We start from the raw sequence: 115,343 nt of genomic DNA, 5'->3' as shown, positions 1-115,343 counted from the left end.
TCTCATCAAGTTGTCTATACTTCCTAATATTTTTCCATTTTAAATTGCTTATCTGCCAATAAAAATGTTTCTTTGCATATGCAAAAAATGGACAGTAATGAATATTAATCGTAGAGATTTTATCAAATCAGGAGGAATGCTTGTGCTAGGATCATTAGTTGCCCCCTCGTTTTTGGCAAGTTGTACATCGCCAGAAGCAACAAAGGCTGCAGGAATAGCCTTTGGAATGAATCATTTTAAAGTATCAGAGAGTGATTTAAAGAAAGTTTTGGCTGCCGCTTTGGAAAAAGGTGGCGATTATGCTGATTTGTTTTTCGAACACACATTAAATAACGGAATTCAGTTGCAAGACGGAGCCGTGAATAATGCACAATCGAATATTGATTTTGGTATGGGTGTCCGCGTTTTGTCAGGCGACCAAACCGGATATGCCTATGTAGAAAACATTACCCTCGACGAAATGTTGAAAGCGGCGCGCACAGCAGCCCGCATTGCCGATAGTAATAATACGAACAAGAACGTTGCTGCATTGACAGAAGTTAAGCCCAAAGGTTCGTACTACGATGTGCAGGCTCCGTGGGAATCTTTTACCGTGAAAGACAAAATGCCGTATTTGCAAAAGTTGAACGACAAGATTTTTGCACTCGACAAACGTGTCCATAAAGTAAGAGCTTTCCTGAGTGATTCAACATCCCATATATTCTTCTGTAACACGGAAGGACAAATGTATTATGACTATCGTCCGATGTGTTCTTTGTCCGCAGTTTGTATAATGGAAGACAACGGACGGATTGAGAATTCGTATGCATCTCGTTCTTATCGGATGGGAACAGAATTCCTGACAGATGAACTGCTGGATACATTGGCTAAAGAAGCTGTAGAAAAGACTTCTATCCTATTCCAGGCAATCAAGCCTAAAGGTGGTGAAATGCCGGTGGTAATGGGTGCCGGAGGTTCAGGTATTCTGTTACATGAAGCCATCGGTCATGCTTTTGAAGCCGATTTTAACCGGAAAAAGACGTCTATCTTCTCTGACTTGTTGAATAAGAAAGTATGTGACGAGCATATTAATGTAGTAGATGACGGAACAATTCCTTTCAACCGTGGTTCTGTAAACATTGATGATGAAGGAATAGAAGGTCAAAAGACGTATATCGTACATGAAGGTATTCTGACCAGTTATCTGCACGACCGGATCAGTGCTAAGCATTATGGAATCCAGTCAACAGGTAACGGACGTCGTGAGAACTTCCGTCAGATTCCGATTCCTCGTATGCGTGCTACCTATATGGAAGCGGGTAATGTTACGGAAGAAGAAATCATTGCATCGGTTAAGAACGGTATCTACGCCAGCAGCTTTACGAATGGTCAGGTACAAATCGGTGCCGGCGACTTTACATTCTTCGTTAAAGACGGTTATCTGATTGAGAACGGAAAACTGACACAGCCGATCAAAGACATCAACATCATTGGTAACGGTCCGAAAGCTTTGGCCGATATTACGATGGTTGGAAACAACTATAAGATGGACGATGGAACTTGGACGTGCGGTAAAGATGGCCAGTCTTGTCCGGTAACCTGTGGTATGCCTTCTGCATTGGTAAGTAAGCTGACAGTGGGTGGTGAAAACTAAAGTAGAACAACTCAAAAGAAGAACATCATGATTACAAATGAAAATAAGAAACTGGCACAATGGGCCATGGAGTATGCCTTGAAGAATGGTTGCCAGGCATCAAAAGTAAGCTTGTACAGCGGTTCAAGTACTTCGTTCGAAATCAGAGATATGAAAATAGACCGCTTGCATCAGGCTTCAGAAAACTCTTTGGTTGTACAGTTGTATGTGGATGGCCGTTTCGGTTCGTTCTCAACCAATCGTCTTGATAAGCAGGAACTGGAAAAGTTTATTAAAGACAATATTGATGCTACACGTTTTTTGGCAGAAGATAAGGCTCGGACATTACCCGATGAAAGCCGCTATTATAAAGGAGGAAAACCGGATCTGCAGTTGATCGACCCGAATTTTGACAATATTCAGCCAGACGACAAGAAGAATCTGGCGTTGAAGACTTGTGAAGAAATGATGGGAAAAGATGAACGCGTCATTTCTGCTTCAGCTTCCTATGGTGATGAAAAGGACTTTAAGTATATGATCACCAGCAACGGTTTTGAAGGTGAAACTTCTGCTTCATCCTTTAGTCTGGTTGGAAGTGTAAGTATCAAAGGAGAAGGTGAAGCCCGTCCGGAATCTTACTGGTATGATTCGGCTCTTTACTATGACCAGATGATTAAAGAAGGAATCGGAACGAAGGCTTTGGAAAGAGTATTACGTAAACTGGGACAGAAGAAGACAAAATCAGGTCGTTATGATATGATTGTCGATAACATGAATTCAGCTCGTTTGCTCTCTCCTATTATGGATGCGATTGATGGTGCTTCTATCCAACAGAAGAATTCATTCCTGATTGATAAGTTGAATCAGAAAGTATTAGGCGATAAAGTGACGTTGAAAGACGAACCGCATCTGATTAAAACTCCGGGTGCCCGTTATTTCGATAACGAAGGTGTGGCTACTCAACCAATGTCTATCTTTGAAGGCGGTGTATTAAAGACTTATTTCATCGACACCTATCGTGCCAATAAGATGGGCATAGATCCGACGATTTCTTCGGCTTCTATCTTGACAATTGATATGGGCGATAAAGATTTGGAGGCATTGATTGCCGGAGTTAACAAAGGTATTCTGGTGACAGGCTTTAATGGTGGAAACTGCAATAGTACTACAGGAGACTTCTCTTATGGTATTGAAGGATTCCTCATTGAAGGAGGCAAAATGGTGCAGCCTATTTCAGAAATGAATGTAACGGGTAATATGCTGAAGTTATGGAATCAACTGGTTGAAGTAGGAAATGATCCACGCCAGTCTTCCAGCTGGAGAATACCAAGCTTACATTTCGAAGGAATTGATTTTAGTGGTCTCTAATGAATAAATGATTCGAAGTTAATTACCCTCTTCTTCGACGATTATCGCGTCAGGAAGAGGGTAAATTATATCCCTAGACCTTGACTTTGCCAGCTTTTAAAGAGTATTATTCAGAATAACATTCTTAGAGAAAAAATAGGTTCATTTACATATTTCCGGATAGTATTTAACAATAGAAAGTCCGACTTTTGTCGAGTAATAATTATCAAATCAACTTATATTATGATTCAAGCTTCATTAAATGATACCAAACGGATTGAGGGCATCAGTCCCCTGTTTGCCAAAGCATTCGAATATATAAAGAACACGGATTTCTCAAAGATGGAAGACGGACGTCACGATATTGAAGGTGATGATTTGTACGTCAACATCCAAACATTTAATGGTAAAAACGCCCAAGATGCTTCTATTGAGATCCATAAAAAATACATTGACATTCAAATCCCGTTATTAGGAGTAGAACAGATTGGCTGGAAAGCAACTTGCGACTTGCTGGAAGAAGCTTCGCCTTATAATGAAGAACAAGACATTGCTTTCTTCATTGATAAACCAACCACTGTAACCCGTATATATCCGGGACAATTTGTTATCTTCTTCCCGGAAGATGGTCATGCACCCGGTATTGGTGAAGGCATGATTCGTAAAATAGTAGTGAAGGTAAAGATATGAACGCTTTCCGGTTTAGAAGAGCGACAGAAGACGATGCTGCCCAGCTCCTGACAATTTATGCGCCCTATGTGGTGGACAGTGCTATTTCCTTTGAATATGAAGTTCCGAGTGAAGAAGACTTCAAACAACGGATTCGAAGTATAGCTGCCGAGTATCCTTATTTTGTCTGTGAAATGAATGGTCAGATCATCGGTTACGCTTATGCACACCGTCACATGGAACGGGCAGCTTACCAGTGGAATGCTGAAATATCCATTTACATCCGGCAAGGATTCACCGGAAAAGGTTTAGGAAAGAAAATGTGCCAGACATTGATTGAATTGCTTCGTTTGCAAGGTATCCGGAATGTATTCAGTTGCGTGACGATCCCGAATGAGCGGAGTGTTCATTTGCATCAAAGTATGGAATTCTCGACGGAAGGAATCTTTCAGCAGGCCGGTTACAAATGCGGAAAATGGCAAACTATCGCCTGGTTTCGGAAGAATATAGCACCTTATACGAATGAGCCTGCACCTTTCCTGCCTATTAGTCGGATCGCTCCACAACTGATTGATGAAATACTGGAGAAAAGTTGTTTATAACACTTTTCCAACCATATCCTATTAACGAAGTCCAATCCTGCTTGTTCAGGGTTGGACTTCTTATCTATGTTAACCTTTCATATCTCGATATAGTGTCTCTGATAAGATGCCTATTTGCGTACCTCAAACAAGATACTTCGGCGGTTCCCGTCTTCGTCCAGCAAAGTCAGTATATGATTTCCGGGTTCGATAAGGCAAGCCATCTGATGTATCTGACGTGTTTCACCCAGATATACATCATCTAAGTGCCAATACAAAGTGGCGTCGGACCGGGCATGGGTTGCTCTCATGACAACTTTCTCCCGCTCTCCCGAAAATCCTTTTGGCAGGTAGAGTACTGCCTGGTGTTCAGGATAAAGGATAGCAATTTGCCGGGATTGATCTTCTTCACATCCCGGTTTCAATGGTGGTAACGCTTGATATTCGACGTGGTAATTCTTATAATAATAAGCCTGTGCCGGTGGCAACACAAACCACGAACGTTCTTGCATCCGGCTTACTGATTCGCAGGAGCTGTTCACACGGTATTGGCCGTCTTGAGAAAGATGAACGATACGATGATAAGGACACACCGCTGTGGCTATGCCTGTACGTGGAATATAAACCGTATCCACTTCGTCACAAATAGCAGATGCTTTATGTCCGCTTTGCCGACAAACAGCTATCTCTTCCAATTCATCATACGGCTGGTCAAACCAAGGAACATCTGGCAATAAGGAATAAATATCAAATAAAATAGGTGCGGCATATCCTACTCCCGTTAAACCACTGCGCCCTTCACCAGTTGCATTGCCAACCCAAACACCTACGACATAACGAGGAGTCACGCCGATGGCCCAGGCATCACGCCCACCATAGCTTGTTCCTGTCTTCCAAGCCACCTGTTTCATCGATGAGAATTGTTGCCAGTCGGCCTCTTCTTCCGGACGATTCAGCCCCGACATCGCTTCGAACATAAACCACAAAGAGGCGTATGATAAAAGAGATTCGTCAGCCAGTCGAGTATCCGTTACAGAACGAATCGGTTTCTTTTCCTCCACAGGATATGCTGTCAACGGATGAATATCTGAACGATCATATCGTCCGTTGTATGAACGATAATGACTCAACATACGGGCTAACGAAGCGTACATACCTGATAAATCCCATAAAGAACCTTCTGCTCCACCCAAGATGAGCGATGCCCCGTAATGATCTTCCGAAAAACGCAAGGTTGTCATACCCAATCGTTTCAGCAGCGACATGAACCTTCCGGTATTATATTGTGAAAGCATCCGGACCAGCGGTACATTTAGCGAACGCTCAATCGCTACATGAGCTGGCACTGCCCCATAAAATGTCTTATTAAAGTTCTGAGGCGTGAAACCATTAATATTCAAAGGTGTGTCGGCAATCAAGGTGCCCGGTAAGATAAGTCCATCGTTCAGCATGGCCGCATAAAGGAAAGGCTTCAATACACTACCCGTACTGCGTGGAGAAGTAATAACATCCACTTGGTAACCATGACCGATTGTCATATTCTGGTCTGTCACATTTCCTACATAGGCTAAGATCTTGCCAGACTCGACATCGGCGACTAAAGCGGCAGCATTATAAATATGATTAGAACGATAGTCGGCTACATATCGATTTACCAGCCGTTGCACTTGCTGTTGTAATGTAGGATCAACCGTCGTATGAATTCGGTTCTCTTGCTTTTCTATAGCAAGCCTTTCCAATAAATGCGGAGCCTCGTTTGGTAAAGGTAATGGCTTTTCAGGCAAAGTTTCCATACAAGCCAATTCGTACTCTGTTTTATCCAGAATATGCTTCTCATAAAGACGCAAGAGCAACTTGTCACGTTTCTGTTTCAGTTCCGCCCGATTCCGTCCGGGATGAATCAGTGCAGGAGAATTCGGAAGTACTGCCAATGTTGCCTGTTCGGCCCATGACAAATCTTTCGCCTCACGGCCGAAATAGCGCCAGGCAGCTGCTTCGATTCCCACAACATTTCCTCCGAATGGCGCATTTGATGCGTACATCCGTAAGATCTCCGCCTTACTGTAGGAACACTCCAGATAAAGAGCCCACAGCATTTCTATGACTTTTTGTCCAACTGTACGCGATTGATTGCCTCGGGCAATCCTGGCCAACTGCATTGTAAGCGTACTACCACCACTCACTACTCGGCTTTGTGTCAGATTTAACTGCACAGCCCGCATCAAAGCAAAAGGATCAACTCCCGGATGATGCCAGAACCGTTTGTCTTCATATTGTGTCAGGCAAACGGCAAACTTTTCTGGGACTTCCGAACCTGAAGGAAAACGCCATTGCCCATCAGAAGCAATTCGTGCGCCCAATAATACTTCTCTTCCTGAAGTCTCTGTCGTATATAAAAGCGTGGAATAAGGTTTAGAGATAAGTGGTTTTGGTATCCACAAGTGCATCAAACAAATCCAAAGAATGAGTGCACAAAAAACAAGTTGCAAGGAATACTTATTCTTTGTATACCACTTCAGACAACGAACTTTATAAAGCATGGAAATTATCTTCAACTACCCGAGATTGTACAATCTTTGATCCAGGAGGAACACTGTGTGTTAACCAAATATTACCTCCAATAATAGATCCTTTACCAATAGTAATCCTTCCTAAAACGGAGGCATTCGAATAGATTGTCACATCATCCTCAATAATCGGATGTCGTGGTACGTCCATTGGCAGACCTTCATCATCCAAAGTAAAGCTCTTGGCTCCTAAGGTCACACCTTGATATAGACGAACATGATTCCCGATAATGGCAGTCTGACCGATCACAATACCTGTTCCATGGTCCATACTGAAATACTCTCCAATACAAGCTCCCGGATGAATATCAATGCCAGTCTTGGAGTGAGCCATTTCAGTTATAATACGAGGCAATACGGGAATTCCTTGTACATACAATTCGTGCGCTACCCGTTGGTGCAACATGGCTAAAATAGCCGGATAACAAAAGATAATCTCACTAACACTTTTAGCAGCCGGATCACCGTCTAAGATTGCCTTCACATCTGTCGATAACAGATACTTCACATGAGGAATCCGATTGATAAAAGCCATAGCCATATCAGATGCTTTTTGCTTCATCGAACAAGCACAATCATCTTTCTCAAAGCATAAGCCATAATAGATCTGTTCATGAAGCAGATCATATATCTGTTCTAAGTAGACCCCTAAATAATAAGGTAAAGATTCCTTACGGATCTCTTGAACATCATCAAAGAAACCAGGGAAAATGACAGAACGAAGTAAATTCATCAAGGATTGTATTCGTACGACCGAAGGCGAAGGTTTCTGATGTAAAGGGATGTATTTATACTCTGGAGCATCTACCCTAGATAATAACGCAACATTGTTTTGTATTTCCTTTAATACTTCTGTTCTATCCATAATAATCAATTATCCCATTGCGGATCATATTTAATGAATGTTTTAGAACCTGTTGTTATACCTATATAAATATAGGAGTTCATAGAGAACATAAACAGACTGTTCAGATTATCCGTAGAAAATGTTGAAACAAACGATGTATTCTTCTTTGTCCACGCATCATTTGTTGGATCATAGACCCACATACTTAAATTTGTATCCAAAGCATATAATTTGCCTCCAACATTTGTTCCACAAATAATACCTTGAGCTTCCGTCGGACAAGAAGCTTTTTCTTTCCATGACAACATATCAGATGATGCAGAAGACCATAAGCGTTTACTATAAGATACTCCAGAAAGTCCGGTTCCTGTCATTCCTAAACCAACATACACTGTTTCATTGATTTCTTCAACGACGCTTCCCAATTGTTTTTCGGGGAATGTACCTACTTCGGTCCAAGATTCTGTCCAACCACTAAACTTCAAAATCTTAGAATTAATCGTATCATTGGCACTTCCTCCAAAATAGTAGGCATCATTATCTATGGAAATTCCGGCAGCATCATAAAGATAAATTGGAGAGTCATTCTGTCCTAATATTTTCCATTCATTACGTTGAACCGAATAATAATAAAAAGCATTAGACACCGCATCCTGATCATCCTTTCCTCCCAAACTTAAAATAGAAAAACTATTTAGAGGGAAAAAGGCTGAGCCTTTCACACCAACCTTTGCAGAGGCTTTATTTTGCCATGTATCCGTTTCCCAATTATATGCATATAATTCCTTCGAACGGGTTCCACCCAAATCTCCACCAAAAACATAACCAACTCCGTTACTAACACAAGAAGATGCTTCTGTTACATTTTCTCCAGCGTATTTTGCTAATGTTTCAATGATATTGGGTGTTTTGACCTCTCTTGTTTCTCCATAGGAAGTGACGGCTGCATTCGTAGCATAAGCACGAACATAATAGGTATTTCCGCCCTTCAGTCCCGTTATTACTCCAGAGATCAAACTGTCTCCTTGATAAACTGATAGTTTATTATCTGCAATTGTAGGTTCTGTTTTAGTAGACCAACAGAATCCTGCATCAATAATATCACTTTCTCCTTTATCCTGGATAATACCGCTCACAGAAACCGAACCTGCAGATAAATCAGTCTCTTTAATATCAGTAGTAGTTACTGTTGGCGCTTGACTTTTCACAATTAATACAATAGGATCGCCTGCACTATAAGAAATTCCAAAAGAATTTTCTGCAAATGCACGAACATAATACCGTGTCTGCTGTTTTAAACCTTCCAGCTTTCCTGTGATTACTGAATCTTTCTGTAACTCACAAGCTACTTTATTATCATCTAATGATGGAATCTCATTCACATCGCTGTAACAGAACCCACAAGCTTTAACATCTGAATCTCCTTGCGATTTCAGGATAGCTGTAAAGTCTGCTGAAGTATAATCCTTAGACAACATTCTAAAGGATGAAAATACTGGCTTCCCATCAGTTGTCTTTACTGTTTGCCAATCTCCTACAAAACGACCGAATGTGTTTTTAACGTATGCCCGGATATAATATGTTGTAAGAGGTTTCAGATCTGTAATTTCCAAATAGAAAGAATCCGTTTCCATCGTACAAGGATATTCATGAGCATTCTCATCCTCTTTTTGGGTAGTTAAGAGAACTCCTCTTTCTTCAATATCACCTTCTCCTGCATCTACAATCTTTCCACCACAGATGATGCTGGTAGCCTTTATGTCTTTCTCGATTGGGAGTAATGTTCGGACCACTCCAAGTCCATTTGTTGTAGAGACTAATAACTCATCTCCATAACTAGTACCCTTTATATTCGTAGCATACGGACGAATGTAATATTCTTGATCACTCTCTAAAGAAATGGCAGTGGCTGAAAACTTCCCGAGGCCTCTACCAGAAATTACTGTATCGCCAGCTTCTATTGTCGGATTGGATTCTGTTCCCCAACAAACGCCATAACTCTCAACAGGAGCACCGTTTGCACTTAAAACTTCTCCTTCTATAGTTATTGTTGTCGCAGTTTTTTGTATGTCATATCCTTCTTCAACTCCCGTTAGCAAAATAACTTCAGGAGCAGAAGCATTTCGGATGTCTGTTGACATTTCTGGATCTTCAACACAGCTTGTAACGATAAGACTGCTCGTGCCTATGAGTAATAAAATATAGCGTAAATATTTATTCATATCTCATCCTTTCTTATCTTAAAAGAAAACTCCCGCGCCAGCATTTAAGTCAACATATTTAAAGTTGATTGTACTACAGCCTGCACTAATAAAAATTCTACCAAACTTTAGCATCATATCCCAATCGGCAGCAACACCAGCTTTCGATGCGTCTAAATGTTTTGCCCATGCAGCATCTTCTTCTTTTGCTGTCTGATAATCTACTACTCGGTATTCATATAATAAAGATCGAGATCCATAGCCTAGACCCACAGACGTATAGAGCCAGTCTGTGCATTTAATTACTATACCGGCAGTTATCGCATAACTGTTCTTTTTCTTATTCCCGGTAAAATAATAACTCTGATCAGACGAAAAATCTATAATTTCTCCTCCATTTCTATCGGAACATTTTGTGGTATATTTGTCAAATCCCATATTGGTCTTAAACCGGGCATACCAACCCACATGTTTTTTCATTCCTCCTATTGTTAAACCATAAGGTGCTTCTATTGAATAATGATAACCAACGAACAGGCTCATAGGCTGTTTGTCTTTTTCTAGCTGTTCTGCAGTATAAGGAATATATTCAACAGGTCTTCTAGCTTCAGCCAGTTTCTCCGTCCAATAACGTGCTAATTCTTCATTAGCCGGAGCTCCAATACCTTTTTCATAATATAGAATTAACTGATGCATTGCGGTTGTATCTTGTTCTGTTCCCCGTACATTTAAACAGTTCAGACACTTATTCATCAAACTACGCATTGATGGTCTCATTCGCTCATTGATTAACCATATTTCCGTTAGTTTGTCAATACTATAAGCATCACAATAGGATACACCTTCTTCAAACCACATTTTTGCATCCCGATAATCTTTTCTTTTCAAGGCTTCGTCTCCCTTTCGATTATATTCTGTCTGCTGTTGAGCCAAAGCAGACAAGGGAAACAAAATAAATACTATCAAGACTCTTATTAATTTCATATAATTAAAATCCTATTATCAATAATAAGTTGCACCTTTAGTAATTATTGAACCATCAGAAGCATATATGTCATACAAATTGTCTTCACGTTCAAAAGCTCTACCTTTATCAGCTTTTCCTACGCTCAGGTATTTACAGGGAATACGTTCTTGCCCATCATTGTCAATTGCACCATATCGATTGTTTGATTTTTTTCTTACAATCGTATAACGTCCAAATGGCATTTTCTCTTCATACTGAGCTTTTCTTTCTGTAATATGCTGTTCTTCTATCTTTTCATCACAAGCAATAAGTAAACGCATAACTTCTTCTGTGATCATCTGATCTTTTGCAAGAGTAAAGTCATTCTTCGCACCAGTATAGTCTTTTGCATTCATCTTTTCTTTTCCGGATGCAAGCAACCGATTGTAAAAAGACTGAACCTGCTCTTTAGAAGGTGGAGATATCGTAATATTTTGATCTTCCGTTGTCTTCTTATCGATAGCTGGTTTGTCATTTTCTGTTTTAGGAGAAGAGGATACTTGTTCGGTACCAGTTGACTTCTTAGGTGTACTTACAGGCTTTTGAACAGGTTCTTGCTTCTCTACTTTTACTGTGGTTGTCTCAACATTCTTTTTAGGAACTGATGTTTGAGATGTTTCATTTTGTTTCTTTATAGAATCAACTAAAGATACATTTGCCACGACTTCTTCTTCATTTCCCTTAATGAGCGACTGATCCACGATTTGTTTGGGCGGATTCTTTTTCTCTTCATAATAATATAATCCAGCAGCACTTCCTGCAACCAGCAAGAGAACACTTGTCGTCACAGCAACCATGCTATGAGATGATTTTTTTTCTTTTACTTTCTGAACTAGCTCTTCATCTGTTGCGTTCAGTAAAGTTTCTTCCTGGTCATCCTTCGGAGAAGAAGAATATAGCAAAGTTGTTTCTTCATCCCCTTCGCTGGCCAAGAGATCCTGTGGAGTTGATACATCTAGTTTTTTATAATCAGATCCACCTAATGCATTCATCATTTCTTCAACAGACTGATATCTGTTAGCCGGAATAATTTCCATAGCTTTCAAAATGACTTGCTCGGTTTGCTCTGATATAGCCGGATTCAATTCCCGAGGTCTAGCTAACGGACGCGTGGCCCTTAAAATTGATTCAGTCGGAATTTTACCTGTCAGTAAATTATACATGGTAGCACCAAGAGAATAAATATCCGGGCAAGGAGAAAAAGACTGGATTCCCTCATTATCATATTGCTCTATTGAAGCAAATCCCTTCGATAGTGTCAACATGGTTGTACTGGTTTCCTGTTCTCCTACATCGTATCGTTTACTTACCCCAAAATCAATCAAACGGGCATTATTATCCTTGTCTATTAAAATATTGCTCGGCTTAATATCTAGGTGAAGTATATTCTTTTGATGCACAAATTGCAAGGCTTCTCCAATTTGATGAATGTATCGAAGTACTTCAGCCTCAGGCAACATTCCTTCCTTAGCCAATTTATCTTTCAGAGAATTACCGGCAATATACTCCATCGCAATGTAAGCCGTATTATTTTCCTCAAAGACTTCCAGAACATTTACAATATATGGATGGTGTACTTCCGAGAGAATCTTCGCTTCCTTGATCAGCTTCTCCTTGAATTTATCAAATAAAAGCTTTCCTGTATCTGAATGGACTTTTACTCGAAAAGAATAAGCATCACGGACACAATAATCCTTAAAGAAATATTCCTTGATACATACAGGTACCTCTGTTCTCATTGCACCTAAAGAACCTTTTACCTCTGTATGCCATATTCCTTTATATGTTATCCCAAAGCCGCCTTGACCTATAACTTGCTTGAGCTTATATTTCCCTTTTTGAAGTAAATATCCGTTTGGCAAATTCATAAAACAACATTCAAAACATTTGTTTTAATTGCCAAAATTAAAACATTTACATAAAAGAATAAAGGAAAGAGAGAAAATTTTGCTTTAAACTTTCTGTTTTCACTACAGATTCGACGGGTAATAGATAGAAGGAAAAATTGTCTCGACTTTTCTGCAAACATTTTTCCACTAATATTTCTTTGTAATTCTCTAAAGGACAACGAGTCGAGAAAAGAGATTCTAATTCTTCATCTGTAAAACTTTCCACAACGCCATCCGAACAAAGTAAGAATATGTCTCCGGCTTGTACGTCTGTTATTATGGAGACTTCAGCTTCTGTTGGACGTTTTTTCCCTTGAATAGCCCGTAGAATTACATTTTTCTTAGGATGATTGATCGCTTCTTCTTGCGTTATTAGACCTAATTTAAGCCAGGAATTGACCAAAGAATGATCTTCTGTCCGATATAGTATTTTACCTTTGCGCAAATGATAGATTCTGCTATCTCCGATATGTGCTATTAATACTGCAGAAGGCATTATATAAGCCAAAGCCAATGTCGTTGCCATGCCAATGGCTTCCGGATAATCGCTTGTATAAGTATCAAAGCAGGTTTCAACATACTGTACAGCTTTATTTACAAAATCAACATCAGGATCACCTTTCAGGAAAGTACAGAAAAAAGAATTTATAACGTCGCAAGCCATTGAACTAGCCACCTCTCCCCGACTAGCTCCTCCCACTCCGTCACATACCATATACAAACGATCAGCAGAAGAAACAATTTCAGATAACGGAAAAATTGAATCTTCATTATTACCACGTCTCCCTTTATCACTTACAGCCAAAGGTTTTCCCAATGTTATATTCATAGCCTTCCAGAATTAATAGTTAAAACGCAGTATCGTATGGCCTATTATGATTTCATCATCGTCATTCAACACTACTTTTTCGCCAGTCTCTAGATAATTGCTATTATATAACGTATGATTCTTGCTATTATTATCTGAAAGGTAATGTTTATAGCCTCCATGTTCATCTTTTTTTACTTCTATCCGGATATGCTCGCGACTCATGGATCTATCGGCTGTTTCTATCTTGATATTTGCCCCGGATGCAGAAGATTTACGGCCTATAATATATTCTCCTTCCACTAAAGGAAAATGTTGTTCCGGCGTGTTTGCATCGGGTAATACCGTTAATCGTCCGACATGCTGAATGACCGGGTGAACAAGTATCGTTTCGGCATCTTCAGCATTACTTTGTCCGGACGTAACTAAGGATACGGGTATAGCTTTCTTGCAATTAGGACATTTGAAAGAAGTAATACCGAGGGGAAGTTTCCCCTCGTCTACTTTCAAACCTACCTGACAATGTGGGCATTTAATCGAAATCATAAGATAAATGATATATCAGAACCATCTACATCAATCGATATAAAATCAGACACATCGTCTGAATCAGGCATTACCACAGAATCATCTGATAATGTGATAAAGTCTGTACCATCTACCGGTACATCATCAAGCATCACTGCATCCAGGATGCCATCGTTTCCATCTACATCCACTACCACGGCATCAGAGAGCAACGGAGCATCCTCTTCATTGTCAATGGTAACGAATGTATAATCATTCTCATGCATAATACTATCCCTTCCTCATTAAATTTATTATTTTATCCCAACGCAAAAATAATAAAAGGGATAATTATTCTGATTAATAATTATCCCATATAATCTAACGTTCAGGTTTTATGTACGAAAGGCATAGTTTCCTTATCCAACTACTCTTCTACCCATTTTGCCTGGCAGGAAGAAACCAGACAATGTTTCTTATTCCGAAGGGATTCCCATGGAATATCACCCAAAAAGGTTCCGCATTTCGGACAAACATAATCAATCTTAAACTGGTTGGTCAGATCTTGTAATTGCTGGGGTATTTTAGCGGACTGACGTGCGCCCAAATAAATTCCTCCAACAGGAGCCAAGACCGTTAGCAATAAACTCCCGATTACCCAGCCCTGGTTACTATCGCCCGTCACACTTATTATTAAACCAATGATTCCCGGCAATGCAAATGGCAACGACTGAAACAATCGAGTCTTGAACTGATTGGATGATTGTATTCTGACTTTCTCACGTGTATAATCGTCATATACTTTTTTCAGGGCTTTAAATTCAGTACTATAATCATTCTTACTCTTCAGTACTGCCAGAAAATCCAGTTGATATTCTTTACCAAGCCGGATATCATCCGTTGGAGTCACTCGTTTTCTGGCAATTTGTGCCCCGTTAACGAATGTTCCGTTCGACGATTCCAGATCTTCCAAGAACCAGCAATCCTGTTCGCCTGAAACCAGTCGTGCATGATGCCGACTCACCTGAGGATGATCAATGATGTAATCATTATCTTGTGCTTTCCCGATTGTAATCACCGTCATGACAATACATCTCCTTTAGTTTCTTCCAATCCTTTCTCCACTTCTTTTTCCAGCGCCTCTTTAAGCTGCTTCAGCGGATCTTTAGAAATAACTAATTCTCTTGGTTTTCCTTCTTGTGTCAATAATAACAACTTCTGCTTCGGTAGATTAATCTGTAAAATATGTGTTTTATTTATAATATGACTTTTACCTACTCTCACCAGCATATCATTACTACCTGAAACCTGTTTTTCCAAGAGTTCTTCTATCTTTCCGATATTGATAGCAAATGTAAATTGGATACCATTTGATAACAATAATTTCGTATAGTTTCTATCCGCTTCAAAATACAAGATTTGGCCAATTTTAATACGAAGCAGCTCATCTCTCGTCTTTATCATTAAATATCGATCCATTGCTTCTTACTCTTTTTCGGTTTATGTAAAACAAATGTACGAATTATTTTTAAATTAACGTCTTTTCTTGATAAATCTATTTTGGTCCTGACTTTTCTTTCAATAAAAACATCTGTACCGGAACAACCAGATACAGATGTTTCTTTTTTATAGGATATTTCAAAATCCAAACATACGAGAATCGATTTCAAAATATACGAGAATCAAAAACAAAACTCCCGAGTTTTAGATCGGTTTTATGCATGCATTACCAACAGAGGTGTATCTGTATGGAATAACATACGTTTCGCTATACTTGGATTCAAAATACGGGACAATATATTCCGTTTATATGTTGTCAATGCGATTAAATCGATCTGTTTGTCGCGTACAAACTTTTCAATAGCCAAGAGTAAATCTCCGTCATCAAGAACGGTATGCGTAATATTGGCATCTTTGTATTGACGTTTGAAATACTCATGAACTCCCGTCAAGCGAATTTCGTTCCATTCATCCCGACTGGTTGAGATATTAAACAGATGTATATGCACATCGTATCCTTTTATTACTTCCATAAAGCGATCGAAGGCAACCAAATCCCGTTGACTGAAAGATGTGGCAAAGGCGATGTTTTTTACATTACTCAAATCCGTGAAAGGAACATTTTCCGGGATAGCCAATACCGGAGCCTTATTCATTTCGATCACTTCTCCCGTAACACTACCAATCAGATCAATATCTTTCTGATCCTTTCCGCGAGTTCCCATTACGATCAGATCCGGACGATATTCTTTTCCATAAGCGATGATTTCCTCTTCTGGCAGACCTTCACGTAACGTATAATCATATTTAACGGATGGCAGCTTGCCTTCCTTCATCATTTCGTCGATGGTTGTACAAATTGTTCCCATATCCTGTTGTACCCTCTCCAACATCTGCCGGGTACTTTCTTCGTTAGCCTGATAAGCCATCGTGTCGCCCAAAGGAATAGCTGACGGGAAATAAGGGCTGAAATAAGCATGCATAATCATAACTTCAGCATCAGCTTTCGCTGCATAGTGAATGGCTATTTCGCACGCCTTCAGCGAATAGTCCGAGAAATCAACCGGAACCAAGATTCTTTTTCCCGTATTCGTTATTTCCTTTTCTGCTTCAGCCGGTGATTCAAGCCATTTACTGTCTTCAATGATACGCAAAGCATGAGGTAAATCACTTTCTTTAATTCTCACTCGCACACCTGCCGATATAACGGGTTGTATTTGATTCACATTATGAATATACACCTCTATACCTTCCGACTCAAGAATCATCTTGAGCATTTGGGCCTTTTCAAAAGTATGAATAGCCAATGTTACTAATTTATCTTCCATACTCATAGTTATTAAAAGTGATTACTAATAAATAATTGAACGCTTCCATCTCTGCTTTTCCGCTTATTTTCCCAATAAATAGCAACTTGATCTCAGATACGGGTTCATTCAATCGGTCTGTTTGAAAACTACGAATCCCAAGGTAAGTTTCTTATAACAGTTTATTACCTTGGGATTTGTGCCAATAAGAAGAAAGCGTTTAGTTACGCTTCTGGTGCCGCAGCCTCATGGCTTTCTGCCAAAATCTGCATGGCACGATCAAAAATTGTTGTATCATCAAGTACTACCAAACCACCGTCTGGTCCTGGTTCAATATGAACACCACAGCTTTTTCCATCTTGGAAATTCTGTCCACCAAAGTAATTACGTACTGTTTCTACAGAAAGACCCAGTTCGTCTGCAATACGATGTGTTGAACCATCAGGTAAGCTATCTTTAATCTTACGAAGTTCGTTAAATGTGATTGTCTTAGGCATGATTATTAGTTTTAAAAGTTACACTTTGGTTAATTATTATACCGCTAACTTATACATTTTGCTTGTAAAAGCCAAATTATTTGGCGAAAACTTGGTAATAAAAATGTATGTTTAACGACATAAAAATGTAATATCTTTCTTATGGTATTACATATCAAACAAATAGAATGTAGCCATTAAACAATACCTATTATCATTTAGCGGATAAAGGAAATTAATACACCCGAAAAACACAATAAGAATACAAACATCAACCATACTGCGATTGTGATGGCCTGTACTCTTTTCCCTTGATACATATATGACGGATCAGAAAGGAACGGACAAACGGATGCACTCAGGAAATGATAACGCGCCCACATATATATATGGTAAGCTACAAATCCGAAAAGAAGTCCCGACAACATCCCCGGAATAATATCCGAAATAAAGTGTACTCCTAAATAAATTCGGGTATAGGCATTGATTGTTGCCCAGATAAACAGTGTTATGCCCAGTAGTTTGTTCCGAAGAAGTAATGTCATGAACATGGCAAAACCGAAAGCATTGGCTGCATGACTGGAAATAAAGCCATATCTTCCTCCCCGATAATCAAAGACAGTCTTTACAGCATCCATAAAATCCGGATGGTGAGTCGGGCGAAAACGATGGAACAACGGTTTGCAAATACCGGATGCAAATTGGTCACACAAAGTGATTGTCAAGGCAATTCCCAAGAGAATAAAAAGTACCTCTTTCCAGTTTTTCTTGTAAGCCAAGACAAGTATAATAAAAACGGCTAACGGCAGCCAAACTGCCTTACCCGAATAAAGCCACATGACTTCGTCCCAATAAGGCGTATGACAGCCGTTAAGCGTCAGGAACAGATCTCGTTCCCATACTAAGATTTGTTCTAACATGTTTTAAATCTTTTCGATGTCTTTGCTTGGCATCCAGCCAACATTTCCATCTTCCAGTTCGACTTCACTCCATTCTCCTAAAGTACTCTTGACGGCAACTTTAGTTCCTTCATGCAAGACTACTAAATCCGTACCACTCACATCTGGTGAGCTTTTCACTGTTGTACTGGCCGCAAAGACAATTGCTTCCTGGCGATTTTCCAATTCATTTTTCTGGCTGAATCCAAAAATATTGGAAAAGACAACGATCAGTAACAGGACTAAGGCTGCATAAAAGCCTAATTGTTTGAAACGTCTGATCTTTGAGAAGAAAAAGACAACCAAACAGATGATGAACAGCAGAAAACAGATAATACCTACCGTTCCCCATGTATCGGCACTTGCGAGATCTCGAATGGCATTAAACCAATCTGTCAAGAAGAAGTGTCCAATAGGCTCTATCTTATCAACAGCTCTGCCTTTGGCCATTTGCAAGTTAAAACGAATGTCCTTGTCTCCCGGCTGCAGAAGCAAAGCGCGTTCATAATTCAGAATTGCCGGCGCTATTTGTCCATTCTTATAATAGGCATTTCCTAAATTATAGTAGATGGCAGCCGACTCACCGTTATTCTTCAACAGACCTTCGTACAGCTGAATTGCCGTTGCATAATCTTCTTTGGTATATGCTACTTCGGCTTCTTTGATGGAAGCATCTTGTGCAAATACCGGCCAAACCAAACACTGGATCAGAATAACCAGCCATAATGTTTTAATATATGATCTTGTTCTCATCTTCATTACTTTTTAATGGTATTTTCCATCTTACCAATTGCATCAACTGTCTGGGCATATAATTTGTCCATTGCCTCAGATCCTTGTGACGGAGCGTAACGGGCAAATTCGCAAGTATTCAGAATGTCCATGAATTCTTTCGTCAATGTTTCGTCAACACCGTATTTCGACAATTCCACCTCGACATTATCTTTCGTCAGTTCTGCTTGCGGTATATTCAGCTTGTCACTCAGATATCCCCATAATGCACGTAATACTTCTTCGTAGAATTCTTCTTTCTTGTTTTCCTGAAGTAATTTTCCGGCATTCTTCAAACGTTTCACGGCAATCTTGTTTGCTTTCTTGGTTCGTACACGTGCCAGATCTGAGTTTTCCTTGATTTGTTTTCTGTAAACAATAAAGAAGACAATAAACAGAATCAACGGAACGACATAGGCCATGAAGTACAAGAAAGAACCCAAGAACAAATCATCCCGATTATTGATGAAATGTATTCCTTTTGTTTTCAGGAAGCGAATGTCTTGTCCTAAATATTTGACAGACTCTTTGTTTGCGAAGTTGGAAACAGCCGGAGCTGTTGAAGAACCTTCTTCTCCTTTTTCTACATGAAGCTTGAAAGCATTTGAAGCAAGTGTTTTGTAGGTATTCGACTTCGTATCAAAATACGAGAACTGAATGGCCGGAATCTCAAAATCTCCACTATACCGCGGAATAGCCATATATTCAATCGTCTTACTTCCAGAAACACCGGCCGTTGTTGTTTTCGTATCCGATTCGACTTTCGAATCATAGATATCAAAGTCATTCGGGAATGCTACTTCCGGATTCTTGACCAATTTCAAGTTTCCGTTTCCTGAAATCTTGACTTTTATAGTCACAGCTTCGTTGGCTTTCACATGATCTGTATTGATATCTGCAGTCATAGTAAAATCACCTACTGCTCCCGAGAATGATGCAGGCTTGCCAGAAGGTAATGGCTTGACATTGATCGTAGCGGGCTGAGAAACCAATTCTTTATTGACATCCCGATAGGTATCAAAGAAATCATCAAAGATACTACGAGCCTTCTGAGGCGTAGAAATACGAATCACAGCATCGTATGTACCTTTCCCAATCGTTAACTGTCCCGAACGCTGGGGATATAATACGACCTGACGCAAATCAACCGTAAAGTAATTCCGGTCTTTATATCGATCTTGTACCCACTGTTTATTTGGCAAATCTATTTCTTGTGCCAGAAATCCTTCAAATTCCGGGAATTTTGCACCATTCAGTGTACATGGACGAGCTGCATATAACTTGAAGGTTACCAAGAATCCTTCCTGTTCATATACATCCCGATCCGAAACAATCATGCGGACAAAGAAATCATCATTACTGATTGTCGTTGAAGATGCATTGGCTGCCGCGTTCGACTTTCCTGATTTGTCGGGAGGAAGAACCTTAATGGTCAAACCATTGGAAGTATAGGTAGCATTCTTCACCTTAATTGTAGCCGGAGCGATCGTGAAAGTACCTTCCTTTTTCGGCATCAATATATAGGTATAACTAACAGTTGTCTGACTGGAGCTTTTTCCATTTATCCAACTATTGCTATAAGATGTCGATTGCGAAGGTCCCATCAATACTTCGAAGTCCGGCATTTCCTGTACTCTCAAATCTTTTCCTTCCGCATTTACCACAAACGTCAGACGAAACTGCTCTCCCATCACTACCGACTGAGGAGCAGAAGCCTTGAATGATACCTGATCATCCGCCTTGATCGTCCAACCAAGTGTCGTCAGCAGAAAGAACAAGAAAAAACACTTTCTCATTATTCCTGTAGTTTTATTATTTAGCTTCATTACCATTGTTTTTCCGTTTTACGACGTTGCTGTTGCTGCTGCTGGGCTTTCTTTACTTTCTCCTGCGTATCTTTTTCATCCTGCAAGAAAGCATCCAACATCTGTTGTGCATTGTCCTGACTCATCTGTTCGTTCTGTTGTTGTTCTTCCTGAGTCTTGTTCTGCTTCTGATCATCAGGCTTCTGCTGTTGTTGCTGTTGCTGCTGATCCTTGTTTTCTTTATCTTCTTGTTTTTCCTCGTTTTTCTGGTCTTGACTTTGATCCTCATTCTGCTGGTCGCTTAGTAGCTTTTGGGCCAAAGCCAAATTATAACGGGTTTCATCATCTTTCGGATTCAAACGCAACGACTGCTTATAGGCTTCCACACTCTGGGCATAATCTTTTCCTTTCATGCTGATGTTACCCATGTTGTGATAAATCTCAGCCAGACGGGCCTTCCCTTCCGGAGTTTCCTTCATCTTGGCTTCCTGTCCGGCCAATAACTGATATTGTTCGGCTGCCTCTTTCAGTTTATCCTGCTTGTATAGTGAATTACCCAAGTTGTAAGTTCCTTCGATAGAACGAGGATTCACATCCAAGCTTTTTCGATAAGCGACTTCCGCCTCCGTGTACTTTTCTGTCTTATACAACTCATTGCCTTCGCGTACATGTTTCCGCTCTGCTTTCTGGGCAAATGCTGAAGACAACATATTTCCCGAAAGCAGCACCGCAACACATACTATGGATTTCCGTATCAATTTCATTTCACTAAAGATTTAAGAGAACAACTTTATTTTCTTGAAGATCCGGTTCTTTCTGTCGAGTGTCAATACGTCACCGATCAGAAGAATCAAAGCGATCCATGCCAGAATCTGAAATTGCTCGTCGTATTCGGAATAGACTTTGCTGTCCATTTCCGTTTTATTCATCTTCTCTATCTCTTTCTCTAAGGCACGTAATGCCGAATTGGTATTATCAGCCCGCACATACATTCCATTACCGGCAGCAGCAATCTCCTGACACATCTGTTCATTCAACTTCGTGATGACTACATTTCCTGCATTGTCTTTCATGTAATTGTTTGCACTTCCCATAGGAATCGGAGCACCTTTCGGATCACCAATACCAACGATATTTACATGAATACCTTTGTCGGAAGCCATCTTGGCCGCACCAACGGCATCATCTTCGTGGTTCTCACCATCGGTAATCACGATGATCGCCTTATCGGATGTTTCATTCGGTGTAAATGAACGGGCAGCCAGATTAATGGCGGCACCAATCGCCGTTCCTTGTGTTGAAATCATTTCCGGACTGATAGACGACAAGAACATTTTAGCCGATATGTAGTCGGATGTAATAGGCAACTGTGTAAAGGCGTCACCTGCAAAGACAATCATACCTACTTTGTCATTAGAAAGTCCGTCAGTCAACTTAGCCAACATTTGTTTAGCCTTTGCCAATCGGCTGGGAGCTACATCTTCTGATAACATGGAGTTCGAAACGTCCAGACAGACCATGATTTCGACTCCCTGACGTTTGACGGTTTCCAGCTTGGAACCAAACTGCGGACCCGCAATAACAAATATCATCAAGGCAATAGCTGCAAACGAAAGCCAAAACTTCAAATGTTGGCGTTTGGGCGATACATCCGGCATAAGTTCTACCAATAACGCCGGATTACCATATCGCTTTACTGCTCTCCGCTTTTGAATAACGGCATAGATATAGAATACTATCAACGCCGGTAATATCAGCAGCAGATATAAAAATTCCGGATTTGCAAAACGAAACATATCTTTCTGTTTTTATGGAATATTTCTTAACACTGTATTTCTCAACAAAACTTCAATCAGCAACAAGGCAAATACCAGCAAAGCCCAGTTCTTGTATTCTTCCTGTTTCTTGCTGAATTCCTGAACACTGATTTTCGTCTTTTCCAACTGATCGATCTCCGAATAGATTTCCTTCAGGCTTGAATTGTCCGTTGCACGGAAATATTGTCCGCCTGTCGTAGATGCGATTTGTTTTAATACTTGCTCATCGATCTCAACCGGTACATTCTGATATTGTACACCAAAGGCTGTCGGAATCGGATAAGGAGCTTCTCCTTGCGTACCTACACCAATGGTATAAACACGGATACCGAATGTTTTGGCAATCTCTGCCGCCGTTACCGGAGCAATCTCACCGGTATTGTTTACACCATCCGTCAGCAGGATGATCACTTTTGACTTTGCCTGACTGTCTTTGATACGACTTACGGCATTCGCCAAGCCTAATCCGATGGCTGTACCATCCTGGATAATGCCCGGTTGTATATCTTTAAACAGATTCAACAAAACTCCGTGATCAATGGTTAACGGGCATTGTGTAAAACTTTCCGCAGCAAAAACAACCAGACCAATATTATCATTCTGGCGTCCGTTGATGAACGATGCCGCTACATCCTTAGCCGCTTCCAGACGATTCGGCTTCAAATCTTCTGCCAACATACTGGTTGAAATATCCATTGCCATCACAATATCAATACCTTCCGTAGAAGAATTCTGCCAGCTGTTGGTTGATTGCGGACGAGCCAGTACGACTATCAACAAGGCTATGGCCAACATACGCAAAACAAATGGCAGATGTCGCATATAAACTTTCCAGGATGACGTTCCCGGCAATTGGAAAGCTTCAGACGAAGAGACCTGCAAACTAGCCTGACTCTTATGTAACTTGTAGATGTACCAGCCAATCAACGGGACTAATAGCAACAACAAATATAAATATGTAGGATTTGCAAATACCATCTTATTCCTTTATTTTAGAATCATTTGTTTCACTCTGTTTTTCTTCTTCCCCTCCTGTCGCTTCAGAAGTTTCTTTCTCCGGAATTACTTCTTCGGGTTTCGTTTCGGTCACAAACAGATAAGCGTTTGTCATACTCCGGTCATTTTCGTCGGGCAGCGGATGAAGTTTGGCGAACTTAACGAAGTCTGCCAAGCCAAGAATCTGCTGTAACTTATCATAAACCGGCGCTGCTTCCTTCACACCCCGAAGGATATCCAATATTTCCCCGGATGTCATCTCCATTGCATTGACACCGAAACGATCTACAATATACCGACGAAGGGTTTCGGTTAATGCGGTATAATACTCCTTGTTCAAACCTTGTTGCCACAGTTTCTTTTCCTTCAACGCATCCAGTTCTTTCATGGCTTGCTCGAAAGGAGGCAATTTCGGTTCGGCAGGTTCTGAGAACGGCAAAATAGACTTCCGGTTCTTCAGTCGCTTGATTACATATATAATAATACAGAGCAACAGTAATCCCAGCAGCACACCGTAAATAATCGGATAATAATCTGCCCACACGAAAGGAGGTTTCCACACATCCTTAATGTCATAAAACTCTTCCGGCTTATCTACATTTACGGGAACTGTCGATACCTTCAAAGCTACCTGATTGGAATAAACCGTATCTGCCCCGTCGATGACTTTCAACGGAGGAAGCAAATACAAGGCCGAGTCGAAGGAAGTAATCAACAGATCCTGCTTGATCAGTAACCTGTTGTTTTCTATAACCGACGAATCAGGTTTGGAAATTTCCAGTACTTCTACTCCACGCATCAAGGTATCTGCAGGAATAACAATCTGTACCGGGCGATCCTTATCGGCAGTAACCGACAAATGCAGCTTGGTCTGCTCGCCGATCAGGATAGCAGCCGAATCAATCTTGACATCAATCAGCGACTGTTGTGCCTGGATCTTTCCGCCCACCAAACCGGCAGCCATCGAAAATACCAATATAGTTTTATTCAATACATTCATGATTCTCTTTAATTTCGTTTTTCGAAAAGAGCCATTAACGACTTCACATAATCATCTTCCGTACGAATGGAGACTGAATCAACACGGCATTTCTTGAATGTTGTATCCATTGCTTCCTGGCGTTTCTCCCACCATTCCTTGTACGCCTGGCGGACACGCGACGATGAAGTATCAATCCATTGTTCTTTTCCTGTTTCGGCATCCTTGATCTTCATCAGACCGACCGACGGCAATTCTGTCTCGCGCTGATCATATACCTGAATGGCAACCATGTCATGCTTGCGGTTAGCCACCGTCAAAGCATCCTTGAAGCTGTCCTTATTGATAAAATCAGAGATCAGAAAAGCTGTACAACGCTTTTTGATAGCATTCGTCAGGTATTTCAATACCTGGCTTATATCGGTTTGCCGGTCTTCCGGCTGAAAATCGATCAACTCGCGGATCACATACAGAATATGCTTTCTTCCTTTCTGCGGCGGAATGAATTTTTCGACCTTATCCGAGAAGAAAATCACCCCGATCTTATCATTATTCTGTATAGCCGAAAAGGCCAATGTGGCAGCTATCTCCGTCATGATTTCTTTCTTCATCACATTCACGGAACCGAAATCGCGGCTGCCGGATACGTCAATCAGCAACATCACGGTCAATTCTCGCTCTTCTTCAAAGACTTTTACATACGGACGGATATAGCGCGCAGTCACATTCCAGTCTATGTCTCGAATATCGTCCCCGTACTGGTATTCACGTACTTCACTGAAAGCCATACCACGTCCCTTGAATGCTGAATGGTATTGCCCGGCAAAGATATTACGTGAAAGGCCACGGGTCTTGATTTCGATCCGACGGACTTTCTTTAACAGTTCACTTGTTTCCATTGTATCAACTTAATCATTGAAAATTGACTTGGGAGAATGAGGCGTTTCCTGTCCGGATCACCCATTCTCCGTTGCTAGGGTTTATTATCAAGGTACTTCTACCTTATTCAGAATTTCACTGATTACTTCTTCTGTTGTCAGATTATTCGCTTCAGCTTCGTAGCTCAAACCAATACGATGACGCAATACATCGTGACAAACGGCACGGATGTCTTCCGGAATTACATAGCCTCTACGCTTGATGAAGGCATAAGCACGAGCGGCTGATGCCAGACTGATAGAAGCACGCGGAGAAGCTCCGAACGAAATCATATTTGCCAAATTAGCCAATCCGTGTTCTTGCGGGAAACGAGTGGCAAAGACAATATCGACAATGTAACGCTCAATCTTCTCATCCAGATAGACTTCACGAACCACCTTGCGGGCTTCCATGATTTCTTCTTTCTTCAAGATCGGCTTGATTTCCGGTTTGATACCTGAGATATTCTGACGGATAATCAGTTTTTCTTCTTCTTTCTTCGGATAGCTGATAATAACCTTCAGCATGAAACGGTCCACCTGAGCTTCCGGTAGCGGATAAGTACCTTCCTGTTCAATTGGGTTTTGTGTAGCCATTACCAGGAAAGGTTCCGGCAGCTTGTATGTCCGTTCACCAATAGTTACCTGACGTTCCTGCATCGCTTCGAGCAAAGCACTCTGTACCTTGGCCGGAGCACGGTTAATTTCATCGGCTAATACAAAATTAGCGAAGACGGGACCTTGTTTAACTTGGAATTCTTCGCTTTTCTGACTATAAATCATGGTACCGATAACGTCGGCCGGCAGCAAGTCCGGGGTGAACTGTATTCGGCTGTATTGCGCGTCAATCAAAGATGACAATGTTTTGATGGCTAAAGTCTTTGCCAAACCAGGAACACCTTCCAACAAGATATGTCCATCAGAAAGCAAACCGATCAACAATGATTCAACCAAATGTTTCTGACCTACGATAACCTGGTCCATACCCATCGTAATCATATTTACGAAGGAACTCTTACTCTCAATTCGCTCATTTAACTCGCGAATATCCACAGTCTGACTCATAAATAAAAATTTATAGTGTTATATTATTCTCTTTTTTAAGCTGCACAAAATTAGAAATGTTAAATCCGTATGCTGAACTTTTGCAGTTAAATAATACTAAACCACACGCTGGCAGCGCTTTTTTTACAGTGTTTAAAGTTATGAATAGTTCTTTTTGATAGCTATCAGGCCGAAAAATGTATCGATTTTCATCCATTGCGGGTACAGGCTATTCTTTGCAAACTGCCGGATCCTTATTTTATTTCCGCCTGGATATTAAGTCAAATACAATAGGACACTAATCTTCCTCCGATCGGAGGAAAGGTTTCCTTCGGTCGGAGGACATGCATCCTTCGATCGGGGGAAACACATCCTTCGGCCGGAGGAAACCTAATGTTTCGTTACTTTTGGATTAATTCTTCGGCAGAATCGGATTAATACGATGGATGCTGTAGGTTAGAAACCAATCAGATAAGACTTCAAGGTAAAGAAAAAGGCGGGCCTTTGGTCTGACACCAAAGACTCGCCCTAGCCTATTGTTTTTTATTTCTGTTAGCTATTCTCTTTCGGAAGTACCATGCGAAGCAGCAAGTAGCCGGTCAGACCAGAAAGGAAAGAACCGACAAAAACACCCAACTTCGCCTGATTCAGCAGATCTATCCCCTGTTCGGTAGTCGAATCAAACGACAGATTCGCGATAAACAATGCTACTGTAAAACCGATACCTCCGAGCATCGACACGGCAAACAAGGTCCGTTTGCTAAGTCCCTGCGGCTTCGGAATAATACCACTACGGATAAACAGATAAGAGAAGCTGAAAATACCCAGCGACTTACCGGCTATCAATCCCAATACAATGGCCAACGGTACATGTATCAATGATTCCGGACGGATATCACCAAACGTTACACCGGTATTCACAAAGGCAAACAGCGGCAATATCAGATTATTTACCCACGGATGCAGGCGGTGAGCAATGGATTGCAGCGGACTGATGGAATGATCTGTACACATGTGAATATTGTTCAGTACCTGGATTTGATGGGAAGTCAAAACCGAAGCGCGGTCGCAACTCTTCACATCATTCGAATCGAGCATCGAAAGATATTCAGTCATATCACCGGTAAAGCGTTCCAAATCAATTTTAGGTTTGGCGGGAACTGTAAAGGCAACCAAAACACCCGCGATAGTTGGGTGAATACCGGATTCCATAAACAACATCCAAACACAAAAGCCTAAAGCATAATAGAACAGACGGTTGTAGATCTTCATCTTTCCACCCAAATACAAAACCAAGAGCAAGAAAGCCGAAATCAACAACGGCTGTAACGAAACATGTCCACTATAAAACAAGGCGATGATGATGATTCCACCAATATCATCTACCACGGCCAAGGCAGTCAGGAAGATACGCATCGTCAGTGGTACACGTTTCCCCAGTAATCCCAATACAGCCAGCGCAAAGGCAATATCGGTAGCCATTGGAATAGCAGCACCATTCGCTTCCGGACCTTCATGACAAACCAGGAAATAAAACAGCACCGGCACAACCATTCCGCCAATAGCCGCCACAATCGGCAACAAAGCTTTCCGGAAAGACTGTAACTCTCCTACCAGAACTTCCTGTTTGATCTCCAGACCAATCGTAAAGAAGAAAACAGCCATCAAAGCATCGTTGACAAAAGCCAACATCGAAAGCGGTTCTCCGTGATGAGAAAAGATACTGAAGTCGCCGAATACCAGCTTTACAGGGAATTGCAGAAAATGATGATACCGGTCTTGCAACGGACTGTTTGCCAAGATCATGGCCAAGATAGTAGCCAGAAACAGCAAAACGCTGGCGTTGGGCTTCTGAATGGCAAAACGCTGCAACGGTTTCAAGATAACTTTAAATGTTCTTTCCATATCAGCATTCTTTATATAAGGTAATGGTATAATCCGCTTCGAAAGTCTCGCCTCCGTTCAGCTGTTGTATCCAGTCTTTGTCCTTGTATTCGCCGGCATAATGGACACGATCACAACGTCCGTACCACGGTTCAATGCAGACAAACGGCGCATTCTTGGCAGGAGGCGACCAAAGTCCGACAACCGGAGCTGTAAATTCCAAGGAAAGGTGCGGCTGTTTTTGCTTGTCGAGCAACGTCACCTGGCTTATCTGTCGGTCCTCAAGTACCAACGCATCCCGATCAAATGTATGAATGTCCAGCGGAAGTAAGCCGTCTTGCAATGAAACAGGATGTTTATCCAAGGCTACACAACCTTTTTCTGCAATCAGGATACAAGACAAACCGTCTTTTTTATCAAACGAGAAGAAACCACGTTCAGCTGTATCCGGACAGAAATCCGGATAATAAAATGCCGGATGCGCTCCTATCTGGAAAAACATTTCCTGCGAAGCCGGATTTATCACTCGCCACATCACCCGAACAGATTGTTGCTCCAGGCGATAACCTATTTCCAGAACAAACGGAAAAGGATACTTTTTCAAGGTCTCTTCGTTACTTTCCAGACGAAACCAGACTTCGGTTTCCGTTTGTGAGATTAGGGAAAACGTCATATCCCGTGCAAAACCATGCTGCGACAACGAATAAGTTTGTCCGTTTTGCCGGTATGTATTTTCCCAAACGCTACCAACGATAGGAAACAAAACCGGTGAATGCCGTTTCCAATACGCCGGATCAGCCTGCCATAAATACTCCGTTTGGGATCGGTTCCCTCGGATACTACAAAGTTCCGCTCCTTCGGGCGAAACCTGAACTGTCAATTGTTGATTCGATAATGTAACCATATTCCTATAAACTTGCTATGTGTTTTACGATCTGTTTCTTTTATTCCACTAAGCCCGTAAGCAATAGTTCCGGCACCAAGCCAACTTTCTTCAACGCTCCAATAAGAGCCGTATAAAGAGCGGGCTCTTGCTGATAATCCGGATAGATTTCTATCTGACGGATGTAAGAAGCCGGAACTTGTATGGCTTTCATTGGCTTTAAAGTCGTTCCATTCCATCGGTAATCAGCTTCTTCTGGCGTATTAAGAGACGTGATCCGCCATTCTTTACAAGGTTGTTCAACAGCCGGTCTCCATTCAAACAAGGTTTTATATAATAAGGAAACGAAACGAGAGCCCGGCAGAAATCCGGTGTTTTCTTCATCAAAAAGGATCTTCTCGTATTCCTGTTTTAATAAAGGTTCGAAAGTTTCCTGCATTTCGTTCTCGTCATACTTGCAACAAACCAGCGACAAGTTCTCGCCCAGACACAAGTCAATCAGATCTTCTGAATCAAGACTTATCCATAAATCATTTTGGGCAGGTGTAAAGGAAGTTGATTCTTCATATAAAGAACAGGAAAAAGGAACCAGTTCCGGACCAATCAGCCGTAATTGATGCTCGCGGAAGAAAGGCATTTCTTTTTTACTGGATGACTTTCCGAGGGATAAACTTTGCTCGTACACTTCAATGACTTTCCGAATACCTTGCAAACCAAAAGGCTCTGGCTGCAAAACGCCATGTTCGTACAGTAAATCACTCAATACGAGTTCAAAGCAAGGCTTATGTTCTATCTCCTGACAAGTAGAAAGGAAATCCGGAATCGATATGGGATACTTTAAAATCATAAATTTTCTTATTTTGTTTCAAAGATAGTAGAATATTTCCAAAATCATATAAATTTGTGCGTAGGAATATAAACCAATATACAAAAATACATCTCTTATGAAACGTCGTGATTTTATTAAGACCAGTGTGATGGCAGGAGCCGCACTGACGCTGAACTTTGACAAATTAGGAGCTGCCTTATCTTCCAATTCAATGGCTGTAGAACAAGTTCCTGATATGGTAGCCATTATGGGTGGAGAACCGGAAGTCATGCTGGACAAAGCGCTGAACGAACTGGGTGGAATCGGTAATTATATTAAAAAGGGGCAAAAAGTCGTTATCAAACCCAATATCGGTTGGGACCGAAGTCCGGAGATGGCTGGCAATACTAACCCGAAGTTAGTAAAAGCTCTTGTCAAGAAATGCCTGGATGCCGGAGCAGAAAAAGTAACCGTTTTCGATCATACTTGTGATAATTGGCAAAAGTGTTATGAAACAAGTGGTATTGAAAAGGCGGTAAAAGAAGCAGGAGGTATCATCATGCCAGGGAACGATGAGAAATATTATAAAGAGGTACAAATACCGAATGGCGTAAAACTGAAATCAGCCAAGATACATGAAGCCTTGATTGAAGCGGATGTTTGGATCAATGTTCCTGTATTAAAGAATCATGGTGGAGCTAAAATGACTTGCGCCATGAAGAATTATATGGGTATTGTATGGGACAGACGTTATTTTCACCAGAATGATTTGCAACAATGTATTGCTGACATCTGTACCTGGGAAAAGAAACCTGTCTTGAATATCGTTGATGCTTATCGCATCATGCACCAGAACGGCCCGCAAGGTAAAACACTGGCCGACGTAGCTACGCTGAAGACGCTGATTGTTTCTCCCAACATCGTAGCCATTGATATGGCAGCTCTTAACCTGTTTAATCAAGTCAAGAAACTCGATCTTGAAGCAGTTGCCCATATTGGCCGTGGAGAAGCTAATCATTTAGGTACGACCAATTTGAAATCACTAAATATCAAACGTATCAAACTTTGATCACTGATGAAGAAGAAAAATTACCTTAAGGGAGTGCGAGTACTGCTCGCTCTCCTTTTCTTTATACCTATTCTTTTATTTTTTGTAGACTTTGCTGATTTGTTACCTGATCAGACCCATGTCTGGTTGCAAGTACAAATCATGCCGGCTTTGCTGGGTTCGATGTGGATTGCTTTAATCGTTCAATTACTGCTGTCGGTAGTCATAGGCCGTTTATATTGTTCAACCGTTTGTCCGGCCGGTGTGTTGCAAGACCTGATTAATTGGATTTATGGGAAATGCCGGACAAAAAAGAATGGCATCCGCCGTTTTTCTTATCACAAGCCCATGAACGTGTTGCGCTATGTCTTGCTGTTTTTCACACTGGTAAGTGCTTTTTCGGGTATAGCGAGTGTTGCTCTTTGGTTGGACCCGTACAGTAACTTCGGACGAATTGCTTCAAATCTTTTCCGCCCGTTGGTGATCTGGACCAACAACGGATTAGCAGAAGCGCTCATGGCCATGGATAATTACAGTCTTTATCAGGTGACGGTTTCGACCGTTACTACCGCCGGTTTTATCAGTGGTATTATAGCCCTGCTCCTATTCATCGGATTAACTGTGTGGAGAGGTCGTTTGTTCTGCAATACAATCTGCCCAGTCGGTTCCCTGTTGAGTCTGTTTTCTCGGAAAGCAGTTTTTCATATTGCCATCGATCCGGAAAGTTGCGTAGGCTGTGGCCTTTGTGAACATACTTGTAAAGCAGAAGCAATCAACAGTAAGGACAAGACGGTTGATATGTCGCGTTGTGTAGACTGTTTCAACTGCATATCTGTTTGCGCCAAAGGAAGTATTTCATTTACAGCCAAACAAACCAAGAAAGTTGAAGCATCTGTTCAGCCCGTTCGTCAGGAAATGAGCACAACCACCAATAGCCGCCGTACCTTTTTGGCTACAGGAGCGACAGTTGTTTCTACTCTTCCGGCTGTTTCTGCCCTGGCACAAGCCTTACATCAGGAAGAATGCCAGTGTGGTGACGATTGCGATCATGCCAACTGTTCGCACAAACACGGAGCAGGAAACAGACAAGGCCACAAGAATCGGAAGAAATGGCTTCCGATTACACCTCCGGGTTCCTTGAGTATCGAACGCTTTAAAGACTTGTGTACAGGTTGTCACCTTTGTGTAACACAATGCCCCAGCCAGGTTTTACGTCCGGCAGGAATGGAATATGGTTTTGATTATCTGTTGAAACCCCACATGTCTTACCTGAACAGTTATTGCAATTACGAATGTACGGTATGTTCGGAAGTATGTCCTACTCATGCCATTCGTCCGATCACAAAGGAAGAGAAAGCAACTACACAAGTAGGTGTGGCACATTTCTTTATTAATCGTTGCATCGTTCATACGGAAAACACCGATTGCGGAGCCTGCTCTGAGCACTGTCCGACACAGGCTGTACAAATGATGCCTTACAAAGGTACACTCACCATTCCACAAGTAAACCCCGATCTTTGTATCGGTTGCGGTGGTTGTGAATCCATTTGTCCGGTTCGTCCGATGCGAGCCATTATCATCAAGGCAAACGATGTCCACAAACAGGTAGAAAAGCCAAAACAGGAAGAAGTGAAAGAGATCGAAGTAACCGATTTTGGTTTCTAAGTCTGTTGTCAATTCCGTATTATTTCATACCTTTGCGGTCATGAAATTCGAATTACAATATAACGATACAAAAACAAATGCAAGGGCGGGCTTGATTACTACCGACCACGGAGTAATCGAGACGCCTATATTTATGCCCGTAGGTACGCAAGGAGCCGTAAAGGCTGTTCACATGCCTGAGTTGAAAGATGATATTAAAGCCCAAATCATTCTGGGTAATACTTATCATTTATATCTTCGTCCGGGACTGGATATTTTAGAGAAAGCAGGCGGACTGCATAAGTTTAACGGCTGGGATCGCCCTATCTTGACCGACAGTGGAGGCTTTCAGGTTTTCTCATTATCAGAAAATCGGAAATTGCGCGAAGAAGGAGCTGAATTCCGTTCTCACATCGATGGCTCCAAACATCTGTTTACTCCGGAAAAAGTAATGGACATCGAGCGAACCATTGGTGCTGATATCATCATGGCATTCGACGAATGTTGCCCGGGCGACGCGGAGTTTGATTATGCCAAACAGTCGTTAGGTCTAACCGAACGTTGGCTGGATCGCTGTTTCAAGCGTTTCAATGAAACGGAACCTAAATATGGATATCAGCAAAGCCTCTTTCCTATTGTACAAGGATGTGTATATCCTGAACTGCGAATCCGTGCAGCCGAAAATGTAGCGGCCAAGGAAGCTGATGGAAACGCTATCGGAGGTCTGGCCGTTGGTGAGCCAACAGAAAAGATGTATGAAATGATTGAGTTGGTCAATGGTATTTTACCCAAAGACAAACCTCGTTATTTAATGGGTGTCGGAACACCGATCAATATTCTGGAAGCGATAGAACGAGGCGTTGATATGTTTGATTGTATCATGCCAACCCGTAATGGACGAAACGGACAGATCTTTACTCCTTTTGGAACGATGAATATGCGTAACAAGAAATGGGAATACGATTTCTCTCCGATTGATCCGGAAGGTCCTTCCTTTGTTGATCGGATTTATACGAAAGCCTATTTGCATCACCTGATCAAAGTCAATGAAATATTAGGTTTGCAAATAGCTTCCATACACAATCTGGCCTTTTATCTCTGGCTGGTAAAAGAAGCGCGTAAACATATCATAGCAGGTGATTTCTCAACTTGGAAATCCCAAATGGTTCGTCAGATGGACAACCGATTATAATAGCAATATGAACTTGAAGCTAAAAAGAATAGATTGGTATATCATCAAACAGTTCCTTGGCACCTATGTCTTTGCCATCTTACTGATTATTTCGATTTCAGTGGTTTTCGATATCAATGAAAAGATTGATAAATTCCTTCGTCCGGAAGTGCCACTGAAAGCGATTGTCTTTGATTATTACTTGAATTTCATTCCGTATTTTGCCAATCTGTTCAGTCCGCTATTTACATTCATTGCCGTTATCTTCTTTACTTCCCGACTGGCAGACAACTCTGAAATCATTGCGATGCTGGCAAGTGGTATGAGCTTCAGGCGATTGATGTTGCCATATGGTATATCTGCAGCGATCATTGCTACGGTAACATTTATATTAAATGCCTTCATCATTCCGCCATCCAACAAGACTCGTATTGATTTCCAGAATAAATACATCAAGAACAAAGCGACAACGTATGCCCGAAATGTACAATTGGAAGTAGAACCCGGTATTATTGCCTACTTCGACCGTTATGAAGCTCGTTCGAATATGGGTTATCGCTTTTCTCTGGAACACTTTGAAGGGAAACGACTGGTATCACGTCTGACGGCCAATTCCATTAAATATGATACCTTATATCATTGGCAAGTCATAGACTATACGATACGGGATTTCGACGGCATGCGCGAATACATTACACAAGGTTCTCGCTTGGATACGACACTGACTATTGTTCCGTCGGACTTTCTCATCTCGGTCAATGACTGTGAAACCATGACTTCTCCGGAATTGCATACGTATATCAGCCGTCAGCAGAAACGAGGAATTGGAAACATCCAGACATTCGAGATCGAATATCACAAGCGATATGCCACAATCATGGCGGCTTTTATCCTAACAGCTATTGGAGCTTCTCTTTCTTCCAGAAAGGTTAAAGGAGGAATGGGTTTGAATATCGGTATCGGTTTGGCTCTTAGCTTCTCATACATCTTGTTTATGACGATCACATCCACCTTTGCCATTAGCGGATATGTAAGTCCGATGGTGGCTGCCTGGATACCTAATATTTTATATACTTTCATCGCCATTTATCTATATCGGAAAGCTCCGAGGTAAAAATAAACTATTCTCTTTTTAAGATCAGAGAAATTAGTCTTTCAAATAAACGAGAATCAAATTCAAAATAAGTTGGTTTTGAATTTGATTCTCGTTTATTTTGGAAGCATATGAATAATCGAATGAATAAATGGCGGAATTATCTTGATAAATTATTACCTTTGCGCGTCGAATAAACGACATTGATAAGCATTTTGATTAAACAAACTTACATTCTATAAGAAACATGGCAAAAGTTACAAAAGAGGATGCCCTGCGTTACCATGCCGAGGGCAAACCAGGAAAAATTGAGGTTATTCCTACAAAGCCTTACAGCACACAGGCTGATTTGTCATTGGCTTATTCACCGGGTGTTGCTGAACCTTGTCTGGAAATACAGAAGAATCCGCTGGATGCATATAAATATACAGCCAAAGGAAATTTGGTAGCCGTTATATCTAACGGTACAGCCGTATTGGGTCTTGGTAATATCGGAGCAATGGCCGGTAAGCCTGTAATGGAAGGAAAAGGTCTGTTATTTAAGATCTTTGCCGGAATAGATGTGTTCGATATTGAAGTGGATGAAAAAGATCCGCAGAAATTCATCGAGACAGTCAAAGCAATTGCACCGACCTTCGGTGGTATCAACCTGGAAGATATCAAGGCTCCGGAATGTTTTGAGATTGAGACTCGGTTGAAAAATGAATTGGATATTCCGGTTATGCACGACGATCAGCACGGAACAGCGATTATCTCGGGAGCCGGACTCATCAATGCTCTTGAAGTAGCTGGCAAGAAGATTGAAGACGTTAAGATCGTTGTCAACGGAGCTGGAGCAGCATCCATTTCATGTACTAAATTATATGTGATGCTGGGTGCCCGCAAAGAGAACATCATCATGTGCGACAGTAAAGGAGTTATCTCGACACAGCGTACGGATCTAAACGAACAGAAGCGAGAGTTTGCAACAGATTGTCCGGTAAAAACACTGGAAGAAGCGGTTGCTGGTGCAGACGTATTCTTGGGCTTGTCAGTAGCTGACGTATTGACTAAAGAAATGGTTCGCTCAATGAATGCGAATCCGATTGTCTTTGCCTTAGCCAATCCAAATCCGGAGATCTCGTATGCCGATGCAATGGAATCGAGAGAAGATATCATCTTTGCTACCGGACGTTCGGATTATCCGAACCAGATTAATAACGTATTAGGATTCCCGTACATCTTCCGTGGCGCACTTGACACCAGTGCACGTGCCATCAATGAAGAGATGAAACTGGCTGCTGTGAAAGCGATTGCACAACTGGCTAAAGAACCGGTACCCGACGTTGTCAATGCGGCTTATAAGTTGAAACGTACTACTTTTGGTCGGGATTATATCCTGCCGAAAGCTCTTGATCCCAGATTGCTGACTCGTGTATCTTGTGCAGTAGCAAAAGCAGCGATGGATTCGGGAGTTGCCCGTCGGGAAATTACAGATTGGGATGAATATGCCAACCATTTGCGTGAAATGATGGGCTATGACAACAAGTTGCTTCGCTCGTTTACAGATATGGCCAAAGCCAATCCGAAGCGTGTTGTCTTTGCTGAAGCAAACCATATCAATATGCTGAAAGCAGCAGCTGAAGCTAAAGCAGAAGGAATCTGCCAACCTATCTTATTAGGCAACTGGGATTATCTGCATAAACTGGCAGGAGAAGAAAACATTAGCCTGGAAGGTATAGAAATCATTAATATGCGTTCAGACAGTGAAACTGACCGCCGTCATCGATATGCCTCCATCCTTGCCAAGAAGCGCGAACGGGAAGGTGTAACCTATTCAGAAGCTTGTGAAATCATGTTTAACCGGAATGCGTTTGGTATGATGATGGTTGAAACAGGTGATGCAGATGCTTTCATGACAGGTGTTTACAGCCGTTATTCAGAAGTTACGAAACTGGCGGAACAGATTATCGGTATTCGTCCGACTTACAAACACTTTGGTGCCATGCATATCATTTCTGGCAAGAAAGGAACTTACTTCATGGCTGATACCTTGATCAACCGTCATCCTTCTACAGAAGTATTGATCGACATTGCCCGTCTGACGCATGATGCAGTCAAATTCTTTGCCCATGAGCCGGTGATGGCTATGCTTTCTTACTCAAACTTCGGCGCTGACAAACAAGGAAGTCCGCTGAAAGTACACGATGCCATCGATTATCTGCATACCAATTATCCGGAAATCACAATCGACGGAGAAATGCAAGTCAACTTTGCTCTCAACAAACGGTTACGGGATGAAATGTATCCGTTCAACAAACTGAAGGATAAAGAAGTCAATACTTTGGTATTCCCGAACTTGAGTTCAGCAAACAGCGCTTATAAATTGATGCTCGAGATGGGAAATGTTGAATCTATCGGTCCGATCCAAATGGGATTGAACAAACCGATCCACTTCACGGATGTGGAAAGTTCAACACGCGATATTCTGAACCTGACAACAGTTGCCGTAGTTGATGCGATCGTTCAGGAGCAGATCGACAAAGGGAATAAATAATTCTGTATATACTAGGGACCAAAAATTCATTTCTAGAGGAGTCATGTGGACCAATAGTCACTGCATGGCTCCTTCTTTATCTTATTACATTCACGTTATGCAACTGATCATTTCTCCCGCAAAAACGATGACGGATAAAAGTCCGGTTCAGATGGAAGCTGCGACTAAGCCTCTTTTCCAACATGAAGCCGAAGAAATTGCTTGGCATATGACGCATTTATCTACAGAAGAGTTGAAACGTAGCCTCAAGTTAAGTCCGAAGCTGGCACTCGAAAGCTATAAGCGCTTTCAGGACTTTCATGCGACCGATGTTCCCGGCTTACAAGCCTTACTGGCTTATACAGGAGTTGTCTTTAAGCACATTCATCCGGAAGACTTTACGGCAGCTGATTTCAGCTTTGCGCAACAACATCTGAAGATTGTCTCGATCTGTTACGGATTGCTTTCAGCTTCAGACTTGATCAAACCTTATCGGATGGAATACGATATTAAGATTCCGGAATTAACGGAAGGTAATATGTATCAATTTTGGCAAGGAAAGCAAACCCAACCATTAATTGATGCAGTTCGGTCCGATGATGGAATCTTACTGAATCTGGCAAGTCAGGATATCCAACCTGCTTTCTTCTGGAAACAAATAGAAAAGGAAGTTCGCGTGATTACTCCTGAATTCAAGATTCGGAAAGACGGGAAACTGAAAACCATTGTTATTTATGCCAAGATGGCTCGCGGAGAGATGTGCCGGCAAATTATCCGTCAGCAAATTCAAGATCCGGAAGCGATTAAAGCCTTTGAATGGGAAGGTTTCTTGTACAGAGAAGATCTTTCCACCGAAAATAATTGGGTATTTTTACAGGAGTAAGTCTTCCAGAAAGTGAATTATTAAGTACCTTTGTTCTATGATGAGAACAAAAGAACAATACAGATATCCGACGGCACTTACAATTGCCGGTTCGGACAGTTGCGGAGGTGCGGGAATTCAAGCAGACTTGAAAACCTTTTCCGCACTGGGTGTTTATGGTATGTCGGCCATTACATCCATAACCGCACAGAATACATTGGGTGTAAGAGGCATTCAACCGATTCTTCCAGAAATATTGAAAGGACAAATAGATGCCGTCTTCGAAGACTTCACCATTGATGCCGTCAAGACAGGAATGCTATATAACAAAGCAGCCATTCAAGTTGTGGCTGCTGCTCTTGATCAATATCGCCCGAAATGGATTATTGTTGATCCGGTTATGATTTCAACCAGCGGTAGCAGGCTGTTGCAAGACGATGCCATTGAAGCGATGGTTGATTTATTGTTTCCCCGGACTACACTGATTACACCCAACATTCCGGAGGCAGAATTCCTGACAGGCATTCAGATTCATTCGATAAAAGATATGGATGAGGCAGCACAATTATTATTTGCTAAAGGATGTCAAGCTGTATTGATTAAAGGCGGACACCTGGAAGGAGAACAAAGGATTGACCGTTTATACCAGCTCAATCAACCAGCTGTGACTTTTCAGGCGGAAACCGTTCAGACCGTCAATACGCATGGAACGGGTTGTACGTTATCATCAGCCATCGCGGCATCATTAGCTTTGGGACATTCTCTGACGGAATCTGTTCGGCTGGCAAAAGAATATGTCCAGAAAGGCTTACTGGCAGGAGCCGATGTAACCGCCGGCCATGGTCACGGACCGATGAATCATCTGTTTGATCCGAAGCCTTTACAGAAAAGAGTTATTGAATCATGAAACAACTGATTGCCATTACAACTCCAACCTGCTTTCCGGGTGAAGGAAAGATTATCACTTCCCTATTCGAAGCCGGGTTGGAAAGATTGCATCTCCGTAAACCGGATGCCGGAAAAGAAATAATCGCTGCGCTGATTCATCAGATTCCGGATCAGTTTTATTCCCGAATAGTGATCCACGATCATTTCAGTTTGGCTAGCGAATATGCCTTAGGCGGCGTTCATCTTAATCGAAGAAATCCGAATGCTCCCGATCACTTTACAGGCAGTATCAGTCGTTCCTGTCATTCCATTCAAGAACTGGATACCTGGAAATCGCTGGATTATCTGTTCTTAAGTCCGATCTTTCAGAGTATATCCAAAGAAGGTTATGGAAATGGTTTCCCGTGGCACGAACTGGAAGAAGCAACGGAAAGAGGATTTATCAACCCAAAAGTATTTGCGTTAGGAGGAATAGATGCTTCACATATCCGGCAGTTAAAAGGATTAGGATTTGGTGGTGCTGTTGTATTAGGTGCCTTATGGGGAAAACAACCCGGCGAAAGCGACAGTCGGGAAATCATGGAACGATTCAATCAATTAATAACAGCTATAAAAGAATCATGAATACAACCTACGAAGGAAGTAACCGGTTGATGTTTATTACTAACCGGACAGATCAATATACTGAACAACAAGAAACGCAATGGGTATTGGAAGGCGGATGCCGATGGATTCAGCTTCGGATGAAAGATAATCCATCTTTGGAAACAGCCCGTGAACTGGTCAAACTGTGTGCGCCTTATCAGGCTCGGCTTTGTATTGACGATGATGTACAAATGGCATTAGAGTCAGGTGCTACGGCCGTCCATTTAGGAAAGAACGACATGCCGGTTGATCAAGCTTGTGAGTTGGTTCATCAATCGGGTAAAACAGATTTTCTGATCGGCGCTACGGCCAATACGTTTGAAGATATTTGTCACGCCGCCCGGCTGGGTGCATCATATATCGGATTAGGTCCGTTCCGTTTCACGCAAACCAAGAAGAAACTAAGTCCGATTTTGGGATTGGATGGATATAAACGAATCCTTGAACAATGCCGGGAAGCGGGCATTACATTGCCGGTTTATGCCATCGGCGGAATTGAGATAGAAGACATTCCTGCCTTGATGAAAACCGGAATAACCGGAATTGCTATTTCCGGTACCATCATTCGTGCTAAAGATCCCGTACAGGAAACTAGAAATCTGATTGAAACTATCTTGAGTTCGCTCTGATAAACAAGAAAAATATATACATTTTCCCCAAACAGACTATTATGGCAACAAACGAAGAACTAATACTACTAAACATCAATGGCACGGATCGCCTGGGTGTAACGGCCAAGCTGACAGAAATCTTGGCGCAGAATAATGCCAATATCCTGGATATTGGTCAGGCAGATATTCATAACAATCTGTCGTTAGGTATTCTCATCCAGTGCGATGCTTCGACTTCCGGAGAGATACTGAAAGAACTATTGTTCAAGAGTTATGAATTGGGTGTGAATATTCGCTTTAAACCGATTTCACCGGAAGACTACAGCAAATGGGTCAGTATGCAAGGACGCAACCGATATATTGTTACTATCTTGGGACGAAAGCTGACAGCCAAACAAATTGCAGGTGTCAGCCGGATTATTGCGGAACAAGATATGAATATTGATGACATTAAGCGATTAACCGGACGTATTCCGCTGGATGAGAATGAACGTACACCCAAAGCCAGCGTAGAGTTTTCCGTTCGTGGTACGCCTAAAGACAAAGAGAAGATGAAAGCGGACTTCCTGAAGCTGGCTACAGAACTGCAAGTGGATATTTCTTTCCAGGAAGACAGTATGTACCGACGGATGCGCCGCCTGATTTGTTTTGATATGGATTCAACACTGATCGAGACGGAAGTAATTGATGAGTTGGCAATCCGCGCAGGTGTGGGCGACGAAGTCAAGGCAATTACTGAATCAGCCATGCGGGGAGAAATTGATTTCACCGAAAGTTTCCGCCGCCGTTGTGCCTTGTTAAAAGGTCTGGATGTTTCGGTCATGCAGGAAATAGCCGAGAACTTGCCGATCACAGAAGGAGCCGACCGACTGATGCGTGTACTGAAAAAAGTCGGTTTCAAGATAGCTATCCTTTCCGGTGGATTTACTTACTTCGGAAATTACCTGAAACAGAAGTTCGGTATAGATTATGTCTATGCCAATGAGCTAGAAGTAATCGACGGAAAACTGACAGGACGTTACTTAGGAGAAGTAGTAGATGGCAAACGAAAGGCAGAATTGCTGCGGCTGATTGCACAAGTAGAGAATGTAGATATTCGTCAGACCGTTGCCGTTGGCGACGGAGCCAATGACTTGCCCATGATCAGTATTGCGGGATTAGGTATTGCCTTCCATGCCAAGCCTAAAGTCAAAGCAACGGCCGAACAGTCTATTTCGACAATCGGACTCGATGGAATCTTATATTTTCTGGGTTATAAAGACTCTTATTTGAACGAACATATTTAAATAAACGCGATATGGTTAGACACATTGTAATGTTTAAGTTGAAGGAGTTCGCCTCTCCTGCCGAAAAACAGGCTAAATTAGACGAAATCAAGACAAAGTTGGAAGCCTTGATCGATAAAATTGACGTACTGCGCAGCATAGAAGTTAAGTTCAATTGCAATCCGGCAGAAACTTGGGATTTGATCCTGATTACTGAACTGGATTCGCTGGCTGATGTGAATACATATGCCAATCATCCGGAACATGTAGCCGTAGCTAAAGGAATCATTGGTCCGGTGAAGGCAGACCGGGCTTGCGTGGATTATGAGTTATAATGCGTAGTAAACGGGTTTTATCATGAAAGATTTCAATATAGAAGAGCGGGTAAAAAAGGCCGTTGAAAACTTCGAATCGGGTTATAACTGTGCCCAATCGGTTTTCCTGGCATACGCGGATGTCTTCGAATTGGATTTGGAAATGGCCAAGAGCATGTCGGTTTCATTTGGTGGCGGTATGGGACGAATGCGCGAAGTATGTGGTACCGTCAGTGCCATGTCAATGCTTGCCGGTTTTAGATATCCAGTCGTTGATACGCTAGACCAGGAAGCTCGTACACGCAACTATGCAATTGTTCAGAAGATGGGTAGCTTGTTTAAAGAAGAATTCGGCACTATTATCTGCCGTGAGTTATTGCCACCTACAGAAGCTTCGCAGACAAGTCCGACTCCGTCTATCCGAAACGCAGCTTATTATTCCAGCCGTCCTTGCGGACATTATGTAGCCAAAGCGGCCGAAATTGCTGGGAAAATGCTGAAAGGCGAACTGGAATAAACTCCATAGAGGATCAGGTTGGTAGAAAAAGAATTATTCTACCAACTTGATTTGTGAAACAATTCCTAATTTCCGTATTTCTTCGAATAAATTTGTATAGGAAGAAATCGCTTTTACATTCACTTTATAGGTAATGACAGACTGATCCTCGTCATACAAACTCTCGAACGAAACGTTCACAATAAAAACACCGTTCTTTTCCAACAATCGCCGAATCGCTTTCAAGTCCGGCGTTGCCGTTGTACAATGAATAGACAAAATCTTGTTGACTCCATTCAGGAACATTTTCCGTTCCCACTGCTCTACACTCAGAAGTACAAACAAAGTTACCAGCGTAGTAATCAAAGCCGGGACAAACATTCCGGCTCCGACAGCCAAACCGATGACGGCTACTACCCAAATACAAGCGGCCGTAGTCAGTCCGTACACACTTCCTTTGCTTTGAATAATGGCTCCTGCGCCCAGAAAACCAATGCCCGAAAGCACTTGTGCGGCAATCCGTCCCGGATCTCCGTTCAGAAAGTTCGGATAGCTTTGCGGAATCCAGATAGAAATCAGCATTGCTGCAGTAGAACCCAAACATATCAACGTAAAAGTACGCAGTCCTGCTTCCCGACGCCGGTACTGACGCTCCAATCCTATCGAAGCTCCTAATACGAAACTGATGAGCAAACGAACCAAAGCTGTCGATGAAGTAATCTCCGTACTGCTCAAAATAGCATTCAGACTATCCCACATCTTTCCTCCTTTTTCTATAAAAACAAACCTATTGCCTATTTAGTTTCAGATTCGCCCAAAGAATAACAGCCGGACTTCCTTTTGTCGGATGTCCGGCTGCTCGTCTATAACAAGATGAATGATCACTTCTTCAAACTCAACTGTATTTCCAGTTTGGTAGTCTCTTTCAAGACATCCGGCATCTGTTCCAGTATCGGTTTCACTACAGGCGAAATATCTTCGGGCAGAATACCAATTACCTTATCCCGCAGGAAATCTGAAGTCAATAATGAAAGAATAGCCTTTGCTTCGTCGGTCGCCAAGCCAATCTGAACGGCATCGGCTGTCAGCGAATAGGTCATCGGTATTCCTTCCATCAGATACATTTGCATATCTTTCAGCAAACTAAGCATATCCGAGATATTGGCACGTGTACTCAATATCTGTGTGATATGCAACTGCACATAGATTTTATTGTCTTTGATATAATAATGAGCCAAGTTGATCGGCGAAGTCTGCCAATCGCTAGTTCCTTTCTTCTTATAAGAAGCTACGATATTTCCGTCTTCCAGAAAAGTAACCGACTGCAATGCTTCTGCCACCATTGGAGACAATAAAGCACTCGCCATAGCTCCTACTGCACTTGTCGGTAATTCCTGTCCGCCGACATTGATCTTTTTCCCTGATTCCCAAGTCATGGAAATTGCATTTTCGCTACCAACATTCCAGGTTCCTACAAAATTATTGGCAGGCATCTTCACCTGGATAGCCAACGTCATCTTATCTTTCGACACTTCCCCTTTGTAAGTAAGCTGACGGTTATTCTGATTGTCAGTCCCTTCAAACGTATAAGCCGTTCCTTCCGCATTCAAAGTCAAAGGGACATTCGGCAAAGTCGTCGGAACTTCTCCCGGAACCACACCAGGAGCACCAAAGGCCATATCATGCAAATCCTCAGAAGGGAAAAGAGTATTCGAATCCAACAAGCCATCTAACGTAATTGTTGCTCTTTTACCGTCGTATGTCAGGAAGTGTACCTGCTTACCCACCATCGGTTCTCCACTATATGTTAAAATCAAATCGTCATCCATAAAGAACCGGTTCGCCTCTTTTCCTAAACCTGGTAAATCATCTTTACAAGATGAACATAAGCCTATGACCAAAAGCGCCATACATAAATACCATACTCTCTTCATCATAATTCCAATTTTTATTATTCGTATTTCATTTATTGTAATCAGAAACGTTGAATAGCAAATGTAAGGATTTGTTTGAATAAGTAAATCAGAAAGGCACGTTTTTTTAGCCTTTATTCTTATAAAATAAGGGGTAAAAAAATTCCAGTCCACTCTCCTATTTTTTCTTTTCCCTAATCCAAAACATTAGTTCACGACGTGAACTACTTAATCCACGGCGTGAACTAAGTAATCCACACCGAGAACTAAGTAATCCACGACGTGGATTAAAGAATTGAATACCGGATTTATCTGTTTGATCCGTAAGAATTCAAAGAATGAATCCGCAACCATAAAAGAAAGAAAAAGGCATAAAAAACCTGCTCCCGTCAGTCCGGAAGCAGGCCTTCTATAAATCAACGTCTCTTCAAAGAAGATTAACGGATAAACTTAACAGATTGCTTAACACCATTAGCTTCAACAACAACAATGTAGATACCTTTTGCCAAATTAGCGGTTGAGATATAAGCATCACCGGCAATTGTTCCATTAGCCATCATAGCACCTGTGATACTATAAATCTGATAGCTAGCCTTATCAGCATTCAATACTCGAATAGCATTTGCTGTCGGAATTACTTTCACGTCAGAAACCTGAACACTTTCATTGCTTGTGATAACACCGGCAATATTAGAAGTGAAGTAAGCCGTTGCAAAACTTGTTTCTCCTTGGATTACATCAACTGCGATCTTCTTGCTTCCGGTTAAATCGGCAGTAGCCTTAATTAACATAGGTATAGCAGTGCCATCTTCGTATGTATTAATACGGATTTCTGCAATAGCAGATTTCTTATCTTCCGACATATAAGGAGCAACTTCTACTTCCAATTCTGTTTTCAGGCCATTTTCTACATGCTTATTTCCTTGTTCAATAGTCATCTTATACATGCTAGCCTGTCCTTCATTTGCCAATTCATTTACTACACGAGTTACAATACCACTAATCGCCGATTTTGTATCTGCAGTAATATTCTTTGTATAGTCACTCATTGTAATAATAGTGGATTCACTATATTTACCGGCATCAGAGAAATCCTTTTCGCACTCATATTTATCAATTCCCAAAACTAAATCTTGTTCAGTTATCTGATCCAAAGCAAAAGTATATCTATCCCATTCATTGGCAGTACCATTTTCATAGGAAGTGATATCTGCCGATTTAATAGGCATAGGCATTGCAGCCAAATCTACATTAACAAAGGCATCACCCATTGGAATTTTCTGTTCACCTAAAAATCCATATAAAGATAATGGAATACCTAATGGATTCATAGATAACTTTGATAAATCTATTTGAACTAAATAATCCATCTTCAGTGCTGAAACAATAGATTCAGGCAACATATCTGAAGCTAAGCCTAACAATCCTTTAACCTGATCCGATAAAGCGAAATTAGCATCGATACTGGTTTTTCCTTGAATAAGAGAAGCGGATAACAAATCCATCTTATCTGAGTCTGCAATTGTAAATTTAGCATCTAAAGAGAAAGAAGGTAGCATTCCCAAAATTCCACCTTCAACCAATTCTGAATTAAAATATAAATTCATGAAATTAGCTTCTCCTACAAAGACATTAATTTCGGCAGGAAGGTCTATTACTAACTGTTTATCACCTAATACTTTGATAGGTAAATATTTTGCATCTTGATCTTTAAAAACAATTTTCAGTTTCTGTCCTTGAAGAGTTGAAATGATACTATCAGGTGTCACCCGAACTTCAGTTTCTCCAGCTCGCAGCAAATTACTTGATTCCAAAACAGGAATACCACTTAATGTATTTGCATTCAACTTCGGTGTTGCCCAACCTAAGATATCAATACCAGCTTGTTCTTTGATTTGTTCAAATACTACGGGCAGAAGTTCTTTTTTAATCGCTTCTTCTTGAGACTTCGTCAGCTGTTGAGAAGTTTGGGCAGAAAGATTTCCTACCGGTGCAGCCATAAATAAAGCTGCCATTACAGATGTAAAAAAGTTTTTCATACGCTTATTTTTTTAATAACTATACTGCTAAAGTACTATTTAAATCCAAATCGTTTTCAATTGAATACTTAAAAAATCTATTTGTTGAAATATATACCAGCAAATCTAAACAAAAGAACAATAAAAAAGGGAAAACCATAACTTTGGTCTTCCCCTAACTTAATTTTATATGAATGTCTTCGATTACTTTTTAAAGACTAATCCAAATTCTATTTCTTTAGCCTTAGCCATAACCTGATCAACCATAGCTAATATAGATTGGATAGTTTCATCTTGAATATTTCCAACTAAAGGTTTTGCTACTTCCCAAGCCTTTACCAAAATATCTTTGTTCAAATAAATAGTAGTCAAACCATCTTCTTCTTTTACTTGAAGAGGTATGGTATAATAGTCTCCTTCAACTGTCAATAATCCTAAGATTGTTTCCAGATCAATATTCTCCGGTAAGATATTTAATCCACTCAAAATGGTTAATGCGTCTTTATGCACAGCTAAATAAAGAACATTCTCCTTTTCATACCAAGTTAAATAAGACTTGATCATTTCTTGCAATTTTGCAGGCGGCATAACAGTTTCTTCAGAAGCACCTACCTTTTTAAAAGAGAAAGAAAATGTTCCTTCTTCTCCCAAATTCACTGTAACAGATTCTACTTCCTTAGCAATTAATTGGCCTACAACCGGAGCAGCCATACCATTTAACATAGCATCCATCTGAGCATCTCCCGTATCGAAGTATGCATGTGCCTGAGCTATTTGCATATCATTCACATAAGGTACATAATTCAGATTTAATGTACCAGCCAAAGCAGATGTTAATGTACGAGAAATAGCAGCAGTCAGTTTACCGTTTTCAATTGTTCCTGAAACTTTCACATTACAAGTTGTAGCAGTCGATTCTCCTTCGAAAGCATAACCTGCATCCGTTTTTGTCAATGTAGCATCTACAGAAACGGAACTTTCGCCTGCTACCACATTATTTAAAATGATTGTTGCTTTATCTGCAGAAGCAGCATTGACTGAGATCGTTCCTGATGTTGAAACAGTTCCGATAGAAAGTTTATCAGATGTATAGTCTTTAGAAATTTCTTTCCATGCATCATCTGTTCCACCCTTTTCATCATCGCTACACGAAGTCACCAATGTCAACATACACAGCAATGAAAACAAATAAATCAAACTCTTTTTCATAAAACAAATCTTTAAGTAATAATTAAACATTTATAGAATATAAGTATTTACCAACAATTGGGCTTATGTGTCATAATGTCCAACACTAAATGATCGGTCTCTTCCATTCCTTTTGAACCAATTGATGTCAGATTACGAATAGAACGATCCACATCTTCATCAATAATACCTTCAACAGAAGTAACAACCTTGTTTTCCATCGCCATCATGGCAGAAAGCATGGCCGTAGAAACACCACTTGTTACTTTCATCGCACAACTGGGTTTCGCTCCATCACAAATCATACCAGTGATATTTCCAATCATATTCTTGATAGCATACGTAATCTGTGTAGCTGTTCCTCCCATTAACCAAGTAATACCACAACTGGCACCTGTGGCTGCAACGACACATCCGCATAAAGCAGACAGTCTACCTAAACTCTGCTTCATATAAATAACCATTAAATGGCTTAACATCAAAGCACGGATCAGCTGTTCTTCAGAGCACTTCATATCTTCGGCAAACGAAACGACCGGAAGAGTCGCTGCTATTCCCTGATTTCCACTTCCCGAGTTACTCATCACCGGAATCATAGCGCCGTCCATTCGGGCATCACAAGCAGCAGCCGTCAGTCTTAACATGTGTGTATAAGAAGAATCACCCAGATACTTTTTCCCAATCGGACCGGAAATAGTTTTACTTACTGCATGTCCGAATTGTCCTTTGACCGATTCTTCGGCAGCTTTCTTATTCAAACGAGCTGTATCCAAAATGAAACGGATTTCATCCAACGGTGTATGAATGGCAAAATCATAGACAAGATCAAATGAAAGTTTCAGTTCATCATCTTCACCTTCATCGGTATGCTCCAGGCTTTTTCTCTCATCTAGTAATACTTGATCATCTTTTGCACAATAGACAAAGCGGGTATGTTCATGAGCAATGACAGCTACTGATTTGGAGTCTCCAGCCTGACAAACCACTTCTATATAAAGCTTATCTACATTTTCTTTCAGAGCGATATGGATAACTTGATCGTGTATTAATTGTTTACCTGCTTCCAAAGCTTCAGGCGTAACGTCTTTCAAGACCTCCAATTCGTATGACGATTTACCAATCAATACTCCCAACGCAATGGCAATAGGCAAACCAACCATTCCTGTTCCTGGAATACCAACGCCCATAGCGTTCTTCAAGATATTGGCACTCAAATAAACATCTATCTTTTCCGGTTTTGTACCTAACAATTCAGCAGCCTTTGCTGCAGCCAAGGCAACAGCTATTGGTTCTGTACAACCGATTGCCGGAATCACTTCCTGGTGAACCAGTTTTAAGATTTGATTTTTGGTTGTATCATTCATTTCTTCAGATTCTTTGATTATTCAGGTGGCAAATGTACAGAAAAACCTGTTTCAAACACCTTCTTCCTATTATAAAAGTAACAAATGTATGTTTTCTTCCGGCTTTTCCCGCCTTCAATGAAGGACTTTCTGAACGAATGTGATTTCTTCCTGGAAAATATTTTCCATCATGCGTATGGATTTCTGTTATTTTCATCGTTAATTTGTACGTAAATATATAAATGGGTATTTATGAAGCGGATTTTACTATTCTTTTTATTTCTTTGCTTGTCTCTGAATCTCCTCAGTGCAGCAGAACATTTATTCCAAATACGCGGTCGCATCATTGATAAACAGACACGCGAACCGGTTTCATTTGCAAATGTGATTCTGGAAACCGATCCGACGAAAGGTTCGGCAACCGATGAAAAAGGAGATTTCTCCATTACAGAAGTCAAACCCGGTATTTATCGTTTAGTAGCCTCTTGTATCGGATACAAGAATTGTGTTACTCCCGAATATATCGTATCGGCCAACACGCCTTTTGTGGAAATTGAAATGGAAGCTGAACAAACCCAACTGGATGAAGTAACAGTTCGTCCGGTTTTATTCCAGAAATTGGCAGAAAGTCCGGTAAGTCTGCAAGTAATCGGGCTGCAGGAAATCGAGAAAAGCCCGGGAGCCAATCGTGATATCTCCCGTATCGTACAAGCATATCCGGGAGTTGCCTTCTCTCCTGCCGGTTATCGGAATGATTTAATTGTACGTGGTGGTTCACCTTCCGAAAACCGATTCTACTTAGATGGGATTGAGATACCGAATATTAATCACTTCAGCACACAAGGGGCGTCAGGCGGTCCGGTGGGTATTATCAATGCCGATTTGATCCGGGAGATAAACTTTTATACCGGAGCTTTTCCTTCAGATAAAGGGAATGCGTTAAGCTCTGTTCTCGATTTCCGGTTACGCGATGGAAACATGGAAAACAATCGATTTAAGGCAACTTTGGGAGCATCGGAAGTTTCCTTAAGTGGAAATGGACATTTCAATGATAAAGTGTCATATCTGGTGTCTGTCCGTCAATCCTATTTACAACTCTTATTTAATGTATTAGGATTACCACTTCTCCCGAACTACATTGACGGACAATTCAAAATCAAGGCTCGTTTCTCTCCAACTGACGAGTTGACTGTATTAGGATTAACAGGTATTGACCGTATGAAACTAAACTTGGATTTAACTGGCGAAGATGCGGAATATATCTTAAGTTATTTACCCGTTATCGAGCAGGAAACATTTACACTGGGAGCTATGTATCGGCATTATGCAGGAAAACATACGCAATCCTTGTCCGTCAGTCATAACTTCTTGCGCAACAAGAATACCAAATATTTGAATAATGATGAATCAAGTGAAGATAACCTGATGCTCCGCCTGCGTTCAACGGAACAGAAAACAGTGATCAAAGGAGAAAATAAATCGTATTTGGGTGCATGGACTGTTAAAGAAGGAGCAGAAATCAACTATATCCAATACCAAAATACATCATTCCAGCGAATGTATGGCGACCAGTTATATATGTCGAACTACGATACGGATCTTGGATTATGGAGTTGGGGTGCATTTGCTACTGCTGAATATACAACACCTGATAACCGGTTTAAGTCGGCATTGGGCGTTAGACTGGATGGAAACAACTTTTCCAAAGAGATGAAACAAATATGGAAGAATATTTCTCCGCGATTATCTTTATCGTACGCCTTCACCGACAGCTGGAGTCTGAGCGGAAGCAGTGGATTATATAATCAATTACCTCCTTATACAGCATTAGGCTTCAAAGATGAAAATGTACTGATCAACGAGAACCTGAAGTACATGCAAGTTGCTCAAGGAAACATCGGCCTGAATTGGAAAACTCGTAATCAGTTGAGCATTTCATTGGAAGGTTTCTATAAGAAGTATTTTCATGTTCCTCTGTCCGTCAACGATCAAATACCTTTGTTATGTAAAGGAAACGATTACGGTGTTATCGGGAACGAACCTTTGGTTTCGACAGCAGAAGGACAATCATACGGATTGGAACTGATGGGAAAATGGCAGATCTTAAATCGATTGAACCTGGTTTCTTCCTTTACCTTGTACAGAAGTGAATACCTGAATAACAAGGAAAGCGAGTATATTCCGTCAGCTTGGGACAATCGCTTCATCTTTAATACAAGTGGAACATACAACTTCCCCAAAAACTGGAGCTTTGGTGCTAAACTAAGCTGTATTGGAGGCGCTCCTTATACTCCATACGATGCAGACAAGTCATCATTGGTACAAGCTTGGAATGCACAAGGTCGTCCTTATTATGATTATAGTCGTTACAATAGTGAAAGACTAGCTGGTTATGCTCAGTTAGACATTCGTATTGATAAAATGTTTTACTTCAAACGATATATGTTAGGTATTTATCTGGACTTGCAGAATGTAACTATGAGTAAGCTTAAGCAACAAGACATCCTGATGAGTACAGGCGTTATTGAAAACCCGGAAGCGCCCATAGAAGCGCAACGATATGTAATGAAATCAATCAAACAGGAAAGTGGAACGTTATTACCAACCTTAGGTGTTACATTTGAGTTCTAAAAGGAATTTACGAATAGTCCATAAACAGAGACGCCTGCTGTTTGAGAAATACAAACAGCAGGCGTTTCGCTATTTACTAAAATAGATTATCCATTCATAGAAGCCAGGAATTCCTGGTTATCCAAAGTCTGTTCCATTCTTTGCTTAACAAATTCCATCGCTTCAATTGAATTCATGTCGGCCAGATATTTCCGAAGAATCCACATACGATTTAGAGTTGTCTCGTTCTGCAATAAATCATCACGACGCGTACTTGAAGCAGTAATATCAACAGCCGGATAAATACGCTTGTTAGATAACTTACGATCCAACTGAAGTTCCATATTACCTGTTCCCTTGAACTCTTCAAAGATCACTTCATCCATCTTTGAACCTGTTTCAATCAACGCAGTTGCCAGAATTGTCAAACTACCGCCATTCTCAATATTACGGGCAGCACCGAAGAAACGTTTCGGTTTCTGCAAAGCGTTAGCATCCACACCTCCGGAAAGAACTTTACCAGAAGCCGGCTGAACAGTATTATAAGCACGTGCCAGACGTGTAATAGAATCTAACAAGATCACAACATCATGACCACATTCTACCAAACGTTTTGCCTTGTTTAATACGATCTCTGCAATCTTCACATGGCGTTCTGCCGGTTCATCGAAAGTAGAAGCAATGACTTCCGCATCAACGCTACGAGCCATATCTGTAACTTCCTCAGGACGTTCATCTATTAATAAGATGATCATATAAACTTCCGGATGATTAGCAGCGATTGCATTAGCAATATCTTTCAGCAACACAGTCTTACCTGTCTTGGGAGGAGCTACAATCAAACCACGTTGTCCTTTTCCAATCGGAGAGAACAAATCAACCACTCGTACAGCTGTATGATCATATACTTTAGAAGAACGACGACGAGTCAACATGAACTTCTCATCCGGGAACAACGGTGTCAGATGATCAAAAGGAACACGGTCGCGAACTTCTTCAGGTGTACGTCCGTTTATTCGATCTACTTTTACCAGCGGGAAATACTTTTCGCCTTCCTTCGGCGGACGAATTGCTCCTTCTACAACATCACCTGTCTTCAGACCAAAGAGTTTGATTTGTGACTGAGAAACATAAATATCATCAGGAGAAGTCAGATAATTATAATCCGAAGAACGCAGGAAGCCATATCCATCCTGCATAATTTCCAATACACCTGTACCCGTTAAGATACCATCAAACTCAAAAGGTTTTTCCTGTTGAGCATTATTATTGGCATTCGGATTATTATTGTTATTTGTATTGTTGTTATTGTTATTATTTTGCCGGTTGTTTTTATTCCGATTTGCATTCTGCTGAGCATTCTGTTGTTCATTATTAGATGCAGATTGTTGCTGAGCAGGTTTGCTTTCGTTCTTTGGAGAAGAAGGGAAAGGAAATACTTGATCCAAAACAGATTTCGCATCCCGATGACGAAATACCAGTCGTTTTGGTTCTGCTTCTGAAGCAGGAGTTTCTGAAGTTGTACTTGCCGGAGTTTCAGCCGGTGCTGAAATTTCCTGTGGCTCTGCTTTCACCACTTCTTCAGGACTATTATCCGACGTTTCCATAACTACCGGAGGTAATAATGGTTTGTTCTTTTCTACCGTTACCTGAGGCTTAACCTCTTCTGTTTCTGTCACGGCAGGAACTACTTCTTCTTTCACTACAACTGGTTTGTCTGTTTTATCTGTACGAGCTTTTTTCTTCTTACTTTCCGGCTTATTTGCATCAGGTTCTTTTTCCTCTACCGGAGCATCCAATTTGATTTCAGTTGGTTGTGCCAATAATTCATCAACTGTCAAGGTTTCAGCCGTCTTGTTTTCTACTTTTGAAGTCTTCTTAGGCCGTCCTCTTCGTTCAGCTTTCTTGGCCTCTTTTACTTTTTCTTTTTCGGCTTGAATACCAGCGTAAGAAATCGCTTGTTCATCTAGAATTTTGTACACCAACTCTTCTTTCTTGAAAGAACGTACTTTCTTGATACCCAACTCTTCCGCAATTGTCTGTAACTCGGGAAGAAGTTTTTCATTTAATTCAAGGATGTTGTATTTTTGCATATTGCAATCGTAATATCATTAGTTTGCTGTACACCTCACAACAGGAATACAGAAAAGGATTTAAAATCAATTATTAGTTATAAGAATATTTGAACTCATGAAATCACTAACTGAAATGTTAGCAACACATCTGCGGAGTAAAACATTGCAAATATATAAAGTTTTCCCGAAAATACACTTATTTAGGCAAACTTTTTCACAATTAATATCCGTTTTGTATCGGCTGATACACGGAAACGATTATCTGAACGTTCTCCTACCAGCCAAATGACAGATTGTCCACTACATAACAACCACGCATTTTCCTTTTGTTCTAACGTAAATTTATGATCAGAGAAATAATCACTTACTTTCTTCCGGCCTTTCATTCCAAAGGGAATAAACCAATCTCCTTGCGTCCAACGTCTCAATTGCAACACCGAATCCAATTTATCCGCATCAAAGTAGGCTATATCCTTAGAAACTTGAAAGGCGAAATCAGCATCTTTCTGTATCATCTCAAAGCTGAAAGAGAAAGGTTCTTGCCATTGCCCCGCTTCTAAAGGATAGGTATAAGTAATGGGCAATATTTGTTCCCGCTTAGACAGCAGTAAATATTCACGGTCCTTCACTAAACGATATGAATCCGAATAAAATACCTTTCCAGATTCTCCCTCTAATGAGCGGAACACATCACTTGCAACTTGCCGGGAAAAGCCGAATGGCTGAAGCAGTTCATATAGAATCGTTTCGGGGGACGGATACTGCATCAGCTTTTCGATAGATAACTTATCTTTTATCCAAAGTTCCTGACGGGCTTTCTCCAGAACGGATAGGTAAATGGTTTCGGCCGCCGATAAATGATCGGCTGTACGAGACAACGTCTGTCGAACAGACGGATTTATTTCTTCCAATAAAGGTAATACACGCAGCCGGATAAAATTCCTTGTATAAGCGTCCGACAGATTTGTGCTGTCAGTCACATACGTATATTGTTGCTCTTCCAGCCAAGCAAGAATCTCTTTTCTGGAAACGCCCAATAAAGGACGGATCACGTATTGATTCCTAGGCCGGATACCAACCAGTCCTCGAATACCACTACCTCTTACCAAATTCATAAGTAAGGTTTCTATGCTGTCATCCCGATGATGGGCTACCGCAATTGCCTGGGCTTGCAAACGAATCCGCATGTCTTCAAACCAGGCATAACGTAGTTCCCGGGCTGCCATCTCGATGGAAAGATGGTTTTCGTGGGCATATTGCTCAGTCTTAAAATCAATTTTATAGAACGGTACATGCAGTTTATCAGCAAAAGCCTGAGCGAACTTTTCATCCCGTACAGATTCTTCGCCTCGCAGATGGAAATTACAATGCAGCGCAATACATGTATATCCCAGCTTTACCAATACGGACAACAAGGCAACTGAATCAGCACCACCACTCAGTCCTACAAGAACTTTATCTGATGCTAACAACAACCGATGCTTGTCTATATATGCACGTACCTGATACAACATAGCTTTTCGTTAGATAAAAAACGCCGGAAAATAAATGAATATATCTTCCAGCGTTCTTTTATATCCTCTTTACGTCAATTATTCGTCAACACCAGCCAATTCCGGATCAATCATGATTCGACCACAGTATTCGCAAACGATAATTTTCTTACGTAATTTAATATCCAATTGTTTCTGAGGCGGAATCTTATTGAAGCAACCACCACAAGCATCACGCTGGATGTAAACAACGGCCAAACCATTACGGGCACCTTTACGAATACGCTTAAAGGCTGTCAGCAAGCGAGGTTCAATCTGAGCTTCCAGTTTCTTGGCTTTAGCACGCAGATCTTCTTCGTTCTGTTTTGTATCAGCAATAATCTGATCCAGTTCTTCTTTCTTCTGAACCAAATCTCCTTTACGGCCTTCCAAATCTTCCTTCAGCTTTTCAATATCATTCTTCTTATTTGAAATAGCTTCAGTAAATTCACGGATTTTCTTCTCTGCAAATTCAACTTCCAAACCCTGGAATTCAACTTCCTTGGACAGGTTATCAAACTCACGGTTGTTACGCACGTTATCCAACTGTGCTTTATATTTTTCTATCAACGCATTTGATTCGTTGATTTTATGTTTCTGCTCATTAACGGAAGCTTCATAATTCTTGATATCCAACTGATAATTCTGCAAACGAGTTTCCAGTCCGGCAATCTCATCTTCCAAATCCTGCACTTCCAAAGGCAATTCACCACGAAGAGTTCTGATCTTATCAATTTCGGTCATAATCTTCTGAAGCTGATACAACGAAGAGAGTTTTTCTTCTACCGTGTATTCTTTTTCAGTTGATTGTTTATCTGTAGCCATTCTATAAATATTTTACTGGGTTTGAATTAACATTCGAAAAATGTAGGGCAAAGGTAGGAATTTTTTTCGATATTATCGAATAAAAGATATCTTTTGTGCATACTTCCGATTCATAATGTCCTATTACTGCCAACAAGATACGGTCTTCTACATCATAGAAGTCATTATACTTGGCTTCGCCGGTAATAAAAACATCGGCTCCGTAGCTAATGGCATCGTTTATCAGGAAAGCACCGCTACCACCACACAAAGCGACTTCCCGAATGGGTTTTCCGGTCAGCGCTGAATGCTTGACACAGCCTACATGAAACAGATCCTTGATCCGTTGAAGGAAAGAAAGCTCGTCTTCTTCTTCAGGTAATTCACCAACAACTCCGGAGCCAACCTGATCCCATGTGTTAGCCAACGGATAGAAATCATAAGCTGGTTCTTCATAAGGATGAACGGATAAAAGAGCCCGCAAAACACTTGCCTTACGGAATGCAGGAAGAACGGTTTCGATACGCACTTCGGGTTCGGTATGCAACTCTCCTATCTCTCCGCAGAACGGATGACAGCCTTCATTCGCCCGGAAAGTTCCCTCTCCATGCAAGTTAAAGCTGGAAGAATCATAATTTCCGATATGACCGGCTCCGGCATTAAACAAGGCCGTACGTACCAAATCGGCATAAGCTTCAGGTACGAAGGTGACCAGTTTCAACAAAGCATTTTTCTGGGAACTGAGTACACGCACGTTTTGAAGTCCGATCATTTCGGCCAACTTGAAATTAACGCCCCCATAAGCATTGTCCAAATTCGTATGGGCAGCATAGATGACCAAATCATACTTACAGGCTTTCATCAGGCAGCGTTCGATATAGCTTTTTCCTGTCAGCGACTTAAACGCCTTAAATGCCAAGGGATGATGTGAGATAATCAAGTTGCAGTCTAACTCCAGAGCTTCATCAATGACTTTTTCAGTCACATCCAAACATAATAGTGCACCTTGAGCCAGCTGATTGACATCGCCTACCTGAACTCCGGCATTATCAAAACCTTCCTGTAAAGGCAGCGGAGCGTATGCTTCTATCTCTTTCAGAATATCTTTTATCCTTATCATATTTCCTGCCTATATATAAAATACGAGCCATGAATTATCATTCTTGATACTCCACGGCTCGTTATTTCTATTATAATTATTCTTTTACATCTACTTTCAGACACAACTCGTCTAACTGTGTATCATCGATGGCAGATGGAGCATCGATCATAACATCACGCCCTGAGTTGTTCTTCGGGAAAGCAATACAGTCACGGATTGAATCCAAGCCGGCAAACAAAGAAACCCAACGATCCAAACCGTAAGCCAAACCACCGTGAGGAGGTGCTCCGTATTTGAAGGCATTCATCAAGAAACCAAACTGTTCCTGTGCTCTTTCTTCGGTAAAGCCCAACAGTTTGAACATCTTGTCCTGCAACTGACTATCGTGGATACGGATAGAACCACCTCCAACTTCTACTCCATTGATTACCATATCGTAGGCATTGGCACGGACAGCACCCGGATCAGTATCCAGCAACGGAATATCTTCCGGCTTCGGTGATGTAAACGGATGGTGCATTGCATAGAAACGCTGATCTTCTTCGCTCCATTCGAACAACGGGAAATCAACTACCCACAGGCAAGCGAACTTATTCTTGTCGCGTAAGCCTAATTGTTCGGCTACATGCAGACGAAGTTCGCACAACTGCTTGCGCGTCTTCATAGCATCGTCACCAGAAAGAATCAGGATCAAATCACCCGGTTTGGCATTGAATGCCTCTTTCATCTGCTGTAAAACTTCCTGTGAATAGAATTTGTCGACACTCGACTTCACATTTCCGTTATCTTCTACACGGGCATAAACCATTCCTTTGGCTCCTACCTGCGGACGTTTTACAAATTCGGTCAAGGCATCCAATTGCTTGCGTGTATAAGAGGCAGCACCTTCGGCACAAATACCACCGATATAAGCAGCGTCATCAAATACAGAGAAACCATATCCCTTCATGATATCCATCAATTCGACGAACTTCATACCAAAACGCAAATCCGGTTTGTCGCTACCATAATATTTCATGGCATCTTGCCAAGTCATGCGCAAGAACGGTTCCTTGATTTCAATACCACGGATCGTCTTGAACAAATGCTTAGCCATGCCTTCGAATGTCTGGATGACATCTTCCTGTTCTACAAAACTCATTTCGCAATCGATCTGCGTAAATTCCGGCTGACGGTCAGCACGCAAGTCTTCATCACGGAAACATTTTACAATCTGGAAGTAACGGTCGAAGCCTGAAACCATCAACAATTGCTTGAATGTCTGCGGAGACTGAGGCAAAGCATAGAACTGTCCCGGATTCATACGAGAAGGTACGACAAAATCGCGTGCACCTTCCGGTGTTGATTTGATCAATACCGGTGTTTCTACTTCCAAGAAGCCTTGTTTATCCAAATAACTACGTACTTCGAACGCCATCTTGTGACGAAGTTCCAAGTTCTTGCGCACACATGAACGACGCAAATCCAAGTAGCGATATTTCATACGCAAATCATCTCCGCCGTCGGTTTCATCTTCAATTGTGAACGGAGGTGTTACAGCTGTATTCAAAACCACCAGCTTTGATACGATCAACTCTATGTCTCCCGTTGCCAAGTGCGGGTTCTTGCTCGAACGTTCACGCACGGTTCCGGTTACCTGGATTACATATTCACGTCCTAACTTATTTGCCTGCTCGCATAAAGCGGCATCTACTTCCTGATTAAATACCAACTGTGTAATACCATAACGGTCGCGAAGATCAACGAACGTCATTCCACCCATCTTACGGGTTTTCTGCACCCAGCCGGCCAGTGTTACCACCAAGCCTTCGTCTGCCAGACGCAAATTGCCACAAGTTCTTGTTCTGTACATATATTATTCTATTAAATACAATCTGACATTTTGATTTATCACAGCCCGGCAGTCAGCCCGTCGGACGTGCAAAGATAATAATTCTTATACAGATCGGTTTATTTTTCTTCTTCTTTCTTTATATAAACCCGGTGAGTTCCTGTTCCGGCGATGGCGATACCACTATCAGGATCTTCCCGCCAGCGGCGAAGCTCCAAACTGGCAGTCGTCCGACAGAGTCCGGTCAGCCGGCAATAATCGGCAACCTGCATGAAGGGATGTTCCTCCAAATAGTTTTTTGCCAAAGCCAGACGCTCTTCGGGCGTATACTGACTGGATGACCTTCGCGGTTTCTTGTCCGAACGTTCCAATTGGCAACCACTGTTTGTTCGCGATACCAACTGTGTATCTGCTCTGAAGTTTATGCCTTTGACCTGTAAACTCTGCGCATTCATCCGTTCTTTATCCAACGTCTCCACGCTTTTTTCCTTTTTAAAGCCCAAAGCCGGAGTAAACACCCCTATTCCATCCAGTTTGACGGAATAACCGTTACTCATCCAATAAGCCAACTTGGAAGAGATTGTATCCAAAAGACCTTTTACCTCGGCTGCTGTAAAAGTTGTACCATTTTCAATGCTTTCCGCAAATTGCTTCATGTCGCACATGCCGCATAATTTCATACGCGGGTAAACGATCGGTTCCCCTTCTTCATTCAGACTATCCGTCTGACACATGATATATTCTGCCATACGCCAGTTCTTTTAATTGCAGTTCATAGTATTTTTTCTTTGTTCGCCCAGGGCGAATATATAATCACCACCGGCGAATATATATTCATCGTCGGCGAACATATATTCGCCGACGTAAAACTAACAAAGATTCGTCTCTTTTCCAAGTTTTTCTCACAGATAATCCGAAAAGAATCAGGATCAAATCCCGTTACCGGTCTTTGCTATCCAATCTTCCCTTCCGACAAATATTTGGAGATCGTGCTACGATGAACGCCCATAACCTTGGCGATGGCCGATTTCGTCATATTCATTTCCAACAGGCGCTTCACTTCCGATTCGCGTCCCGTCAATTTATTCACTTTTGATTTGCTTCCCTTCGGTCTTCCAAGTAAAACACCTTCGGCTTTCTTCCGTGCCAATGCTTCTTTCGTCCGTTGCGAGATCAGGTTACGTTCGATTTCGGCAGATAATCCGAAAGCAAAAGCCAGGACCTTCGACGTAATATCGCTTCCCAAGCGATAATTATCTTTGATAGTCCAAACCTGTACATCCGAAAGCATGCACTGATGCAGAATACTCATAATCATCAAAAGATTCCTTCCCAAACGAGAGAGTTCGGCACAGATAATAATATCTCCCTTTTGCATTTTCGACAAAAGTTCGCCCAACTCCCGCTTCTCCACAGCTTGGCAACCAGAAATAATCTCTTCGATCCAACTGTCGATCTTAATATCATGCGTCTCACAAAAACGAACGATTTCAAATCGCTGGTTCTCGACCGTCTGTTTATCTGTACTTACACGAATATATCCATAGACCATAACTTCAACAGATTAAATTAGTAATGAATAATTCTTCAAAGTACTCTTCAATAAATCCATACGCTGTACCATCATATTGTTTAAGTATAAATTAAAGGATGAGAAATTATATGGGTTATTGCCAATATTCTTGCCTAAAGGACACGGCAAGAATCAATCAAGAATCTCAAGCGGCTTGTTGCAAAATATCTATCAAGATAGGTTTTGCGCCACTGACGAAGCACTCAACAGCTATTACCATCAAAATGAGTCCCATAAGTCGCATCATCACATTATTCCCAGTTTCGCCCATGAAATGGACCAACTTGGTAGACGTGCGAAGGATAAGAGCTGTTATCAGAAAAACAAAAGCGATGATAAAGATCAGGATTGCCTTTTTAAGCAAGGTTTCAGCGTCTTCCATCAACACGATTCCGTTGGCTATTGCTCCCGGTCCGCACAACATCGGAATAGCCAAAGGCGTTATTGAAATGTCATCCGCGAAATGCATCTTTTCATCCTCATTCAATTTTATATGCGTATAATGCGCTTGCAACATATCATATCCGATCTTCATGATCACAATACCACCTGCTATTCGGAATCCATTGGTCGATAATCCAAATACTTGGAACAGGAACTGTCCGAAGACAGTAAATGAAATCATAATCAGAAAAGCGACAAAGGTTGCCTTCATGATTATTCGTTTTCGTTCACTTTCTGTCATACCTGTTGTCATGGAAAGAAAGACGGGCATCGTTCCCAGTGGGTTTATCAACGTAAAAAACGAAGTAAAGCACAACAGGGCAAATGGTATTACTGAATCATTCATAATCGTATTCTATTTAATATTATAATATGTCACAAACCACTCATAGAACATACGAGTTCCTTCCTCTACCGATGTTTTCGGTTTATAATGAACATCATGCTCCAGCTTTGACGTATCAGCATACGTTGACTTCACATCTCCAGGCTGCATTTCTTTAAATACTTTGTTGACGGTTTTTCCTGCATACGATTCAAGCAGCCGAATAAAGTCCATCAACGCAACGGGAGAAGAATTTCCTACATTATATATCTTATACGGAATCGATTCTTCCGAAGGAAAATCAAGCACTCGTAATGTCGCGTCAATTACGTCTGCAATATAAGTAAAATCTCGTTGCAAATCACCATGATTGAACACTTGAATTGTTCCTTCGCCTAAAATTTCTTTCAAAAACAGATTCGGAGCCATGTCCGGTCTGCCCCAAGGCCCATAAACCGTAAAATAACGTAGTCCGGTGGTTGGCAATCCATACAGCTGACTATACGAAAAAGCCATCAGTTCGTCGGCCTTTTTCGTAGCACCATACAAACTAACCGGCTGATCCACCTGATCCGTTTCCTTAAACGGTATTTGCTTATTCAAGCCATACACACTGCTTGAACTGGCATACACCAAATGCTTTACCTGATTTTGGCGACATCCTTCCAATATATGCAAGAATCCGACAATATTCGACTGGATATATGCTTCAGGATTCTCAATAGAATACCTGACTCCAGCCTGAGCAGCCAAATTACAAACGGCGTCAAACTGCTCATCAGCGAATAATTGGGCGATACCTTCCCGATCCGCCAAATCCATTTGGATAAAGCGCAGGTTAGCATAAATCGTACTGGTCGCAAAAGCCGATGCTTTCACCTCTTTTATACCCAGTCTTTTCAACCGATCCAGTTTCAGTGATACCGGATAGTAAGCATTCAAATTATCCAACCCTACAACTTCATCTCCACGTTTTACCAGTCTCTCTGCCAAAAAAGAACCGATAAAACCTGCCACACCTGTTACTAAAACCCTCATACTCTTTTATCTTTTTTTAGTTTCACGGTTACCTATCATGATATTACGGATATAAACGATAAATCCGGTTGACTGCCCCAGAATCAAAATCGGATCTAAACGGATAATTCCATATAAGGCGATCGTCAACGAACCTACCAGACTTATAATCCAAAAATTGACTGGCAAAACCGAGGCGCCAAACTTTTTCGAATAATACCATTGATAAACAAATCTCAACGTAAAAATCACCTGTCCCATCGACCCCATGATAATCAGCCATAACGGAATGTCTTCATCCATAAAAAAGGAATCTATAAACGAATGGAAGTCATTCAACGCAAAGACAGCTGCCACCACTGGAGTCATCACCAGAATAGCCTGCAGAATCCGGGGAAGTTTATTCCAAAGCCCTTTTTCCTTCAGGTTCCAAATATAGACATAAAAGGATATAAACTGCCCCAGGATAATTGAAAAGTCATTTCGCAGCCATCCGTATATACAAAGCAAATAAGCCCCCAGCAAACTGAACACCCAATACAACGAAGGCGAAACGACTTTCTTCTTCTTCTCCGACAAAATCCATTGGATCAACATCCGGGCAGAGAAAAAGACCTGCGCAATCAATCCTATCAAATAGATTCCCACCATGCCTTATTTATCCGACAAATTCGTGTCGCCTATTTGATAGTTGATATACCGCTTTTTCATCCACCGATAGGCAAAACAATCCAGAAAAGGAGAAACCAGTCTATTCCACAAATGATATTTGGAAACACCTGCCACCCGAGGATAATGCCGGACCGGTACTTCTTTCATCTGTCCGTTCTGCAACATGATCAAAGCCGGCAGAAAACGATGCATTCCCGTAAAAAACGGAATTCGTTTGGCACAATCCGTATGTAGAATCTTCAGAGGACAACCGGTATCCGTTGCTTTGTCTTTAGTCATCATCCTACGGAAACCATTCGCTATCTTCGACTGCAAATTCTTAAAGAAAGAATCTTTCCGGTTGGCTCGAATACCCATCACCAATTCGTATTCATGGGCATAAGGCAACAAACGCTCAAAATCTTCCGGATCCGTCTGCAAGTCGGCATCAATATATCCTAATAGTTTGGATTCAACCTGATCAATTCCTGCCTTCATGGCGGCGCTTAATCCGCCGTTCTTCTTCAGACTACAATAGAAAAAATGAGGCTGCCGATGGCAGATCTGCATCATTCGTTCCAAACTATGGTCTGTCGATCCATCATTCACGAAAAGGATACAAGCAGGCACAGAAGCCTGCTGGACATAGGAAGACAGTTTTTCTTCCAATGCACACATATTGTCCTCTTCATTATAGACAGGAACTATAATCGTCAATTCATAATTACTGGTACGATTCATTTCAAATATTATTTCTTTCGTATAATTGTCACTCGTTTGATAAAAGCAGAAGAATACCGACGATGCTCTTTAGGCCAAGGATTATCATCATAAACATCGACTTCTTCCCTAATCGTGTTCCGCTTCAGCCAGTCAGGCATCGCTGCTTCTGATTCGATACTCTGCACCAAGACAAACGGCATAGCAGCCATAACAGCAGTCGAATCAGTCAAGTCTAGTCGTTGAATTTTCTTATAAGCCGCATAGACCAACTCCATACGTATATCTTCGGTTGCCGGATGATAAAAAGGCAATGCCTGGACTTCTTTTATATCCCGGGTAAGCGCAATACTTTTTTTGTCTGCGTTGGAAACAAAACTTCCAACATAAGGCATCAGAAATATTTCAGCAAAGACAAAGAGACCCACTACTCCGCCTAAAAGATAAGCCGGACGAACTGATCTGACTGCATAAAAAAGGCAAGATGCAATTCCCCATAATCCCAATGATAGAAGGATAAATGCAGTTCCCGTCATCCTTTGTTCTTTGTACATAAAAATATACAGCATAACGGGTAATGCCAGTACCACGACAGACAACAGATAGCCATTAATCCGATATAATATTCTTCCCAACCGGTCTGTCTCTTTCATCTGTCTGATCCAATAATAAAACAAATGAGCCATAGTCAGAGCTGCCGGAATGGAAACAGGAAGCAAATAACGCGTTTTCTTTTCGGGAACCAGGGAAAGGAAGAAAACAACAAACAACATCCATAACAGTGAAAACAGGTATGGCTTTGTTTTATCTCCCAATCTTTTCTTCCAAACAGGAACAAACAGGGCAAAGATGGTTACCAACGACCAAGCTCCGGTTTCCAAAAAGAACTTCCAATAATAATACCACGGACGAACGTTCTTGTTTGCCCAAGAAGAAGATTCTTTATTCCAGACATATTCGGCCATTTCTGGATGATAAATATAAATATAAGCATACCACCAGCAGCTGAGTACTATAGTAATAATAAGCATGCTCAGACAAGCATTCCATTTTCCCGTCATGCTTTTCCGATAATAAATAAGGTAAGCACACAAGAAAGGAAGCAACAAGGCATAAAAGGAAACCGGTCCTTTCCCTAAGAAAGATAAACCCATCGCTATTCCTGAAAGCATAAAAGATTTCCAATCACAGCCATCGGTTTGCATAGCCTTAAACAAATAATAAATAGCCATCAGCATAAAAGCATGGCAATAAATATCCCACGACGCCGTACGTCCCATCAAGATGATGTTATAAGAAGTACATAATATACCGACAGCTATCCATGAATATACTTTATCCTGCGTCAGTAATTTCCCAAACCGGAACAAATAAAACACAAGCAATAAAGCTGCCAGACCAGCCATAGCCCGCTGTAAGCCTAAATTATCAGAAGAAATATATTCTGCTATCGCAGAAATCCAGGTAGGTAACGGTGGTTTTTCCAAACGTAATTCTCCATTCATTGTAGGTGTCAACCAATTTCCGTCATAAACCATTTCTCTCGCCGTAATCATATTACGAGATTCCATGATATCTACAAAAATGGCTTCGTTGTTTACGAAAAAGGTACAACACAGCACCAAGCCAATAAGTATCCACTTTCCTACTTTACTTCTAACATCCACAATATTCATCCTCAAATAAACTAAAAAATCCGTTTCAGAGTCCAAACCCCTCCGAAACGGACTTGCAAAATTATCAATATATCATAAACTCTGTTATCGCAATATCATTATTTCAGTTCTTTTATTTTTATATTACAAAATGAAACCTCATTTCCATGATCCTGCAATAAGATGTGTCCTTTAGCAGCTTCTCCAAAAGGTCCACTTGTATTATACTCAGGAGCAGCATACTTACTGCCTTTTACCAGTTCCTTAAACTCCTGGCTACCTCGTTCATACTCCAAAACCTTCTTTCCATTCAACCAATGCTCTACATGGTTATTGGGGAAAACCTTAACAACCGCAGTATTCCATTCACCTACGCCATTGAATGAGCCATTCTCACTCTTCTTCAAATCATATAAGCTGGCCAACGTACGGCTGCCTGGATAAGTTGTATATAACTTCGCATCTGGATGAACAGCATCGTCCAATATCTGATATTCCAAACCAAAAGCTGAACCATGTTGCTTTTCATTCTCAGTCACGAAATATTTGATACCGCTATTTGCACCTTTGGTTATCTTGAAATCAACACTCAACTCGAACGCTGAGTATTCGTCGTTGGTAACAATATCACCTCCGTTTGTAGATTCACCGCCATCAGAAGCCTCTACAGTAAGAATACCATCTTCAATCTTCCAGCCTTTCTCCGGGAAAGTAGCTAAATGAGCACCTCTCCAGCCATTGGTCGTTTTACCATCGAAGAGCAGTTTCCAGCCATCAGCCTTTTCCTGTTCTGTCAATTGGTTTCTTACTACTTCTTCTTGAACATTCTCTTGAGCTACAGGAGCTGCCGATTGTTCCTTATCGGCCTTTTGTCCAGAACAGCTAACCAAAGCCAAAGCTGCCAAACAAATAAATTCTAATTTCATAATTCTTTATCAGATTTAAAACTCAATTTTCCATGTATAAATAAATTACGCCTGAGGATATTTACGCCAGAAGCTCCACCATTTTAATTGCAATACACCAAACAATGCTTCTCCGAAAATAGAAGAGTTCATCTTGGATGTACCTAAAACCCGATTAATGAAAATAATTGGAACTTCAATTAACTTAAAACCACATTTGTAGGCTGTAAACTTCATTTCAATCTGGAAAGCATATCCCTTGAAGTGAATTCTGTCCAATTCAATTGTTTCCAGAACTTTTCTCCGATAACATTTGAAACCCGCAGTTGTATCATGAATATCCATGCCTGTAACAAAGCGGACATAAACAGAAGCGAAATAAGACATCAATACACGACCCAATGGCCAATTAACCACATTCACTCCATTACAATAACGAGATCCAATAGCCACATCGCCTCCTTGTTCTGTACATGCAGCATATAAACGAGGCAAATCTTTCGGATTATGGCTAAAATCGGCATCCATTTCAAAGATGAAGTCATATTTATGTTCTATGGCCCATTTAAAACCACAGATATAAGCTGTTCCTAAACCCAATTTACCTTGACGTTCTACAAGGAACAAACGCTCGGGAAATTCTTTCTGCAACGACTTAACGATAGACGCTGTTCCATCAGGCGACCCATCATCAATAATTAGAATATGAAATTCTTTCTCCAAACCAAATACGGCCCGGATAATATTCTCAATATTTTCTTTTTCGTTGTAAGTAGGTATAATAACTACACTATCCGACATGAATTTTGGTATTTTATATTTTTACACCCACAAATATAGACAATATGTTTGGATATAGCGACTCAAACCAGACTTTTTTGGTTTCTACTTACAAATCCGAAGAAGAATCTGAATCGGAACGTTCTTCTACATTATTATCTTTCCATTTCGTTGATTTATCCACTAAATAGCGAGGTCGTTTTTTCACTTCCTTATAGATTTTACCGATATATTCTCCTATAATGCCGATGGCAGTCATCATCGAACCGCCGATTAGCCAAAGAGAAACTAATAAAGATGTCCAACCAGGTATAGTTTCACCTTCCCAATAAACGACAATGGCATATATGATAACACCCACAGAAACTAAAATAAACAGCAACCCTAGTAGAACAATTCCTTGTAATGGCCGTACAGAAAAAGAAGTAATTCCGTCAGCCGCAAAACTCAACATTTTACATAACGGATATTTAGATTTGCCTGCCTGTCTTTTCTGTCGGTCATAATAAACCATAGCTGATGGAAAACCTAAAGAACTGACCAATCCGCGCAGAAACAAATTTCTTTCCGGATACTGAAGCAAAGCCCGTAAAGCCCGATTACTTATCAGACGGAAATCGGCGTGATTATAGATTACATTCCCAGTCAAACCATTCATCAGTTTATAAAACAACTGGGCAGAAGAACGTTTCAAGAAAGTATCCGTTTTTCTCTCTTTTCTGATGCCATATACAATATCGATTCCTTGCAAATAATAAGTAAGCATTTGAGGTATAACCTGAATGTCATCTTGTAAATCAGCATCTATTGAAATTGTAACGTCCGAGCGATCGGCAGCATATTCCAATCCTGCCCATAAAGCCTGCTGATGACCTGAATTATGAACTAACTTTAATCCGGCAACTTCACGCTTTTGCTGGGCATGCGATTCGATAATTTGCCATGTTCCATCTGTACTTCCATCGTCGACCAATAGAATATTACCCACTGATACTAGTTGTTGCTGTTTTAAAAGATTTATCTGCTCTGCCAAACGATTGATAGTCTCCGGCAAGACTTCTTCCTCATTATAACAAGGCACGATAATTAATAATCGAGGAATACTATTTCTGTACAGATTTTCCATGGATCTTGATTCACATTAAAACTGGAAATAAATAAAAGGTTGGACACCTGCACTCTTGAATTGGACAACTACTAAAATTGCAAGAGCCAACAAGAAAGCCTGAACTGCCAAAGGTGAATCCGTTACCCACTTTTGTAAATAGTTTTCTGCTCTTTTCGGAACGAAGTGGAATATATATCCGATAATCATCAAAGCAAAAACACCTTTATAACCAGTTACGAATTGGACAAACACTTCCGGGTGAAAGTTTGTACCTATTTGAGTCAGCATTTCTCCCACTTTTTGCATCGAATCGGCCCTGAATAAAATCCATCCAAAACAAACCAAGTGAAATGTGATCAGCACACCAACGATACGGCGAAAAGGACTCATCTCACTTCCCACCTTCTTAAAACTAGGAAAGGCAGACATTACAGCTTTGTGGATAGCTAATGCGATTCCATGCAAAGCTCCCCAAAGAATAAAACGTACGGAAGCACCATGCCATAAACCACCCAAAAGCATTGTAAGGAACAAGTTTATATAGGTACGTCTTTTCCCCTTTCGGTTTCCTCCTAACGAAATATACAGATAATCTTTCAACCAACTAGACAAAGATATATGCCATCGTCTCCAAAACTCAGTAATCGTAGCCGACTGATAAGGAGAGTCAAAGTTGATATTAAATCGGAAACCCAACAAAAGAGCAATTCCAATTGCCATATCCGAATATCCGGAAAAATCGCAATAGATTTGTAAAGTATAACCATAAACACCCATCAGATTTTCCAAACCCGTATATAAAGCCGGTGCATCAAAGACGCGATCGACAAAATTCAGACTGATATAATCGGAAATCACGCATTTCTTAAACAAACCACATAGGATTAAGAATATACCTTCACCAAACTCATCCTTTGATACAATAGGATTCCGATAGATTTGTGGAATGAAATCACGTGCTCTGACAATAGGTCCGGCTACTAATTGTGGAAAGAACGAGACATAAAACAAATAATCAATCCATCGATTCAAAGGTTGAATACGTCCTCGATAAACATCAATCACATAACTGATGCTTTGAAAAGTGAAGAATGATATTCCTACCGGAAGGAATATCTGCAAAGGAACAACCTCCAATGATGCCCAAGGTTGATAATGAAACCAAACTCCTAATTCACGCAAGAAGGATGAACCTAAATCCAATAAAAAGTTGAAATACTTAAAATAAGCCAACATACCCAGATTCACACAAAGGCTTAATGTCACCATCCACTTTTTCTTCCAGGTTTCATCCAAGCGCATCATGATTCTGGCTATAAGAAAATCTGAACTAGCTGTCAAAATCAGTAAGCCAAACCACAGTCCACTACTTTTATAGTAAAAATAAAGAGAAAATAACGTGACATAAATAATTCTTGCCAATGTATGTTTTCGTAAGGCAACATAAAATAACGAGAAAAGGCAAAATAGACAGAAGAACAATCCACTACTGAACAACATGGGTTCTTCCGGATGATAGACAAGTAATTCACCCAATTTACTCCATGAAAAGCCTTCAAACAATCCCGTTTGTATCATATCTAATGTATTCATAATTTATCCTCCATCGGCTGATTGATTACTCTTTGTCTAAGATGAGCATTATAGGCATTCATCAGCGCTCTATATAATAATACGCCTTGATCCTGATAGCCTCGCTGCGTAAAATGAATCCGGTCTTTGCTTAGTAAATGCTGAGTTTGCCACTTTCGGCAGGAGTTTTTCCCGCCGGTTGCTGTAAATAAATCCCAACAAACTATACCTTCCTCTTGAGCTATCTGCCTTAAAGCTGCTGCAGCCTTTTCCGTATTCTCATTTCTTACATAAATCCGTTTCTTCTTGACATAAGTCCTTTTATAACATTCCGGCGGTGTAGTTAATATAATCTCAGTCTCTGGCATGACTTCCTTTACCAGCGACAGAAACCGATGGACTTGTTCGCTGAATTCAAGACCGGAAAAGTTCCTGCCGAAAGTTTCATTGGTTCCAAGAGAGATGATTAAAAGTTGGGGGCGAAGCAACGAAAGCCGTTGCAGATATTCCTTATCTGTATAATTTACATACATAGCTCCATTCACACCTATAGAATGATACAATATCCCCGGTTGTCCGTTCGTTAGCGAAAATCCATAATAGGTATTATTAAAGGAAGATGCCGGCAACAACAAATCTGTTCCTTGTTTGCGTCGGGTACTGTGGAGTAGCAACGTATCAGTCATACGACTCAATCGGAAAGTATCTGCTTTTACGCCGGCATATACAACCGAATCAGCCAAGGAAGCTTCTGCAATCTTTTTACTTTCATCTGTTGGAAGCATGGGCATGGCATTGTACCGTCGATATAAGATCGCTTGATTAAAGGCATAACCGGCGCCATTATTGGGAGCGATACGTACATTCAAATTAATAGATGACGACATGCTTCTGACTCCTATTCCGCCCATTCCTACAGATGTCTTCCGTTTCCGTTGAATACAACGCCCGGCAATCCAGTCACGAACAGAGGAAGTAATAAAATAATCATCAGGTTCGTTTGTCCGGCTTAGCTTAAATGGAGCAATCCAGCCCCGACCGGCATTTCCAAATTCATCTTGTAGCAGACGCATGACTTTACCACTATATTTGCCGGCTTGAATATGTGAATCTCCGAGATGAACAATTGTCAGTACCGTATCCTTTCTTGCCTTCAAAGAATCAAGCATGGAGAAAAAGCGCTCCAAAGGTTGCACACTGTCTGATGGGAACAATAAAGTATCACGTTCTTCTACTAACATTCCCGGTAATGGTAATGGAAGTTCCACAGCTGTCGGTCCCGTCTCATGAATAGCTTCAACTTTTTTGGGGGAACGAAGCAAAGATTGTGCCCAAACAGACATCGTCAAGACAATTCCTATGAAAATACCAATTGTTCGCATCCGACTATTTCTGTTCTGCATTTTCATAAAACTCCATTTCAGACATTAAAGCATCCATGAGGATACGAGCCAACTGACGGCCACCACCAAATCCAAGATGCGTATAATCTTTACTTGCCCAATTATTCTCTACATAACGGGCCATACTATTCTTCCCTCCCATGGCTCCATACGTATTCCAGAATGGTGTTCCTGCTCTTTTCGCCGCCTGCCTTTGGGCATGTAACAGGGCTAATACCGAAGGCATCGTATAAAATGTTCCATTCTCTTGGCGACTACGGTCGGAAACACCCATTAACATCACATCTGCTGTCGGGAAACAATGTCGTATATGATGAATGACTTTTTCCATTCTTTTGCCATACCAGCCATATTGCATGACACTGTCGTTCGCAACATTCAAACCATATTGTAAGATAATCAAATCGTATGGCCGAATATCATTAAATGCCCGACATTGGATAGAATCTAATCGTTCCAACACCAAACCTGAATTCCCCCGCATGGAAAAGTTATCTACAACAACCCCTTCTTCATTTTCCATAGCTACACCCAATGCCCTGAATCCAGTTGCATGAGAAAAACTAAATCCTGCTTTATTGATAATCCCTTTCCATTCATACTGAGCCATCGTCTGTGTTGGCGGCAAATTAACCAGCATTGAATCAGAAGATCCTTCCATAGAGATACGGACCTGAGTAGAAAGATTATTCTCATAGATTAATTTCAGGGAAGAAACCGAATCCAGTTCAGGATATTTATCTGTTGCTTCTATTGAAAAAGCAGCCTTGTCTTCTTCTGCTTCAAATGTCAGGCAGCTTAGTGTATAAGCATGTTCCTGATCTGTCAACATAGACCAAGTTTTCCAGCCGGCAGGAGTTGTCTTCACAGTAGGACGATATTGTGCCGCCGGAGAAGAAATGGGGACAAAACCAACACCTCGTCCGCCAAATCTTTTCTGCATCAACGAGCGGAAATCTGCTACTAAAATATCTCCTTCTATAAACGAATCACCCATAAAACCGATCCGGACTGGTCGGTTCAAAGATGTCCGGTTCCGTAATGCAGTAAAGAAACGATTCAGTCCGATATGGCCAACCGAATAATCTTCTATTCGAATACCCGTAGAATCAGCTCCTTCCACAGCATACAGGGCTTTATATAATGAATCTCTTAATGCTAAAGCTACGGAATCAATTCCAGCTTTTTCTTGTGCCAAACGCTGTAAAGCGACAGAATCAACAGTCAATGTATCTTCTTCCAACCACGACTGTTGCAATGTATCAACGGCAGCAATGGTCGATTTTTCTCTCAAATCAGCAAATAAGTCTATTCGTTTCACTGGATAACCTGCTATCTGTTCGGGTAAGTAATAGAACGCACAGCAGAATATAAACGTCAGAAACAATAACAATAGTAACCTGCTCAAACGATTTTCTACAATCATCAATTCTAATCTCCTATTAAAGTCCGCAAAAATAGATAATCTATTTTAATTCATCTCTCTGATTTCAACAGAATCTTTCGTGCCAATCCGGTTTGAACCAGACCCCGCAGGAACAAATAAGCGATAAAAGCCATCCACAAGGCATGGTTTCCCATTCGTTGCTGAAATATTCCTTGTAAAATAAAGAATGAAATCGAAGCAACCAACATCGAATATAGCATCTGGCGGGAAGCTGTAGCTCCAATATAGATTCCATCCCATAAAAAGGCAGCCATGCCGGCTAATGGAATAGCCAGTACCCAATAGAAATAGTCTGAAGAAGCATTCAATACCTCTTGTTCGTTTGTCAGTAAGCTCAGGAATGAACTTCCTCCTATACCATATAATAAGGTAAAGGCAAGAGCCAATCCAACACCCCAAGCAAACAAAGTCTGGATCATACGTGTTAAGTCTGCCTGATTATGTGCGCCGACATAGCGACCGGTCAAAGCTTCTCCTGCATAGGCAAAACCATCCATGATGTATGAATATAAGGTAAACAGCTGCATCATCAGCGTATTTACAGCCAGAATAATATCGCCTTGTTCGGCTCCCCGAGAAGTAAAATAAGTTGTTACCGCGACCAGACATAAAGTTCGGAAGAAAATATCCCGGTTCAGTATGAAAAAGGAACGCATGGCCTCATAGTCTGTCAACATTTGCCAGTTCAGCTTTTGCCATAATCGGCGATAATAACCATACCATAATAACGAAGCCATCAGCAATCCGGCATATTGGGCAACCAGCGTTCCCATGGCAACGCCTGCTACTCCACGGTTCCAGACAAATACAAAGAACAAACTGGCAGCAATATTGACAACATTTTGTGTAATGGCTATGTACATCGGGAAACGCGAATTCTGCATACCTACAAACCAACCCGCAAAACTATATAAACCTAATACCGCTGGAGCGCCCCATATACAAATCCGGAAATAAAGAGAGGCCAGTTCTTTAATAGCTGGTGTTGCATCAATCAATGTAAAAGCGACTTTCAGGATTGGATATTGAAGCAAGATCAGCAACAAGGCCAGTCCAAAGGCTATTCCTAGCGAACGGACAAACAATAGGATAACTTCTGCCAAATCACGTCTTCCATAGGCTTGGGCAGTTAGTCCGCTGGCACCCATCCGTAGAAAGCCGAAAATCCAATAGATCATACTAAACAACATACCACCCACAGCAATAGCTCCGATGTAAATAGCCGAACCTAAATGTCCCACGATGGAAACATCCACCAAGCCGAGCAGAGGAACGGTAATATTCGAAATAATCGAAGGAAAAGCCAACCCTAGTATCCGTTTATTCATCGTCCTATCAATGCTCCTAAGAATAACTTCACCAACGAAGGGTTTAACAGAGCGGGCAGTAAAAAGCCAAACAAAGCACCCAGGAAATGGGCATTATGGTTGATATGGTCGCTCGCCTGCTTGGCCATATACTGACAATACAATAAGTAAATGACTCCGAAGAGTATTCCCGGTATAGGCAACAGGGCAAAGAAATAGATTTTTCCCCATGGATCGAAAAAGATAGAAGAAAACAGAACGGCCGAAACGGCTCCTGAAGCACCAATAGACAAATAATATGGATTGTCTTTTTGTTTCGCCAGATCAAAGGAAGAAGCAAAGATCATTCCTCCGAAATACAAAAGAAGGAAGCCCCACTTCCCAAGTCCTACGTATTGGTAGTATTGCTCCATATAGGTACCGAACGACCAGAAGGTAAACATATTTACCACCAGGTGAGTCATATCGGCATGTACAAATCCATGGGTAACGACCCGATACCATTCCTGTCGGTGGATTACCTGATAAGGACTCAAGGCCAGTTTCATCGCCAGCGTCTGATTTCCAAAACAGATGAAAGAGACTACTACGGTTATTCCCAAAATCAAATAGGTTATCATAAGCTCTGTTTATGTCTATTATCTTTCCTTTTTCTTATTTCAATAATTCAGCCACCATCTCGGCACAGCGTTCTCCATCAATAGCAGCCGACACAATGCCTCCGGCATATCCGGCTCCTTCTCCACAAGGGAAAAGACCACGCAAAGTGACATGTTGCAGGAGTTCTTTATCACGCAAGATACGAACGGGCGAAGAGGTTCGTGTTTCCACTCCTATCATCAGGGCTTCATTAGTTAAAAAGCCTCTGGAGACTTTCCCAAAGTGACGGAATCCTTCGCGCAACCGATGGGTGATAAATTCTGGCATCCAGAAATGAAGAGGCGAAGATAATACGCCGGGCGTATAGGATGTGGCAGGCAAATCTGCCGACAGGCGTTTATGAATAAAATCGTCCATCCGCTGAGACGGAGCCGTCTGTCGCTGGTTCCCGTTGAGCCAGCAAAGTTCTTCCAGCCGCTCCTGAAAAGCCATCAATGCCAAAGGCGAATCAGCCGGGACTTTCATCTCCTGCCCTTTCATCAGTTCGGGATAATCTTCCGGACGGATTTCTACAACCATTCCGGAATTAGACCAATACGACCCACGGTTGGATGGAGACATTCCATTGACAACAATCTGTCGGGGGCCGCTGGCTGCCGGTACAACAAAACCACCCGGACACATACAAAATGAATAAACGCCTCGTCCTTGTACTTGTGTGACGAAACTGTATTCGGCAGCTGGTAAATACTTACCTCTACCTTCCTTCCGGTGATATTGAATCTGATCTATCAATTGCTGCGGATGTTCCAGACGGACGCCCACGGCAATACCTTTCGCCTCAATCGGGATTTGGGCATTATATAGATAATAATAGACATCGCGGGCAGAATGTCCTGTGGCCAGAATAACCGGTCCCATAAATGTCTCTCCTGTCTGTGTTTCTATACCGATCACTTCGTTGTCGCGGATAATCAATCGGTCCATCCGGGTTTCAAAGTGTACTTCTCCACCCGACCGAAGGATTTGTTCGCGCATATTCTCAATCACACGCGGCAGTTTGTCCGTCCCGATATGCGGATGCGCATCCGACAGGATCGACGGACTGGCCCCGTGTTGGCAGAATACATTCAGGATCTTCTCGACCGAACCCCGCTTCTTACTTCGCGTATAGAGTTTACCGTCTGAATAAGCGCCGGCACCTCCTTCTCCGAAGCTGTAATTCGACTCCGGATTCACCAGATGTTCCCGACTGATACGGGCAATATCCTTTTTCCGTTCCCGTACATTCTTGCCTCGTTCTACTACAATCGGACGAAGTCCCAATTCGATGGCGCGCAAGGCAGCAAACAAACCTCCGGGTCCTGCTCCGACAATCACTACGGGCTTTCCCGACGAAACATCTCCGTATGTTACCGACTGATAAGCCGGTGTTGTCGGATCTTCCTCAATAAAGGCCTGTACTTTCAGATTCACAAATATCGTGCGCTGCCGGGCATCGATCGAACGCTTCAGAATACGGACAGCATGAATGTCTGTTACCGATAAAGCCAACTCCCGGGAAAGCACCGTCTTTAAAGCCTGCTCGTTGGCAGCTTCTTCCGGCAATATGCGTAATTGTATTTCTTTAATCATGTAAGTCAATCATTAATCAATGATAAATTATACCGAGATTAACCGAACAGCTGCCGGAACGCCTCTTCCACTTTCCGGACCTGCACAATCTGAATCCGGCAACGGCTCGTATCAAAACCTTTCAAATTATTATAGGGAATCAGAATACGGGAAAAACCCAGCTTTTCTGCCTCCATGATTCGTTGTTCAATCCGATTTACCGGACGGATCTCGCCCGACAAGCCTACTTCACCTGCCATACAAACGCCTGGTTCGATGGAGATATCCAGACTTGACGACAGAACGGCTGCCAACACGGCCAAATCGATTGCCGGATCATTGACACGCAAACCACCGGCAATATTCAGGAAAACGTCTTTCTGAGCCAGCTTGAATCCGGCACGTTTCTCCAATACCGCCAGCAACATATTCATCCGCCGGATATCAAAACCGGTGGCACTTCGTTGCGGCGTCCCATAAACGGCGGAACTTACCAAAGCCTGCGTTTCAATCAAGAACGGACGAATTCCTTCGATGGCAGCGGCAATGGCTACTCCACTCAATCCTTCATGGTTCTGCGTAAGCAATAATTCCGATGGATTACTTACCTCGCGCAAACCTTCTTGCCGCATCTCATAAATTCCCAATTCGGCAGTACTACCGAAACGGTTCTTGATACTGCGAAGAATCCGATACATATAATGTTGGTCGCCTTCGAACTGTAAAACGGTATCAACGATATGTTCCAACACCTTAGGTCCGGCAATGCTTCCTTCCTTATTAATATGACCGATCAGCAATACCGGCACTCCGCTTTCCTTGGCAAACTTCAGAATCGCAGCACTACACTCGCGCACCTGAGAAACACTGCCCGGAGAAGATTCGACCAGCTCGGTAAAAATCGTTTGAATAGAATCGATAATCAACAAATCGGGTTGCACATTCTGAGCCTGCACGAATATCTGTTCCAGATTGGTCTCGCATAAGATCAGGCAATTCTGACTATCTGGAGCCAGACGATCCGCCCGCATTTTCAACTGACGGTAACTTTCTTCCCCGGAAACATACAAGACTTTCAAATCATGCAACTTGAGGATTGTCTGCAAAACCAAGGTAGATTTTCCGATTCCCGGTTCACCGCCAATCAATACCAAAGATCCTTTCACCAAGCCACCGCCCAACACACGGTTCAACTCCTGGTCTTTCAAATCCAATCGGTCTTCCTTCTCCGCTGTAATATCCCGAAGCAATACCGGACGCGCCTGTCCTCTTTCGCTCAAACCGGAAGGAACCGGACGCTTGGCAGAAGGGACTTCTTTCGTAACAACCTCTTCCACATACGTATTCCATTCTCCGCAATTCGGACATTTCCCTAACCATTTCGGAGAATCAGCCCCGCAATGAGAACAAACATAAACCGTCTTTGTCTTTGCCATTTACCTTTATAATTATATACAAAAGACACGAAGTCCGCGTGTTCATACGAACGGCGTTATCTTCGTGTCTTTGTTTAAATGCTTATTTATTTTTTTTCAATCGAACTTCATACAAATCATTCCGGCGATCTTTCAAATTGCGTACGCTTCCATAGGTATGTAATTCACTCAACAAATCCAGATCGACATCCGATACCAGAATCATTTCAGTATTCGGTGTTGCTTCTGCCCGGTTTCCATCCGTTGGGAAGGCAAAGTCACACGGAGTGAAGACTCCCGACTGAGCGTACTGAATATCCATATTGTGTACACGCGGTAAGTTACCCACACTACCGGCAATGACTACGAAACATTCATTTTCAATGGCACGAGCCTGAGCACAGACCCGAACTCTTGAATAGGCATTCTGCGTATCAGTTAAATAAGGAACGAACAATATCTGCATCCCTTGTTCAGCCATGATACGGGATAATTCCGGGAACTCAACATCATAACAAATCAAGACACCTATCTTAGCTGAATCCGTTTCAAAGGTTTGTACTTTCTTTCCTCCCGAAAGTCCCCAGCTTTTAGCTTCATCCGGTGTAATATGAATTTTCTCATATGTCTCATAAGAACCATCCCGACGGCATAAGAATCCTACATTATATAAACCGTCTTCACGGATCTGAGGCATACTTCCTGTAATGATATTGATATTATAACTGATAGCCAGCTCAACAAAGCGTTTCCGCATCTCATCCGTATACTGAGCTAACTCACGGATAGCCTCTGACTCACTCATGTGATTGAATTTTGCCATCAGCGGAGCATTGAAATATTCCGGGAACAGGATGAAATCACTTTTATAGTCCGACACTGCATCCACAAAGAATTCAACTTGCTCGAAGACGTCATTTAAGCTCTTATACGGACGCATCTGCCATTGAACCAAACCTACCCGAACCGTTGTTTTTGAAGCAATCACTTCTGGTTTCGGCTGATAGTAAATATTATCCCATTGCAACAAGGTCGCATAATGCTTTGACTCTTCATCGTTCGGCAGATAATTAGTCATCACTTTTCGCACATGGAAATCGTTTGACAACTGGAACGTCAGAACCGGATCATATATTTCTTTCTTGCGGACCTTATCGATATATTCTTTGGGACGCATGACATCCGCATATTTATGATAATTCGGAATACGTCCACCAAACATAATCGCTTTCAAGTTCAGGCTTTCGCAAAGTTCCTTCCGATAATCATACATACGACGGGCCAGACGTAATCCACGATAATCCGGATGTATAAAGACTTCTATACCATATAGAATATTACCTTTCGGATTATGTGTATTGAAAGTTTCTTTCCCTGTTACATCGGCATAAGTATGATCATTCTTGACACGATCATAATCAACGATAATTGAAAGGGCACAACCAACTATCTTATTATCAACAACCGTTACAACCTGTCCTTCGGGGAAAATAGTAAGTAATTTTTCGATCTGCTCTTTCGTCCAGAACACATCCGAACCATCAGAATAAACACGTCTGAACGATTGAGCTAACTGCTTATAATCCGTCATCTGCAACGGACGGACAATTACTTTGTTAATGTTTTGAGAATGTTGTTCCATCACAATCTGTGTATTTAGCCCACAAAAGTACAAACTAAAACGCCAACGATTATCCTTTTCTCCCTAGAAAAGCAGAAAATATTACATAAGTCGTCGTTCTTACAGAGTCAGCGATACTTCTACTCCTACTTGCAAGGGTTTTCCCAGCTGGATAAACGGATTGCCAAACGATTCAAAGTAAAAGGCAGAATAAGTCGTATTCGTTAAGTTCTTAGACCAGACACTCACATTGATTTTGTCTTTACGAACGCCTGCCCGCGCATTTAAGGTCAGATAAAAATTCTGGCTGATATCATTATATTCTGTCCAAAAGATCTTCCCCGTTCCGTTTAACTGAGCTGAAGCATAGACTTGGTCCAGCCATTTGCCTTGTAGACTTTTTGAATATTGCAAGCCCAAACTCATGGTGTGACGCGGCGTATAAGGAACATAATTCCCTTTGAAGTCATCCTTTCCATTATTATAATCTCGGAAAGTCGCATGCGTATAACCATAATTCAAATCGGCCGTCAAACCTGTCGCCAGTAAAGCATGAGCCGAAGCTTCTACACCAAAGCTACGCGCTTTTCCTGCATTGGCCAAGACTCGTCCGTTACCACTATTCACAAACTTGGTTATCTGTAAATCCTGAATATCCATCAAAAAGGTAGTAAGCTCCGTACTCAGGCGATTCTTGATCAGCTCACTTCGGATACCCAATTCGTAATTCCAGCTCTTTTCCGGCTTATAGGCAGCGACTTCTTCCACGGGAGTTGGCTTTTCGATTTCAACCGGAATCATCGAACTGAAAGCAGACATCATATCATATTTCATCTGAGCCTGCATCACATCTGCCGACATCTGTACGTTATAACCGCCCGTTTTATATCCCTTCGCTACCGATACGTATGTATATGTAGAAGGAGAACATTCATATTTCAATGAGACCTTCGGCAAAAATTCCCAGAAATCCTGCGAAGCGTGTACATCCATCACGGTAGCATCATAGAAGGAACTCAACGGTATTTCTGTTTCTCCGAAACTGGCCGCCATGTTCATTTTGGCTTCTCCCGTATATCCTAATTTCTGTTTTTCATAATCCAAACGGACACCTGCCGTTACTGATAAACCATCAACGAAAAGATTATTGTATGTTGACTGGTGGAAAAGAGCCAATCCAAACGAAGGTGTATCAAAGTTACCCGGGATATACAATTCTTTGTCCGTAATCTTCAGGGCAGGCATTTTCGGATTATCAGCATCTTCCTTGATTTTGTCGAATACCGGTTGCAGAACTTCTTTGATACCATCTTCCTTGAATGTAACAGGTCCGTCGGTATTCAAGCTATTATAAAAGCCATACAGACCAAATGACCACTGATAATTCTGGGCCGAATTACTTTTTATCGCTACTTCTTCACTGAATGCATGCTGTTTCTGTTTCTGATTCAAGGTAAAGATTGATTTAGGAGAGAAATCCTGATCCATCAGCATATCGTCATTCAGATATTGATAACCGGTTGTACTGCTTAACAATATCTGATCTGTCTTATACTCCAACAAAAGGCTGTTGGCTACCATGGTTCGCGTATAAGACGAAGGATCGTTGATATTCACCAGTGCAACCGATCCGGAAGCCGCATCATATAAACCATAAGGGAAAGCGCCTTGATCCGAATAATCGGCAGACAAAGTATAAGCCATCCGGAAATTAGGATTAAAACGACCCTCCAAGCGGATACGTCCACCAACCGATTGTTCATTATCGGCTTTCTTCCCCGTATATTCATTCGTAAAGAAACCACTGTTCCGATCGTAATACACACCGGCAGTAAACCCGAACTTATCATTGATTACACCATAATGCGAAGCCTTTACTTTAACCTGTCCGTAGTTACCAGCCGAGACTGAAAGCTTTTTTCCTTGGAAATCAAAGGGAGAAATCGTATAAATATTGACAATACCACCCATAGCATTACGTCCATATAAGGTTCCTTGCGGACCACGCAATACTTCAATCCGCTGGATATCGGTCAGTTCAAAGTCGAATGTACTTTTATCCAGATAAGGAACGTTATCAACATACATCCCGATAGACTGTCCGCTGCTTCGGGCTCCAATACCACGAATATAAATGGCTGAAGTCAATTTGGCTCCGTAGTCGGGCATATAGAGATTCGGCACAAACGAACTGATGTCTTTCAAGGCATCTATCTGCCGCCCGATAATCTGCTGGGGCGATAAAATCGTTACAGAACCGGGAAGTTTCCGCAAATCGTTCGTCTCTTTTGTTGAAGACGTCAGGACAACTTCTTCTATATTATATGTACGGATCGTATCTTTAGGATTGATTTCATCCGCCATGACAAATTCTGAGCCTGCCAACAGAATTGTCGCGATGAACATTTGTTCTTTTTTCATTTCCACTACTTGGTATATTGTTTTCGATTGCAAAGGAAAGACAATTTGCCTAACCAGACAATCACTACAATTAGTGATTTTTTGATACATTCTTTCCTAATCTCAATTTAATAATTACTTTTGCAAGCAAAGAAAAAACGAATATAATATCCAATAAAATGAGTTTACGAATTATTGTATTAGCAAAACAGGTTCCCGACACACGAAATGTCGGAAAGGATGCCATGAAAGAAGACGGAACTGTTAACCGTGCCGCACTTCCTGCCATATTCAATCCAGAAGACCTGAACGCTTTAGAACAGGCTTTACGCCTGAAAGACACACATCCGGGATCAACTGTCACACTGTTGACAATGGGTCCGGGTCGTGCAGCAGAAATAATCAGAGAAGGTTTATATCGTGGTGCTGACGGAGGTTATCTACTTACCGACAGAGCTTTCGCCGGAGCTGATACGCTGGCAACATCGTATGCACTGGCTACTGCCATCAAGAAGATCCAAGATTACGATGTCATCATCGGAGGTCGACAGGCAATTGACGGTGATACGGCTCAAGTTGGTCCGCAGGTAGCAGAGAAACTGGGCCTGACACAGATTACGTATGCCGAAGAAATCCTGAATGTTGATGAAGAGAACCGGCGTATTACGGTAAAACGTCATATTGACGGTGGTGTAGAAACGGTTGAAGGTCCGCTGCCTATCGTCATTACCGTAAATGGTTCAGCAGCTCCTTGCCGTCCGCGTAATGCCAAACTGGTACAAAAGTATAAACGAGCATTAGGAAAACAGGAAAAAGCGCCGGCTCCAGCTTGCCATCCTGATGGAACTCCCGCTCTTAAATATGCGGAATTATATGAGACTCGTCCTTATCTGAATATTCCGGAATGGAGTGTAGCCGACGTGAATGGCGACTTGAAACAATGTGGCTTGTCGGGTTCTCCGACAAAGGTTAAGTCTATCCAGAACATTGTTTTCCAGGCCAAGGAAAGCAAGACTCTGACCAGCTCGGATAAAGATATTGAAGATTTGATTGTTGAACTGTTAGCCAATCATACGATTGGATAAAAATATACCTATGAATAACGTATTTGTATATTGTGAACTTGAAGGCACAACCGTTGCTGATGTAAGTCTCGAACTACTGACAAAAGGTAGAAAATTAGCCAATCAATTGGGCTGCCAGCTGGAAGCCATCATTGCCGGTACAAACTTGAACGGTGTAGAAAGCCAAGTGCTTCCATACGGTGTTGACAAAGTACATGTATTCGATGCTCCGGGACTTTTCCCTTATACTACTTTGCCTCACGCTTCCATTCTAATCAATTTGTTTAAGGAAGAAAAACCGCAGATCTGTCTGATGGGAGCAACTGTTATCGGACGCGATTTAGGTCCTCGTGTTTCTTCTGCCCTGACCAGTGGTTTGACAGCCGACTGTACTTCTTTGGAAATTGGTTCACACGAAGATAAGAAAGCCGGTAAGACATACGAAAACCTGTTGTATCAGATTCGTCCGGCCTTCGGTGGTAACATCGTTGCTACGATCATCAATCCGGAACATCGCCCGCAAATGGCCACTGTTCGTGAAGGTGTGATGAAGAAAGAAGTATTGGATCCGAACTATCAGGGCGAAGTTATCCGCCATGATGTAGCGAAATATGTTCCGGAAACAGACTTCGTTGTAAAAGTTATCGACCGTCATGTTGAGAAAGCTAAGCACAACTTGAAAGGTGCTCCTATCGTCATCGCCGGTGGTTACGGCATGGGATCAAAAGAAGGATTCGACATGTTGTTCGAATTGGCAAAAGAACTTCATGCTGAAGTCGGCGCCAGCCGTGCAGCTGTTGACGCTGGATTCTGTGAACACGATCGTCAGATTGGTCAAACCGGTGTAACGGTTCGTCCGAAATTATATATTGCATGTGGTATCTCCGGACAAATCCAACACATTGCCGGTATGCAGGATGCGGGTATTATCATTTCTATCAATAATGATGAAAATGCCCCGATCAATACGATTGCCGACTATGTTATCAACGGTACCGTTGAAGAAGTGATTCCGAAGATGATCAAGTATTACAAAAAGAATAGTAAATAAGATATGGCTAACTTTTATTTAGATAATCCCAGCCTGAAGCACCACCTGCATCATCCGTTGATGGAGCGTATTGTTGAGCTGAAAGAACGCGGCTTTGCCGATAAAGATAAATATGATTATGCACCTCAGGATTTTGAGGATGCCATGGATAGTTATGAAAAAGTATTGGAAATCGTTGGTGAAATCTGTGGAGACATCATCGCACCCAATGCTGAAAGTGTAGATCATGAAGGTCCTTCTGTAGCAAATGGTCGTGTGACTTATGCCAAAGGAACTCAGGAAAACCTGGATGCCGTACGTAAAGCCGGCCTGATGGGTATTGCCATGCCTCGCCGTTATGACGGTCTGAATTTCCCGATTGTACCTTATATTATGGCTGCCGATATGGTTTCTCGTGCAGATGCCGGCTTTGAAAACCTTTGGGGTTTGCAGGACTGTGCCGAAACATTGTACGAATTTGGTAGCGAAGACCAGCGTCAGCGTTACATTCCGCGCGTATGTGCCGGCGAAACGATGTCAATGGACTTGACTGAACCGGATGCCGGTTCTGACTTGCAGTCTGTCATGTTGAAAGCGACATTCAGCGAAGCAGACAACTGCTGGTACTTGAATGGCGTAAAACGTTTCATCACCAACGGCGACGCAGATATTCATCTGGTACTGGCTCGTTCGGAAGAAGGAACACATGATGGTCGTGGTTTGTCTATGTTTATTTACGACAAACGCAACGGAGGTGTTAATGTTCGCCGCATTGAAAACAAGATGGGTATCAAAGGTTCTCCTACTTGTGAATTGGTATTCAAGAATGCTAAGGCAGAACTTTGCGGTGACCGTAAGTTAGGTCTGATCAAATATGTCATGGCTTTGATGAATGGTGCCCGTTTAGGTATCATGGCTCAGGCTGTCGGATTAAGCGAAGCAGCTTATCGGGAAGGTTACGCTTATGCTCTCGACCGTAAGCAGTTCGGTAAAGCGATCATACAGTTCCCGGCTATCTACGAAATGCTTTCACTGATGCGTGCCAAGGCGGATGCTTCACGTGCTATGCTTTACGAAACAGCTCGTTTCGTAGATGTGTACAAAGCACTCGATGATATTTCCAAAGAGCGTAAACTGACTCCGGAAGAACGCCAGGAACTGAAGAAATACAGTAAGCTGGCCGACGCCTTTACACCGATGGGTAAAGGCATGACCACCGAGTTTGCCAATCAGAATGCTTACGATGCCATTCAGATTCACGGTGGTTCCGGTTTCATGAAAGACTATACTTGCGAACGTTTGTACCGCGATGCCCGCATCACCAATATTTACGAAGGTACGACTCAGTTGCAGGTCGTAGCAGCAATCCGCCACGTCACAACCGGAACTTATCTTAACCAGTTGCACGAATACGACAAGATTGAATACAACGAAGCGTTGAAACCGTTGCAAAGTCGCCTGCAGGCAATGACTTCTAAATATGCCGAACTGGTAGATGCAGTAGCAGGCACCAAAGATACCGAATACATTGACTTCCAGGCACGCCGTTTGGTTGAGGCTGGTGCGCATTGTGTATTTGGATATCTGTTGCTTCAGGATGCAAACAAAGACGAAAGCTATCGTCGTTCTGCCGAAGTGTATATCAATTACGGAGAAGCTGAAATAGACAAAATTTATACGTTCATAAACAAATTTAATCGGGAAGATTTGGTTTATTATAAACATTAATGCGACATTTGCATTAGAAAATAAACTAACTATTAAAACGTATCTATCATGTTACTAAGCACAAAATTATCAGAAGCATTTAATGCGCAGGTGAATGCAGAAATGTGGTCTTCTAATCTGTATTTGTCTATGGCTGTTTATTTCAAGAAAGAAGGTTTGAACGGTTTTGCTCACTGGATGGAAAAACAAGCCAGCGAAGAATTGGAACATGCACACAAGATGATCAATTATTGTATTGACCGCGGCGGTGATATCATGATTGGTCAGGTAAATGTTGTGCCAACGGCTTGGGGTTCTCCGGTAGAAGTGTTCGAACACGTTTATAAGCACGAAAAATATGTTTCTGAGTTGATTGACAAAATGGTTGATATCGCAGAAGAAGATAAAGACCATGCTTCAAGAGATTTCTTGTTCGGTTTTGTTCGTGAACAAGTAGAAGAAGAATCAACAGCTAAAGGTATTTTGGACGACTTGAAGAACTATGGCGATCATCATTACGGTATCATCGACCATAAGTTAGGTAAGCGTGACTAATAATCAGCAAGATTAATTTTGTATCTATATGGAAAGAGGTTGTTTTCCCTGCGTGGGAAGATGACCTCTTTCTTTTTTATATACTCGAACGATATGCATCTCTCCTACTTTACTCTATCCGATTCCCATTAATCCTCCGATAAAAACATCTTCCACAAAGGATATAAAATCAGTTTTCCCGTAACATATTCTTTAGTTCACGGCGTGAACTAAGTAATCCACGACGTGAACTAAGTAATCCACGACGTGAACTAAGTAATCCACGACGTGAACTAAAGAATTTCCAGAAGGATTGCATTTTTATCTAAATTATTTCGTACCTTTACCCTGCGCGGAAAGCAAATTTTGCTCTCCGTAAATTACATGAATCATACCTAATCTTATCATGGCAGAATACATCAAACAAGAAATGAACGACCTGGACGGGTCTGGAAAAAAACGTACATTCTATAGAATGAAAACGTATCAGCGCATCAACATGCGGGAATTTGTCAGCGAACTTGCCCAACCGGGTTCCGGATTGAGCGAAGGAAGTGTGTTGCACGTACTAAGTAACATGGCCGAAAAGTTGGCTTATTACATGGGACAAGGTTATACGGTTACAATCGACGGTGTAGGTACTTTCAAACCTACATTGGGACTTTCGGCCGACAAGGAAACCGAAACGGTTGAAGAAGATGCTCCCGAACGTAATGCCCGGAGCATTGAAGTGAACGGCGTTAATTTCAGAGCCAGCCAGGAATTAATCCGGCGAACCAACCGGCATTGTAATCTGAAACGCGGAGGAAACAGTGTTTTACACAGCTCCCGTTATAGCGAACAAGAACGATTGGCCCTTGCCCAGCAGTATTTATCGACGCATACCCTGATGCGTATTGCCGATTATGTACAACTGACCGGGTTAAGTCGTACGACAGCAACACGGGAATTGCAACGTTTCCGGCAGGATCCGAACAGTGGAATTACGGTTTCCGGCATGGGAACAAACAAAGTCTATGTCAAAAGAAAGGATGAATAATTGATTTTTATAGTTGTACATTCTCCCTTTATTTTTATTTTTGCATAAATTTTTAAATACAATATCATGACACGTAAAGTACTAATTTGCGCCCTCGCTTCTGTGGGGCTAACTGCATTCGCACAACAACCGGAATGGCAAGATCCGAATGTCAATGCCATCAATCGTGCGGCAATGCACACTAACTACTTCGCTTACGAATCTGAACAAGCAGCATTAAAGGGTTGTCGTCTGGCATCAGACAATTACATGACGCTGAACGGCACATGGAAATTCAATTGGGTTCAGAATGCCGACCAACGCCCTACGGATTTCTACAAAGTAGATTTCAATGACAAAGGTTGGGACAACATTCAGGTTCCCGGTGTATGGGAACTCAACGGATATGGTGATCCGATTTATGTAAACGTTGGTTATCCTTGGAGAAGCCAGTATAAGAACAATCCGCCGTATGTACCGACTGTCAACAACCATGTAGGTACCTATCGTAAAGAAATAGAACTTCCTGCCGACTGGAAAGGACGTCAGATCATGGCTCACTTCGGTTCTGTTACTTCTAATATGTATCTGTGGGTCAACGGTAAGTTTGTTGGTTACAGCGAAGACAGCAAACTGGAAGCCGAATTTGATCTGACAAAATATCTGCGCCCGGGTAAAAACATCATTGCTTTCCAAGTATTCCGCTGGTGCGACGGTACTTATCTGGAAGATCAAGACTTCTTCCGTTATTCAGGTGTAGGACGTGATTGCTACTTATATACACGTACTGCTAACCATATCGAAGATATCCGCATCACTCCCGACTTGGATGCACAATACAAAGATGGTACACTTCAGATCGATATCCAGATGAAAGGTAAAGGAACGGTTGATTTGAAGTTGCTCGACAAAGAAGGAAAAGAAGTGACAACGGCTCAAGTTAAAGGCTCCGGCAAACAGACAGTAAGTATGACTGTCAGTAATCCGGCCAAATGGACAGCCGAAACACCTAACCTTTATACCTTGGTTGCGAACCTGCAGGAAAACGGAAAGATCATCGAATCTATTCCTGTAAAAGTAGGTTTCCGCAAGATCGAATTGAAAAACGGCCAAATATTGGTCAACGGTCAGGCTGTTCTGTTCAAAGGTGCAGACCGTCATGAAATGGATCCGGATAAAGGATATGTTGTTTCCAGAGAACGGATGATTCAAGATATCAAACGGATGAAGGAATTAAATATCAATGCCGTCAGAACTTGCCACTATCCGGATAACAACTTGTGGTATGACTTGTGCGATGAATATGGTATCTACGTAGTTGCAGAAGCCAATATCGAATCACACGGTATGGGGTATGGCGATGAGACACTGGCAAAGAATCCGTTGTTTGCCAAAGCTCACCTCGAACGCAATCAGCGCAACGTACAACGCGGCTATAATCATCCGTCTATTATCTTCTGGTCATTAGGTAACGAAGCCGGTTTCGGTCCGAACTTCGAAGCATGTTACAAATGGATCAAAGCAGAAGACAAGACCCGTGCTGTCCAATACGAACAAGCCGGAACCAATGAATATACAGATATTTTCTGCCCGATGTACTATTCATACGAAAGCTGCGAGAACTACAGCAAAGGTAACATCGACAAACCGCTTATCCAATGCGAATATGCACATGCGATGGGTAACTCTCAAGGAGGATTCAAGGAATATTGGGATTTAGTTCGTAAATATCCGAAATACCAGGGAGGTTTTATTTGGGACTTCGTTGACCAGTCGGCCAGATGGTATACCAAAGACGGTAAAGAATTCTATGGTTACGGTGGAGACTTTAACCGGTATGATGCTTCTGACAATAACTTCCAGAACAATGGATTGATCAGTCCGGACCGTGTTCCGAATCCACATGCACACGAAGTGGGTTACATCTATCAGAACATCTGGGTAAAACCTGTTGATCTGCAGAAAGGTGAAATCAGCATCTATAACGAAAACTTCTTCAGAGACCTGAGCGACTTCTACGCAGAATGGCAGTTATTGGCCAACGGAGAAGTATTGCAATCAGGCATCATCAACGACTTGAAAGTGGGTCCGCAGCAAACTGTCAATCAAAAGTTGAATTATACATTAGATAATATATGCCCTTGCAAGGAAGTATTATTAAATGTAGCATTCAAACTGAAGAATACAGAGACATTATTGCCGGCAGGTTTTGCTGTGGCTCAGCAGCAATTATCCGTTCGGGAATACAAAGCTCCAGAAAATCTGCTGACAGAAAAGAAGATCGCCCACGATTACACTCCAGCTCCAGTCGTAGAAGATAATGACAGCTACTATCTGATCGTCAAAGGAGAAAACTTCCACATCGACTTTGAACGTCGTAGCGGTTATTTGAGTCTGTATGATGTAAACGGTCTTTCAATCTTAGACAAAGGTGCTCAGCTGACACCTAATTTCTGGCGTGCACCGACCGACAACGATATGGGAGCCGGTTTGCAGAAGAAGTACTTGGCTTGGAAGAATCCGGAAATCAAACTGACAAGTCTGGAACATGCAACAGAAAATGGTTTGGTAGTCGTTACTGCCAAATATGACATGCCTACAGTTTCTGCGAAACTGACACTGACCTACCGGATCAACAAGGAAGGAGCCATCGAAGTCACTCAAAGCATGACAACCGACAAGAATGCGAAGGTTTCTAACATGTTCCGCTTCGGTATGCGTGCAGCATTGAACAAGAATCTGTCGAACATCCAATATTACGGACGCGGACCTATCGAGAACTATTCCGATAGAAACAACTCAACGAACATTGGTAAATATGCGCAGACGGTAGATGAACAATTCTATTCATACATCCGTCCGCAGGAAACAGGAACAAAGACCGATATCCGCTGGTGGAATCAAACCAACAAAGGCGGTAACGGTATCCAGCTGGTTGGTAAAACTCCGTTCTCTGCAAGTGCTTTACACTATACGATGGAATCACTTGATGATGGTTTGGAAAAAGACCAGCGTCATTCAGAATTGGTTCCGCAGACCGATTGTGTTAACTTCTGCATTGATAAAGTACAGATGGGCTTAGGCTGTGTTAATAGCTGGGGAGCTTTACCACTTGATAAATACATGGTTCCATATCAGGATTACGAATTCACGTTTGTAATTAAACCCATTCAAAATGCGTTATAGCGATTAAAAAAGCATAATCATTTTATTATTTTACGTTAAATCGGGAATAAAAGTTTTTCTTTTATAAGGAAAGTATTACTTTTATTCCCGATTTGTTTTAGCAGACAAATCAAAAAGGAAACATTCTGCTTACTTTCGATGAAGAAAAGTATTAATTCTGAAAGTATAAGTAGAAGTAAATATTAGACTTAAAAATACCATATTTTAACACGAACGGAAAAATGAGCCAGAGAAACAGTTCAAATTCTGAAAAGAAGAAAAACTTTTTTACAAGGAAACCATTCATATTATTAGTTGGCATTGGTGTTGGTGCTGGATTAATGATCGGAACATACAAGGCATCTGTTTACTTTTCTTCAGATGACTCATGTATGATGTGTCATGTACATCCACATGTATATGACAGCTGGAAACTATCCAAGCACGTAAACAATGGAAGTGGCGTAACGACTCATTGCGTTGCGTGTCACCTTCCTCCCCAATCAAATACTTGGGATCATTATTCAGCGAAAGCAAAACTCGGATTAAAAGATGTATGGTCATACCTGACTAAAGACAGCGCTGACTTCAATTGGGAATTGAAATCCGAATTGGAACACGCCGTAAAATATATTCCCAACGAGTCTTGTAAAGATTGTCACCAGAACTTATTCCCGGAAGGTATAACCAACGATGGTATTACTGCTCACCTATATTATGAAGAGAATGAAAAGAAACTAGATCTGCAGTGTATCAGTTGTCACTTGGATGCCGGTCACTATAATCCGAATTATACGCACGGAAAGATGACAGGTATTCCGGGAGCTCAAAGTTCTACCAGTGCAGTTGATACCAGTCTGTTCTATAAAGAAGCAACTCCAATTACTGCTTTCGAGAATTTCACAGAGAAAATTCCAGGAACAACAGTTTCATTCAATATGATAGCCATACCTGGTGGTACATTCAAGATGGGTAGTCCAGCAAACGAAGCTTTCCATAAAGAGGATGAATCGCCGATACGTGAAGTAACATTGGATAAATTCTTCATGGCAGAATTCGAAGTAACTTGGGATCAGTATTGGGCATTCTTTGCCAATACAATGAGCGAAGGACGAACTCCGCCCGAAGAAGTATATGCCAACAACAGCAATCCTGACGTAGACGCAATCTCAGGTCCTACTCCTCCATTCGGATTCCCTGACCAAGGCTGGGGAAGCGGTGATAGACCTGCTATTACGATGACTCATTATGCTGCAGAAACCTTCTGTCAATGGTTGTCTAAGAAAACAGGAAAGAAATATCGTCTACCGACAGAAGCTGAATGGGAATATGCAGCCAGAGGAGGAAAAGAAACTCCTTACTTCTTTGAAGGAAATCCAAAAGATTTCTCAGACCAAGGATTCTGGAGAAAGTTCTTCGATGCAGAAACTGACAGTATCAGCTCATACGTTATCTATGCCAAGAATAGTGAAAACAAGACACAAGAGCCATCAAGTGTCAAGGCAAATCCATTCGGCTTAAAGAATATGTTGGGTAACGTAATGGAATACTGCGCCGACAAATACAGTCCGGAAGCATATAAACAAGGAGGCGAAAAGGTTTCTAATCCGATCTGTACGGAAGGCGAAGAATGGGTAGTGAGAGGAGGAAATTATACATCCGATGCTGCCGACGTTCGTTGTGCAGCCCGTTCTTGCACACAGCATGATGCTTGGTTAAAGACCGATCCGCAGCAACCAAAGAGTATCTGGTGGTATTCAGACATTAAAGGTATCGGTTTCCGAGTAGTATGCGAATATGACAAATAAGAAATAAAACACATAAAATATAATTGCTGACTTAACAAACAATATTATGAAGAAGGAAAATGGAATTAGCAGAAGATCATTTCTGAAAAGTTCAGCTATGGCTGGCGCATTAAGTGCAATTGGTGGCGGTAGTGCTGCTACATTATTAACCTCTTGTGGTGGTGGAAATGCTCAGGCTGATGCACCTAAGGCATTAAAAGAACCGGGAACTTATTATATTCCTGAATTACCTGATTTAGCAACTGACGGCAAAGAAATCAAAGCCGGTGTTATTGGTTGCGGTGGCCGTGGTTCTGGAGCAGCTTTTGACTTCTTGAACGCAGCAAATGGCGTTACTATTGTTGCTCTTGCTGATACATTCAAAGAAAGAGTTGATGCTTTGGCCGACAAATTAAAGAGCGAAAAGAATATTGATATACCTGCCGACAAACGATTTGTTGGTTTGGATGCCTACAAACAATTAATCGATAGTGGTGTTGATGTTGTTATCGTTGCAACTCCTCCTGTATTCCGTCCGGTACATTTCCAGTATGCAGTTGAAAAGAGCAAACACTGTTTCTTGGAAAAACCGATTTGTGTTGATCCGGCTGGTTACAGAACTATCATGGCTGCTGCCAAACAAGCTCAAGCAAAGAATTTGCGCGTAGTTACAGGAACTCAGCGTCATCACCAGCGTTCATACGTTGAATCATACAAGAAGATTATGGAAGGTGCTATCGGTGAAATTACTGGTGGTATCGTATATTGGAATCAAAGTATGCTTTGGTATCGTGAACGTCAGCAAGGCTGGAGCGATTGCGAATGGATGATTAAGGACTGGGTTAACTGGAAATGGTTATCTGGTGACCATATCGTAGAGCAGCACGTTCACAATATTGATGTATTTACTTGGTTCAGCGGATTGAAACCAGTAAAAGCTGTTGGTTTCGGTTCTCGTCAACGCCGTCTGACCGGTGATCAGTATGATAACTTCAGTGTAGACTTCACAATGGAAAATGGTATCCACTTGCACAGTATGTGCCGCCAGATAGATGGTTGCGCCAACAATGTAAGTGAATTCATCCAGGGAACTAAAGGTTCTTGGGATAGTTCAACCATGGAGATCAAAGATTTGGCAGGTAATGTCGTTTGGAAATATGATAGTGAAGCTGAAAAGAATACCTACAAGCAAACTAATCCATACGTATTGGAACATGTAAACTGGATTAATTGCATTCGTGGTAACAAACCGATCGAACAGGCTTCTGAGACAGCTGTTGCTAACATGGCTGCTATTATGGGACGTGAATCAGCTTATTCAGGTGCAGAAACAACATGGGATGCTATGACTGCTTCTGCTTTGGATTACACTCCAAAAGATTTGAACTTGGGTAAGATGGATATGAGTGGATTCGTTGTTCCTGTTCCTGGCAAACCAGTTGACAAGAAATAATTGCGTATGACAGTAAATAGAAGAAATTTCCTGAAAGCAACTCTTTCAGGTGCTGCAATGGCTGTAGGAAGTACAGCCATTGCTTCTTGTACAGGCAAACCGGCAGAAACATCCGAACCGGCTGCTTGTCCAAAAGCTTGTGGTATCGAATTCAATAAGGCCGCACAGCTGAATATCTCTTTACAGGAAGGTGTTGCTCCGGGCGAAAGCTTGAATGAGAAACTGGACTTCATGGAAAAGAATGGTGTAGTAGGCTTGGAACCGGGCGGTGGTAATTTAGCGGCTCGCGTGGATGAATTCAAACAGGCATTAAACGGACGAAACATCAAGATCAGTGCGATCTGCGCCGGATTCAAAGGTTTCATTCTTTCTACTGATCCGGCTATTCGGAAGCAATGCATGGATACGATGAAAGAAATCATTGCTGCTGCCGGAGAATTAGGTTCTACGGGAGTTATCATTGTACCTGCATTCAACGGTCAAGTTCCGGTTATGCCGCATACAATGGAAACCCGTGATTTCTTGTGCGAACAATTCAATGAAATGGGAAACTTCGCCAAAGAACATGGAACAACAGTTATCTTCGAACCGTTAAACCGGAAAGAATGTTTCTACTTACGTCAAGTAGCCGACGCGGCTTCTTTATGCCGGGATATCAATAATCCGGGTGTTCGTTGTATGGGCGACTTCTGGCACATGACTTGGGAAGAAACATCGGATATGGGTGCCTTTATTTCTGCCGGTGAATACTTGCAACACGTACATGTGGCAAGCCGTAAGCGTAGAAGTATGCCGGGAGAAGACGGTGATGCTGATAATTATGTAAACGGATTCAAAGGATTGAAAGCTATTGGCTATAACAAGTACGTTAGCTTTGAGTGCGGTTGCCAGAGTGAAGACCGGGCAGCTACCGTTATCAATGCCTTGAATTTATTGCGTAAACAATGGGTAGAAGCATAATATGGCTTTGATTCAACCAAATATGTCAATGAGTGAGGTGGTAGAAGAAAACACCTCGCTCATTCCTGTAATCAACCGCTTAGGTATTCGGCTGGGATTGCAGGATAAAACAGTTCGGGAAGTTTGTGAAGATCACCAAATCGATACAGATTTTCTCCTGATCATCATCAATACGTTCCTGAATGAAGAATACTTCCCGGAGAAACGGCTTCAGGCATTTCACGTTTCCCAAATCATTGATTACTTAAACAAGACCAATCAATATTACCTCAGGTTCCAGATTCCGAATATTGCCAAGCATTTGGATTTGTTCATTACCCATAGCGAATCCAATAATGCAACCTTGAATTTGATTGGCAAATTCTTCCAATCCTTTAAAGAGCACTTAACGGAACAGATCAAGAAAGATGAATCGGAATGGTTCCCTTATTGTTTGCAGTTAAGCGGACAATTGCAGAAAAGTATTTCTTTCAACCAGGAAGAAATCCGGTCGTTCTCGGATCAGGAAACGAACGATGATAGTCTGGAAGCGGTACTTGCCGACTTGAAAAGCATCATGATCAAACATCTTTCGGGCGATTTTAACGAGAATCTTTGTTATGCCGTTATTTTTGCAGTCAACAGTCTGGAAAAAGACATCAAACAACATAACCGGATCCGTTATCGTATCCTCTCTCCGATTGTACATAAAATGGAACTTCTCATCAAGACCCGTTAAAGTTTCGTAATCCAATGGCCAGGAATAAGCAAATAGCCATCATATTAGCAGACATGCTTCAGTTTTATGGGCTCGATTGCCTGTTGAAAGAGTATTTCTCTCCCTTACAGATTTCTTATTTTCCCAATATGCAGGCATTGGCAGAGAAGCAGCCGGACTGGTTCGATTTCTATTTCACGGATGCTGAAACATTCCTGATTCATGGGGATTATTTTCTTCCCCGCCGGAATAAAACCATTGTTCTGGTGGATAAGGTGGAAACCAGCGGCACGGCCAATAATCTGATTTCTACGCGAAGTTCCATAGAAACGATGATCGAACAAATCGAACAAGTCTTACTTGCCGAGAATACGAACAACGTAGTTGAGACCAATAACAAAGACTTATCCGGCCGGGAGATAAACGTTCTTCAGCAAATTGTTCGTGGGCATACCAATAAAGAAATTGCCGAACATCTGAATATCAGTCTGAATACAGTTCTTACCCACCGGAAAAATATTACAGCAAAACTGGGAATTAAAACGGTTTCGGGGCTTACATTCTATGCCATCATGAACGGATTGATCTCGGGAGACGAGATCGAACTCTAAATCGGCCTCTCCTTTTCCCTACTCTTCCTTTTTATGATTGACTTCGAAGCTCAAAAGAAGGAATATAAGTCCGGGGATAAAGATAATTCCTGCCGATGCCAGCAATGCTGTCTTCAACGAATACATATCATTCAGCCAACCGACAAACGGCGCAGCTCCGGCAAACATCAAGCGGATAACGAAATTCCGGATCGACAAGACCGTGGCACGCATGTCCGAAAAAGTCAGCTGATTGATGTATCCTTTCAAAACCGGCGTTGCAAAGCCCCGTACAATATAGAATAACGCCAAAATAGCCAATCCCCAATAAGTCAGATTGTAGGCCAAGGCCAGATAACCTCCGGCTATGCAGACCAAAATCAGCAGATTCATTTTGTTCATGCCCAACCGATGCTCTATTTTATCCGAATACAAGGCCGCTACACCTACAATCAGGTTCAATACCGTCCAAATCACGCCAAACCAGGAAGTCGGTGTCTCGAGATACATCAAAACCGGCTGTACAAACCAGGCCATCGTCAGCGTAGCAGCTCCGATAATGCCCGAATACATAATATTACAACACAACTGTCGATTCGTAAACAACGAGTATTTAATAATCCGGATGATCTCGGCTACCGGACTCTGCACCTTTCCTTTTGTATTAAATTCCTGCAGGGCAAAGGCGGCTGGTATCCCGATAAACGCCACACAAGCCTGGGCATAAAAGGGAAAACGCAACGAATAAACAGCCAGCAAACCGCCGAAAATACCGGCAAAAGCCTCGGCAAAATTCCCGATCATCGTAATCCGCCCTTCGTATTTCAAGTACTCATTTTCACGTTTGTAGTGCACCGTCGTATCATATAATAAAGCAGAATCGGCTCCATTGACAAGTGTCTGTCCGATACCCAAAAGCAATTCGGCACCCAAAAAAGCCGTAAAGGATGAAGTAAACGAATAAACCAGATAACCGATAAAGAACAAGATACAACCCGAAACCAGGCATTTCTTCCGTCCCCATACATCAGCCAGATAACCCGAAGGTATTTCCAACGTCACGGCTGCTACCGAATAAACACTCTTCAGGATAAAGACATCATGCAAACCCAAACCATGTTTTTCATAAAACAATACGATGATGGGCATCACCAGCGAGAACCATTTGGAAAGTTTCACCAGATACAATGCCAAAATATTTCGATTCATACTTCTTTCAACTTGATTTCATGTAACGAGATACAAAATTACGAATTAATTTGGCTTGCCCTTTCTTTTCTCTGCCCGGATATAAAAAACAAATACCCTCTGACAGCAACTTACACATGTCGCACCTTATTCTTTAGTTCACGTCGCGAATTACTTAGTTCACGCCGTGGATTAAGTAGTTCACGGCGTGGATTACTTAGTTCCCGACGTGAACTAAAGAATTACCAGGCAGAATTACAGTTTTCCCTGGTAGGATCTGCAACTTTAATTAGGGTTCCGAAAAAGATTGCATGGTGTGAACAGCATCTTCCCTCAAAGTATCTTTTTCCACATAAAAACACCGTAACGGATAAACATTTTCTGCTTTTCCTTGGCTTTCTCTGAAAAAGTTATTACTTTTCGCCCGATTTTAGAAATAAACTTAACGTCAATATCAAGAAAAACTATGATTTGGAACGAAACAATAGAATGCATGGACCGCGAAGAAATGCGGAAACTGCAAAGTATCAGACTGAGAAGAGTTGTTGAACACGTTTATCATAATTCCCCTTTCTACCGGAAGAAGATGCAGGAGCTGGGTGTAGTTCCGCAGGATATTCAATCGATCGATGATATCACCAAACTTCCTTTTACTGTCAAACAAGACTTACGCGACAATTATCCGTTTGGATTAATGGCCGTTCCTATGTCCGAAATTGTGCGGCTTCATGCCTCTTCGGGTACAACCGGCAAGCCGATTGTCGTTGGATATACCCGCAAAGACTTGGGAATATGGGAAGAAGTCGTTGCCCGCTGCCTGACAGCCTACGGATTAAGTAAGAATGATTCCGTCCAAGTATCATACGGATATGGGATGTTTACCGGAGGATTGGGATTGCATGGTGGCGTACAGAATATCGGAGGTACCGTTATTCCGATGAGTAGTGGCAATACACAGAAACAGATTCAGCTAATGCACGACTTCGGAGCCAAGGCTTTGGCTTGTACGCCTTCGTATGCTTTGTATCTGGCAGAAACTATCCGCAATTCGGGTATTCCTCTTGACGAATTCAAACTGCGGGTAGGTATCTTCGGAGCAGAGCCCTGGACTGAAAATATGCGCAAAGAGTTGGAAGAAAAAATGAACATCAAGGCATACGATATCTACGGACTGACAGAAATCTGCGGACCGGGCGTTGGCGGTGAATGTGAATGCCAGAACGGAACACACCTGTGGGAAGATCATTTCTTCCCGGAGATCGTTGATCCGAAAACCCTGCAGCCGGTTGAACCAGGCCAGATGGGTGAACTCGTCTTCACTACATTAACAAAAGAAGGTATGCCGATGATTCGTTATCGTACCCGCGATTTGACACATTTGATCTACGAAAAGTGCGAATGCGGGCGTACAGCAGTCCGAATGGGAAGAATTTTAGGTCGAAGTGACGATATGTTGATTATTCGTGGCGTAAATGTTTTCCCATCTCAAGTAGAATCCGTAATTTTGGAATTGCCGGAATTCGAGGCCCACTACCTGATTATTGTAGATCGTGTGAACAATACCGATACATTCCAGATCCAGGTAGAAGTCCGTCCGGAATATTACTCAGACGAAATGAACAAGATGATTGCTTTGAAGAAAAAGATAACCAACCGCATCCAAAGTGTAATCGGATTGCAGCCGGATATCAAAATTGTCGAACCGCGCAGCATCGAGCGTAGTATGGGCAAGGCAAAGCACGTCATCGACAACCGTAAATTCGAATAATAACTAAAAGAAAGGATTATTATGCTGATCAAACAATTATCAATCTTTTTGGAGAACAAGAAAGGCCGTTTTACGGAAGTAGCCAATATATTAGGAGAAGCAGACATCAACATGTCGGCATTCACGGTATCCGAAAATTCGGATTTCGGCATACTCCGCCTTATCGTTTCCGATACCGACAAGGCCATTCAAGTATTGCGCGATCATTTATATGCGGTAAGTGTAGCCGATGTGGTATGCCTTCACTGCCCGAATCAGCCCGGTGCATTGGCAAAAGCCATGCAAATCATTACGGCAGCCGGTATCTTCGTAGAATATATGTATGCCTTTTCGCAGGGCGATGCAGCGAACGTCATTATCCGTCCGGACAATGTTGAACGTTGCGCCGAGGTACTGAAAGAGAACAAACTCGAACTGATTGCAGCCAGTGATTTATACAAATTGTAATTTTTAATACGCTAACGACCTTGTATTTCACAAAGAATTGTTATCTTTGCGCGCTAAACGTATGGTTGAATGAAGAAGATTGTATTATTATGGATGATGAGTGCTGTCTTGTTTACTTCTTGCGGAGAGTATAACAAGATCTTGAAAAGCACAGATTATGAATTGAAGTATTCGTACGCCAAGAAGTATTTCAACGCGAAACAATACTCCAAATCAGCAACGCTGTTGGATGAATTGGTTACAATCTTTAAAGGAACAGCTTATGCAGAAGAATCTCTGTATCTGCTCGCTCAAAGCTATTATGGGCAAAAAGATTACCAGACAGCTTCGCAATATTTTGAAACTTATTATAAGACGTACCCGAAAGGCGAATATGCCGAACTGTCACGTTATTATTCCGGTTATGGTTTATATTTAGATTCTCCGGATCCTAAATTAGACCAGACACAGACGTATAAGGCAATCGAACAATTGCAGTTGTACATGGATTATTATCCACAAAGCGAACGGGCAGAAGAAGCACAGCGAATCTTGTTCGAACTGCAGGAAAAACTGGCATTGAAAGAATTGCTGGCTACCCGGCTTTATTTCAACTTGGGTACTTATATGGGTAACAACTATTTGTCTGCGGTTATCACGGCAGAGAATGCGTTGAAGAATTATCCGTATTCAAAGTATCGTGAAGAATTTATGTATATTATGCTGCGCGCAAAATATGAATTGGCATTGGTTAGTGTCGATGAGAAGTTACAAGGAAGATACCGTGATGTAGTTGACGAATATTACAATTACATCAATGAGTATCCGGAAGGTAAATATCTGAAAGATGCGACCAAGTATTTCAATTATGCTAGCAAGCGGATTACTAATACGTATTAAACGAATTATCAATATAAACGAAGTATGGATTACAGAAAAACGAACGCGCCGACGAATACCATTACACGCGACATGATGAAACTTTGTGCCGATACAGGTAATGTGTATGAAACGGTAGCGATTATTGCAAAGCGGGCTAATCAGATTGGTGTTGAAATGAAACAAGATCTGGAAAAGAAACTCCAAGAGTTCGCCTCTTATAACGACAATCTGGAAGAAGTGTTCGAAAACAGAGAGCAGATTGAAATCTCTCGTTACTATGAAAAGCTGCCTAAACCAACACTGATTGCAGCGAAAGAGTATGAGGATGGTAAGGTTTATTACAGAAATCCTGCTAAAGAAAAGAATAATTTCTAATAATTGTCGGAATATATTTATTTGCTAACGACAGTTTGAATCCATAAAAGAGCAATTAATAAAGTCTTTTCAGTCAACCGACAGGAAATATCCTTTATTAATTGCTCTTTTCATTTTCTGATTCAAACGACAATAACATAAAAAGAAGAATACTTATGATACAAAGAATACAAACCGTATATCTGTTAATCATCGTCGCACTGATGATTGCAACATTATTCCTGCCATTAACGGTTTTACAGGCAGGCGAGTCTTTATGTTCGTTTGATGCCTCTGGTATCTCAACGATGCTGACAGATCAACCGGAATTACTTTATCCGACATGGGGTTTGTTTGCGCTGACAGCAATTATAGCCCTCATTTCACTGATTACTATTTTCCTTTATCGCAAACGCATTCTACAGATTCGTTTGTGTATTTTCAATGCCATCCTGATGTTAGGTTTTTATGGCTTGTATGCTTTCTATGTATGGACAGTATCAAAAGATTTGGGAGATGTTGACATCACCGGGAAAATCGCTTTAACATTCCCATTTATCAGTTTAATCCTGAATTATCTGGCCATCCGTAATATCGGAGCTGATGAAGCTTTGGTTCGTTCATTGGATCGCTTACGGTAAAAAGACAAATCTATCTTATAAAAAGAGGTTGCGTTCACGATATCATGACGCAACCTCTTTCTGTTTTAAGCCAATTCCGTAAGTTCAAATGCTTACAGCTTCTATAAACTTACGGAAAAGATTTATGATCTGTCATCATTTGACGACTGGCTGATCGCTCATTTCAACAGACAACTGACCACCCGATACAACATCTTTGAAACGGATTTCTGGAGATGTTAACTCTTTTCCGTTCCAAACATAGTCTTTTACATAAACATGCTGTTTGTCATTATTATGTGCTTCGATCACAAAGGTATCACCCGGATAATAATCTTTATTCAAACGAATCGTTACTTTATCAAACAACGTGCTACCCAATGAAAAGACCGGATCCACATCGGCCAATCCTTTTACATCAAACATACCTAAGGAAGAAATCACATACCAGGCACCCAACTGTCCCTGATCTTCATCCTGTCCGTATCCATAACCATGGATTCCATCTGTTCCATAGAACTCATCCAAGATAGCTCTTACCCATTTCTGCGTTAAATCGTAACGGCCTGCCTGATTGAACAGCCAAGAAATATGCAAGCAAGGTTGGTTTCCCTGATTATAATATGTCTGCAAGCCGGCAAAAGCATTAATCGTCTTGCCTCCACTGAAAATCTTATCTTGCGAGATAATGAAAATACTGTCCAGACGCTGTACAAATTCTTCTTTACCCATCTTTACGATCAGCGTCTGGGCATCATGCGGTACATAGAATGTATATTGATAAGCATTTCCTTCCTGGAAGCCACGCCATACTTGCATCGGATCGAAGTTCTCAATGAATTTTCCATTCTCCCATTTCGGATGAATCAGATTGGTCTCCTCATTATAAATACGTTCCCAACCTTTCGATAAATCCATCAATTGCTGATAATCGTCCATCTTGCCTAATTCTTTCGCCATCTGAGCAACCGCATACGCACCAAACGAATATTCCAACGTATGAGATGCAGAAAACATCCACGACTCATCCGGATATTCTCCTTGATCTTTGTGAGGAACATAACCATATTTGACAAACTTGTCTGTATCCAACTTGCCGGCACCCATCGGACGATCCTTTCCGTCCAATTCATTCTTGCGGGCAGCTGCATAAGCAGTTTCTACATCAAAGTCACGAATACCACACAAATAAGCAGCAGCAATAACATTTCCCAACTGATTGGTTCCAACGCCCGATACAAAACGACTGCAGGCAATACCATCACCTAACCAGCCCGTATCTTTATAGACCTGTAAATGCGTGCTGACATAATCCGACAAATACTCCGGATAAGCCAAGGCCCAAACCTGAATCAAGTTCCATTGTCCGCCCCAAATACCATCAGTATTATAGAAAGAGAACTTCGGTTTTCCATTTTCCATCGGCAACTGACCTATCGAACCGTCATTCTTCGGATAAGCACCATTGACATCGCTAGCCAGACCACGACCTAAAATAGCATGATACAAACCTGTATAGAACTTTACTTTATCTTCCTTCACCGGTGTTTCTACCCGAATCCGGCCCAAGTATTCTTCCCAGGTTTGATGAGAGGCCAAACGAGCTTCATCAAATGTCAATTGATCCTGATTCGTTTCCTCTTCTCGATTTAACCGGGCATTTTCAACAGAAGTATACGAAAGCCCCACTTTGGCAGTAACGGTTTCACCAGCCTTAGTCTGATAAGTCAGATAAGCTCCTGCCCCAACACCTTTAACGGATGCTTGATTCTCTTTAACATCTTCTTTGATAAACGTACCAAAAGAACTGGCTTCTTTATCCAGTTTGGCAGAGAAATACATTGTAATGGTCGCACCATCCTGATATTTCTTACTGTATTCCGGCAAGGTCTTTACCCAACCTTCAACCAGATCATTACTGCAAACCGTTACTTCAGCATCTACAGCCGGACCACTTTCTCCCTGGCGATTTCCGATATCAAACAAGATATGACTTTCGCCACTTTCCGGAAATGTGAATCGTTGGAACGCAACTCGCTTCGTAGCCGTTAATTCAGCCTTTATGTCATAGTCTTTTAACAAGACCGAATAATATCCGGCCGTAGCGACTTCATCTTCATGACTAAAAGCGGAACGATAACCTTCGCCTTCCGAATTCACAGCTCCTGGAATCGTTTTCAGTTCACCGACAGTCGGCATCAAGACAATACCTCCTACCTGAAACTCATGCAAACAAGGGAAACCTTCGATAGAAGTATCCCGATAATCATAGCCCGTTGCTTCCCAACCCGACTTGTTTCCTACACTCGCATTCGTAGCAGCAGCAGGCTTTGCCAAACCAAATGGCAAGGCTCCCGGAGCAAAATGAAACCACCGGCAATGAGCTGTACCGATACGAGGCTCCACATACTGAGTCAACGACTCTTCTGTTGTCGTCTGATTCTGGTTACTTGTCGTTGTACAAGCCACCAGAAGGAAACATCCCAGCGCAGCCAGGATATTTCTCTTCGTCTTACATTTCTTCATATCTTATTCTAACTTGATTTTATATGTTTCAATCGCATATTTTCCCAATCGTATCTCTTGCACACTTTCCAATTCTTCCTCAATCAGATTCGTATGTACAATCGCTTTCGGCTGGAAAGGCATTTGCAAATGTACCACTTCCTCTTGGCCGGAACAATTATACAGACGGACGATCAAACTATTATCATCTTCACACTTTTTCAGGGCAGTCACCTTGACCTGAGGATTATCCAATGTCAGGAAAGAATATTCTTCCGGCAAACGAGTCTCTGCATATCGAATAGGATTATACACAGATATTAGCGGAGCATTGGCAGAAACTCCAGCTTCTTCACGCTGAATGCTTCTAGGCTGATGCGAAGTAACCGAAAAATGGAACGAATGATCTCCTGGTTGGAAATAATCATTTCCCTGTCCATGACAACTTCTTCTGGAAGCCATCAAAATCGGTTGCAATATCGTATAATCGACTGGTTGGTCTGTCGGATCCAAATAATCGGCTACCGCAACCGATGAAGTCATCGTAACAGCCGCTTTGTCTCCTTTCGCACTGATCCAATTCCCGATTCCACGCGGATGCTGTTCCTTATTCTCCACATAATAACGTTCACCGGCAGCACCAGGCATCTCGTCTTTACCGACTGTCAACGCACCAAAAGGAACTTCATAAGATACCTCAGCCTTTCCAAAAGCCAAAGGCCACATCAGACGGAACTCCCGGAACATAACACCTTCCCAATTCAACAGATCTACATCCATATCAATCCGTTTTGTCTGGTGATATACGCGCAAAGTCTGTTCCACTATGGCATGACGGATTGGCGTTCTCAACTTATAAGCCGTATAAACCGGACCATCTTCCAGAAGAGTCCAATCTGCCGCATGACTGGATGTTTTATCAAATCCTTCCATATCAGGTTGTTGTACGGCATCAAATTCGCCGGCACCATTGCCAAATGAACGCATGGTGATAACTTCTCCTCCCAAAAACTTTGCAGTATTCAGTAACGGAGTCTGCTGTTCTTTGTCATAGATCTGCTTGATACCACCTTTCGTCAATTCAATCCGATAATATGAATTTTCTATGATCTGATCGGAAGCCGAACGTAGAGCAGCCACCGAAGAAGAAGCATTTACATAATAAGTCTTCAACCCCATGGCAGGAACAGCAGAAGCTACAAAATGAACCTTTGCCTGCTGAATACTCTGATCTGCATAATATTTGACATCCGACAATTGAACCGGTATTTGTTTTCCTTCCGCATCTTGTACAGACAACTGCTTGGCAAAACCTTCCTCCAAACGAATCTCAAACTGAACCGGAGCAGTACGAGCAAATGACAAGTTATTAAACAACACGACAGGTCTTCCTTTTTCAGCCTTCGTATTAACCGATGATGCCAGATAACCGGCATCTTCTATAATCTGTTTCTCTGCTTCCGTCAAGGCAAAATCATATTTCCGTCGGAATTCATTATCCGTCATGATTCCTCCATTACCGCCCCAACCATGATCCGGATAAATCTTTGCCTTCCACGCTTCGTCTAACATCTCTGAAGGATAAGAAAGAAAAGAACCGGAAGTCATAATCCGGTAAGAAGCCATTGCTTCTGCTGCCGGCAACAGTAAATCACCTTTTCGACTTGCCGTAATAGCTTTCTCGTGCGAAGGACCATGAATATATAACCACACATTCGGACGTTCTCCTTCTATTTCAGGCAAGTTTTTCGTAGAATGATCCAACGTATTGAAAAAGTTGTCTGCCGTGGCATATTCAAATTTGGGTAGATTGACTTTTTCCCATTTCATCTCTCCTTCCTTACGGATATATTGAACGCGGTTCCATTTATCCTTAAACTGCAATGTATTTGCCACCGGTTTCTGATCCCATGATAATTCGTAATTCAGCATGGCCGGCATAACTGTTTTTGCCTGCTTGATATCATTATACTTTGTGTACCATAAGATCGATTCCTTTCCTAATTCCTTTACGGCTGCCGTATCTTCTTTTGCCATTACATTATAGAAATAGATATAATGTCCCGGCGTATAAGTCCGGACCTTTGATCCGTCAGGAGCTTTCCAATAAAACAAACCTCGTTCATGGCGACTGATGATCAGGTTATTCACACCGGCTTTTTTCATGATCTGAGGCATTTGTAATGTCCGGCCCGGAACATCCACATTAAAATAAGATAATGTCTGGTAGCCATCAAAATTCTTCTTCAACCAACGAGCACCCCAATAAAACTGACGAGCCAATGATTCTCCTGAATACATTTCTTCGTACGGCTGGATGTACGTACCTCCGATACAAATACGACCTTCTTTGATATACTTATCAAACAAAGGCTTCGTGTCTGGATGTCGATGTAAGTACTCCATTACGATAGATGTCTGTTCGATATCCATCTTAAATGTCGGATCTTCTTCCAATCGCTTTAAGAATGGAGTCAGCCATAACGTATCACGATCGGCTATACAAGCATCAATATGGTTCAGCCATGCCAAATCCTGATGTGTAGTTGTGAACAGATAAATACTACCCTTTCCTAATTGTGAATCCGAAAGGTTCTTCAATAAATCATAAGTCTCTTCATCGCAAGTATATAAATTCTTCTCAAACTGAGCCTGTACTGAGAAGAATGGCAACAAAGACAATATCGGAATTATTATTTTCTTCATACGCATCTGATTTAATCATCCTACTTCATTTGCCTGAAGACGTTGAATTTCTTCATACGAACCATAGCGACGTGTCGCAGCAATAAAAGCCTTGAAATTATCAACCGGAGTATTCCGTCCCATGGCACAACCGGAACTGATGATATGTCTGCGACCTTGTGTTGCTTCAATCAAGTTCTTTACGGCTTGTTCTACATCAGTAGGCGAACCTAATACTAATGGAAAGCTCGGATCTATGTTACCCATCAAAACCGTATCTGCAGGAACAAGCTGACGAGCCTCTTTCATGTCGAGCATCCAATCCACTTCCAGGATTTTTGCTCCGGTCATTCCCATATCTTTGATAATACCATTGGTATTTCCACATATATGAATGGAGAACGGGATTCCGTAAGCCTGAACTTCTTCAGCCAGGCATTTCTCCGGTTCCCAAGCAAAGTCACGATACATTTCCGGTGAAATCAGATTCGGCCCAGCCAAAGCATCTCCAATAGAAGTAGCATGAGCACCCGCATCCTTCTGGGCTTTGGCAAACACAGCACTTACTTTCCGGCAATAATCCAATACATCTTGGATCAATTGTCTGTCTTCCGTCATCAGGTCCATCATAAATTGAGTCGTACCACGTAAAAGACAGGCAATACTGAAAGGACCTTGATCTGCCCGTCCCATAATAAATACGTGATCTCCTATCTTCTCCTTTAAGACACGTGTTGCTTCCAGCCATTCATTTAATCGTCCCGACGTAAAAGGATCAGGAATAGGTAAATCATATACATCCCGTAAATCCTTCAGTACAGGTTCGCTCTCATCAACAATTGCAGGCTCATCGTCTCTAAAAATCACCTTCGCTCCTACCGCCTCGGCAATGGTTGCATCATCAAAGTCAATGACGCAACCATCATACCCATATTTCTCCTGAGAAATAAAATGAGCTTCCGCCATCTTACGGCCGTTTTTATTTACATCACTTATCTTCATGCCGGCTGTTTCGACAGCTAACATAAAGCATTGCGGTACAACGGGCAATTTATCGGGTATATTCCCGTTCAATACCGCCATGCAACGTTCCAACGATGTCATTTCTTTCATGGTCATCCTTATTTAAAGTACATACTATTTTCAATATTCCTTTTTATCAAAGAACCAGCTTATAGGTTTCAATGGCATGATGGCCTAACTTCAGGCGTAATTGCTTGCCTGAAACATTTAAGGCTTCTTGCTCTTCTTCTATCAGATTGGTTCGGATTACCTGTTTCACTTCAAAAGGAAGCGTAACAGTTATTTCTTTATCTTTCCCTTCCATTTCAGTCAGACGAATAATCAGATTACCGTCCTGATCCGCTTTCTTGATTAATGATAATGCAGTGAAAGGATCTGAAATCTGTAAGAAACTATGTGTTGCTGCCAAAGAACCACCTTTGTTTACCTTTTTCTGTACATAAAAAGGATGATTACTAGCTATACCAAACGGATATCCGTTTTTCCAACCTTCCGGATGAGAGGTGATAGAAAACTTATATGAATGGGTTCCTTTCTGATGATACCAGTTTCCTTCGCCATGGCAACTTTTATGGGAAGAGAACAATATGCCTTGTAATACCGGATAAACAGCCATTTCACGCGAAGGATCCAACCAATCTGCAACAGCTACACAGGATGACATGGTAAAACCAAATCCATTGCCGCTCGCTGAAATGAAATTCTGAATTTCCCGTGGATGAGAATCTTTCGGATGATGTACATAGGTTCCACCCCAGGCCCAACCTCCAGGTTGTTTGTCCAGCTCATCTTTTCCCACTTGTGCAACACCCATGGGGACTTCATAATGAATTGTCCGTTCTTCCATCATATTCAACGGGAAAGCAATCCGATACTGGCGGTTATGTTCTCCATCAAAATCTTTCAGGGTTATGTCAAAATCGATCTTTTTATACGTATGATAAAATGTGATAGTCTGTCTGATTACCGCATGTTGGGTAGGTTGTTCTTGCTCAAAACGGGTAAACAACGGACCGTCTTCCGTTACTTTCCAAGTCGGGGTGAAAGAACTTAAAGGAATGATGTCTCCCGGTGTCACATCGGTAATACGAGTAAACTCGCCCGCTCCATTTCCTGTATATCCCAGTTCAACGACATCTCCACACGCAAATTTGGAAGAATGAATCAGTTCTTTTCCTAATTCTTTATCATAAAGAGAAACAATACCACCATTCCCTAGTTGTGCTTTATAATAACTATTCTCAATACTGTTGGCCAAGCATTGAACAGCACCCGTGAAATTCCCTTTCGGTTTCTTTCCTTCCACAACAGTAAAACTACGATATCCCATGGCCGGAATCTGTTCTGCCAGGAAAACAACATAACGCTTACCATCTTCAGCGATTCTTACTTGCGAGGGTACCACGCGTCCTCGCTCATCTTTCACCGATGCCTGTGGCTTCTGGATCTCAACTTCTACCTATTCACTACGTTCCCAGGTCAGATCATTAAATACAATATAATTGTCCGGATGTGTATTTACTTCTTCCGTGATTTGCTGTAAAGCATCCGACAATAACTTTTGTCCTTCATCACGTCCCACTTTCAAGCTATCTTCAAAGATAGCATCGGTTATTTCTCCATTCTTTCCGCCTAATCCATGATCAGGATAGATAGAAGCCATCCATGCCCGATCGAATGCACGACGAGGATATGACGACAGTTCATTCCGCAGACAAGCAGCGAATGTGGTAAACGATTCGGCAGCTGGTAACAAAACGGCCGCTTCCCGTTTGTATTTCGTAGCTTCATAATGGGCAGGTCCATGAATATACAGCCACAAGTCCGGCCTTTCTCCTGCAATCTTTTCAAACTGGGTGTTTTCTCCTCTCACCGCTTCAAAATAGGCTTCAGCAGTAGAGGCTTTCAAATGTGGTAACGGAATATCCGAAGCATCTGCTATTTTATTCCATTCATCAATCACTGGCTGATAATCTACCGGCTTGGTAGCATCACAGCTCATTAAAATGGCATAATGAGGCGGTATTTGATGCTTCTTAAAATAATCGCTCCACAGCTGTGTCCGATGGTGTAGCTTATGAAAAGCTATAACGGCATCCTGATCGAAGAACTTCCAGATCATAGACGCCCAACCATAGTTTCCAGGAGTAAAAGTCAGCACTTTCGATCCATCCGGACTATACCAGTCGTATAAACCTTCTGCCATTCGGCTGACAAACAAATTAGGGATTCCGCTTTTAGCCAATATCTGTGGCATTTGCCAGGTTCTTCCCGGCACATCTATATTATTAGCAACCCGATCATCGCATCCAGGAAGATTTTCCTGAATCCATTTTCTTCCATAATAAGCCTGACGGACCAACTGTTCTCCACTGGAAAGACCTTCGTAAGGCTGATTATAAGTTGCACCCCAACCGAATCTCTTCTCCTGGTACAGCCGGATCAATTCGTCTTTCCTCTCCGGATGAGCTTCCAGAAACTCCATCAGGTTTAATGTCTGTTCCATCTCAAACGTAAACGCCGGATTCTTTTTCATAAGCTCCAATGCCGGCAGGATGATCTGATTGATACGGTCTTCACGACAATACTCGGGTGTATCCATCCAGGCAATATCCTGATGTGACGACTGAATGATATGGATCGTTCCCTCTTTAAAGTAACCCCAGTCGGCAGGTATTAATGGAGAAAAGGTCTGTTCGCATACCGTCTTTTTCCCATCATTTAATCTTAAGACGGCAGGTTTTCCTATCATAGGTAACCAGACCAATACACTGTCTTCTTTCTCCGTAGGGATGATCTTTGCCGCCACCCCATCGATACTTCCTTTTAACCTTTTTGTCTGAACATCCTTTACCTTGACAAAAGAAAGAACTCTGAATTTTCCATCTTCCTGCTTATATGTAATGGGTGAAACAGGTGCTACTTGTGTCATCTCTGATACTTGTGCTCCTAAATGAAAAGAGGTGAATAACAAACATACCCACCCAATTTTGTGTTTCATCATGTCTGAAAATAACTAAAAGTCCAACAATACTTTAACCGGTCTAATTCTAAATACAGGTAGTAACCGCCTTATTTCCCCAAAAGAGAAAAGGAAGGCGAAAACTCATTCTCCAATACCACATTTCGGAAAGAAAAGTCTCCTCCCTGCTGTATATTATCCAACAGGATTTTTACCGCCTCTACTCCCATTTTATCAATCGGCATTCTGGTGACACACATCTCCGGTGCCAAAACATCCAACGCTATTGTCTCATGGAAGCAACCCAAATGAAAACGATGCTGATAGTCTATCTGATGATTGATAAAATAACGAATTGCCTCTAAAGCCAGATAATGGGTCGAAAAGAAAAAGCCATCAACATCCGGCACTTCCTGAAACAGACAATCCAACTTATCAATAATATCCGTCTGATAATTCTGCCGCTCGATGAAAAGTCCCAAGGACAAGTCACTGTCCAGGCCCAAGTCTTGCAATGCTTTCCGGTATCCTTCCACCCGCTGCTTCATGACATACAAATGAATATCAGTTGTCAGCAAAGCGATCTTCCTGGCTCCTTTCTTACCCAGATAATGCACCACATCATAACAACTCTGCGTATTATTCACAATGACATAATTGGAAGGCAAATTCGGATAATAACGATCCACCAGAACATACGGGAAAGTTTCTTCCGACAGCAAGTCTATTCCCTTCTTCGAAACCTTTGTCGGAGCGATAATAATACCATCTACCTGTTTGGCTTTCAAAGTACGTATCAATTCAAACTCTTTATCTCCATCGCCTTCTGAACTGCAAACAATCAAGGCATATTTATTTCGGGCAGCCTCCAATTCTATCGCACTTGCCAACTGAGCATAAAAAGTATCTCCCAAAAAGGGAATGATCAGTCCAATCGTATTGGAAGTTCCCAAAGACAAACTTCGGGCCAATAAATTCGGACGGTAATTGACGGATTCCGCATAATCTTTTACTCGTTTAATCGTTGCTTCGCTAAACCCTTTTGCTTCTCCTTGTCCTGAAAGAATCCAAGAGACTGTAGCCTTTGAAAGATTTAAGGCTTCTGCTATATTTTTTAAAGACACTTTCATAAATTTCTTATTTAATCGGTTCAAAAATACATATACATTTTCTAAATCCCAATAAACAACAAATCATTTCATCATTTTTAATAAATTCTATTTTCAATGTCTTATCGAATTACAAAATACCCAAGAGTAACCGGCAAAACCAACGAGAATCAATTTTAATTCTCGTTACATCTATAAGTAATTCTCGTTGGTTTCTTTTTTAAAAGCCGGGGTATACCGAATGAAAAAATCTTGATTTCTATCCTTCCTACTCCAAACAAATTTGTACTTTAGGGTGTTTATTGAAACGGAATACAAAAGAGATGAATAGGATGAATGAAATGAAACTATATTTGGGTGAGGTATTTTATTTTACAGACTCGCCTTTGCTGTCGGCAAAGAATATCGTATATGAACCCGACGGTGCTTTATGCGTCTGCGATGGATTGGTTGTAGAAGCCGGAACATCGGCTATCCTATTGCAGAAATATCCGAAGGCGGAAGTCGTCGATTATCAGGGTTCCGTTTTGATGCCGGGATTTATCGACGCACATCTTCATTATGTGCAGACCGAAATCACGGGAATGTACGGAAGGCAGTTGCTCGACTGGTTGAACCAATATACGTTTCCGGCCGAAAGAGCCTTTGCCGATACGGACCATTGCCGTGAAATCTCCCGCGCATTTCTGAAAGAGCTTTTCCGTAACGGGACGACCACGGCAGTTGCCTTTTCGTCGGTTCATCCGCAATCGGCAGATATTCTGTTTGAAGAAGCTTCCCGATACAATATGTGTATGCTGACAGGGAAAGTCCAAATGGACCAGGAAGCGCCTGAATATCTTTGCGACACGCCGGAGCAAGGAGAAGCCGACGTACGTGCGCTGATACAGAAATGGCACGGGAAAGGACGAAACAAATATGTCATTACACCTCGTTTTGCTGTCAGTTGTTCTCCGGCAGAACTGGAAGCCTGCCAGCGGATTCATGCCGATTATCCGGATACATACATCCAGACACATTTATCGGAGAACAAAGGTGAAGTCGATTTCGTCAGGACATTATATCCGGACTGTCCGGATTATCTGTCGGTGTACGAGAAATATGGATTGCTTACCGACCGGACCTTGCTGGCTCATGCCATCCATTTGAGTGATTCGGAACGGGAACGTATTGCCAAGGCACAGGCAATCGCCGTACATTGTCCGACATCCAACGGTTTTCTGGGAAGTGGTCTGTATGAAATGAAGAAAGCCAACGAAGCCGGTATGCAGACAGTGATAGGAACAGATATCGGTGGTGGTACCTCTTTTTCCATCTTCCATACATTAGGTGCTTCCTATCAGGTACAACAACTGAACAATTATCCGATGTCGGCCTTCGAAGCCTTTTATAAAGCTACTTTGGGTAGTGCGAAAGCCTTGCATCTGGATCAGGAAATCGGCAGTTTTCTGCCGGGACGGATGGCTGATTTCATCGTGGTGGATTACAGTTCTACGTTTGCCCAGCTGTATCGTTATGAATACTTAAAGCGGACAAAAGCCTGGAATATTGAGAATCTGCTGTTTGGTTTGATGACACATGCCGACGACCGCGCCGTTCGGGCTACCTACATCGCCGGCCAGTGTGTACATGAAAGATAATCGGAATCCGATCAGTTATGACCATTGATATGCACCGTCTGTACACCAATCAGACGGTCATAACGAGTTCCCATCGGACGGAAATAGACGTAAATCGTATATTCGTTTTCCGTCTGATGGAAATCTCCTTCAATACTTCCGGTTTGTCCGGTAGTCTCACCTTCCGGAACATATAGATACTGATAGTTATAATTTCCCTGTTTCAGCAGAAGGGCCTTTTCATATTGGCGTGAATCCGGATTGAATACCATCTCGCTGTTCTCATCAAAGGTATTCTGCATGAAGTCTCCGTTCAAATAAACCTTACCTCCTTTTGCTTCAGGCATTGCTAAGGTGAAATGAACAATGTAATAATCGGCTTCCGTATTGGCATCATCACATCGGCTACATGCCACATAGAAACGTCCATTCTGATCTTGATCATATTCATACGTCGCCATGCTACTTGGGTAGTCTTTCATCAGATCGACATGGTAATACGGATTATGATAGGAAATACCTTCTACACGCATCCCATTGTACTTGCTCGACAAGAACTCCATACGGCGGTATTCATTGCCTGCCGGGAAAATCAGTTCCCGCAGGTTTTCATAGACGATCCGGTCGCTCAAGATACCACTCGGCATGATTTTCCGAACAACATTATCCGGCCGGTTATTCTGTACTACCCGGATTTTCAGATCAGTCTGCGGATGTGTAATATTCAAATTCTTCTTCAGGACCGAGAAATTTACCTGCTGATGCCGCTGATAGGTATCAACTAATGTATTTCCGGTTACTTCAGCTGCAATGCCTATCTCCGACTCTGCCACCGAAAAACAAGCCACCAGCACCGTTTCCTCCGGATGATCTTCATGATATACACGAACGGCGTAGTTGCCCGATACTTTCAACTGTACATCATCATTCGGCAATAACAGCTGATAATTGGTATATTGCGTAGTCGTATTAAATGAATTGGCAAAGTCGTCGATCGTCAATCCTTGGAAACCCTGCATATATTCGAGTTCGTTCAACGACGATTTCTTCCAGTCGGCATCACAATGGATAACGGAATAGGCATAACGCTCGTAATTAGGCGTCAAGTCATCAAAGTTAATCAGAATTTGTTCTCCATTGCCTAATGAAATAACCGGTACTGTAAAGGTCTGATCCGGCTGAACAACCTGCAATGATTTGATTCGTTTAGGCTTGTATATTTGTGTATGATATGTTTCCTGAGCTTCTATTTGCCCCATGCCCACAAACAAAGAACAGATAAATACGGCCAAACGCGCCCACCGCCTACTTCCAATTTTCTTCATATATCTAAATCTTCTAAAGTCTGTATTCAATGATAAATCCACTCCAAAATCCATCCGAGCATTACCGGATCTGAATCCACTTATGCGTCTGCAAGCTCAGTCTCCACGCCGGATGCTTCAAGATATAATCCACCACCTCTTCCGTGTTCCGGCACGAACAAGGTTGCAAATAGTATTGTTTAGCCGGCAACTGGCGATACACTTCCACATCTTCTTCACCGGTAAAGACGACCTTTACTTCATCAATCCGGTCCAATACCACCGGTTCGCCTTTCGGAGAACACGTCACCCAATCTATTCCTGCCGGGACTTTCCGTGTTCCGTTGGTTTCTATGCAAACATATTTCCCCAGCCGATGCAGTCCGTCTATCAGGGCATCGTCGATCCACAACGAAGGTTCGCCGCCCGTCAGAATAACTGTCCGGGCCGGGCAAGCTGCTGCTTCTGCCCAAATCTCCTCATCGTCCATCCAACGGCCTTCTTCGTGCTGCGTATCACAAAACGGACATTTCAGGTTACAACCCGAGAAACGGATAAACAAAGCCGGCGTACCAGTATGATAGCCTTCGCCCTGCAGGCTGTAGAATATTTCATTAATCTTTCTCATAGATCGCCGTATTACCTTCAGACTCCTGCACTTCTACTTTAAAGCAATGAGGCACCTGCTCACAAACCCAACGAGCGATGTTTTCGGCCGTCGGATTAAAGGGCAGTACTTCATTCAGGTTCTTATGATCCAACCGGTCTTTTACCAGCTGCTTGATATGGCTGAAATCCGTCACCATACCGTCTTCGTTCAACTCCTTCGCCCGGCAATAAATCGTTACAATCCAGTTATGGCCATGCAGATTGGTGCACTTACTCGGATAAGAAAGGCACAAGTGATGTGCCGCAGATATTTCCAGTCTTTTAATTACGGTGTACATAGGTTCTATTTTGGCTGCAAAGATACATGGATTTGCGGATTCTTGATTCAGTTTCACCTTGAATCTTTTTACAAAATCCCCCAATCAACCCGACGACTCTTTACTATGACAATGAGAAAAAATCCTCATTCAGACAAGTATCTCGAATAAATGTCTTTTTGTAAATAAGGTTGACTCCTAAAAAGCAAGAAGATGAAAGAAAGCAATTATGAACAAGAGAAGTTTCGGAAGAATTTGGAAAGAGAGATTTTCCGTTTGGTAA

Annotated in this window: 97 protein-coding genes; 34 read left to right on the top strand and 63 right to left on the bottom strand. The window is 41.8% G+C overall.

Translation table 11 applies throughout. From position 1 onward, the window contains the following. Positions 1 to 97: 97 nt before the first annotated feature. The 4 genes from MUN53_RS00485 (at position 98) to MUN53_RS00470 (ending at position 4,230) form a co-directional block, all read left to right on the top strand. The gene (locus tag MUN53_RS00485) at positions 98 to 1,633 is read left to right on the top strand and encodes a TldD/PmbA family protein (protein WP_022457259.1); all 1,536 of its coding nucleotides are present in this window, start codon (positions 98 to 100) and stop codon (positions 1,631 to 1,633) included. 27 nt (positions 1,634 to 1,660) lie between these two features. After that, positions 1,661 to 2,980 (top strand): TldD/PmbA family protein, encoded by a 1,320-nt coding sequence (locus tag MUN53_RS00480; RefSeq protein WP_022457258.1) that lies wholly within the window; start codon positions 1,661 to 1,663, stop codon positions 2,978 to 2,980. Between the two features lie 222 nt (positions 2,981 to 3,202). Next, positions 3,203 to 3,649 carry a YhcH/YjgK/YiaL family protein gene (locus MUN53_RS00475; RefSeq protein ID WP_243322937.1) on the top strand — a complete coding sequence of 149 codons (447 nt, stop codon included), beginning with the start codon at positions 3,203 to 3,205 and terminating at the stop codon, positions 3,647 to 3,649. Next, positions 3,646 to 4,230, top strand: coding sequence for a GNAT family N-acetyltransferase (locus MUN53_RS00470; protein ID WP_243322936.1), 585 nt, complete (start codon positions 3,646 to 3,648; stop codon positions 4,228 to 4,230). Before MUN53_RS00475 ends, MUN53_RS00470 begins: the two co-directional genes overlap by 4 nt. 110 nt (positions 4,231 to 4,340) lie before the next feature. Here the strand turns inward: MUN53_RS00470 and pbpC are convergent, their stop codons facing one another. The 24 genes from pbpC to MUN53_RS00350 all read right to left on the bottom strand — a co-directional run bounded on the left by pbpC (position 4,341) and on the right by MUN53_RS00350 (position 30,198). Continuing rightward, complete coding sequence (pbpC, locus tag MUN53_RS00465) at positions 4,341 to 6,656, bottom strand: penicillin-binding protein 1C (protein ID WP_243323006.1); 2,316 nt, start codon at positions 6,654 to 6,656, stop codon at positions 4,341 to 4,343. 82 nt (positions 6,657 to 6,738) lie between these two features. Further along, a complete protein-coding gene (locus MUN53_RS00460; RefSeq protein WP_243322935.1) occupies positions 6,739 to 7,641 on the bottom strand; it encodes a serine O-acetyltransferase in 903 nt (300 codons plus the stop codon). 5 nt (positions 7,642 to 7,646) lie between these two features. Beyond that, positions 7,647 to 9,845: a Kelch repeat-containing protein gene (locus tag MUN53_RS00455; RefSeq protein WP_243322934.1), complete on the bottom strand. Its 2,199-nt coding sequence runs from the start codon at positions 9,843 to 9,845 to the stop codon at positions 7,647 to 7,649. A gap of 18 nt (positions 9,846 to 9,863) precedes the next feature. Next, on the bottom strand, positions 9,864 to 10,808 hold the full coding sequence (locus MUN53_RS00450) for a hypothetical protein (protein WP_243322933.1): 945 nt from the start codon (positions 10,806 to 10,808) through the stop codon (positions 9,864 to 9,866). Positions 10,809 to 10,826: 18 nt separating this feature from the next. Continuing rightward, on the bottom strand, positions 10,827 to 12,698 hold the full coding sequence (locus tag MUN53_RS00445; RefSeq protein WP_243322931.1) for a serine/threonine protein kinase: 1,872 nt from the start codon (positions 12,696 to 12,698) through the stop codon (positions 10,827 to 10,829). A gap of 46 nt (positions 12,699 to 12,744) precedes the next feature. Next, complete coding sequence (locus tag MUN53_RS00440; RefSeq protein ID WP_243322929.1) at positions 12,745 to 13,548, bottom strand: PP2C family protein-serine/threonine phosphatase; 804 nt, start codon at positions 13,546 to 13,548, stop codon at positions 12,745 to 12,747. Between the two features lie 12 nt (positions 13,549 to 13,560). After that, positions 13,561 to 14,073, bottom strand: a complete 513-nt coding sequence (locus MUN53_RS00435) for an FHA domain-containing protein (protein WP_243322928.1) — start codon at positions 14,071 to 14,073, stop codon at positions 13,561 to 13,563. Continuing rightward, on the bottom strand, positions 14,070 to 14,321 hold the full coding sequence (locus MUN53_RS00430; protein WP_022457248.1) for a hypothetical protein: 252 nt from the start codon (positions 14,319 to 14,321) through the stop codon (positions 14,070 to 14,072). The genes MUN53_RS00435 and MUN53_RS00430 overlap by 4 nt, the downstream gene beginning before the upstream one ends. Positions 14,322 to 14,461: 140 nt before the next feature. Then, positions 14,462 to 15,118 carry an FHA domain-containing protein gene (locus tag MUN53_RS00425; protein WP_243322926.1) on the bottom strand — a complete coding sequence of 219 codons (657 nt, stop codon included), beginning with the start codon at positions 15,116 to 15,118 and terminating at the stop codon, positions 14,462 to 14,464. After that, positions 15,115 to 15,513 carry a LytTR family DNA-binding domain-containing protein gene (locus MUN53_RS00420; RefSeq protein WP_022457246.1) on the bottom strand — a complete coding sequence of 133 codons (399 nt, stop codon included), beginning with the start codon at positions 15,511 to 15,513 and terminating at the stop codon, positions 15,115 to 15,117. The genes MUN53_RS00425 and MUN53_RS00420 overlap by 4 nt, the downstream gene beginning before the upstream one ends. Positions 15,514 to 15,749: 236 nt before the next feature. After that, entirely contained in the window at positions 15,750 to 16,862 is a 1,113-nt protein-coding gene (locus MUN53_RS00415; protein ID WP_243322924.1) for a universal stress protein, read from the bottom strand. Between the two features lie 203 nt (positions 16,863 to 17,065). Continuing rightward, positions 17,066 to 17,338 carry a hypothetical protein gene (locus MUN53_RS00410; RefSeq protein WP_022457244.1) on the bottom strand — a complete coding sequence of 91 codons (273 nt, stop codon included), beginning with the start codon at positions 17,336 to 17,338 and terminating at the stop codon, positions 17,066 to 17,068. A 197-nt stretch (positions 17,339 to 17,535) separates the two neighbouring features. Beyond that, on the bottom strand, positions 17,536 to 18,237 hold the full coding sequence (locus MUN53_RS00405) for a phosphatase PAP2 family protein (RefSeq protein WP_243322922.1): 702 nt from the start codon (positions 18,235 to 18,237) through the stop codon (positions 17,536 to 17,538). A 3-nt stretch (positions 18,238 to 18,240) separates the two neighbouring features. Continuing rightward, positions 18,241 to 19,008, bottom strand: coding sequence for a tetratricopeptide repeat protein (locus MUN53_RS00400; protein ID WP_394803014.1), 768 nt, complete (start codon positions 19,006 to 19,008; stop codon positions 18,241 to 18,243). A gap of 5 nt (positions 19,009 to 19,013) precedes the next feature. After that, positions 19,014 to 20,822: a BatD family protein gene (locus tag MUN53_RS00395; RefSeq protein ID WP_243322920.1), complete on the bottom strand. Its 1,809-nt coding sequence runs from the start codon at positions 20,820 to 20,822 to the stop codon at positions 19,014 to 19,016. A gap of 29 nt (positions 20,823 to 20,851) precedes the next feature. After that, the gene (locus MUN53_RS00390) at positions 20,852 to 21,595 is read right to left on the bottom strand and encodes a tetratricopeptide repeat protein (protein WP_022457240.1); all 744 of its coding nucleotides are present in this window, start codon (positions 21,593 to 21,595) and stop codon (positions 20,852 to 20,854) included. 12 nt (positions 21,596 to 21,607) lie between these two features. After that, the gene (locus tag MUN53_RS00385; RefSeq protein WP_022457239.1) at positions 21,608 to 22,627 is read right to left on the bottom strand and encodes a vWA domain-containing protein; all 1,020 of its coding nucleotides are present in this window, start codon (positions 22,625 to 22,627) and stop codon (positions 21,608 to 21,610) included. Between the two features lie 12 nt (positions 22,628 to 22,639). Then, positions 22,640 to 23,626, bottom strand: a complete 987-nt coding sequence (locus tag MUN53_RS00380; protein WP_022457238.1) for a vWA domain-containing protein — start codon at positions 23,624 to 23,626, stop codon at positions 22,640 to 22,642. 1 nt (position 23,627) lies between these two features. Then, positions 23,628 to 24,644: a hypothetical protein gene (locus MUN53_RS00375; RefSeq protein WP_243322919.1), complete on the bottom strand. Its 1,017-nt coding sequence runs from the start codon at positions 24,642 to 24,644 to the stop codon at positions 23,628 to 23,630. Positions 24,645 to 24,652: 8 nt separating this feature from the next. Further along, positions 24,653 to 25,522 carry a DUF58 domain-containing protein gene (locus MUN53_RS00370; RefSeq protein WP_022457236.1) on the bottom strand — a complete coding sequence of 290 codons (870 nt, stop codon included), beginning with the start codon at positions 25,520 to 25,522 and terminating at the stop codon, positions 24,653 to 24,655. An 87-nt stretch (positions 25,523 to 25,609) separates the two neighbouring features. After that, a complete protein-coding gene (locus tag MUN53_RS00365) occupies positions 25,610 to 26,605 on the bottom strand; it encodes an AAA family ATPase (RefSeq protein WP_022457235.1) in 996 nt (331 codons plus the stop codon). Between the two features lie 531 nt (positions 26,606 to 27,136). Continuing rightward, positions 27,137 to 28,489 (bottom strand): Na+/H+ antiporter NhaA, encoded by a 1,353-nt coding sequence (nhaA, locus tag MUN53_RS00360; protein WP_243322918.1) that lies wholly within the window; start codon positions 28,487 to 28,489, stop codon positions 27,137 to 27,139. Position 28,490: 1 nt separating this feature from the next. Then, positions 28,491 to 29,372 carry an aldose 1-epimerase family protein gene (locus MUN53_RS00355; RefSeq protein WP_243322917.1) on the bottom strand — a complete coding sequence of 294 codons (882 nt, stop codon included), beginning with the start codon at positions 29,370 to 29,372 and terminating at the stop codon, positions 28,491 to 28,493. A gap of 40 nt (positions 29,373 to 29,412) precedes the next feature. Then, positions 29,413 to 30,198 (bottom strand): hypothetical protein, encoded by a 786-nt coding sequence (locus MUN53_RS00350; RefSeq protein ID WP_243322916.1) that lies wholly within the window; start codon positions 30,196 to 30,198, stop codon positions 29,413 to 29,415. Positions 30,199 to 30,295: 97 nt separating this feature from the next. Here MUN53_RS00350 and MUN53_RS00345 point away from each other — a divergent pair, with 97 nt between their 5' ends. The 12 genes from MUN53_RS00345 (at position 30,296) to MUN53_RS00290 (ending at position 42,732) form a co-directional block, all read left to right on the top strand. Further along, positions 30,296 to 31,228, top strand: coding sequence for a DUF362 domain-containing protein (locus MUN53_RS00345; protein ID WP_243322914.1), 933 nt, complete (start codon positions 30,296 to 30,298; stop codon positions 31,226 to 31,228). A 6-nt stretch (positions 31,229 to 31,234) separates the two neighbouring features. Beyond that, positions 31,235 to 32,872: a 4Fe-4S binding protein gene (locus MUN53_RS00340; protein ID WP_243322912.1), complete on the top strand. Its 1,638-nt coding sequence runs from the start codon at positions 31,235 to 31,237 to the stop codon at positions 32,870 to 32,872. 40 nt (positions 32,873 to 32,912) lie between these two features. Further along, positions 32,913 to 34,043, top strand: coding sequence for a tRNA guanosine(34) transglycosylase Tgt (tgt, locus tag MUN53_RS00335; protein ID WP_243322911.1), 1,131 nt, complete (start codon positions 32,913 to 32,915; stop codon positions 34,041 to 34,043). Positions 34,044 to 34,050: 7 nt separating this feature from the next. Then, a complete protein-coding gene (locus MUN53_RS00330) occupies positions 34,051 to 35,136 on the top strand; it encodes an LptF/LptG family permease (protein WP_022457227.1) in 1,086 nt (361 codons plus the stop codon). Between the two features lie 226 nt (positions 35,137 to 35,362). Then, a complete protein-coding gene (locus tag MUN53_RS00325; protein ID WP_243322910.1) occupies positions 35,363 to 37,651 on the top strand; it encodes an NADP-dependent malic enzyme in 2,289 nt (762 codons plus the stop codon). Between the two features lie 43 nt (positions 37,652 to 37,694). Further along, a complete protein-coding gene (locus MUN53_RS00320) occupies positions 37,695 to 38,513 on the top strand; it encodes a YaaA family protein (protein WP_243322909.1) in 819 nt (272 codons plus the stop codon). A 40-nt stretch (positions 38,514 to 38,553) separates the two neighbouring features. Then, on the top strand, positions 38,554 to 39,399 hold the full coding sequence (thiD, locus tag MUN53_RS00315) for a bifunctional hydroxymethylpyrimidine kinase/phosphomethylpyrimidine kinase (RefSeq protein WP_243323004.1): 846 nt from the start codon (positions 38,554 to 38,556) through the stop codon (positions 39,397 to 39,399). Next, positions 39,396 to 40,004 (top strand): thiamine phosphate synthase, encoded by a 609-nt coding sequence (locus tag MUN53_RS00310; protein WP_243322908.1) that lies wholly within the window; start codon positions 39,396 to 39,398, stop codon positions 40,002 to 40,004. Before thiD ends, MUN53_RS00310 begins: the two co-directional genes overlap by 4 nt. After that, the gene (locus MUN53_RS00305; protein ID WP_243322907.1) at positions 40,001 to 40,654 is read left to right on the top strand and encodes a thiamine phosphate synthase; all 654 of its coding nucleotides are present in this window, start codon (positions 40,001 to 40,003) and stop codon (positions 40,652 to 40,654) included. The genes MUN53_RS00310 and MUN53_RS00305 overlap by 4 nt, the downstream gene beginning before the upstream one ends. A 41-nt stretch (positions 40,655 to 40,695) precedes the next feature. Then, positions 40,696 to 41,922 (top strand): phosphoserine phosphatase SerB, encoded by a 1,227-nt coding sequence (serB, locus tag MUN53_RS00300; RefSeq protein ID WP_243322906.1) that lies wholly within the window; start codon positions 40,696 to 40,698, stop codon positions 41,920 to 41,922. 11 nt (positions 41,923 to 41,933) lie between these two features. Continuing rightward, entirely contained in the window at positions 41,934 to 42,236 is a 303-nt protein-coding gene (locus MUN53_RS00295; RefSeq protein WP_022457220.1) for a Dabb family protein, read from the top strand. Between the two features lie 22 nt (positions 42,237 to 42,258). After that, positions 42,259 to 42,732 carry a C-GCAxxG-C-C family protein gene (locus MUN53_RS00290; protein WP_022457219.1) on the top strand — a complete coding sequence of 158 codons (474 nt, stop codon included), beginning with the start codon at positions 42,259 to 42,261 and terminating at the stop codon, positions 42,730 to 42,732. Between the two features lie 33 nt (positions 42,733 to 42,765). Here the strand turns inward: MUN53_RS00290 and MUN53_RS00285 are convergent, their stop codons facing one another. The 5 genes from MUN53_RS00285 to MUN53_RS00265 form a co-directional block, all read right to left on the bottom strand. Next, the gene (locus MUN53_RS00285) at positions 42,766 to 43,470 is read right to left on the bottom strand and encodes an MgtC/SapB family protein (protein ID WP_243322904.1); all 705 of its coding nucleotides are present in this window, start codon (positions 43,468 to 43,470) and stop codon (positions 42,766 to 42,768) included. A gap of 122 nt (positions 43,471 to 43,592) precedes the next feature. Further along, complete coding sequence (locus MUN53_RS00280) at positions 43,593 to 44,648, bottom strand: DUF4925 domain-containing protein (RefSeq protein WP_243322903.1); 1,056 nt, start codon at positions 44,646 to 44,648, stop codon at positions 43,593 to 43,595. A gap of 413 nt (positions 44,649 to 45,061) precedes the next feature. Then, a complete protein-coding gene (locus MUN53_RS00275; RefSeq protein WP_243322902.1) occupies positions 45,062 to 46,663 on the bottom strand; it encodes a T9SS type A sorting domain-containing protein in 1,602 nt (533 codons plus the stop codon). A 183-nt stretch (positions 46,664 to 46,846) separates the two neighbouring features. Beyond that, positions 46,847 to 47,851 (bottom strand): hypothetical protein, encoded by a 1,005-nt coding sequence (locus tag MUN53_RS00270; protein ID WP_243322901.1) that lies wholly within the window; start codon positions 47,849 to 47,851, stop codon positions 46,847 to 46,849. Positions 47,852 to 47,898: 47 nt separating this feature from the next. Then, positions 47,899 to 49,194, bottom strand: a complete 1,296-nt coding sequence (locus MUN53_RS00265; protein WP_243322900.1) for an L-cysteine desulfidase family protein — start codon at positions 49,192 to 49,194, stop codon at positions 47,899 to 47,901. Between the two features lie 231 nt (positions 49,195 to 49,425). Between MUN53_RS00265 and MUN53_RS00260 the strand changes: the two genes are divergently transcribed. Further along, complete coding sequence (locus MUN53_RS00260) at positions 49,426 to 51,804, top strand: TonB-dependent receptor (RefSeq protein ID WP_243322899.1); 2,379 nt, start codon at positions 49,426 to 49,428, stop codon at positions 51,802 to 51,804. 86 nt (positions 51,805 to 51,890) lie between these two features. On the opposite strand, the gene rho is transcribed toward MUN53_RS00260, so the two are convergent. The 24 genes from rho to MUN53_RS00140 form a co-directional block, all read right to left on the bottom strand. Continuing rightward, positions 51,891 to 53,876 (bottom strand): transcription termination factor Rho, encoded by a 1,986-nt coding sequence (rho, locus tag MUN53_RS00255; protein WP_243322898.1) that lies wholly within the window; start codon positions 53,874 to 53,876, stop codon positions 51,891 to 51,893. Between the two features lie 182 nt (positions 53,877 to 54,058). Further along, entirely contained in the window at positions 54,059 to 55,372 is a 1,314-nt protein-coding gene (gene tilS / locus MUN53_RS00250; protein ID WP_243322897.1) for a tRNA lysidine(34) synthetase TilS, read from the bottom strand. 78 nt (positions 55,373 to 55,450) lie between these two features. Then, a complete protein-coding gene (locus MUN53_RS00245; RefSeq protein WP_243322896.1) occupies positions 55,451 to 56,215 on the bottom strand; it encodes a zinc ribbon domain-containing protein in 765 nt (254 codons plus the stop codon). 1 nt (position 56,216) lies between these two features. After that, positions 56,217 to 57,314 carry a Nif3-like dinuclear metal center hexameric protein gene (locus tag MUN53_RS00240; RefSeq protein WP_243322895.1) on the bottom strand — a complete coding sequence of 366 codons (1,098 nt, stop codon included), beginning with the start codon at positions 57,312 to 57,314 and terminating at the stop codon, positions 56,217 to 56,219. 76 nt (positions 57,315 to 57,390) lie between these two features. Continuing rightward, complete coding sequence (gene aspS, locus MUN53_RS00235; protein WP_243322894.1) at positions 57,391 to 59,148, bottom strand: aspartate--tRNA ligase; 1,758 nt, start codon at positions 59,146 to 59,148, stop codon at positions 57,391 to 57,393. Between the two features lie 98 nt (positions 59,149 to 59,246). After that, the gene (locus MUN53_RS00230) at positions 59,247 to 59,876 is read right to left on the bottom strand and encodes an HU family DNA-binding protein (RefSeq protein WP_243322893.1); all 630 of its coding nucleotides are present in this window, start codon (positions 59,874 to 59,876) and stop codon (positions 59,247 to 59,249) included. A 203-nt stretch (positions 59,877 to 60,079) separates the two neighbouring features. Continuing rightward, positions 60,080 to 60,679 (bottom strand): master DNA invertase Mpi family serine-type recombinase, encoded by a 600-nt coding sequence (locus MUN53_RS00225; RefSeq protein WP_022457205.1) that lies wholly within the window; start codon positions 60,677 to 60,679, stop codon positions 60,080 to 60,082. Between the two features lie 166 nt (positions 60,680 to 60,845). Beyond that, positions 60,846 to 61,490 carry a MarC family protein gene (locus MUN53_RS00220; protein ID WP_022457204.1) on the bottom strand — a complete coding sequence of 215 codons (645 nt, stop codon included), beginning with the start codon at positions 61,488 to 61,490 and terminating at the stop codon, positions 60,846 to 60,848. A gap of 9 nt (positions 61,491 to 61,499) precedes the next feature. Continuing rightward, positions 61,500 to 62,507: an NAD-dependent epimerase/dehydratase family protein gene (locus MUN53_RS00215; protein ID WP_243322892.1), complete on the bottom strand. Its 1,008-nt coding sequence runs from the start codon at positions 62,505 to 62,507 to the stop codon at positions 61,500 to 61,502. A 6-nt stretch (positions 62,508 to 62,513) separates the two neighbouring features. After that, the gene (locus tag MUN53_RS00210) at positions 62,514 to 63,137 is read right to left on the bottom strand and encodes a lipid-A-disaccharide synthase N-terminal domain-containing protein (protein WP_243322891.1); all 624 of its coding nucleotides are present in this window, start codon (positions 63,135 to 63,137) and stop codon (positions 62,514 to 62,516) included. A gap of 3 nt (positions 63,138 to 63,140) precedes the next feature. Then, on the bottom strand, positions 63,141 to 63,878 hold the full coding sequence (locus MUN53_RS00205) for a glycosyltransferase family 2 protein (protein WP_243322890.1): 738 nt from the start codon (positions 63,876 to 63,878) through the stop codon (positions 63,141 to 63,143). Between the two features lie 8 nt (positions 63,879 to 63,886). Beyond that, positions 63,887 to 65,533 carry an ArnT family glycosyltransferase gene (locus MUN53_RS00200; protein WP_243322889.1) on the bottom strand — a complete coding sequence of 549 codons (1,647 nt, stop codon included), beginning with the start codon at positions 65,531 to 65,533 and terminating at the stop codon, positions 63,887 to 63,889. 98 nt (positions 65,534 to 65,631) lie between these two features. Beyond that, positions 65,632 to 66,438: a 3-keto-disaccharide hydrolase gene (locus MUN53_RS00195; protein ID WP_022457199.1), complete on the bottom strand. Its 807-nt coding sequence runs from the start codon at positions 66,436 to 66,438 to the stop codon at positions 65,632 to 65,634. A gap of 45 nt (positions 66,439 to 66,483) precedes the next feature. Beyond that, positions 66,484 to 67,218 (bottom strand): polyprenol monophosphomannose synthase, encoded by a 735-nt coding sequence (locus tag MUN53_RS00190; RefSeq protein ID WP_022457198.1) that lies wholly within the window; start codon positions 67,216 to 67,218, stop codon positions 66,484 to 66,486. Between the two features lie 88 nt (positions 67,219 to 67,306). Continuing rightward, the gene (locus MUN53_RS00185) at positions 67,307 to 68,323 is read right to left on the bottom strand and encodes a glycosyltransferase family 2 protein (protein ID WP_243322888.1); all 1,017 of its coding nucleotides are present in this window, start codon (positions 68,321 to 68,323) and stop codon (positions 67,307 to 67,309) included. Positions 68,324 to 68,338: 15 nt separating this feature from the next. Next, positions 68,339 to 69,898, bottom strand: a complete 1,560-nt coding sequence (locus MUN53_RS00180) for an MBOAT family O-acyltransferase (RefSeq protein ID WP_243322887.1) — start codon at positions 69,896 to 69,898, stop codon at positions 68,339 to 68,341. Further along, the gene (locus tag MUN53_RS00175; RefSeq protein WP_243322885.1) at positions 69,895 to 71,286 is read right to left on the bottom strand and encodes a GDSL-type esterase/lipase family protein; all 1,392 of its coding nucleotides are present in this window, start codon (positions 71,284 to 71,286) and stop codon (positions 69,895 to 69,897) included. Before MUN53_RS00175 ends, MUN53_RS00180 begins: the two co-directional genes overlap by 4 nt. After that, positions 71,264 to 72,706 carry an SGNH/GDSL hydrolase family protein gene (locus tag MUN53_RS00170; protein ID WP_243322883.1) on the bottom strand — a complete coding sequence of 481 codons (1,443 nt, stop codon included), beginning with the start codon at positions 72,704 to 72,706 and terminating at the stop codon, positions 71,264 to 71,266. The genes MUN53_RS00175 and MUN53_RS00170 overlap by 23 nt, the downstream gene beginning before the upstream one ends. Before the next feature lie 50 nt (positions 72,707 to 72,756). Beyond that, positions 72,757 to 74,055, bottom strand: a complete 1,299-nt coding sequence (locus tag MUN53_RS00165) for an MATE family efflux transporter (protein ID WP_243322882.1) — start codon at positions 74,053 to 74,055, stop codon at positions 72,757 to 72,759. Then, positions 74,052 to 74,654, bottom strand: a complete 603-nt coding sequence (locus MUN53_RS00160) for a rhomboid family intramembrane serine protease (protein ID WP_243322881.1) — start codon at positions 74,652 to 74,654, stop codon at positions 74,052 to 74,054. Before MUN53_RS00160 ends, MUN53_RS00165 begins: the two co-directional genes overlap by 4 nt. A 34-nt stretch (positions 74,655 to 74,688) precedes the next feature. Then, positions 74,689 to 76,269, bottom strand: coding sequence for an NAD(P)/FAD-dependent oxidoreductase (locus MUN53_RS00155; protein WP_243322880.1), 1,581 nt, complete (start codon positions 76,267 to 76,269; stop codon positions 74,689 to 74,691). Positions 76,270 to 76,307: 38 nt separating this feature from the next. Beyond that, complete coding sequence (radA, locus tag MUN53_RS00150) at positions 76,308 to 77,684, bottom strand: DNA repair protein RadA (protein WP_243322879.1); 1,377 nt, start codon at positions 77,682 to 77,684, stop codon at positions 76,308 to 76,310. 82 nt (positions 77,685 to 77,766) lie between these two features. Further along, positions 77,767 to 79,305, bottom strand: a complete 1,539-nt coding sequence (locus MUN53_RS00145) for a carbon-nitrogen hydrolase family protein (RefSeq protein ID WP_022455642.1) — start codon at positions 79,303 to 79,305, stop codon at positions 77,767 to 77,769. A gap of 99 nt (positions 79,306 to 79,404) precedes the next feature. Further along, positions 79,405 to 81,690, bottom strand: a complete 2,286-nt coding sequence (locus MUN53_RS00140) for a TonB-dependent receptor (RefSeq protein ID WP_394803018.1) — start codon at positions 81,688 to 81,690, stop codon at positions 79,405 to 79,407. A gap of 173 nt (positions 81,691 to 81,863) precedes the next feature. On the opposite strand from MUN53_RS00140, the gene MUN53_RS00135 reads away from it, so the two are divergent. The 11 genes from MUN53_RS00135 (at position 81,864) to MUN53_RS00085 (ending at position 95,710) form a co-directional block, all read left to right on the top strand. After that, a complete protein-coding gene (locus MUN53_RS00135; protein WP_022455640.1) occupies positions 81,864 to 82,769 on the top strand; it encodes an electron transfer flavoprotein subunit beta/FixA family protein in 906 nt (301 codons plus the stop codon). 10 nt (positions 82,770 to 82,779) lie between these two features. Then, positions 82,780 to 83,799: an electron transfer flavoprotein subunit alpha/FixB family protein gene (locus tag MUN53_RS00130; protein ID WP_243322877.1), complete on the top strand. Its 1,020-nt coding sequence runs from the start codon at positions 82,780 to 82,782 to the stop codon at positions 83,797 to 83,799. A 3-nt stretch (positions 83,800 to 83,802) separates the two neighbouring features. Beyond that, positions 83,803 to 85,506 carry an acyl-CoA dehydrogenase family protein gene (locus tag MUN53_RS00125; protein WP_243322876.1) on the top strand — a complete coding sequence of 568 codons (1,704 nt, stop codon included), beginning with the start codon at positions 83,803 to 83,805 and terminating at the stop codon, positions 85,504 to 85,506. Between the two features lie 48 nt (positions 85,507 to 85,554). Further along, positions 85,555 to 86,040, top strand: coding sequence for a ferritin (locus MUN53_RS00120; protein WP_022455637.1), 486 nt, complete (start codon positions 85,555 to 85,557; stop codon positions 86,038 to 86,040). Between the two features lie 385 nt (positions 86,041 to 86,425). Further along, entirely contained in the window at positions 86,426 to 87,058 is a 633-nt protein-coding gene (locus tag MUN53_RS00115; protein WP_022455636.1) for an HU family DNA-binding protein, read from the top strand. 66 nt (positions 87,059 to 87,124) lie between these two features. Next, positions 87,125 to 90,223, top strand: a complete 3,099-nt coding sequence (locus MUN53_RS00110) for a glycoside hydrolase family 2 TIM barrel-domain containing protein (protein WP_243322874.1) — start codon at positions 87,125 to 87,127, stop codon at positions 90,221 to 90,223. Between the two features lie 221 nt (positions 90,224 to 90,444). Beyond that, positions 90,445 to 92,010 carry an SUMF1/EgtB/PvdO family nonheme iron enzyme gene (locus MUN53_RS00105; protein ID WP_243322872.1) on the top strand — a complete coding sequence of 522 codons (1,566 nt, stop codon included), beginning with the start codon at positions 90,445 to 90,447 and terminating at the stop codon, positions 92,008 to 92,010. A gap of 46 nt (positions 92,011 to 92,056) precedes the next feature. Beyond that, positions 92,057 to 93,442 (top strand): Gfo/Idh/MocA family oxidoreductase, encoded by a 1,386-nt coding sequence (locus MUN53_RS00100; RefSeq protein ID WP_022455631.1) that lies wholly within the window; start codon positions 92,057 to 92,059, stop codon positions 93,440 to 93,442. Between the two features lie 6 nt (positions 93,443 to 93,448). Next, positions 93,449 to 94,402, top strand: coding sequence for a sugar phosphate isomerase/epimerase family protein (locus tag MUN53_RS00095; protein ID WP_243322871.1), 954 nt, complete (start codon positions 93,449 to 93,451; stop codon positions 94,400 to 94,402). 22 nt (positions 94,403 to 94,424) lie between these two features. After that, positions 94,425 to 95,120: a helix-turn-helix transcriptional regulator gene (locus tag MUN53_RS00090; RefSeq protein ID WP_243323002.1), complete on the top strand. Its 696-nt coding sequence runs from the start codon at positions 94,425 to 94,427 to the stop codon at positions 95,118 to 95,120. 14 nt (positions 95,121 to 95,134) lie between these two features. Next, positions 95,135 to 95,710, top strand: a complete 576-nt coding sequence (locus MUN53_RS00085; RefSeq protein ID WP_243322869.1) for a LuxR C-terminal-related transcriptional regulator — start codon at positions 95,135 to 95,137, stop codon at positions 95,708 to 95,710. An 18-nt stretch (positions 95,711 to 95,728) separates the two neighbouring features. Here MUN53_RS00085 and MUN53_RS00080 read toward each other — a convergent pair whose 3' ends face one another. Further along, the gene (locus tag MUN53_RS00080; protein ID WP_243322868.1) at positions 95,729 to 96,898 is read right to left on the bottom strand and encodes an MFS transporter; all 1,170 of its coding nucleotides are present in this window, start codon (positions 96,896 to 96,898) and stop codon (positions 95,729 to 95,731) included. Between the two features lie 445 nt (positions 96,899 to 97,343). On the opposite strand from MUN53_RS00080, the gene MUN53_RS00075 reads away from it, so the two are divergent. The 5 genes from MUN53_RS00075 to MUN53_RS00055 all read left to right on the top strand — a co-directional run bounded on the left by MUN53_RS00075 (position 97,344) and on the right by MUN53_RS00055 (position 100,948). After that, a complete protein-coding gene (locus MUN53_RS00075) occupies positions 97,344 to 98,645 on the top strand; it encodes a phenylacetate--CoA ligase family protein (protein ID WP_243322867.1) in 1,302 nt (433 codons plus the stop codon). Between the two features lie 21 nt (positions 98,646 to 98,666). Further along, positions 98,667 to 99,092 (top strand): amino acid-binding protein, encoded by a 426-nt coding sequence (locus MUN53_RS00070; RefSeq protein ID WP_243322866.1) that lies wholly within the window; start codon positions 98,667 to 98,669, stop codon positions 99,090 to 99,092. A 69-nt stretch (positions 99,093 to 99,161) separates the two neighbouring features. Further along, positions 99,162 to 99,971, top strand: coding sequence for an outer membrane protein assembly factor BamD (locus tag MUN53_RS00065; protein WP_022456580.1), 810 nt, complete (start codon positions 99,162 to 99,164; stop codon positions 99,969 to 99,971). Between the two features lie 24 nt (positions 99,972 to 99,995). Beyond that, complete coding sequence (locus tag MUN53_RS00060) at positions 99,996 to 100,328, top strand: DNA-directed RNA polymerase subunit omega (RefSeq protein ID WP_022456581.1); 333 nt, start codon at positions 99,996 to 99,998, stop codon at positions 100,326 to 100,328. A gap of 155 nt (positions 100,329 to 100,483) precedes the next feature. Next, the gene (locus MUN53_RS00055; RefSeq protein ID WP_022456582.1) at positions 100,484 to 100,948 is read left to right on the top strand and encodes a DUF4293 domain-containing protein; all 465 of its coding nucleotides are present in this window, start codon (positions 100,484 to 100,486) and stop codon (positions 100,946 to 100,948) included. Positions 100,949 to 101,083: 135 nt separating this feature from the next. Here MUN53_RS00055 and MUN53_RS00050 read toward each other — a convergent pair whose 3' ends face one another. The 6 genes from MUN53_RS00050 to MUN53_RS00025 all read right to left on the bottom strand — a co-directional run bounded on the left by MUN53_RS00050 (position 101,084) and on the right by MUN53_RS00025 (position 111,232). After that, the gene (locus MUN53_RS00050; protein WP_243322865.1) at positions 101,084 to 103,453 is read right to left on the bottom strand and encodes a GH92 family glycosyl hydrolase; all 2,370 of its coding nucleotides are present in this window, start codon (positions 103,451 to 103,453) and stop codon (positions 101,084 to 101,086) included. A 3-nt stretch (positions 103,454 to 103,456) separates the two neighbouring features. Next, the gene (locus MUN53_RS00045) at positions 103,457 to 106,138 is read right to left on the bottom strand and encodes a glycoside hydrolase family 38 N-terminal domain-containing protein (RefSeq protein WP_243322864.1); all 2,682 of its coding nucleotides are present in this window, start codon (positions 106,136 to 106,138) and stop codon (positions 103,457 to 103,459) included. Between the two features lie 15 nt (positions 106,139 to 106,153). After that, positions 106,154 to 107,230, bottom strand: a complete 1,077-nt coding sequence (locus MUN53_RS00040; RefSeq protein ID WP_243322863.1) for a uroporphyrinogen decarboxylase family protein — start codon at positions 107,228 to 107,230, stop codon at positions 106,154 to 106,156. Positions 107,231 to 107,276: 46 nt separating this feature from the next. Further along, positions 107,277 to 108,566 carry a glycosyl hydrolase-related protein gene (locus tag MUN53_RS00035; protein ID WP_243322861.1) on the bottom strand — a complete coding sequence of 430 codons (1,290 nt, stop codon included), beginning with the start codon at positions 108,564 to 108,566 and terminating at the stop codon, positions 107,277 to 107,279. A 33-nt stretch (positions 108,567 to 108,599) separates the two neighbouring features. Next, positions 108,600 to 110,144 (bottom strand): glycoside hydrolase family 38 N-terminal domain-containing protein, encoded by a 1,545-nt coding sequence (locus MUN53_RS00030; RefSeq protein ID WP_243322859.1) that lies wholly within the window; start codon positions 110,142 to 110,144, stop codon positions 108,600 to 108,602. A 68-nt stretch (positions 110,145 to 110,212) separates the two neighbouring features. After that, on the bottom strand, positions 110,213 to 111,232 hold the full coding sequence (locus MUN53_RS00025) for a LacI family DNA-binding transcriptional regulator (protein WP_243322857.1): 1,020 nt from the start codon (positions 111,230 to 111,232) through the stop codon (positions 110,213 to 110,215). 311 nt (positions 111,233 to 111,543) lie between these two features. Here MUN53_RS00025 and guaD point away from each other — a divergent pair, with 311 nt between their 5' ends. Then, a complete protein-coding gene (gene guaD, locus MUN53_RS00020) occupies positions 111,544 to 112,851 on the top strand; it encodes a guanine deaminase (RefSeq protein ID WP_243323000.1) in 1,308 nt (435 codons plus the stop codon). A gap of 11 nt (positions 112,852 to 112,862) precedes the next feature. Here guaD and MUN53_RS00015 read toward each other — a convergent pair whose 3' ends face one another. The 3 genes from MUN53_RS00015 to queD form a co-directional block, all read right to left on the bottom strand. After that, entirely contained in the window at positions 112,863 to 114,089 is a 1,227-nt protein-coding gene (locus tag MUN53_RS00015; RefSeq protein WP_243322997.1) for a type IX secretion system plug protein, read from the bottom strand. A gap of 127 nt (positions 114,090 to 114,216) precedes the next feature. Continuing rightward, on the bottom strand, positions 114,217 to 114,762 hold the full coding sequence (locus MUN53_RS00010) for a 7-carboxy-7-deazaguanine synthase QueE (RefSeq protein ID WP_243322856.1): 546 nt from the start codon (positions 114,760 to 114,762) through the stop codon (positions 114,217 to 114,219). Next, positions 114,749 to 115,081, bottom strand: coding sequence for a 6-carboxytetrahydropterin synthase QueD (gene queD / locus MUN53_RS00005; RefSeq protein ID WP_243322996.1), 333 nt, complete (start codon positions 115,079 to 115,081; stop codon positions 114,749 to 114,751). Before queD ends, MUN53_RS00010 begins: the two co-directional genes overlap by 14 nt. Positions 115,082 to 115,343: the final 262 nt, after the last annotated feature.

Source organism: Parabacteroides faecalis (assembly GCF_022809355.1).
In the GTDB taxonomy this organism is placed as follows: Bacteria; Bacteroidota; Bacteroidia; order Bacteroidales; family Tannerellaceae; genus Parabacteroides; species Parabacteroides faecalis.
This window is presented reverse-complemented; position numbering and strand designations above follow the sequence as displayed.

Coding starts and splice junctions, on each gene's coding strand:
- MUN53_RS00485 (WP_022457259.1), top strand. CDS start 98: ATGAATATTAATCGTAGAGATTTTATCAAATCAGGAGGAATGCTTGTG.
- MUN53_RS00480 (WP_022457258.1), top strand. CDS start 1,661: ATGATTACAAATGAAAATAAGAAACTGGCACAATGGGCCATGGAGTAT.
- MUN53_RS00475 (WP_243322937.1), top strand. CDS start 3,203: ATGATTCAAGCTTCATTAAATGATACCAAACGGATTGAGGGCATCAGT.
- MUN53_RS00470 (WP_243322936.1), top strand. CDS start 3,646: ATGAACGCTTTCCGGTTTAGAAGAGCGACAGAAGACGATGCTGCCCAG.
- pbpC (WP_243323006.1), bottom strand. CDS start 6,656: ATGCACTTGTGGATACCAAAACCACTTATCTCTAAACCTTATTCCACG.
- MUN53_RS00460 (WP_243322935.1), bottom strand. CDS start 7,641: ATGGATAGAACAGAAGTATTAAAGGAAATACAAAACAATGTTGCGTTA.
- MUN53_RS00455 (WP_243322934.1), bottom strand. CDS start 9,845: ATGAATAAATATTTACGCTATATTTTATTACTCATAGGCACGAGCAGT.
- MUN53_RS00450 (WP_243322933.1), bottom strand. CDS start 10,808: ATGAAATTAATAAGAGTCTTGATAGTATTTATTTTGTTTCCCTTGTCT.
- MUN53_RS00445 (WP_243322931.1), bottom strand. CDS start 12,698: ATGAATTTGCCAAACGGATATTTACTTCAAAAAGGGAAATATAAGCTC.
- MUN53_RS00440 (WP_243322929.1), bottom strand. CDS start 13,548: ATGAATATAACATTGGGAAAACCTTTGGCTGTAAGTGATAAAGGGAGA.
- MUN53_RS00435 (WP_243322928.1), bottom strand. CDS start 14,073: ATGATTTCGATTAAATGCCCACATTGTCAGGTAGGTTTGAAAGTAGAC.
- MUN53_RS00430 (WP_022457248.1), bottom strand. CDS start 14,321: ATGCATGAGAATGATTATACATTCGTTACCATTGACAATGAAGAGGAT.
- MUN53_RS00425 (WP_243322926.1), bottom strand. CDS start 15,118: ATGACGGTGATTACAATCGGGAAAGCACAAGATAATGATTACATCATT.
- MUN53_RS00420 (WP_022457246.1), bottom strand. CDS start 15,513: ATGGATCGATATTTAATGATAAAGACGAGAGATGAGCTGCTTCGTATT.
- MUN53_RS00415 (WP_243322924.1), bottom strand. CDS start 16,862: ATGGAAGATAAATTAGTAACATTGGCTATTCATACTTTTGAAAAGGCC.
- MUN53_RS00410 (WP_022457244.1), bottom strand. CDS start 17,338: ATGCCTAAGACAATCACATTTAACGAACTTCGTAAGATTAAAGATAGC.
- MUN53_RS00405 (WP_243322922.1), bottom strand. CDS start 18,237: ATGTTAGAACAAATCTTAGTATGGGAACGAGATCTGTTCCTGACGCTT.
- MUN53_RS00400 (WP_394803014.1), bottom strand. CDS start 19,008: ATGAGAACAAGATCATATATTAAAACATTATGGCTGGTTATTCTGATC.
- MUN53_RS00395 (WP_243322920.1), bottom strand. CDS start 20,822: ATGAGAAAGTGTTTTTTCTTGTTCTTTCTGCTGACGACACTTGGTTGG.
- MUN53_RS00390 (WP_022457240.1), bottom strand. CDS start 21,595: ATGAAATTGATACGGAAATCCATAGTATGTGTTGCGGTGCTGCTTTCG.
- MUN53_RS00385 (WP_022457239.1), bottom strand. CDS start 22,627: ATGTTTCGTTTTGCAAATCCGGAATTTTTATATCTGCTGCTGATATTA.
- MUN53_RS00380 (WP_022457238.1), bottom strand. CDS start 23,626: ATGGTATTTGCAAATCCTACATATTTATATTTGTTGTTGCTATTAGTC.
- MUN53_RS00375 (WP_243322919.1), bottom strand. CDS start 24,644: ATGAATGTATTGAATAAAACTATATTGGTATTTTCGATGGCTGCCGGT.
- MUN53_RS00370 (WP_022457236.1), bottom strand. CDS start 25,522: ATGGAAACAAGTGAACTGTTAAAGAAAGTCCGTCGGATCGAAATCAAG.
- MUN53_RS00365 (WP_022457235.1), bottom strand. CDS start 26,605: ATGAGTCAGACTGTGGATATTCGCGAGTTAAATGAGCGAATTGAGAGT.
- nhaA (WP_243322918.1), bottom strand. CDS start 28,489: ATGGAAAGAACATTTAAAGTTATCTTGAAACCGTTGCAGCGTTTTGCC.
- MUN53_RS00355 (WP_243322917.1), bottom strand. CDS start 29,372: ATGGTTACATTATCGAATCAACAATTGACAGTTCAGGTTTCGCCCGAA.
- MUN53_RS00350 (WP_243322916.1), bottom strand. CDS start 30,198: ATGATTTTAAAGTATCCCATATCGATTCCGGATTTCCTTTCTACTTGT.
- MUN53_RS00345 (WP_243322914.1), top strand. CDS start 30,296: ATGAAACGTCGTGATTTTATTAAGACCAGTGTGATGGCAGGAGCCGCA.
- MUN53_RS00340 (WP_243322912.1), top strand. CDS start 31,235: ATGAAGAAGAAAAATTACCTTAAGGGAGTGCGAGTACTGCTCGCTCTC.
- tgt (WP_243322911.1), top strand. CDS start 32,913: ATGAAATTCGAATTACAATATAACGATACAAAAACAAATGCAAGGGCG.
- MUN53_RS00330 (WP_022457227.1), top strand. CDS start 34,051: ATGAACTTGAAGCTAAAAAGAATAGATTGGTATATCATCAAACAGTTC.
- MUN53_RS00325 (WP_243322910.1), top strand. CDS start 35,363: ATGGCAAAAGTTACAAAAGAGGATGCCCTGCGTTACCATGCCGAGGGC.
- MUN53_RS00320 (WP_243322909.1), top strand. CDS start 37,695: ATGTGGACCAATAGTCACTGCATGGCTCCTTCTTTATCTTATTACATT.
- thiD (WP_243323004.1), top strand. CDS start 38,554: ATGAGAACAAAAGAACAATACAGATATCCGACGGCACTTACAATTGCC.
- MUN53_RS00310 (WP_243322908.1), top strand. CDS start 39,396: ATGAAACAACTGATTGCCATTACAACTCCAACCTGCTTTCCGGGTGAA.
- MUN53_RS00305 (WP_243322907.1), top strand. CDS start 40,001: ATGAATACAACCTACGAAGGAAGTAACCGGTTGATGTTTATTACTAAC.
- serB (WP_243322906.1), top strand. CDS start 40,696: ATGGCAACAAACGAAGAACTAATACTACTAAACATCAATGGCACGGAT.
- MUN53_RS00295 (WP_022457220.1), top strand. CDS start 41,934: ATGGTTAGACACATTGTAATGTTTAAGTTGAAGGAGTTCGCCTCTCCT.
- MUN53_RS00290 (WP_022457219.1), top strand. CDS start 42,259: ATGAAAGATTTCAATATAGAAGAGCGGGTAAAAAAGGCCGTTGAAAAC.
- MUN53_RS00285 (WP_243322904.1), bottom strand. CDS start 43,470: ATGTGGGATAGTCTGAATGCTATTTTGAGCAGTACGGAGATTACTTCA.
- MUN53_RS00280 (WP_243322903.1), bottom strand. CDS start 44,648: ATGATGAAGAGAGTATGGTATTTATGTATGGCGCTTTTGGTCATAGGC.
- MUN53_RS00275 (WP_243322902.1), bottom strand. CDS start 46,663: ATGAAAAACTTTTTTACATCTGTAATGGCAGCTTTATTTATGGCTGCA.
- MUN53_RS00270 (WP_243322901.1), bottom strand. CDS start 47,851: ATGAAAAAGAGTTTGATTTATTTGTTTTCATTGCTGTGTATGTTGACA.
- MUN53_RS00265 (WP_243322900.1), bottom strand. CDS start 49,194: ATGAATGATACAACCAAAAATCAAATCTTAAAACTGGTTCACCAGGAA.
- MUN53_RS00260 (WP_243322899.1), top strand. CDS start 49,426: ATGAAGCGGATTTTACTATTCTTTTTATTTCTTTGCTTGTCTCTGAAT.
- rho (WP_243322898.1), bottom strand. CDS start 53,876: ATGCAAAAATACAACATCCTTGAATTAAATGAAAAACTTCTTCCCGAG.
- tilS (WP_243322897.1), bottom strand. CDS start 55,372: ATGTTGTATCAGGTACGTGCATATATAGACAAGCATCGGTTGTTGTTA.
- MUN53_RS00245 (WP_243322896.1), bottom strand. CDS start 56,215: ATGGCTACAGATAAACAATCAACTGAAAAAGAATACACGGTAGAAGAA.
- MUN53_RS00240 (WP_243322895.1), bottom strand. CDS start 57,314: ATGATAAGGATAAAAGATATTCTGAAAGAGATAGAAGCATACGCTCCG.
- aspS (WP_243322894.1), bottom strand. CDS start 59,148: ATGTACAGAACAAGAACTTGTGGCAATTTGCGTCTGGCAGACGAAGGC.
- MUN53_RS00230 (WP_243322893.1), bottom strand. CDS start 59,876: ATGGCAGAATATATCATGTGTCAGACGGATAGTCTGAATGAAGAAGGG.
- MUN53_RS00225 (WP_022457205.1), bottom strand. CDS start 60,679: ATGGTCTATGGATATATTCGTGTAAGTACAGATAAACAGACGGTCGAG.
- MUN53_RS00220 (WP_022457204.1), bottom strand. CDS start 61,490: ATGAATGATTCAGTAATACCATTTGCCCTGTTGTGCTTTACTTCGTTT.
- MUN53_RS00215 (WP_243322892.1), bottom strand. CDS start 62,507: ATGAGGGTTTTAGTAACAGGTGTGGCAGGTTTTATCGGTTCTTTTTTG.
- MUN53_RS00210 (WP_243322891.1), bottom strand. CDS start 63,137: ATGGTGGGAATCTATTTGATAGGATTGATTGCGCAGGTCTTTTTCTCT.
- MUN53_RS00205 (WP_243322890.1), bottom strand. CDS start 63,878: ATGAATCGTACCAGTAATTATGAATTGACGATTATAGTTCCTGTCTAT.
- MUN53_RS00200 (WP_243322889.1), bottom strand. CDS start 65,533: ATGAATATTGTGGATGTTAGAAGTAAAGTAGGAAAGTGGATACTTATT.
- MUN53_RS00195 (WP_022457199.1), bottom strand. CDS start 66,438: ATGAAATTAGAATTTATTTGTTTGGCAGCTTTGGCTTTGGTTAGCTGT.
- MUN53_RS00190 (WP_022457198.1), bottom strand. CDS start 67,218: ATGTCGGATAGTGTAGTTATTATACCTACTTACAACGAAAAAGAAAAT.
- MUN53_RS00185 (WP_243322888.1), bottom strand. CDS start 68,323: ATGGAAAATCTGTACAGAAATAGTATTCCTCGATTATTAATTATCGTG.
- MUN53_RS00180 (WP_243322887.1), bottom strand. CDS start 69,898: ATGAATACATTAGATATGATACAAACGGGATTGTTTGAAGGCTTTTCA.
- MUN53_RS00175 (WP_243322885.1), bottom strand. CDS start 71,286: ATGAAAATGCAGAACAGAAATAGTCGGATGCGAACAATTGGTATTTTC.
- MUN53_RS00170 (WP_243322883.1), bottom strand. CDS start 72,706: ATGATTGTAGAAAATCGTTTGAGCAGGTTACTATTGTTATTGTTTCTG.
- MUN53_RS00165 (WP_243322882.1), bottom strand. CDS start 74,055: ATGAATAAACGGATACTAGGGTTGGCTTTTCCTTCGATTATTTCGAAT.
- MUN53_RS00160 (WP_243322881.1), bottom strand. CDS start 74,654: ATGATAACCTATTTGATTTTGGGAATAACCGTAGTAGTCTCTTTCATC.
- MUN53_RS00155 (WP_243322880.1), bottom strand. CDS start 76,269: ATGATTAAAGAAATACAATTACGCATATTGCCGGAAGAAGCTGCCAAC.
- radA (WP_243322879.1), bottom strand. CDS start 77,684: ATGGCAAAGACAAAGACGGTTTATGTTTGTTCTCATTGCGGGGCTGAT.
- MUN53_RS00145 (WP_022455642.1), bottom strand. CDS start 79,305: ATGGAACAACATTCTCAAAACATTAACAAAGTAATTGTCCGTCCGTTG.
- MUN53_RS00140 (WP_394803018.1), bottom strand. CDS start 81,690: ATGTTCATCGCGACAATTCTGTTGGCAGGCTCAGAATTTGTCATGGCG.
- MUN53_RS00135 (WP_022455640.1), top strand. CDS start 81,864: ATGAGTTTACGAATTATTGTATTAGCAAAACAGGTTCCCGACACACGA.
- MUN53_RS00130 (WP_243322877.1), top strand. CDS start 82,780: ATGAATAACGTATTTGTATATTGTGAACTTGAAGGCACAACCGTTGCT.
- MUN53_RS00125 (WP_243322876.1), top strand. CDS start 83,803: ATGGCTAACTTTTATTTAGATAATCCCAGCCTGAAGCACCACCTGCAT.
- MUN53_RS00120 (WP_022455637.1), top strand. CDS start 85,555: ATGTTACTAAGCACAAAATTATCAGAAGCATTTAATGCGCAGGTGAAT.
- MUN53_RS00115 (WP_022455636.1), top strand. CDS start 86,426: ATGGCAGAATACATCAAACAAGAAATGAACGACCTGGACGGGTCTGGA.
- MUN53_RS00110 (WP_243322874.1), top strand. CDS start 87,125: ATGACACGTAAAGTACTAATTTGCGCCCTCGCTTCTGTGGGGCTAACT.
- MUN53_RS00105 (WP_243322872.1), top strand. CDS start 90,445: ATGAGCCAGAGAAACAGTTCAAATTCTGAAAAGAAGAAAAACTTTTTT.
- MUN53_RS00100 (WP_022455631.1), top strand. CDS start 92,057: ATGAAGAAGGAAAATGGAATTAGCAGAAGATCATTTCTGAAAAGTTCA.
- MUN53_RS00095 (WP_243322871.1), top strand. CDS start 93,449: ATGACAGTAAATAGAAGAAATTTCCTGAAAGCAACTCTTTCAGGTGCT.
- MUN53_RS00090 (WP_243323002.1), top strand. CDS start 94,425: ATGTCAATGAGTGAGGTGGTAGAAGAAAACACCTCGCTCATTCCTGTA.
- MUN53_RS00085 (WP_243322869.1), top strand. CDS start 95,135: ATGGCCAGGAATAAGCAAATAGCCATCATATTAGCAGACATGCTTCAG.
- MUN53_RS00080 (WP_243322868.1), bottom strand. CDS start 96,898: ATGAATCGAAATATTTTGGCATTGTATCTGGTGAAACTTTCCAAATGG.
- MUN53_RS00075 (WP_243322867.1), top strand. CDS start 97,344: ATGATTTGGAACGAAACAATAGAATGCATGGACCGCGAAGAAATGCGG.
- MUN53_RS00070 (WP_243322866.1), top strand. CDS start 98,667: ATGCTGATCAAACAATTATCAATCTTTTTGGAGAACAAGAAAGGCCGT.
- MUN53_RS00065 (WP_022456580.1), top strand. CDS start 99,162: ATGAAGAAGATTGTATTATTATGGATGATGAGTGCTGTCTTGTTTACT.
- MUN53_RS00060 (WP_022456581.1), top strand. CDS start 99,996: ATGGATTACAGAAAAACGAACGCGCCGACGAATACCATTACACGCGAC.
- MUN53_RS00055 (WP_022456582.1), top strand. CDS start 100,484: ATGATACAAAGAATACAAACCGTATATCTGTTAATCATCGTCGCACTG.
- MUN53_RS00050 (WP_243322865.1), bottom strand. CDS start 103,453: ATGAAGAAATGTAAGACGAAGAGAAATATCCTGGCTGCGCTGGGATGT.
- MUN53_RS00045 (WP_243322864.1), bottom strand. CDS start 106,138: ATGAAGAAAATAATAATTCCGATATTGTCTTTGTTGCCATTCTTCTCA.
- MUN53_RS00040 (WP_243322863.1), bottom strand. CDS start 107,230: ATGAAAGAAATGACATCGTTGGAACGTTGCATGGCGGTATTGAACGGG.
- MUN53_RS00030 (WP_243322859.1), bottom strand. CDS start 110,144: ATGATGAAACACAAAATTGGGTGGGTATGTTTGTTATTCACCTCTTTT.
- MUN53_RS00025 (WP_243322857.1), bottom strand. CDS start 111,232: ATGAAAGTGTCTTTAAAAAATATAGCAGAAGCCTTAAATCTTTCAAAG.
- guaD (WP_243323000.1), top strand. CDS start 111,544: ATGAATGAAATGAAACTATATTTGGGTGAGGTATTTTATTTTACAGAC.
- MUN53_RS00015 (WP_243322997.1), bottom strand. CDS start 114,089: ATGGGGCAAATAGAAGCTCAGGAAACATATCATACACAAATATACAAG.
- MUN53_RS00010 (WP_243322856.1), bottom strand. CDS start 114,762: ATGAGAAAGATTAATGAAATATTCTACAGCCTGCAGGGCGAAGGCTAT.
- queD (WP_243322996.1), bottom strand. CDS start 115,081: ATGTACACCGTAATTAAAAGACTGGAAATATCTGCGGCACATCACTTG.